Source organism: Kitasatospora sp. NPDC092039 (assembly GCF_044756065.1).
GTDB lineage: Bacteria > Actinomycetota > Actinomycetes > Streptomycetales > Streptomycetaceae > Kitasatospora.
Genome location: NZ_JBIVSD010000006.1, coordinates 1 through 115343, shown reverse-complemented (window position 1 = coordinate 115343; position 115343 = coordinate 1). Strand labels below are relative to the sequence as shown.

Genomic DNA, 115343 nt, shown 5'->3' with positions numbered 1-115343 from the left:
GTCGCCACCTGGACCGGCCCGCTCACCGCCGGCACCGGTTCGCCCACCATCGGCGGCGCCCTGCCGCACGCCCGGGCGTACGTGCTCGACGAGGCCATGCGGCCCCTGCCGCCCGGCGCCGACGGCGAGCTGTACCTCGGCGGCGAGGGCGTCGCCCGCGGCTACCTGGCCCGCCCCGGCCTGACCGCCGCCCGCTTCGTCGCCGACCCCTTCGGCCCGCCCGGCGCCCGGCTCTACCGCACCGGCGACCGGGCCCGCCGGAACGCCGACGGGGAGCTGGAGTTCCTCGGCCGGCTCGACCGGCAGGTCAAGGTCCGCGGCTTCCGGATCGAGCCCGGCGAGATCGAGGCCGCGCTGCGTGCCCACCCCGCCGTCGACCAGGCCGTCGTGGTGGTCCGCGAGGACGAACCCGGCCATCCCCGGCTGGTCGGCTACGCCACCCCCGCCGACCCGGAGCGCGCCCCCGACCCGGCCGAACTGCGCACCGCCCTGGCCGCCGCGCTGCCCGCCCACCTGGTGCCCGCCGCCGTCGTCGTGCTGGCCGCGATCCCGCTCACCCCGCAGCTCAAGATCGACCAGCGGGCGCTGCCCGCGCCCGCCCGCCGGCCCGGCACCGGACGGCTCGCCCCGCGCACCGAACGGGAACGCGCCCTGGCCGCCGTCTGGGCCGAGGTCCTCGGCCTCGACGCGGTCGGCGCCGAGGACGACTTCTTCGACCTCGGCGGCGACTCGGTCCTCGCCGCCCGCACCCTGACCCGGACCGCCGAGCGGCTGGGCGTCCGGCTCACCCTGCGGGACGTCTTCACCGCCCGCACCGTCGCCGCCCTCGCCCCGCTGCTCGACCGGCCGGCCGCCGCCGCACCGGCCGGACCGATCCCGCCCGCCCCGCCCGGCGAGCCGCTGCCGCTGTCCAGCGCCCAGCGCCGGCTCTGGTTCCTGGACGACCTCACCCCCGGCGGCACCGGGAACAACACCGGCGTCGCCCTGCGGCTGCACGGCCCCCTCGACCAGGACGCCCTCGGCCGGGCCCTGCGCCGGCTCACCGCCCGGCACGACTCGCTGCGCACCACCGTCGTCACCCTCGACGGGCAGCTGGTGCAGCGCGTCGCCGACCGGGCGGAGCTGCCGCTGCGCACCGAGGACCTCGGCGCCCGGCCCGCCGCGGAGCGCGCCGCGGCCGCCGAACGGCTGCTGGCCGAGGAACTGGAGCGGCCGTACGACCTGGCCCGGGGCCCGCTCGCCCGGGTGCTGCTGGTCCGGCTCGCCGCCGACGAGCACCTGCTGCTGCTGGCCCAGCACCACATCGTCACCGACGGCTGGTCGGTGGGCGTGCTCACCCGCGAACTGGCCGCCCTCTACCGGGCGGAGGCCACCGGCGAACCGGACGGCCTGCCCGCCCCCGCCCTCCAGTACCCCGACTTCGCGCACTGGGAGCAGCACCACCGCACCGACCACGCGGCGGACCTCGCCTACTGGAAGCGCACCCTGGCGGACCTGCCGACCCTGCGGCTGCCCACCGACCGCCCCCGGCCCGACCGGCGCACCGGCAACGGCGCGGCGCACCGCCACCACCTCCCGGCCGACCTGGTCGACCGGCTGCGCCACCTCGCCGCCGGCCGCGGCACCACCGTGTTCACCCTGTTCGCCGGGGCCTGCGCGCTGCTGCTCTCCCGCCACACCGGCCAGCGGGACGTCGCCTTCGGCACCGTCACCAACGGACGGGACCGCCGCGAACTGGAGGAGGTGACCGGCTTCTTCGTCAACACCGTGGTGCTGCGCGGCGACGTGGACGAGCGGGCCACCGTGGACAGTTTCGTGGAGGGCATGCGCACCACCCTGCTGGACGCCTTCGCCCACGCCGCGGTGCCCTTCGACCGGGTGGTCGAGGAGCTGGCACCGCCGCGCGACCCCAGCCGGACCCCGCTGGTCCAGGTCGTGGTCGTCCAGCAGACCCCCGCCGCCCCGGCGCCCACCGGCGGCCTGCGGTTCACCGACCACCCGCTGCCCCGCGCCGCCGCCCGCTTCGACCTGGTGCTGGAGTTCACCCCGGACCAGGCCGGCGGCTGGGTGCTGACGGTGGAGTACAACACCGACCTGTTCGACCGGCGGACCGCGGCCGCGTTGGCGCGCCACCTCCACCGCCTGCTGGCCGGGATGGCGGACGGGCCGCAGCGCACCCTCGCCGAACTGCCGATGATCCCGCGGGACGAGCAGCGCGCGCTGCTGGACGCCGGGCGCACGCCCGTACCGCCCGAGGGCGCCGCCCGGCCCGGGTGGACCCGCGGCTACGTCCTCGACCGCGCGCTGCGCCCCCAACCCGACGGCGTCCCCGGCGAGTTGTACCTCGCCGGCGGCCTCCCCCAGCAGCCGGGGGAGAGCGCCGAGCGGTTCGTCGCCGACCCGTACGGCGCGCCGGGGGAGCAGCTGTACCGCACCGGCGAGCTGGTCCGGTGGACCGCCGACGGCGAGCTGGAGCACCTCGGCCGGGTCGAGCAGTGGGCCAGGCCCCGCCACCAGGAGACCGACCCCGAGGAGGTCGCCGAGGCGCTGCGGCGCTGCCCGGGCGTGGCCGAGGCGGCCGCCGTCCTCACCGAGGGCACCCGGCGGCTGGTCGGCTACGCGGTGCCCGTCCCCGGCGGCCGGATCGAACCCGAGACGGTGCGCCGCACCCTCGCGCTGACCCTGCCCGACCGCCTGGTCCCCGCCGTCGTGGTGCCGCTGCCCGCCCTGCCGCTCAACCCCGACGGCACGCTCGACCGCGGCCGGCTGCCCGGCCCCGGCCCGGCCGCGCCCGCCGTCCGCCACGTCGCCCCCCGCACCCCCGCCGAACGCGTGCTGGCCGGCATCTGGGCCGAGGTGCTGCGGCTGGACCGGGTCGGCGCCGACGACAACTTCTTCGACCTCGGCGGCGACTCCATCCTCGGCATCCAGGTGGTGGCCCGCTCCCGGCAGGCCGGGCTGGCGGTCACCTCCCGCGACCTCTACCGCCACCAGTCGGTCGCCGCGCTGGCCCGCGCCGCGGAGGACGCCGAGGCCCCGGCCGCGCCCGCGCCGGTGGCCGCCACCGGGCAGGCCGTGCCGACCCCGATCCAGCGCTGGTGGCTCGGCCGGGCCGGCGACCGGGCCGGCCACTTCGGCCAGGCGCTCTCCCTGCTGCTGCCCGGCGACCTGGACCGGGCTGCCCTGGAGGAGGCCCTGAACGACGTGGTCGCCCACCACGACGCGCTGCGCTCCGCCTTCACCGCCCCGGACGGCGGCGGGGCCGTGCACTGGCAGATCCAGGAGCCGACGCGCCGGATCACCCTGGCCCGGCACACCGGCCCGGACGACGACACGCCGCACTTCGGCCCGTACGACCTGGCCGGCGGCGCGCCGCTGCTGCGCGCCGTGCTGCACGAGCGCGCCGGGGGCCGGCCGCCGGTCCTGCACCTGGCCGTGCACCACCTGGTGGTCGACGGCGTCTCCTGGCGGGTGCTGCTGGAGGACCTCGACACCGCCTACCGCGCCCGCCGTGACGGCCGGGACGGCGCGCGGGCCCTGCCGGCGAAGTCCTCGCCGCTGCGGCAGTGGGCCGAGCGGCTGAGCGAGTTCGCGGCCGAGGGCGGCTTCGAGGACGAGTGCGGATACTGGGCACGGGCGATCCCCTCGCGGAGCGCCCCCGAGGCCTTCCCCGCCGAACTCGACGGCCCCGACACCTACGCCTCCGAACGGACCGTCACCGTCCGGCTGAGCCCCACCGACACCGCCGCCCTGCTGCGCACCCTGCCCGACACCTACCGCACCCAGGCCAACGACGTGCTGCTGAGCGCGCTCGGCCGGGCGCTGTGCGGGGCGAGCGGGCTGGAGCAGGTCGTGGTGGACGTCGAGGGCCACGGGCGCGAGGAGCTGTTCGCCGAGCTGGACCTCGGCCGTACGGTCGGCTGGTTCACCACCCGCCACCCCGTCGCCCTGGCCGTCCCCGCCGGAGCCGACTGGGACACCGTCCTCAAGCAGGTCAAGGAGCGGCTGCGCGCCGTCCCCCGGCGGGGACTCGGCTTCGAGGCACTGCGCCACCTCGGGCGCCCCGGCACCGCGCCCGACGTCCCGGCCGCCCGGATCGGCTTCAACTACCTGGGCCGCATCGCCCTGCCGGACGACCCGGACGGGCTGTTCCGCGGCACCTTCCGGCCGCTGGAGCTGGACGCCGACCCGGCCGTCGAACGCCCCCACCCGCTGGAGGTGGTCGGCCGCCTCGACGGCGACGCGCTGGAGTTCACCTGGTTCCACTCCGCCGCCGTCCACCGCCGCTCGACCGTCGAGGCGCTGGCCCGGCGCTTCGCCGAGGAGCTGGCCGACCTCGCCCGCCACGCGGCCCGGCCCGGCTCGGCCGGGCGCACCCCGTCCGACTTCCCGCTGGCCCGGCTCGACCAGGCGGCGGTGGACCGGATCACCGGCGCCGACCCGGGCGCGGTCGAGGACGTCCTGCCGCTCACCCCGACCCAGTCCGGCATGCTCTTCCACGGCCTCGCCGAGGAGGACAGCGGCGCCTACTTCCAGCAGCTGGACTTCGTCCTGGACGGGGTGCCCGACCCGGCACGCCTCGCCGAGGCCTGGCAGTGGGTCACCGACCGCACCGCGGTGCTGCGCGCCCACGTCCGCTGGCAGGAGGTGCCCGAACCGCTGCTCGTGGTCCACCGCCGGGTGGCGGTGCCGGTCACCCACCTGGACTGGCGCGCGCTGCCCGAACAGGAGCGCCGGGACCGGCTGGCCGAGCTGCTGGACCGCGACCGGGCCCGCGGCCTCGACCTCGGGCGGGCCCCGCTCCAGCGGCTGCTGCTGATCCGCCTCCCGGAGGACCGGGTGCGGGTGCTCTGGTCCTTCCACCACCTGGTCCTGGACGGCTGGAGCCTGTTCCAGGTGCTCTCGGACGTCTTCGCGGCGCACGCAGCCCTGGGCCGCCCGGGAGCGGACGGCGAAGTCCCGTACGGCACCGTGCCGGAGCGCCGGCCCTACCGCGACTACCTGGCCTGGCTGGCCGGGCGCGACCACGCGGAGGCCGAACGGCACTGGCGCGACCGCCTCGCCGGGCTGGCCGAGGCGACGCCGCTGCCGTACGACCGCGAGCCGGTGCAGAGCCACCGCGCGGAGTCCACCCGGGCCGTGCCGTTCGCCCTGCCCGCCGCCGCGACCAGGGCGCTGGAGGACCTCGCACGCGGCTCCGGGCTGACCCTCAACACCCTGGTGCAGGGCGCCTGGGCTGTGCTGCTGGGCCGCCAGGCCGGGCGCGCCGACGTCGTCTTCGGCACCACCTCCTCCGGGCGGCCGCCCGAGCTGCCCGGCGTCGAGACGATGACCGGCCTGTTCATCACCACCCTGCCGACCCGCACCACGGTGCCCGCCGACGGCACCCTGCTCGACTGGCTCCGGGCCCTGCAGCGGGAGCAGAGCGAGGACCGGCGGCACGGCTTCGTCCCGCTCACCCGGCTGCGGGCCGGTACCGGACTGCCCGAGCAGACCGCCCTGTTCGACAGCCTGGTGGTCTTCGAGAACTACCCGGTCGACGAGGACGCGGCCGACGCCCACGGCCTGCGGCTGCGCGAACTGGACGGCATCGAGACCACCAACTACCCGCTCGCCCTGCTGGCCTACCCGGGCCCGGAGCTGTCCCTGCGGCTCTGCTACGACCCCCGGCTGTTCGACGAGTCCACGGTGCGGCGGCTGGCCGGGCAGCTCACCGCCGCGCTGACCGCGCTGCCCGAGGGGGCCCACCGGCCGCCCGCGCGGCTGCCGCTGCTGACCGCCGAGGAGCGCCGGCGCGTCCTGGTCGACTGGAACGCCACCGCCACCGGGGAACCCGCCGCCGACATCGCCGAACTGTTCGCCGCACAGGTGCTCCGCACCCCCGACGCGGTCGCCCTGGAAACCGCCCGGGAACGCCTGACCTACCGCGAACTCGACTCCCGTGCCGCCGAGTTGGCCGGACGGCTGGTCGCCCGCGGAGTCCGGGTGGAGCAGCCGGTCGGGGTGCTGGCGGAGCGCTCCGTCGAGCTGGTCGTCGCCCAGCTGGCGCTGGTCCGCACCGGCGGGGTCCACGTGCCGCTGGACGGCCGGGCGCCGCGCGAGCGGCTGCACCGGATGCTGGCCGAGGCCGGCGCCGAACTGCTGCTCACCGACGCCCACCGGGCCGGGCAGGCCCTCGAACTGCTCCCCGCCGAGCGGGTGCTGCGGGTAGACCGGCCCGACGGCGCCGCGCCGGCGGCGGCCCCGGCGGCCGTCCACCCCGACAACGTCCAGTACCTGATGTTCACCTCGGGCTCCACCGGCACCCCCAAGGGCGTCGCGGTGCGCCGCCGGGACGTCGCCGCGCTCGCCCTGGACCGCGCCTTCACCGGCCACGACCGGGTGCTGGTGCACTCCCCGCACGCCTTCGACGCCGCCACCTACGAGCTCTGGGTGCCGCTGCTGCGCGGCGGCACCGCCGTCCTCGCCCCGCCGCACGACCTGGACGCCGCCGCCGTCCGGCACGCCGTCACCGAGCAGGGCGTGCGCTGCCTGTGGCTGACGGCCGGCCTGTTCCGGCTGCTCGCCCAGGAGGACCCCGGCTGCCTGCGCGGCGCCCGCGAGGTGTGGACCGGCGGCGAGGCGGTGCCCGCCGCCGCCGTCCGCAAGGTCCTGGCGGCCTGCCCCGGCCTCACCGTGGTCGACGGCTACGGACCGACCGAGACCACCACCTTCGCCACCCGCCGGGCCTTCCGGGCCGGCGACGAGCTGCCCGCCGCCCTGCCGATCGGCCGCCCGCTGGACAACACCCGGGTGTACGTCCTGGACGGCGCGCTCCAACCGCAACCCCCGGGCGTCACCGGGGAGTTGTACATCGCCGGGGCCGGCCTCGCGCGCGGCTACGCGGGCCGCCCCGGCGAGACCGCCGCCCGCTACCTCGCCGACCCGTTCGGCCCGCCCGGCGAGCGGATGTACCGCACCGGCGACACCGTCCGGTGGAGCGAGGACGGCGAACTGCACTTCGTCGGCCGCGCGGACGACCAGATCAAGATCCGCGGCTTCCGGATCGAACCCGCCGAGATCGAGGCCCGGCTCACCGCCCACCCGGCCGTCGCCGAGGCGGTGGTCTCGCTGCACCAGGACGGCGGACGCAAGCGCCTCGCCGCCCACCTGGTGCCGGCCGAGGGTGCCGAACCCCCCGGAGCCGCCGGACTGCGCGCCCACCTGGCCGCCGACCTGCCCGACTACATGCTGCCCGCGGCCTTCGTCACACTGCCCGAACTCCCGCTCACCGCCAACGGCAAGGTGGACCGCCGGCGACTGCCCGCCCCCGACTGGTCGGCGGGCGGCGACCGCCCCCACCGCGCCCCCGGCACCGCCCGCGAGCGGCTGCTCGCCGGGATCTGGGCGGAGCTGCTCGGGGTCGAACGCGTCGGCCTGGACGACGACTTCTTCCTGCTCGGCGGCGACTCCATCCTGAGCATCCAGGTCGTCTCCCGGGCCCGCGCCGCCGGACTCGCGCTCTCCCCGCGCGACCTGTTCCGGCACCCCACCGTCGCCGCCCTGGCCGCGGCGGCCGGCAGCGCCGTCACCGTCGCCGGGACCGGACCGGTCAGCGGCGAGGTCGGCCTGACACCGATCCAGCACTGGTTCCTCGACCCGAACCCGCCGTCCGCCGGGCACTTCGACCAGTCCCTGGTGGTGGAGGCCCCGGGCGGGGTCGACCCGCGGGCCCTGCGCCGCGCGCTGGCCGCCCTGTGGGCCCACCACGACGCGCTGCGCTCCCGCTTCGTCCGGGCCGAGGACGGCGGCTGGCGCCAGCACTGCGCCCCCGCCGAGGAGGCGGCCCCCGAACTGCTGGAGGTCCACGACCCCGCCGACGAGGCCGCCGTGACCGGGGCCGCCCACGCCTCCTTCCGGCTGGACGGCGGCCCGCTGCTCACCGCCCGGCTGTTCACCGCCGCCGACGGCACCCGGCCCGACCGGCTGCTGCTGGCCGTCCACCACCTGGTGGTCGACGGCGTTTCCTGGCGGGTGCTGCTGGAGGACCTGGAGACCGCCTACCGGCAGGCCGTCGAGGGCCGCCCGCTGCGGCTGCCCGCCCGCACCAGCTCGGTGCGGGAGTGGACCCGCCGGCTGGCCGAGCACACCGCGGCCGGCGGCTTCGCCGGGCAGCGCGCCCACTGGGCCGCCGCCGCCCGGGCCTGCGCCCGGCCGCTGCCGGTGGACGGCGACGGCGGCAACACCGCCGCCGACCTGCGCGAGGTGACCGTCCGGCTGGACCGCGAACGCACCGACGCCCTGCTGCGCGAGGTCCCCGGGGTCTACCGCACCCGGATCGACGACGTGCTGCTCACCGCGCTCGGCCGGGTGCTCGCCGAGTGGACCGGGCACGCCACCGTCGCCGTCGGCCTGGAGGGCCACGGCCGCGAGGACCGGCTGTTCGACGGCCTCGACCTGTCCCGTACGGTCGGCTGGTTCACCTCGCTGTACCCCGTCGCCCTCGACGTCCCGGCGGGGGACTGGGGCACCGCCCTGAAGGCCGTCAAGGAGCAGCTGCGGGCGGTGCCCGACCGCGGTCTCGGGTACGGCGTGCTGCGCCACCTCGCCCGGGACGAGGCGCTCGCCGACGCGCCCGCCCCCGGCATCAGCTTCAACTACCTGGGCCGCTTCGACTGGTCCGCCGACGGCGCCGCCCTGGTCCGCGCCGTCCCCGGCGGCCTCGGCGGCGCGCAGGCCCCCGGCGCCGAGCGGCCCCACCTGCTGGACGTGGTCGCCCGGGTCGAGGACGGCCGGCTGGAGATCGGCTGGTACTACAGCGCCGGCCGGCACCGTCCGGACACCGTCGAGCGGCTGGCGCGGGCCGTGCTGCGCGCGCTGGAGGAGATCGTCGCCCACTGCGCCGAGCCCGGCGCCGGCGGCCGCACCCCCTCCGACTTCCCGCTCGCCCGCCTCGACCAGGCGGCGGTGGACCGGATCGCCGGGGACGGCCGGTCGGTCGCCGACGTCCTCCCGCTGACGCCGATGCAGGCCGGGATGCTCTTCCACAGCCTGCTCGACCCGGACGGCGACACCTACGTCAACCAGGTCCAGCTGGTGCTGACCGGCGTCACCGACCCGCACGCGCTGGCCGAGGCCTGGCAGCGGACCGTCGACGCCAACGCGATCCTGCGCACCCGGCTCAGCTGGCAGGACGGCGCCGAACCGCTCCAGGTCGTCCAGCACCGGGCCGCCGTCCCGGTGACCCACCACGACTGGACCGGCCGCCCCGCCGAGCAGGTCGAGCGGGACACCGCCCGGCTGCTCGCCGAGGACCGGGCCGCCGGGATCGACCTGGGCGCCGCGCCGCTGCTGCGGCTCACCCTGATCCGGCTGGCGCCGAGCCGGGTGCGGGTGGTGTGGACCTTCCACCACGTGCTGCTCGACGGCTGGAGCGCCGCCCAGGTCTTCGACGAGGTCTGCGAGCGCTACGCCGCGCTGACCGCCGGCCGCCCCGCCCTGGTCGAGCGGGCCCCCTACGCCGACTACCTGCGCTGGCTGGCCGGCCAGGACCGGGCGGGCGCCGAACGGTACTGGCGGGACGTCCTGGCCGGCTTCCCCGCCCCCACCGAACTGCCCCGGGACCGCCGCCCGGCCGGCGCCCACCGGGCCTCCTCCTCGGCCTCGGTACGGGTCCCCCTCGGCCCCGAGCTGTCCGAGCGGCTGCGCGGCACCGCCCGACAGGCCGGGCTGACCGTCAACACCGTGCTCCAGGGCGCCTGGGCGCTGCTGCTCTCCCGCTACGGCGGCGGGGACGACGTGGTGTTCGGCACCATCGTCTCCGGCCGGCCCGCCGAACTCCCCGGCGTCACCTCGATGGTGGGCCTGTTCATCAACGCCCTGCCGACCCGGGTGCGGATCGACGCCCGGCGCCCGCTGCTGGAGTGGCTGCGGGAGGTGCAGGACCACCAGTCCGAGGCCCGGCGGCACGACGCCGTCTCGCTGGCCCAGCTCCAGAGCTGGAGCGAACTGCCCGGCGGCACCGCCCTGTTCGACAGCATCGTGGTCTTCGAGAACTACCCCTTCGACGCCCGGTCGATGGCCCGGCACGGTCTGGGCGTGGAGACCGAGCACGTCCTGGAGCCGACCAGCTACCCGCTCAGCGTGGTGGTGGCGCCCGGCGAGTCCATCGAGGTCTCCCTGGACCACGACCCGGCCGCCTTCGACACCGCCACCGTCGAAGGGCTCGGGGCGAGCCTGCGCGCCCTGCTCGCCGGGATGGCGGCCGGCCTCGGCCGGCCGGCGGGCGAACTGCCGCTGCTGGACCCGGCCGAGGGGCGCGCACTGCTGGAGCGGCTCGGCGGGGAGGTGCGCCCGGCGCCCCGGGACACCCTGCCCGAGGCCTTCGCCCGGCAGGCCGCCCGCACCCCCGATGCCCCGGCGGTCCGCTCCGGCGGCGAACAGCTGACCTACCGGGAGCTGGACGAGCGCTCCAACCGGCTGGCCCGGCTGCTGATCGAGGCCGGGGCCGGCCCCGAGCGGTTCGTCGCCCTCGCGCTGCCCCGCACCGTCGAACTGGCCGTGGCACTGCTCGCCGTGCTCAAGAGCGGCGCCGGCTACCTGCCGGTCGACCCCGGGTACCCGGCCGAGCGGATCGCCTACCTCTTCGAGGATGTCCGGCCCGACGCCGTGGTCACCCGCGCGGCGACCGCGGAGCGGCTGCCCGACGGCCCGTCCACCCGGATCGTGCTGGACGACCCGGCCTGCCGGGAACGGCTGGCTGCCGCCCGCGCGGACGCCGTGACCGACCGGGAGCGGCACGGCGCCCTGCGGCCGGAGCACCCCGCGTACGTCATCCACACCTCCGGCTCCACCGGTCGGCCCAAGGGCGTGGTGGTCGCCCACGCCTCGGTGCTCGCCCTGACCGACTGGGCCGCCGCCGAGTTCGCCGGCCGGGGCCTGGAGCACGTGCTCGCCGCCACCTCGCTCAACTTCGACGTCTCGGTGTTCGAGATCTTCGCGCCGCTGCTGTCCGGCGGCCGCGTGGAACTCCTCCGGGACCTGCTCGCCCTGGCCGAGCACCCCGCCGGCGCCGGCCCGGAGCCGGGCCCCTGGCGGGCCGGCCTGCTCAGCGCGGTGCCCTCGGCGCTCGGCGGACTGCTCGCCGACGGCACCGTCCACCTCGGCGCCGACACCGTGGTGCTGGCCGGCGAGGGGCTGCCCGCCCGCACCGTGCGCCTGGTCCGCGAGGCCGTCCCCGGCTGCCGGGTGCTGAACGTCTACGGCCCCACCGAGGCCACCGTGTACGCCACCGCCCACCTCTGCGACCCCGCCGACCCGGACCGCGACCCGCCGATCGGCCGGCCGGTCGGCGGCGCCCGGGCCTACGTCCTGGACGAGCGGCTGCGCCCGGTGCCCGTCGGCGCGCCCGGCGAGCTGTACCTGGCCGGTACCGGCGTGGCGCGCGGCTACCTGCGCCGCCCCGGGCTGACCGCCGGGCGCTTCCTGCCCGACCCGTACGGCCCGCCCGGCAGCCGGATGTACCGCACCGGCGACCGGGTGCGCTGGAGCACCGACGGCGGGCTCGACTACCTCGGCCGCGCCGACGACCAGGTCAAGGTGCGCGGCTTCCGGATCGAACTCGGCGAGGTCGAGGCCGCGCTGGCCCGCCATCCCCGGGTGTCGGCGGCGGCCGCCCGGGTGGTCGACCAGGACGGCCACCGGCGGCTGGTGGGCTACGCGGTCCCCCGCGACGGCGCCGCCCTGCCCGACCCGGCCGAGTGGCGCGCCTTCCTCGGCCGCACCCTCCCCGACCACCTGGTGCCCGCCCTGGTGGTGCCGCTGGAGCGGCTGCCGCTCGGCGCCACCGGCAAACTGGACCGGCGCGCCCTGCCCGTCCCCGCCCCCGCCGCCGGGGGGACGGGCGGCGAGCGGCCGCCGGGCACCGACACCGAGCGGGCCCTCGCGGCGATCTGGCGCGAGGTGCTCGGCGTGCCCGACGTCCACGCGGACGACAACTACTTCGCCCTCGGCGGGGACTCGATCCTCGGCATCCAGGTCGTCTCCGCGGCCCGCCGGGCCGGCCTCGCGCTGACCCCCCGGCACCTGTTCGCCCACCAGACCCTGGCCGAACTCGCGGCCGCCGCCGAGCGCTCCCCGCTCCCGGTCACCGCCGCCGAACAGGGCGCCGTCACCGGCGAGGCCCCGCTCACCCCCGTCCAGCACTGGCTGCTGGACACCCTCGACGGCGACCCGGCCCGGCTCACCCAGTCCGTCTCCTTCACCCTCGCCCCCGGCACCGACGAGGGCACCCTGCGGGCCGCTCTGGCCGCCGTCCTGGACCACCACGACGCGCTGCGGATGCGCTACGAACCGCTCGCCGACGGCCGGTGGCGCCAGTACGGCACCGAACCCGGCCAGGCCCCCGAACTGCACGTCCACGAGGCGGCCGAGGGCGAGGCGCGGGAGACCGTCCTGCACGACCTCGCCGAGCGGCTCGCCGAGGGCTTCGACCTGGCCGCCGGACCGCTGCTGCGGGCCGCGCTCTGCCGCTTCGCCGACGATCCCCGGCCGGTGCTGCTGCTCGCCGCCCACCACCTGGTGGTGGACGCGGTGTCCTGGCGGATCCTGCTGGAGGACCTGGAGCGCGCCCACCGGGCGCTGGCCGCCGGCGAGCGGCCCGACCTGGGCGCCAAGAGCACCTCCTTCCGGGCCTGGGCCGAACGGCTCGCCGAGCACACCACGGCCGGCCGCTTCGACACCGAACTCCCCTACTGGCAAGGCCTGGTGGACGACGACCTGCCGATCGATCTGGACGGCGCCAACACCGCCGACACCGAGGAGTCGCTGACCGTCGCGCTGGGCGCCGAGGACACCCGCCGCCTGCTCCAGGACGTCCCGGACGCCTACCGCACCCGGGTCAACGACGTCCTGCTCTGCGCCCTCGGCCGGGTGCTGACCCGCTGGACCGGCCGCCGCCGGGTACTGGTCGCCCTGGAGGGCCACGGCCGCGAGGACCTCTTCGACGGCCTCGACCTGTCCCGCACCGTCGGCTGGTTCACCGCCATGTACCCCGTCGCCCTGGAGGTGCCCCGGGCGGCGGGCACCGGCACCGCCCTGAAGGCCGTCAAGGAGGCGCTGCGCGCCGTCCCGGGCGGCGGCCTCGGCCACGGCGCCCTGCGCCACCTCCGGCCGGCCCCGGGGCTGGACCTGCCGCGGATCGGCTTCAACTACCTGGGCCGGCAGGACCGCGGCACCGCCCCCGGCAGCCTGCTGCTCGCTCCGGCCGGCCCGCTCACCGGCGGGATGGACCGCACCGCCCGCCGCCCCCACCTGCTCGACGTGCTCGGGCAGGTCGCCGACGGCCGGCTCTCCTTCACCTGGTCCTACTCCCGCGCGGTGCACCACCGCCGGACGGTCGCCCGGCTCGCCGCCGAACTCCGGGACGAGCTGCGGGAGATCGTCCGCCACTGCGCCGAACCCGGCGCCGGCGGCCGCACCCCCTCCGACTTCCCGCTGGCCGGGCTCGACCAGGCCGCCGTCGACCGGCTGGCCGGCACCGGACGGGAGGTGACGGAGATCCAGCCGCTCACCCCCACCCAGACCGGCATGGTGGTGCACGGCCTGGACGAGGCCGAACACGGCCTGTACGTCGAGCAGATCACCTTCGTCCTGGACGGCGCCCGCGACCCGGGCCTGCTGGCCGCCGCCTGGCAGCACGTCGTCGACCGCACCCCGGTGCTGCGCACCTCGGTGGTGCTGCGCGACGTACCGGTGCCGCTCCAGGTGGTCCACCGGCACGCGGTGCTGCCGGTCACCGAGCACGACTGGAGCGGCCTGACCGAGGCCCGGCGCGCGGCCCGGCTGGAGGAACTGCTCGCCGACCGGCGGGCCCAGCCGCCGGCCCTGGACCGCGCCCCGCTGCTGCGGCTCGACCTGATCCGGCTCGGGCCGGACGCGGTCCGCGTCGTCTGGGCCTTCCACCACGTGCTGCTGGACGGCTGGAGCGTCTTCCACGTCCTCGGGGACGTGCTCGCCGCCCACGCCGCACTCGTCCGGGGCGAACGGCCGGCCCTGCCCGAGCGCCGGCCCTTCGCGGACTACGTCGGCTGGCTCGCCGCCCGCGACACCGGCGCCGCCGTCGAGCACTGGCGCGGCGTGCTGGCCGACCTCACCGCCCCCACCGCGCTGCCCTACGACCGCCGGCCCGCCCCGGGCGACACCGCCCGCTCCGGGCAGTGGCTCTCGCACCGGCTGGACGCGGCCGAAACCGAGCGGCTCCAGGAGTTCGCCCGCCGCCACCGTCTCACCCTCAACACCGTGGTGCAGGGCGCCTGGGCGCTGCTGCTGTCGCGCTGGAGCGGCGAGCGGCGGGTCTGCTTCGGCACCACCGTCTCCGGCCGGCCCGCCGACCTGGCCGGCTCCGACGGCATCGTCGGCCTGTTCATCACCACCCTGCCCGCCCGGGTCACCGTCGACGGCGCCCGGCCCTGCGCCGACTGGCTGCGCACCCTCCAGGAGGAGCAGGCCGAGGACCGCCGGTTCGACCACCTGCCGCTGGCGCGGATGCACGGCCTGAGCCAGGTCCCGCCGGGCACCGGGCTGTTCGACAGCCTGGTGGTCTTCGAGAACTACCCGGTCGGCGACGCCACGGCCGGCGCGCACGGCCTGCGGGTGCGCGAACTGGACGCCCGGGAGGCCACCAACTACCCGCTCACCGTCGTCGTCTCGCCCGGCGAGCGGCTCGCCGTGGAACTCGGCCACGACCCCCGGCACCTCGACCGGGAGACCGCCGGACGCCTCGCCGATCAACTGCTGCACACCCTGTCCGCGCTGGCCGCCTCGGACGGCACCACCCGGCTGGACGACCTCGACCCGCTGCCGCCCCGCGAACGGGAGCGGCTGCTGCGCGGCCCCGCCCGCCCGGCGACCGCCCCGGTGCCCCCGATGACCCTGCCCGCCCTGGTCGAGGCCGCCGCCGACCGGTGGCCGCAGGCCGTCGCGCTGAGCGCCGCCGACCGGCAGCTGACCTACGCCGAGGCCGAGGCGCACGCCAACCGGCTGGCCCACCGGCTGATCGCGCGCGGCGCCCGCCCCGGGGAGACCGTCGCCCTGCTGCTGCCCCGCTCGGCCGACACGGTGCTCGCCGAACTCGCGGTGGCCAAGACCGGCGCCGCGTTCCTGCCCGTCGACCCGCACCACCCCGAGGAGCGCGTCGAGGCGATGCTGCGCGACGCGGCGCCCGTGCTGACCCTGGACGCCAAGGAGGTCGCCGAACTCCTGGCCGCCGACCCGGCCGGCGCGCCCGGCCACCGCCCCACCGACACCGACCGCGGCCGCCCGATCGACCCGGACGACCCGGCCTACGTCATCTTCACCTCCGGTTCCACCGGCACCCCCAAGGGCGTCGTGGTCAACCACCGCGGGCTCGCGGCCTTCGCCGCCGCCGAGGCCGAGCACTACCGGCTCGCCCCCGGCGACCGGGTGCTGGCCTTCGCCACCCCCAGCTTCGACGCCTCGGTGCTGGAACTGTGCCTGGCCCTGCCGCACGGCGCCCGGCTGGTGGTGCCCGAGCCCGGCCCGCTGCTCGGCGCCCAACTGGCCGCGCTGCTCCGGGCGGAGCGGATCACCCACACCCTGCTGCCGCCCGCCGCCCTCGCCACCCTGCCCGCCGACACCCCCGGCAGCCTGCCCGCGCTGAAGACCCTGATCGTCGGCGCGGAGGCCTGCGGCCCCGACCTGGTCGCCCGCTGGGCCCCGCACCACCGCATGGTCAACTCCTACGGCCCCACCGAGGCCACCGTGGTCGCCACCTGGTCCGCGCCGCTGACCGCGGACGGCGCCGCCCCGCCGATCGGCCGCCCGCTGCCCGGCACCGGCGCGTACGTCCTGGACGCCCGGCTGCGGCCGGTGCCCGACGGCGTCCCCGGCGAGCTGTGGCTGAGCGGACCGGCCCTGGCCCGCGGCTACCTCGGCCGCCCCGGCCTGACCGCCGCCCGCTTCACCGCCGACCCGTACGGGCCGCCCGGCACCCGGATGTACCGCACCGGGGACCTGGTGCGCCGCGACCGCCACGGCGAACTGCACTACCTGGGCCGCACCGACCACCAGCTGAAGCTGCGCGGCCACCGGATCGAGGCGGGCGAGGTGGAGGCCGTCCTGACCCGCCACCCGGCCGTGCTGGACGCCGTGGTGAGCGTCCGGGAGGACGAGCCCGGGCTGCCCCGGCTGGTCGCCCACCTGCTGGCCGCCCCCGGCACCGAGCCGCCGACCGGCGCCGAACTGCGCGCCCTGGCCGCCCGCTCGCTGCCCGGCCACATGGTCCCCGCCGCCTTCGCGGTGCTGGAGCGCTTCCCGCTCACCGCGAGCGGCAAGACCGACCGGGCGGCCCTGCCCGCCCCCGGCCCCGGCGAGGCCGAACCGGCCGGACGGGTCGAACCCCGCACCCCCACCGAGGAGGCGGTGGCGGAGATCTGGGCCGCGGCCCTGCACACCGCCGTCGGCGCCACCGACGACTTCTTCCAGCTGGGCGGCGACTCCGTGCGCGCCCTGCTGATCGCCTCCCGGGCCAACGATGCCTTCGGCGTCACGCTCACCCCCCGCGACGTACTGGTCTCCCGCACCGTGGCCGCCCTGGCGGACCTGGTGGAGGACCTGGTGCTGAGCGAACTCGAAGCCGCCGCGCTGGGTGGCCCCGACGAAGCCGCCGCCTCCGGCAGCCCCGACGATGACGAACGGTGAGGAGCCGACCATGACGCCTTCGACGCCTCCGACACCCTCGACGCCCTCGAAGCGGGACCGCGCCGCCGCGCTGCCCGCCGACCTGCGCGAGGCCCTGCGGCAACGGCTGGCCGGCCGGGCCGGCGGCACCCGGGCCGCCGCCGAGCGGGCCATCCCGCGAGCCGACCGCGGCCGCCCGCTGCCGCCCTCCTTCGTCCAGCAGCGGCTCTGGTTCCTGGACCGGCTGCGCCCCGGCGACCCGCGCTACAACAGCGCCGTCGCCCTGCGGTTCACCGGACCGCTGGACCGCACGGCGCTCGCCGCGGCGCTGACCGCCGTGGTCGCCCGCCACGAGGCGCTGCGCACCGTCTTCGCGGAGCACGACGGCCGGCCGGTGCAGACCGTCGAGCCGGCCGGGCCGGTGGAGCTGCCGGTCCTGGCCCCGGCCGCGGGGGAGAGCCTGGACGACGTCCTGCTCCGGGAGTACTCCCGGCCCTTCGACCTCGCCCGGGGGCCGCTGCTGCGCGCCCTGCTGGTCGCCGAGGCGGAGCACTCCCACGTGCTCCAGCTGACCGCCCACCACATCGTCACCGACGGCTGGTCGATGGGCGTCGTCCTGGACGAACTGCGCACCGCCTACGACGCCCTGGCCTGCGGCGCCGAGCCGCGGCTGCCCGAGGTCGCCACCCAGTACCCGGACTTCGCGCTCTGGCAGCGCGAACAGCTCTCCGGCGACCGGCTGGAGCGCCAACTCGCCCACTGGCGGGAGAAGCTGGCCGGCGCGATGCCGCCCGAACTGCCGCTGGACCACCCCCGGCGCGGCGAGGAGGCCGGCCCCGGCGGCCTGCACGCCTTCACCGTCCCCGCGCCGCTCACCGCCCGGCTGCGCGAGCTCGCGGCCGAACGGCAGGGCACCCTCAACACCGCGCTGGTGGCCGGTACCCAGGCCCTGCTGGCCCGCTGGTCCGGCCGGCCGGACGTCACCGTCGGCACGCTGATGGCCGGGCGCTCCCGCACCGAGCTGGAACGGGCCGTCGGCTGCTTCGTCAACACGGTGGTGCTGCGCACCCGGGTGGAGCCCGACGGCTCCTTCCGCGACCTGCTCGCGGCCGCCACCGAGACCGGCAACGACGCCCTCGCGCACGGCGACACGCCCTTCGAACGGCTCGTCGAGGCGGTCGGCGCGCCCCGCGAGGCCGGCCGCAACCCGCTGTTCGACGTGCTGGTGCTGCTGCACCCCGCGCCGCCCGCGGCCGGCGACCCGCAGGGCCTGGCCACCGCCCCGGTCACCGTGCCCCGGCAGGCCGCCACCTTCGACCTCAGCGTGGAGTTCGTCCCCGACGGCGAGGCGCTCGCCGGCGTCCTGGAGTACCGCGCCGACCTCTTCGACGCGCCCACCGCCCGCCGGATGGCCGACCAGCTGCTGCGGCTGCTGGAGGGCGCCGCCGCCGAACCGGACCGCCCGCTCGCCACCCTGCCGCTGCTCTCCGCGAGTGGGACCGCGCAGGTCACCCGGGAGTGGAACGCCACCGAGCTGCCCGTCGAGGCCGTCAGCCTCCCCGAACTGTTCCGCCGCCGGGCCGCCCTGACCCCGCACGCCCCGGCCCTGGTCACCGAGGACGAGCGGCTCGACCACGCCACCCTCGACGCCCGCGCCGAACGGCTCGCCCGCCACCTCGCCGCCCGCGGCGCCGGCCCCGAGCGGCTGGTCGCGCTGCGGCTGCCGCGCACCGCCGACCTGGTGGTGGCCGTCCTCGCGGTCTGGAAGGCCGGCGCCGGCTACCTGCCGCTGGACCCGGCGCTGCCCGAGGAGCGCGTCCGGTTCCTGCTGGAGGACGCCCGCCCGGCCCTGCTGCTGGACGAGGAGACGCTGCGCGCCCTGCGGGACGGCGACCCGCAAGACGGCGACCCGGAGGGCACCGGCCCGCTCGCCCCGCCGGACCTGTCGAGCACCGCGTACGTGCTCTACACCTCCGGCTCCACCGGCCGCCCCAAGGGCGTCACCGTCCCCCACGGCGCCCTGACCCACCTGCTCGCCGCCCACCGGGCCGGCTTCGTCGCCGACGCCGGCGGCGGGCCGCTGAACGTCGCGCTGACCGCCTCGTTCTCCTTCGACACCTCGCTGGAGGGCGTGCTGCTGCTGGCCGACGGCCACCCGCTGCACCTGGTCGACGAGACCACCCGGATGGACCCGGCCGCCCTGGTCGAGTACGTCGTGCGCCACCGGATCGACTTCCTCGACCTCACCCCCTCCTACCTGCGCCAACTGCTGCCCGCCGGGCTGCTCGACGACCCCCGCCACCGCCCCCGGGTGCTGATGCTCGGCGGCGAGGCGGTCACGCCCCGGCTCTGGCGCGAACTCGCCGCCCGCCCCGAGGTGGCCGCCTACAACTACTACGGCCCCACCGAGTGCACCGTCGACGCGCTCGCCTGCCGGATCGACGGCGGTGACCGGCCGCTGGTGGGCCGCCCGCTGCCCAACGTCCGCGCCTACGTCCTGGACGGGCGGCTCCAGCCGGTGCCGCCGGGGGTGAGCGGCGAACTCCACCTGGCCGGCGAGCAGGTCGCCCGCGGCTACGCCGGCCGCCCCGGCCTGACCGCCGCCCGCTTCACCGCCGACCCGTACGGCCCGCCCGGCAGCCGGATGTACCGCACCGGCGACCTGGCCCGCTGGACCGCCGACGGGCGCCTGGAGTACCTCGGGCGCGCCGACGACCAGGTCAAGGTGCGCGGCCACCGGATCGAACCCGGCGAGGTCGAGGCCGCCCTGCTCGACCTGCCGGAGGTCGCCGGAGCCGCCGTCCTCGCCGTACCCGATGCCCAGGGGCACCACCGGCTGGCCGCCTACCTGGTGTTCGCCGACGGCGCCGCCCGTCCCGCCGCCGACCTGCGCGCGGCCCTGCGCCGGGTGCTGCCCGACCACCTGGTGCCGTCCTCCTTCACCGTGCTGGACACGCTGCCGCTCACCACCAGCGGCAAGCTGGACCGGCGCGCCCTGCCGGCCCCCGAAGCCGACGTTCGGGAGGGGGAGTTCATCGCTCCCCGGACCCGCGAGGAGGAGATCCTCGCCGCCGTCTGGGCCGAGGTGCTGGGTGTGCCGAGAGTGGGCGTCACCGACAACTTCTTCGAACTCGGCGGCGACTCGATCCTGAGCATCCAGGCCGTCTCCCGGGCCCGCGCCGCGGGCCTGCGGATCGCGTCCCAGGACGTCTTCCGCCACCAGACCGTCGCCGACCTCGCCGCCGCGGCCCGCACCACGGCGGCGCCCGCCACCGAACCGCGGCACCAGGCCGGGCCCGCCCCGCTCACCCCGGTCCAGGAGTGGTTCCTCGCCGCCCACGGCCCGCTGCGCCACTTCACCATGTCGATGCTGCTCGACCTGCCGTACCGGCTCGACGAGGACGACCTGGAACGGGCCCTGACCGCGGTGGTCGCCGCCCACCCGGCGCTGCGCACCCGCTTCACCCGCACCGCCGACGGGTGGTGCCAGGAACCGGTCGCGGACACCGGAGGGCTGCTCGCCGTCCTCGAACCGGGTGCGGACCGGACCGGGGCCGCCGAGGCCGCCCGCGCCGCACTGGACCCGGCCACCGGCACCCTGCTGCGCGCCGTCCTGTTCCGGCCCGCCGCCGACGACCGCCCCCAGCTCCTCCTGACCGCCCACCACCTCGCCGTGGACAGCGTCTCCTGGCGGGTACTGCTCGCCGACCTGGAGCGCGCCTACCGGCAGGCCGCCGAGGGCGCCGCCCCCGACCCGGCGCCCGAGCCCACCGCGTTCACCGACTGGGCCCACCGGCTCGCCGAACTGGTCCGGGCCGGCGGCCTGGACCAGGACCTGCCGTACTGGACCGCCGAGACCGCCACCCCCGCCGAGCCGCTGCCCGTCGACCTGCCCGGCACCCCCACCGCCGGCTCGGTGCGCACCCTGCGCACCCGCCTCGACCGGGCCACCACCGAGGCGCTGCTGCGCAAGGTCCCCGAGGTCTACCGCACCCAGGTCAACGACGTGCTGCTCAGCGCCCTGGGCCGGGCCCTCGCCGACTGGACCGGCACCGGGCGGGTCACCGTCGCCCTGGAGGGCCACGGCCGCGAGGAGCTGTTCGACGACCTCGACCTCTCCCGCACCGTCGGCTGGTTCACCACCCAGTACCCCGTCACCCTCGCCCCGGCCGGCCCGGCCGACGCCCCCGACTGGGCCGCCACCCTCAAGCAGACCAAGGAACGGCTGCGCGCGGTGCCCCGCCGCGGCCTCGGCTACGAGGCCCTCGCCCGGCTCGGCTCGCCCGCCCCCGGCGCCGCGGCCCTGCGGGACGTCCCGCTGCCGCAGGTCTGCTTCAACTACCACGGGCAGTGGACCGCCCCCGCCGGCGGCGACTTCGCCCCCGCCGGCGAGGCCCCGGGCCGGGACCTCGCCCCGGACGAACCGCTGGACCACCTGCTCGACGTCTCCGCCGTCGTCGCCGACGGCGAGCTGGAACTCACCTGGCACTACAGCGACCGGACGCACCGGGAGGACACCGTCCGGGCGCTGGCCCTGGCCACCACCACCGCGCTGGGCGCCATCGTCGAGCACTGCGCCCGCCCCGGCGCCGGCGGCCGCACCCCCTCCGACTTCCCGCTGGCCGGCCTCGACCAGGCCGCGCTGGACCGGCTCGTCGGCGACGGCCGGGACGTGACGGACCTGCTGCCGCTCACCCCGCTCCAGGAGGGCATGCTCTTCCACCGGCTGGTCGGCGGCCCCGACGACGTCTACCTGGACCAGGCCGCCCTGCTGCTGGAGGGCGTCGCCGACCCGCAGGCCCTGGCCCTGGCCTGGCAGCGGGTCGCCGACCGGACGCCCGCGCTGCGCACCTCGGTGGTCTGGGAGGGCGTCCCCGCCCCGCTCCAGATGGTCCGCCGGAGCGTCCGGCTGCCGGTGACCCACCTCGACCTGCGGGACGCCGACCCGGCCGAACGCGCCGAACGGCTGGCCCGGCTGCGCGCCGACGACCTCGCGCTCGGCCTGGACATCGCCACCGCCCCGCTCACCCGGCTCACCCTGGTCCGGCTGCCCGAGGCCCGGCTCCAGCTGCTGTGGACCTCCCACCACCTGGTCCTGGACGGCTGGAGCCTCGCCCAGGTGCTCACCGACGTGTTCGCCGAGTACGCGGCGCTCACCACCGGCGGCGCGCCCACCCCGGCGGTGCGCCGCCCCTTCGCCGACTACGTGCGCTGGCTGGCCGAGCAGGACACCGGGGCCGCCCGTGCCCACTGGCGGCAGGTCCTGGACGGCTTCGCCACCGCCACCCCGCTGCCCGCCGACCGGGTCCGCCGCGAGGCCCACCGGGCCCGGTCGGCGGGCGTCCACAGCGCCGGGCTGTCCGAGGAGGTGTCCGAGCGGCTCGCCCGTACTGCCCGGAGCTCCGGGCTGACCCTCGGCACCGTCGTGCAGGGCGCCTGGGCACTGCTGCTGTCCCGCTACAGCGGCGAGCCGGACGTGCTGTTCGGCACCACCGTCTCCGGCCGGCCCGAGGAACTGCCCGGCGTCGAGTCGATGATCGGCATGTTCATCAACACCCTGCCCACCAGGGTCCGGGTGGACGGCGACCGCACCGCCGCCGACTGGCTGCGGGAACTCCAGGAGGCGCAGGCCGAGGCCCGCCGGCACTCGGCGGTCTCGCTCGCCGAACTCACCGGCTACAGCGACGTCCCGACCGGCAGCGCGCTGTTCGACAGCATCGTCGCCTTCGAGAACTACCCCTTCGACGACGCCGGCGCCGCCGGCACCGGGGTGCGCCTGGCCGAGGTCTCCTCCCGGGACGCCACCAACTTCCCGCTGGTGCTGCGCGCCCACCAGGGCGGGCAGCTCGGCTTCGACCTCGGCTACGACCCGGAACTGTTCGACGCCGAGACCGTGCGCGCCCTCGCCGGGCGGCTCCGCCTGCTGCTCACCGAGCTGGCCGACGGGCTGGACCGCCCGCTGCGCGCGCTGGCCTGGACCACCGCCGAGGAGCGGCACCGGCTGCTGGTCGACTGGAACGGCACCGCCCAGGGCCGGCCCGGGCACACCCTGGTCGAGCTGTTCGAGGCGCAGGCCGCCCGCACCCCGCGGGCCGAGGCCGTCACCTGCGGCGAGGAGCACCTGGACTACGCCGAACTGGACGCCCGCGCCGACCGGCTCGCCCACCGGCTGGCCGAGCTCGGCGCCGCCCCCGAACGCTACGTCGCCCTCGCGCTGCCCCGCACCGCCGACCTGGTGGTGGCCGTCCTCGCCGTCCTCAAGACCGGCGCGGCCTACCTGCCGCTCGACCCGGGCCTGCCCGCCGGACGCCGGGACGAACTGCTGCGCGACGCCGCCCCGGTGGCCCTGGTGACCCCGACGGAGCCGACCGGCGTGGACGTCCCCGTCCTCGCCCTGGCCGACCCGGAGGTGCGTGCCGACCTGGCCCGCCGCCCGGCCGGCCCGCTCGGGCCCGGCCACCGGCCGCTGCCCGAGAGCCCCGCCTACGCCATCTTCACCTCCGGCTCCACCGGCCGCCCCAAGGGCGTCGTGGTGCCGCACGCCAACGTGGTGCGGCTGTTCGAGCGGACCCGGGAGCTGTTCGGCTTCGGCGCCGAGGACGTCTGGACGCTCTTCCACTCCTACACCTTCGACTTCTCGGTCTGGGAGCTCTGGGGCCCGCTGCTGCACGGCGGCCGGCTCGTGGTGGTGCCCGAGGACACCGCCCGCTCCCCGGAGGACCTCCTGCGGCTGCTCGCCGACGAGCGGGTCACCGTCCTCAACCAGACCCCGTCCGCGTTCCACCAGCTGGCCCGCGCCGACGCCCAGCACCCGGACGTCTCCGGCAGGCTGGCGCTGCGCACGGTGGTCTTCGGCGGCGAGGCGCTGGACGTCACCCGGCTCGCCGACTGGTACCGGCGCCACCCCGAGGACTCACCGCGCCTGGTGAACATGTACGGCATCACCGAGACCACCGTGCACGTCACCCACACCGCGCTGGACCGGCGCACCGCCGACGCCGGCGGCCCCGGCCCGATCGGCACCGGCATCGCCGACCTGCGGCTGTACGTGCTCGACGGCGACCTCGCCCCGGTGCCCCCCGGCGCGGTCGGCGAACTGTACGTGGCGGGCGAGGGCCTGGCCCGCGGCTACCTCAACCGGCCCGGCCTGACCGCCACCCGCTTCCTCGCCGACCCGTTCGGCGCCCCCGGCACCCGGATGTACCGCACCGGCGACAAGGCCCGCTGGCAGGCCGACGGCACCCTGCGCTACCTGGGCCGCGCCGACCAGCAGGTCAAGATCCGCGGCTACCGGATCGAACCCGGCGAGATCGAGGCCGCCCTCCAGACCCACCCGGGCGTGGCCCTGGCCACCGTCGGCGTCCACGAGGACGCCGCCGGCACCCGCCGGCTGGTGGCCCACGTGGTCGGCCGGGACCCGGCGCGGGCCCCGTCCGCCGCCGAGCTGCGCGCCCACCTGGAACGGCTGCTGCCCGCCTACCTGGTGCCCGCCGCCTACGTCCCGCTGGCCGCGCTGCCGCTCACCCCCAACGGCAAGCTCGACCGGCGCGCCCTGCCGGTGCCCGGCCCGGACGGCTACGCGGCCGGCCGCGAGCGCACCGCGCCCCGCACCCCCGCCGAGCGGCTGGTCGCCGAGGCCTGGACGGAGGTCCTGGACACCGACGGGATCGGCGCCGAGGACGACTTCTTCGCCCTCGGCGGGGACTCCATCCTCGCCGTGCGGGTCACCGCCCGGCTGCGCGCCGCCTTCGGCTCCGCGGACCTCTCGCCCCGGCTGCTGTTCACCCACCCGGTGCTCGCCGACCTCGCCGAGGCGCTCGGCGCACCGGGCCCGGACACCGTACCGGCCGTCATCCCCGCCGCCGACCCCGACACCGAGCCGCCGCTCTCCCACGCCCAGCAGCGGCTCTGGTTCCTCGACCGCTTCGAACCCGGAAGCACCGAGTACACCGCGCTGTCCGTGCTGCGGCTGCGCGGCGCCCTCGACCGGGCCGCGCTGGGCGGCGCGCTGGACGCCCTGGTCGAACGGCACGAGGCGCTGCGGACGTGCTACGCCGAGCGGGACGGCCGGGCCCGCCAGGTGGTGCGCCCGCCGCACCCCGTCGAGCTGCCCTGCGAGGATGTCCGGCCGCAGGACCTGGACGCCCTGCTGGAACGGATCGCCGCCACCCCCTTCGACCTCGCCGAAGGCCCGGTGCTGCGCGCCCACCTCGCCCGCACGGCCGCCGACGAGCACGTCCTCGCCCTGGCCGTGCACCACATCGCCACGGACGGCTGGTCGATGGGCGTCCTGGGCCGCGACCTCGGCGAGCTGTACGCGGCCGCCGTCGAGGGGCGCCGGCCGCGGCTGCCCGCGCTGCCCGTCCGGTACACCGACTACGCGGCCTGGCAGCGCTCCCGCACCGCCGCCGCCGAGGCCGACCTCGACCACTGGCGCCGGGCGCTGGATGGCCTGGCCCCGCTGGAACTGCCCACCGACCGGCCGCGCCCGGCGGTGCGCACCCGGCAGGGCGCGCTGGTCACCTTCACGCTGCCCGCCGAGCTGACCGCCCGGCTGCGCGAGCGCGGCCGGGAGGCCGACGGCACCCTCTACACCGTCCTGCTGGCCGCCTGCCAGGTGCTGCTGGCCCGCTGGTCCGGGCAGCGGGACATCACCGTCGGCACCGTCACCTCCGGCCGCGAGCAGGGCGAACTCCACGACGTGGTCGGCATGTTCGTCAACACCCTGGTGCTGCGCGGCGACATCCGCCCCGAACTGTCCTTCCACGAGCTGCTGACCGCCGCGCAGCGCACCGTGCTGGACGCCCTCGCCCACCAGGAGGTGCCCTTCGAACGGCTGGTGGACGCCCTCCAGCCGGAGCGCGACACCAGCCGCACCCCGCTGTTCCAGGTGATGGTGGCGCTGCACAACCTCGGCGCCGAGGCGCCCCGGCTGCCCGGCCTGACGGTGGAACCCGTCACCCCGCCGGTCCGCAACGCCACCTTCGACCTCTCCTTCGACTTCGCCGAGCACGACGGCGGCCTGACCGGCTACCTGGAGTACGACACCGGCCTGTTCGACGCGCGCACCGCCGAGCAGCTGGCCGACCGGCTGACCACCCTGCTGGTGGCCGCCGCCGAGGCGCCCGGAACGGCCGTCGGGACGCTGCCGCTGATGACCGGGGAGGAGCGGCGGCAGGTGCTGCGCCAGGGCCGGGGCGAGCCGCTGCCCGTACCGGACACCACCTTCACCGCCCTGTTCGAGGCCCAGGCCGCCCGCACCCCGGACGCCACCGCGGTGGTCGCCCGGGACGCCGCCCTGGACTTCGCCGCCCTCAACGCCCGGGGCAACCGGCTCGCCCGCCACCTGGCCGCCCTCGGCGCCGGCCCGGAGCAGGTGGTCGCGGTCCGGCTGCCGCGCACCTCGGAGCTGCTGGTCGCCCTGTTCGGGGTGCTCAAGGCCGGCGCCGTCCTCCAGTTCGTCGACCCGGACCTGCCCGAGGAGCGGGCCGCCCTGCTGCTCGACGACACCCGGCCGCGCACCGTGCTGACCGAGCGGGCGCTGCGCGAGGTGCCGTGGGAGGAGCTGCCCGGCCACGACCTGACCGACGCCGAGCGGACCTCGCCGCTGCTGCCGCGGCACGCCGCCTACCTGATCCACACCTCCGGCTCCACCGGCCGCCCCAAGGGCGTGGTCGTCGAACACCGCCAGCTGGTCAACCTCGCCCACGACCACCGGGAGGAGCTGCTCGCCCCGCACACCGCCGACGGCGCCCGGCTGCGGATCGCGCTCAGCGCCTCCTTCTCCTTCGACACCAGCTGGGAGGGCCCGCTGCTGCTGGCCTTCGGCCAGGAACTCCACCTGATCGACGAGGACGTCCGGCTGGACCCGCAGGCCTTCTGCGCGAAGATCGTCGACCAGCGGCTCGACCTGGTCAACGTCACCCCGTCCTACCTGCGCGAACTCACCGCCGCCGGGCTGCTCGCGCCCGCCCCGCACCACCCGCGGCTGCTGCTGGTCGGCGGCGAGGCCGTGCCCGCCGCCACCTGGCGCGAACTGGCCGCGGCCCGGGCCGGGCTCGGGATCACCGCCTACAACGTGTACGGCCCCACCGAGTGCACCGTCGACGCCGCCTACACCCGCTGCGCGGACCACCCCGAGCGCCCGGTGATCGGCCGGCCGGGCCGCAACCTCGGCGCGTACGTGCTGGACGGCGCGCTTCGTCCCGTGCCGCCCGGCATGCCGGGGGAGCTGTACCTGACCGGGGCGCAGGTCGCCCGCGGCTACCTCGACCGGCCCGGACTGACCGCCGCCCGCTTCCTCGCCGACCCGTACGGCCCGCCCGGCGCCCGGATGTACCGCACCGGCGACCTGGCCCGCTGGGACGCGGAGGGGCAGCTGGAGTTCCTCGGCCGGGCCGACGCCCAGGTCAAGATCCGCGGCTTCCGGATCGAGCCCGGCGAGGTGGAGGCCGCGCTGCTGGCCCACCCCGGCGTCGCGGACTGCGCCGTCGCCGCCCGCGAGCAGGGCGGGCGGACCCTGCTGGTCGGCTACCCCGTGCCGGCCGGCGACCGGGTGCCGCCCGCCGAGGAGCTGCGGGCCTGGCTGCGGCGCACCCTGCCCGACCACCTGGTGCCCACCGCCTTCGTCCCGCTGGCCCGCATCCCGCGCACCACCGGCGGCAAGACCGACCGCCGCGCCCTGCCCGCCCCGCCCGCCCAGCCGGACCGCACCACCCCGTACGTCGCACCGCGCCCCGGCACCGAGGAGCGGCTCGCCGCGATCTGGGCCGAGGTGCTGGGCGTGCCCCGGGTCGGCGCCCGGGACAACTTCTTCGCGCTCGGCGGCGACTCCATCCTCAGCATCCAGATCGTCTCCCGGGCCCGCGCCGCCGGACTCGCCCTCACCACCAAGGACGTCTTCCGCTACCAGAACGTCGCCGAACTCGCCCTGTGCGCGGGGGAGTCGGCGCAGTCCCCGGAGGGCCGGGAGGCCGAGCCCACCGAGGCGCCGCTCACCCCGATCCAGCACTGGTACCTCGACGGCCGCCGCCCCGGCGAGGCGCTGCGCTTCACCATGACCCAGCGGCTGGCGCTGGCCCCCGGCACCGACCCCGCCGCCCTGCACCGGGCGGTGCTCGCCCTGGTGGAGCACCACCCGGCGCTGCGCACCCGGTTCCGCCACGGCGCGACGGGCTGGCACCAGGAGGTCCTGGCCCAGGCGCCGGACGGCGCCTTCACCCACCACCGGGCCGGCTCCGAGGCCGAACTGCAGCAGGCCGTCGAGCAGGCCCAGCGCTCCCTCGACCCGGTCGAGGGCCGGATGCTGCGCGCCCTCCACTTCGACGGCGGCGAGCAGCGGCCGGCCCAACTCGTCCTGACCGTCCACCACCTGGCCGTGGACGGCGTCTCCTGGCGCATCCTGCTGGCCGACCTCGAAGCGGCCCACCGCGCCGCCCGCACCGGCGCACCCGTCCGGCTGCCGGAGCCCGGCACCTCCTACGCCCGGTGGGCCACCCGGCTGGAACGGCACACCCGCTCCGGCGCCCTGGACGGCGACACCGCCTACTGGACCCGCACCGGCCGGGCCCCGGCCGACCTGCCGGCCGGGCGGCCCGGTCCCAACACCCACGGCACCGCCGCCACCGTCACCGTGACGCTGGACGAGCCGACCACCGCGGCGCTGCTGCGCCGGGTCCCGGAGACCTACCGCACCCAGGTCAACGACGTCCTGCTCAGCGCCCTGGGCCGCACCCTGGCCCGCTGGTGCGGCCGGGACACCGTGCTGATCGGCGTGGAGGGCCACGGCCGCGAGGACCTCTTCGCCGACCAGGACCTCTCCCGGACGGTCGGCTGGTTCACCGCCGAGTTCCCGCTCGCCCTGCGCGTCGACCCGCAGGCCGGCTGGCACGACACCCTGCGCTCGGTCAAGGAGCAGCTGCGCGCTGTCCCGCTGCGCGGACTCAGCCACGGCGCCCTGCGCCACCTGCGCCCGTCCGCCCTGCCGGCCGGCGCGGCCGCTCCGCAGGTCGGCTTCAACTACCACGGCCAGTGGGACACCGGCACCGGCGCCGACGGGCTGCTGCGCGGCTCGCTGCCGCCGGCCGGTCGGGACACCGACCCCGACGAGCCCCGCCCGTACCTGCTGGACGTCGTCGGCGCGGTCCAGGACGGCCGGCTCGAACTGGGCTGGACCTACCCCGCGGCCCGCTACGAGGAGGCCACCGTCCGAGCCCTCGCCGAGCAGACGCTCCAGGCGCTGCGCGAGCTGTCCGAGCACTGCGCGGCCCCCGGCGCCGGCGGCCGCACCCCGTCCGACTTCCCGCTGGCCGGCCTCGACCAGCGGCAGCTGGACCGCCTGGTCGGCGACGGCCGCGACACCGAGGACGTGCTGCCGCTGACCCCCCTGCAGTCCGGCATGCTCTTCCACGGCCTGGTCGACGAGGACGGCGCCTACGTGGACCGGATCGCCGTACGGCTGGCCGGCGTCGCCGACCCGGCGGCCTTCGCCGAAGCCTGGCAGCTGGTCGCCGACCGCACCCCGGCGCTGCGCACCGCCGTGCACTGGCGCGGCCTGCCGCACCCCGTCCAGCTGGTCGCCCGCCGCGCCGCGCTGCCCGTCCGCCACCTGGACTGGCGCGGGCTGACGCCCGGACAGCGGGCCGCGGAGACCGAACGGCTGCTCGCCGAGGAGCGGGCCGCCGGGATGGACCTCGGCACCGCGCCGCTCACCCGGCTGGTGCTGGCCGCGCTGCCCGGCGACGAGGTGCTGCTGCTCTGGTCCACCCACCACCTGATCCTGGACGGCTGGAGCACCGGACAGCTGCTCACCGAGGTGTGCGAGGAGTACGCCGCGCTGACCGGCGGACCGCAGGCGCCCCGCCCGGTGCGGCGCCCGTTCGCGGACTTCCTGGCCTGGCTGCGCGAGCAGGACGGGCAGGCCGCGGAGGACCACTGGAGCGCCGTCCTGGCCGGGTTCACCGAACGGACCGCGCTGCCCTACGACCGCCGGCCCGCCGGAGCCCACCGGGCCCGCTCCAGCGCCACCGTCCACCGCACCCTCGACGAGGCGCTCTCCGCCCGGCTGCGGGAGAACGCCGCCGCCGCCGGACTGACCGTCAACACCCTGGTCGAGGGCGCCTGGGCAATGCTGCTGGGCCGCTACGCCGGCACCGGGGACGTGGTCTTCGGCACCACCGTCTCCGGGCGGCCGGCCGAACTGCCCGGCGTCGAGACGATGATCGGCCTGTTCATCAACACCGTGCCGGCCCGGGTCCGGGTGCCCGCCCGCGGCGCCGTGGCGCCCTGGCTGCGCGAGCTCCAGGACCGGCAGAGCGACGCCCGCCGCCACGACCACCTGGCGCTGCCCCGGATCCAGGCCCTGAGCGAACTGCCTGCCGGGGAAACGCTGTTCGACAGCATGCTGGTGTTCGAGAACTACCCCGTCGACGAGTCGGCCGCGGACCGCACCGGGGTGCGGGTGGCCGAGGTGCGCGCCGACGACGCCACCACCTACCCGTGGTGCCTGCGCGCCCACCTGGCCGGGCAGCTCGCCTTCGACCTGGCGTACGACCCCGCGCTCTTCGACCGGCGCACCGCCCAGGACGCCGCCGACCGCCTCGCCCTGCTGCTCACCGCCCTCGCCGACGGCCTGGACGGCGACCTCGCCGCGCTGGACCCCCTCACCCCGGCCGACCGCGAGCTGCTGGCCTCCTGGCAGGCCACCGCCCGCCCGCCGGCGCCGCGCAGCCCGCTGGCGGTCCTCGCCGAGCAGGTCCGCCGCACCCCCGACGCCCCCGCCGTGCGCGAGGGCGACCGCGAACTGAGCTACCGCGGCCTCGACGAGTGGTCCGACCGGCTGGCCGCCCGGCTGCTCGCCGACGGCCTCGCCCCCGAGGACCGGGTCGCCCTGGCGATGGACCGCGGCACCGAACTCGTCGTCGCCCAGCTGGCCGTCCTCAAGGCGGGCGGCGCCTACCTGCCCGTCGACCGGCGCGCCCCCGAGGAGCGCCGCCGCACCCTGCTCGACCGGGCCGGCGCGCAGGTGCTGCTCACCGCCGACCAGGTCGCCGCCGCACAGGACCACCCGGCCGGCCCCGGCCTGCCGCCCGCCGACCCCGACCGGCTGGCGTACGTGATGTACACCTCCGGCTCCACCGGCGAGCCCAAGGCCGTCGCCGTCCGGCACCGCGACGTGGCCTCGCTCGCCACCGACAGCCGCTTCACCGGCGGCCGCTGCGACCGGGTGCTGCTGCACTCGCCGGTCGCCTTCGACGCCGCCACCTTCGAGGTGTGGGCGCCGCTGCTGAACGGCGGCTGCGTCCTGGTCGCCCCCGACGGGCCGGTGGACGCCGCGCTGCTGCGCCGGCTCGCCGGACCGGACGGGCCGACGGCGCTCTGGCTCACCGCCGGGCTCTTCCGGCTGCTCGCCCAGGACGCGCCGGACTGCTTCACCGGCCTGCGCACCCTGTGGACCGGCGGGGACGTGGTGCCCGCCGCCGCCGTGCGCCGCGTCCTGGCGGCCTGCCCCGGGCTGACCGTGGTGGACGGCTACGGGCCCACCGAGACCACCACCTTCGCCACCGCCCACGCCCTCCCGGACGCCGCCGCGGTGCCCGACACCGTCCCGATCGGCCGCCCGCTGGACGACCGGCGGGTGCACGTCCTGGACCAGCGGCTGCGGCCCGTCCCGCCGGGCTGCGCCGGGGAGCTCTACCTGGCCGGCGAGGGCGTCGCCCGCGGCTACCTCGGCCGCCCCGGCGCCACCGCCGCCCGCTTCCTCGCCGACCCCTCCGGCCCGCCCGGTGCCCGGATGTACCGCACCGGGGACCTCGCCCGGCGCCGCCCCGACGGCACCGTGGAGTTCCTCGGCCGCGCCGACGACCAGGTGAAGATCCGCGGGTTCCGGGTCGAGCCCGCCGAGGTCGAGTCCGCCCTCGCCGCCCATCCCGGGGTCGCCGACGTCGCCGTGGCGGTCCGCGAGGACCGGCCCGGCGCCCGCCGGCTGGTCGCCTACCCGGTCGGCGCCGTCGATCCCGAGGAGCTGCTGGCGTTCGCCGCCCGCATCCTGCCCGACTACCTCGTCCCGGCCGCCGTCGTCCCGCTCGCCGCCCTCCCGCTGAGCCGCAACGGCAAGGTCGACCGGTCCGCCCTGCCCGCGCCGGAACAGCGGCCCGGCGGCGGGCACCGCGCCCGGACCGAACCGCGCACCGCGGCCGAGCGCCGCACCGCCGAGGTCTTCGCCGAGGTCCTCGGCATCCGCCCGCCCGGCATCGACGAGGGCTTCTTCGACCTGGGCGGCGACTCCATCCTCAGCATCCGGCTCACCGCCCGGCTGGCCGACGCCTTCGGCACCGACCTCGGCCCCCGCGCGGTCTTCGACCACCCCACCCCGGCCGGCCTGGCCCGGCTGCTCACCGAGGCGCCCGCCGCCCCGGCCCGCCCGCCGGTGGTCCCGGTGGCCCGCGACGGCGCGGCCCCGATGTCCTACGCCCAGCAACGCCTCTGGTTCCTGGAGCAGCTGGCGCCCGACAGCGCCGAACACGTCGCACTCGCGCTGCGGCTGCGCGGCACCCTCGACCGCGCCGCCCTCGGCGCCGCCCTGACCGCCCTGACGGCCCGGCACGAGGCGCTGCGCACCACCTTCGACAGCGTCGACGGCCACGGCGTCCAGTACGTCCACCCGCCGCGGGCCGTACCGCTGCCGCTGTACGACCTCTCCGCACGGCCCGCGGACGAACGGCCGCGGGCCCTGCGCGAACTGCTCGCCGCCGAACGCGCCCGCCCCTTCGACCTGCGCCGCGGACCGCTGCTGCGCGCCGCGCTGGTCCGGCTGGCCGACGGCGACCACGCGCTCGCGCTGGCCCTGCACCACATGGTCACCGACGGGTGGTCCACCGGCGTGCTGCTCGCCGACCTGGCCCACCTCTACCGCGCCGAACTCGGCACCGCGCAGGCCCCGTTGGCGCCGCTGCCGGTGCAGTACGCCGACTACGCCCACTGGCAGCGCACCGACGGGGCCACCGCCGACGGGCAACTCGACTACTGGAAGAGCCGGCTGGCCGGCCTGGCACCCCTGCGGCTGCCCACCGACCGGCCCCGGCCCGCGGTGCGCACCGGCACCGGCGCCACCGTCCGGCTGGAGCTGCCCGCCGACACCGCCCGCCGGCTGGCCGAGGTCGGCCGCGAACGCGGCGCCACCCTGTTCACCACCCTGGTCGCCGCCGCCCAGGCCTACCTGGCCCGGCTCTCCGGGGACACCGACATCGCCGTCGGCACCATCACCTCCGGCCGCCACCGGCCCGAGGTCCAGCAACTGGTCGGATTCTTCGTCAACACCCTGGTGCTGCGCTCCCGGGTCGAGCCCGGGCAGCCCTTCGACGCCCTCCTCGGCGAGGTGCGGCAGACCGTCCTGGACGCCTTCGCCCACCAGGACGTGCCCTTCGAGAAGGTGGTCGACGCGGTCCAGCCGGAGCGCGACACCAGCCGCAGCCCGCTCTTCCAGGTCCACGTGGTGCTCCAGAACGCCCCGTCCGGCGAAGTCGACCTGCCGGGCCTCGACGTGACCGGCATCGAGACCGACACCCTCCGGACGGTCTTCGACCTGGTGCTGGAGTTCGTCGAGGCCGAGGACGGCGCGCTGCACGGCCTGGTCACCTACAGCACCGACCTGTTCGACCCGGCCACCGTCGAACGGATGGCGGCCCAGCTCACCACCCTGCTGACCGCCGTCGCCCGGGACCCGGGACGCGCCGTCGGCGCGCTGCCGCTGGCCGGGGCGGAGGAGCCCGCCGCCGAACCGGCTGGCGGCTTGCGCCCGGTGCCCGAGGCGACCCTGCCCGAGCTGTTCGAGCGCCGGGCCGCCGCCACCCCCGAGGCGCCGGCGCTGCTCGACGGCGACCGGACGCTCTCCTACGCCGAACTGGACCGGGCCGCCAACCGGCTGGCCCACCACCTGATCGGGCGCGGCGTCGGACCGGAGCGGCTGGTCGCCCTCGCCCTTCCCCGCTCGGCCGCCATGACGGTCGCCCAGCTCGCCGTCACCAAGGCCGGCGGCGCCTTCCTCCCGGTCGACCCGGACTACCCGGCGCCCCGCCGGGAGTTCATGGTCCGCGACGCCGGCGCCCACCTGGTGCTCGACGACCCGGCCCGGGTCTGGGCCGCCGAAGGACCGGACACCCCGCCCACCGACGCCGACCGCCGCGCCCCGCTCACCCCCGCCCACCCCGCCTACGCGATCTACACCTCCGGCTCCACCGGCACCCCCAAGGGCGTCCTGGTCACCCACGCCGGCCTCGCCGTCTTCGCGGCGGCCGCCGCCGAGCAGTACGCCGTCGGCCCCGGCGACCGGGTCCTCCAGTTCGCCTCGCCCAGCTTCGACGCCTCCGTGCTGGAACTGTGCATCTCCCTGCTCTCCGGAGCCGCCCTGGTCACCGGCGAGCAGGGCCCGCTGGTCGGCGAACGGCTCGCCGAGGTGCTGACCGCACGCCGGATCAGCCACACCCTGATCCCCCCGGCGGCCCTCGCCACCGTGGAACCGGGGACGGCCGCCGCCCTGCCCGGGCTGCGCACCCTGGTGGTGGGCGCCGAGGCCTGCCCCGCCGACCTGGTCGACACCTGGGCCCCCGGCCGACGGATGATCAACTCCTACGGCCCCACCGAGGCCACCGTCGTCGCCACCTGGACCGGCCCGCTCGCCCCCGGCACCGGCACCCCCGCCATCGGCCGCCCCAGCGGCGCCACCCGCGCGTACGTCCTGGACACCGCCCTGCGGCCGGTTCCGCCCGGCATCACCGGCGAGCTCTACCTGGCCGGCCCCGGCCTCGCCCGCGGCTACCTCGGCCGCCCGGGCCTCACCGCCCAGCGCTTCCTGCCCGACCCGTACGGCCCGCCCGGCGAGCGGATGTACCGCACCGGCGACCTCGCCCGCCGCGAGGCCGACGGCCTGCTGCGCTTCGCCGGACGCGCCGACGAACAGGTCAAGCTGCGCGGCCACCGGATCGAACCGGGGGAGATCGAGAGCGCCCTGCGCCGCAGCCCCCTGGTGCGCGACGCCGCCGTCACCGTCCGCACCGACGGCCCCTCCGGCGGCCGGCTCGTCGGCTACGTCGTCCCCGCGGACCCCGCCGCCGGCGCCCCCGCCCTCGAACTCCGCCTCCACCTCGGCGCGTTCCTGCCGCCGCAGCTCGTCCCCTCGGCCTTCGTCGCGGTGGACCGGCTCCCGCTCACCCCCAACGGCAAGCTCGACCGGCGGGCCCTGCCCGACCCCGGCCCGACCCAGGCCCCGGCCGGCCCCGGCCGGGCCCCGGAGACCGACCTCGAACGCCGGATCGCCCGGATCTGGGCCGACGTCCTCGGCCTCGACCAGGTCGGCGCCGACGACAACTTCTTCCTGCTCGGCGGCGACTCCATCCTCAGCATGCAGGTGGTCTCCCGGCTGCGCCGGGACGGCCTCCACCTGGCCACCCGGGACCTGTTCAGCCACCAGACCGTCGCCGCACTGGCCACCGTCGTCCGCACCGCCGCCGAACCCGCGGACGACGGCCCGGTGACCGGCGACGTACCGCTCACCCCCATCCAGGAGTGGTTCCTCACCACCCCGCGCGCCGCCCACCACCACTTCAACCAGTCCACCCTGCTCGAACTCACCGCCGACCCCGACCCCCGGGCGCTGCGCGCCGCCCTCTACGCCCTGCTGGAACACCACGACGGCCTGCGGATGCGCTTCACCCGCGACGACGCCGGCTGGCACCAGTTCAACCCGCCGCCCGCCCCCGTCGAGGACCTCCTGTCCCGCTACGACCTGACCGGCCAGGACACCGGGGCCGCCGACGCGGCCATGGCCAAGGCCGCCGACGAACTGCACGCCGGCTTCGACCTCGCCCACGGCCCGCTGCTGCGCGCCGCCCTGTTCACCGGCCACCCGGACCACCCGGCCCTGCTGCTCCTGGTCGCCCACCACCTGGTCGTCGACGCCGTCTCCTGGCGGGTGCTGCGCGACGACCTGGACAGCGCCCACCGGCAGGCCGTCCGGGGCGGGGCGATCACCCTGGGGGAGCGCACCACCTCCTTCCGGGACTGGGCGCACCGGCTCGCGGCCCATGTCGCCGAGGGCGGCCTCGACCACGAAATCCCGTACTGGGAGCAGGCGGTGAGCGCCCGTGCGGCCCTGCCGGGCGGCCCGGCCGGCCCCGGCGACGGCGGGAGCGCGGCGGTCACCGTCGAACTCGACGAGGCGGACACCGAGGCGCTGCTGCGCGCCGCCCCCGCCGCCTACCGCACCCGGGTCAACGACGTGCTGCTGGCCGCGCTCGCCCTCGCCCTGGCCCGCTGGAGCGGCCGGCCGCGGGTCGCCCTCGACCTGGAGGGGCACGGCCGGGAGGACCTGCTCGACGGCGTCGACCTGTCCCGTACGGTCGGCTGGTTCACCACCGTCCACCCCGTGGCCTTCGACGTCCCCGACCCCGCGGACCTCGGCCCGGACCGCGACTGGCGCGCCCTGGTGAAGTCCGTCCGCCGGCAGCTGCGCGCGGTGCCCGGCAACGGCCTGGGCTTCGGCGCCCTGCGGACCTTCGGCAGCGCCGAGGTCCGCGAGCGCCTCGCCGCCGGCGGGCACGGTGAGGTGGTCTTCAACTACCTCGGCCAGTGGGACTCGCGGCCCGAGGACGCCGGAGACGGCCTGGTCCGCGCCGAACTCGGCTCCTTCGGCCAGGACCACGACCCCCGGGACGGCGGCTCCCACCCGCTGGAGGTGGTCGGGGCGGCCCAGCACGGACGCCTCGCCTTCACCTGGCACCACCGGCCCGCCGTCCACACCACCGAAGCCGTCCGCCGGGCCGCCGAGGACTTCGCCACCGCCCTGCGGCGGATCGCCCGGCACGCCCGGGAAGGACGGTGAGCGAACCCCCACCCGCCACGACCGACCGACCGATAAGACCCCACCGCGATGACGAAGGAGACCGACATGGACGAGAACACCCGCTACCAGGTGCTGCGCAACGACGAGGAGCAGTACTCCCTCTGGCCCGCCGACCTGGAGGTGCCGGCCGGCTGGCAGCCCGTCGGCACCGAGGGCACCGAGGCCGAGTGCACCGCCTACGTCGACGAGGTGTGGACCGACATGCGCCCGAAGAGCCTGCGCGAGCGCATGGAGAAGGCCGGGGCCTGACCGCCGCCGGGACGGGCCGCCGGTCGCACCCGCGCCGACCGGCGGCCCGTCCCGGCCGCCGCACCGCCGCACCGCCGAACCACCGCGCCGCCGCAGCACCGCACCCGCGCAGCACCGCGCCCCCGTACCACCGCAGCACCGAGCCGCCACCCCCTGAGGAGAGCACCGTGACCCCTCCGCTGCGCACCGAGCACCTGGAGTTCATCCCCTACCGGCCCGAGGACGAGGACGCCTTCGTCTCCCTGCTCCGCAACGCGGAGGTGTGCCGCTGGATGGGCCAGGACCTCGTGCCCGAGCCGGACATCCGCACCCTGTTCCGCGCGATCCTGTCCGACGTCTACCCGCAGAACCTCTTCGACGTCTGGGGCATCTGGTTGGACGGGGCGTACGCCGGCCACGCCGAGGTCAAGCGCACCGGGAACGTCGACGGCCACGAGCTGGTCACCGCGCTGGCCCCGGAGTTCTGGGGCCGGGGCCTGGGCGGCGAGGTGGTGCGCGGACTGATCCGCTACGCCCGCGACGAGCTGGGGCTCAAGGAGGTCTACGGCATGGTCGGCGCCGAGAACACCCCGAGCCTGACGATGTGCCGCCGGCTCGGCTTCCGGCACCTGCGCGACGTCCTCGGGGACGACGGCTCGGTGACCAGACTGCTGGCCGCCTCCACCGACGGGGCCTGATCCGCCCCCCGCCCCGCCTCGCCCCGCCCGCGGCACGCTTGCCCGCGTCGCCGCGGGTCCGGAACGCCGCCGTTCGTGTGACACACCGGCGGGCCGCCTTCCCGCCCCGCGGCACCGAACCCCATTAGGCTCGTCGGATGACACGACTGGGGACCTCACGACTCGACGCCATCGACCGGGCCCTGTTCGACCGCATCGCCGCCGCCCCGCTGCGCGGGACCGGTCCGTGGCTGCGGGCGCTGAGCCGGGCCGCCGACCACGGAGTGCTCTGGACGGGCGCCGCCGCCGTCCTCGGCGCGGTCGGCGGACGCCGCGGCCGGCGCGCGGCCCTGCGCGGACTCGGCTCGCTCGCGATCGCCTCGGCCACCGCCAACACCGTGGCCAAACACGCCACCCGCCGGCCCCGACCGGTGCTGGACGGCGTGCCGTCGGTGCGACGGCTGCTGCGCCAGCCGGTCACCACCTCCTTCCCGTCCGGCCACTCCGCCTCCGCGGCGGCCTTCGCCACCGGCGTGGCGATCGAGTCCCCGCTGCTGGGCGCGGCCGTCGCCCCGGTCGCGGCGGCGGTGGCGCTCTCCCGCGTCTACACCGGGGTGCACTACCCGGGCGACGTCCTCGCGGGCGCGGCCCTCGGAACGGCGGCGGCCGCCACCACCCTGCGCTGGTGGCCCCGTTCGTCCGACGCGCCGCCGCCCGCCGCCCCCGCAGCCTTCCCGGCACCGGCCCTGCCGCGCGGCCGGGGCCTGTCCGTGGTGGTCAACTCCGGCTCCGGCAACGGCTCCATGACGGCCACCGGCCCCGAGGAGACGGCCGACACCCTGCGCGGCCTGCTGCCCGAGGCGGACGTCCGGGTGTGCGGGCCCGAGGACGACCTGGCCGAACTGCTGACCGAGGCCGCCGACCGGGCGGCCCGCAACGGCGGCGCGCTCGGGGTGTGCGGCGGCGACGGCAGCGTCAACCTGGCCGCCGGCCTGGCCGTCGACCGCAAACTGCCGCTGGCGGTCTTCCCCGGCGGCACCCTCAACCACTTCGCGCTCGACCTCGGCACCACCACCCACCAGGACACCGCCACGGCCGTCGAGGCCGGCACCGCGGTCGGCGTGGACCTCGGACTGGCCGTCGACCACACCGGGTCGCGCACCTTCGTCAACACCTTCAGCCTCGGCATCTACCCCGAACTCGTCCACCAGCGGGAGAAGTTGGAGAAGCGCATCGGCAAGTGGCCGGCCCTCGCGGTGGCCGTCGCCAAGCTGCTGCCGACCGCCGAACCGGTCACCGTGCACGCCGGGGGGCGCCCGCACCGACTGTGGCTGCTGTTCGCCGGCAACGGGGCCTACGAACCGGCGGGCTTCGCGCCCACCCACCGGGCCGCCCTGGCCGACGGGAAGCTCGACGTCCGCGTCGTCGACGCCGGCAGGCCCTTCGCCCGCACCCGCCTCGCCGCCGCCTTCCTGTCCGGCACCATGCACCGCTCCCGGGTCTACCGGACCGCCCGGCTGCGCGTCCTGGACCTGGACTTCCTCGGCGACGCCGACCGGATCGCCGTCGACGGCGAGAGCGTCCCCGCCCGCGGCGCCCTGCGGCTGTCCAAGAACCCGGCGGCGCTGACCGTGTACCGCCCGCCGATCACCTCCTGACCGTCCGGTCCGGTGGGCCCGCCCGGAGCGGGCCTACCGGACCGCCACCCCGACCAGGCAGGTGTCGTCGTCGGTGTCCGCGCTGCTGTACCGCAGCAGGTGGTCCAGCTGGTCCTGGAGCCCCTCGACGCCCGCGGCCGCGCCGCGGTGCGCCTGCTCGACGAGGCCCGTCAGATTGGTCAGCGAGGCCTGGAGGGACTCGTCGCGGCGCTCGATCAGCCCGTCGGTGTACATCACCAGGGTGTCGCCCGCCTCCAGCACGAACTCCCCCTCCTCGTAGTCCGCCTGGTCCACCGCGCCGAGCAGGATGCCGCCCAGCTGCGGGAGGGCGCCCGCGCGCCCGCCGCGCAGCAGGACCGGCGGCGGGTGCCCGGCCCGGGCCCAGCGGAGCCTGCCGCTCCCGGGCTCGTACAGGCCGCAGACCGCCGTGGCGGTGACGTTGTCGGTGAGGTGGTGGGTGACGCTGTTGAGCCAGCTCAGCAGCTGGGCCGGTCCCGCGCCGGTGGCGGCCAGTCCGCGCAGCGCGTTGCGCAGGGCCACCATGCCGGTGGCGGCCTCGATGCCGTGCCCGGAGACGTCGCCCACGCACAGCATGACGTCCCCCGAGGGCAGCGTCAGCGCGTCGTACCAGTCGCCGCCCACCAGGTGGTCCTTCTCCGCCGGACGGTAGCGCACGGCCACGTGCAGGTCGTGCAGGTCCAGCGGGCCGCGGGCGGGCGGCATGATGGCGTGCTGGAGCTGGAGCGCGAGACGGCTGCGCTCCGCCGCCTGCTGCTCGCTCTGGGCCAGCTGGTCGCGGGTCGCCGCCAGGGCGACCTCCGTCCAGTGCTGGGCGGAGATGTCCTGGTAGGCGCCGCGGACGATGTGCGGGCTGCTGTCCGGGGCGGGCACCGGCTCCGCCACGACCCGGATGTGGCGGGTGACCCCGTCGGGCCGCAGGAGGCGGAAGGCGGTGGAGGCCGGCCGCCGGTGGTGCAGCAGGGTGCGCAGGAACCGGCCGATGGTGTGCCGGTCGTCCGGGTGGGCGTGCTCGGCCAGCTGGTCCAGGGGGATCGGCGACGCGCCGGGCGGCAGCCCGTGCAGCTCGAACAGGGTCTCGTTCCAGGCGATCTGACGCGTCCCCAGGTTCTCCTCGAAGCCGCCGATCCGGCCGAGCCGCTGGGCGTGCTGCAGCAGCCGCGCGACCCTCGGGGTGCCGTCGCCGAGGCGCCACACCACCGCCAGGTGGGTGCCGTGCCGGCTGATGCTCACCTGGGCCCGGGTGGTCAGCGGCACGCCGTCGACCAGGGCGGCGAGGTGCATGTCGTGGGTGCGGAAAGGCTCCCCGGTGGCGAAGACGTGCTCGACCTTCTCCGCCAGCCCGCCGGGCTCGGCGGCCAGCGGGTACGCCTCCAGCAGCCGGGTGCCCACGATGGCGCCGGTGGGCCGGCCGGCGAAGTCGACGAAGGCGGGATTGACGTGCCGGATCAGGAACCGGGGGAGGTGGTCGTCGTCGGGCGACAGCCGCAGGACCAGGCACGGATCGAGCAGGCCGTCGACCAGCTGCCGCAGTTCACCGAACTGCCGGTCGTCCGGCTCGGGGCCGGGCGGCTCCTGGCCGCCCCAGGTCTCCAGGGTCGCGGCCGCCAGCTGCGCGAGCGCCTCGAACTGCCGCTGGAGCGACTGGGACTGCTCGGGCAGGGCGTCGTGCCAGCAGACCTCCAGGACCCCGATGAGCCGGCCGCCGGTGCCCGCCGGAACGGCCAGCCGGCCGCCTCGGACCTCGTGCTGGCCGATCGACGGGAGCGAGGCGTCGGCGAGCGTCGGGTAGCCGACGGCCGAGCGCTCGTCCAGCGCCCTGCGGGCCGGGGTCGGGACGCCCGGGGGCACGTGCCGCCAGCGGCGGGCCTCCTCCGCGGGGAAGCCGGCACTGCCGGCCAGCGAGAGCGAGAGGTCGGGGTGGGCCGCCCAGATGGCGACGGCGGCCGCGCCGAGCGGCCGCAGCGCGTGCTCCAGCATGGACCGCGCGGCCGCCGCAGCGTCGCCGGCGAGCGCGTCCGCCTCGGTGCTGCGGAGGCGGACGGAGACCGGCTCCGCCGGCGGGGTGTCGGCCGACGGCTCGGCGGCACCGGCCACGAAGCCGCGGGCGAGCGCGGATATCTCGTCCGCCGCCGACTGGTTGACGAGGTCGGCGGCGAAGGCCAGGGTCGAGGTCCCGGACCGCTCGGCGAGGCTCTCCAGCTGCCGCGCCGCCTCGGTGGGGCCGCACCGCAGCCGTTCGACGAGCACGCCGACGGCCATCTCGACCACCGCGCGGCCCGCCGCGTGGGCCTCGGCGCGGTCCAGTTCCAGCCGCAGCCGCTCCACCGTGCCGGCGAGCCGGCCGACCGCCGTCGCCTCGCGCTCCGACTCCCGGGCCGGTGGCGCTCCCGGCGTGGCGGGAACGCCCGGGGGCCCGGCGCCGGCGGCGCCGGCGGTCGGTCCGGTCGACGGGTGCCGGCCGGCGGCGGACTGCTCCGGGGGCTGGTGCACGGTCAGGACTCCTGGGGTGCGGCGGCTCGTGACGGTTGGTGGGGTGACGCGGGCGGGCGCGCCGGTGCTACGCGGTGAGGTGGCGCCTGATCCGGCTGATCACCTCGTCGGCGTCGACCGGCTTGGTGATGTAGTCGCTGGCTCCCGAGGCGAGGCTCTTCTCCCGGTCACCGACCATGGCCTTGGCGGTCACCGCGATGATCGGCAGTCCCTCGTGCTCCGGCATGGCGCGGATCGCCGCGGTCGCGGAGTACCCGTCCATCTCCGGCATCATCACGTCCATCAGGATCACGTCGATCCCCGGGTGCACGGCGAGCGCCTCCAGGGCGGCCCGCCCGTTCTCGGCCTGGAGGACGTGCATGCCGTGCAGCTCCAGGATGCTGGTGATCGCGTAGAGGTTGCGGTCGTCGTCGTCGACCACCAGCGCCGTGCGGCCGGAGAGCGCCGGGTCGGCGCCGGGGTTCCAGGAGGGCTCGCGGTCCGTTCCGCGGACCAGCTGGACGACGCTCCCGGGCCGGTCGGCGCTCATGTGCAGGGCGATGCGCTCGCGCAGCTCGTCGAGGCTGGAGAGGACTTCCAGCGGCCGTTCGCCCGCGCGGCGGACGGCCTGCTCGTGCTCCGGGACGACGCCACGGTTGTCGTGGGCCAGCACCGGGACGGTGTACAGGGCCGGGTCGCCCTCCATCTCCTTCAGCAGGGTCGTGGAGGTTCCATCGGGCAGGCCCAGCTCCAGGACTACGCAGTGGCACGGCGCGGTGGCCAGGGCCGTGGCGGCCTCCTGCGCGCCGACCGCGGCGACGATCTCCACCGGCCGCTGCGCGCCGGAGTAGCGGGCGAGGTCCGCGACGGCGTTCTCCGCGACCAGGGAGAGCAGGCCGTTCGGGCGGCCCTCCACCACGAGCAGGCGACGCGGCCGGCCGGCGGCGGGGTGGTCCGGGTGGTGTCCGGCGTCCTGCGAGGGCAGCGCGGCCGGGTGCTCGGACGACGGGAGCGCGGCGCCGGGGCCGCCGGCCGGGAGACCGGCGGGCTCGGCGGGCAGGTAGAGGGTGAAGGTGCTGCCCCGGCCGAGGGTGCTCTCCACGGTGATGGCGCCGCCGAGCAGGAAGGCGATCTCACGGCTGATCGACAGCCCGAGCCCGGTCCCGCCGTACTTGCGGCTGGTGGTCCCGTCGGCCTGCTGGAACGCTCCGAAGACGGTCTCCAGGTGCTGCGGGGCGATGCCGATGCCGGTGTCGGTGACGTGGAAGGCGAGCACCGGCCCGTCGCGGCGCACCCCGTCGGGGACGGCGTCCTCGTCGGCGGGCTCGATCCGCAGCTCGACCCGGCCCTGCTCGGTGAACTTCACGGCGTTGGACAGCAGGTTGCGCAACACCTGGCGCAACCGGTAGTCGTCCGTGCGGAGTTCGGACGGCACCCGGCTGGCCGTGCGGACCGCGAAGGCGAGGTTCTTCTGCCCGGTCATCGGGCGGAAGGTGGCCTCCACGTAGTCGAGCAGCGACTGCAGCGGCACCTCCTCGACGTTGAGGTCCATCTTCCCGGCCTCGACCTTGGAGAGGTCGAGGATGTCGTTGATGAGCTGGAGCAGGTCGGAGCCGGCGGAGTGGATGATCCCGGCGTACTCGACCTGCTTGGCGGTCAGGTTGCGGGTGGGGTTCTGGGCCAGCAACTGGGCCAGGATGAGCAGGCTGTTGAGCGGGGTGCGCAGCTCGTGGCTCATGTTGGCCAGGAACTCGGACTTGTACTTGGAGGCGAGGGACAGCTGGTGGGCGCGTTCCTCCAGCTCCTGGCGGGCCTGTTCGATCTCCAGGTTCTTGGCCTCGATGTCGTGGTTCTGCGTCGCCAGGAGCTCCGCCTTCTCCTCCAGTTCGGCGTTGGAGGCCTGGAGCTCCTCCTGGCGCGCCTGCAACTCCTCGGAACGGGCCTGGAGTTCGGCGGTGAGGCGCTGCGACTCGCCGAGCAGCTCGTCGGTGCGGGCGTTGGCGATGATGGTGTTGACGTTGACGCCGATGGTCTCCAGCAGCTGCTCCAGGAAGTCCCGGTGGACCTGGGTGAACGGCCGGACGGAGGCCAGTTCGATGACGCCGAGCACCTGTTCCTCGACGACGATCGGCAGCACGATCAGCGACAGCGACTCGGTGCGTCCCAGGCCGGAGGAGGCGGCCAGGTAGTCCGGCGGCAGGGAGTCGACGGCGATGGTGCGCCGGCTGCGGGCGGCCTGGCCGACGAAGGACTCGCCGAGGCGGAAGCTGGTCGGGCGCTCGCCGTCGGGGAACGCGTAGGAACCGACGAGCCGCAGCACCGTTCCCTCGGGGCCCTCCTCGGCGAGGTAGAAGGCGCCGCACTGCCCGCCCACCAGCGGGGCGAGTTCGTCCATCACGGACTCGGCGACGACCGAGAGGTCCCGCCGGCCCTGCATCAGGGCCGAGAAGCGGGCGAGATTGGTCTTCAGCCAGTCCTGTTCCTCGTTGGCGCGGGTGGTCTGGCGCAGGGACTCCACCATGGCGTTGATGTTGTCCTTGAGGTCGGCGACCTCGCCGGAGGCGTCCACGGTGATGGAGCGGGTCAGGTCCCCGGCGGTGACGGCGCCGGTGACCTCGGCGATGGCGCGGACCTGCCGGGTGAGGTTGCCGGCCAGCTCGTTGACGTTGGCGGTGAGCCGCTTCCAGGTGCCGGAGACGCCCTCCACCCGGGCCTGGCCGCCGAGCCGGCCCTCGGTGCCGACCTCGCGGGCCACCCGGGTCACCTCGTCGGCGAACGAGGACAGCTGGTCGACCATGGTGTTGATGGTGGTCTTGAGCTCCAGGATCTCGCCGCGGGCGGTGACGGTGATCTTCTGGGTGAGGTCGCCCTCGGCGACGGCGGTGGCGACCTGGGCGATCGCGCGGACCTGCCCGGTGAGGTTGCCGGCCATGGAGTTCACCGAGTCCGTCAGGTCGCGCCACGTCCCCGAGACGCCCTCGACCTTGGCCTGGCCGCCGAGCCGGCCCTCGGTGCCGACCTCGCGGGCCACCCGGGTCACCTCTCCGGCGAACGAGGACAGCTGGTCGACCATCGTGTTGACGGTGTCCTTGAGCTCCAGGATCTCGCCCTGGGCGTCGACCTCGATCTTCTGGGTGAGGTCGCCGCGCGCCACCGCCGTGGTCACCTGGGCGATGTTGCGCACCTGCCAGGTGAGGTTCCCGGCCATCGCGTTGACCGAGTCGGTGAGGTCCGCCCAGGTGCCCGAGACGCCCGGCACCTGTGCCTGGCCGCCGAGGCGGCCCTCGGTGCCGACCTCGCGGGCCACCCGGGTCACCTCCGAGGTGAAGTGCGACAGCTGGTCGACCATCCCGTTGAACACGGTGGCTATCTCGCCCAGCAGCCCCTCCGCGTCGTCGGGCAGCTCGGTGCTGAAGTCGCCGTCCCGGACGGCCGTCAACCCGGCCAGCAGCTGCCGCAGTTCCGCCTCGTTCACCAGCGCGGTGCCCGGCCCGTTCTGCGAGCGGTGCTGCGAGTCGGGGGGCAGGGTCGGGCCAGCCATCGAAACGTCGCCTCCGTAGAACGCCGGGCCGCCGGCCCGCATCCGGTCGTGGGCACCACGGAGGGTCCGTGGTCGCAAAGGGGGTGGGATCCCCTCCGGAGGCTATCCCAGCTCCCGGCCGCGCCGAAACGACTGGTCGCCGCGTTGGACCCGGCGCTCCGGCGCGTTAGCCTGGGCCGATCCGCGGCGTACCCGAAGTGTACGAACCTCCTTTTCGGAATCTTCACGCCCGGTGGCCGCATCGATCGGCCGAACCGGGGTAGCGGGCGTTGCGACATACCGAAACGACGAAGGGACCCCGATGGCCGTGACCACTCGTGAACCGCTCGTCACCACCCCCGCGCCCCTGCCCTCCACGGCGGAGCTGCGTGAGCTGCTGCCGCCGGAGCTGGCGCAGGCGCGGGATCTGCGGGAGGTGGCGCCGGCCGATGCCCGGGAGTTGAGCCGGGTGCTGCTGCGCCGGCTCGCCGCCCTGGAGGAGGGCACCCGGGAGTACTCGTACGTGCGGTCCACCCTGGTGGAGATGAACCTGTCGCTGGTGAGGTTCGCGATCCGCCGCTTCACCGCGCACCGCGAGCCGCAGGAGGACCTGCTGCAGGTGGGGGCGGTGGGCCTGATCAAGGCGATCGACCGCTTCGACCCCGACCTCGGTGTGGAGTTCACCACGTTCGCGCTGCCGACGGTGCTGGGGGAGATCCGCCGGCACTTCCGGGACACCACCTGGGCGGTCCACGTGCCGCGCCGCCTCCAGGAGCTGCGGATCGTGCTGGCCAAGGCCCAGGAGCGGTTGGCGCAGGAGCTGGACCGGGCGCCGACGGTGGCCGAGCTGGCCGGCCACCTGCAGCTGTCCGAGGAGGAGGTGGTGGAGGGGCTGACCGCCTCGAACGGCCACACGGCGGGTTCCCTGGACCTCGGGGGTGCGGAGGACGACGAGGGGCCGGGGTCGCTGGGCAGGCGTTTCGGGGAGGAGGACCGGGACCTCTCCAAGGTCGAGGACCTGGTGGCGCTCAAGCCGCTGGTCGCCGCCCTGCCGGAGCGCGAGCGGCTGATCCTGTCGATGCGCTTCTGCGAGGACCTGACGCAGTCGCAGATCGGTGAGCGCCTGGGGGTGTCGCAGATGCACGTCTCCCGGCTGCTCTCGCGCACCCTGCGGCGCCTGCGCGAGGGGCTGGAGGACGACTGAGCGGGCGCCCGCCGGGGGAGGACCCCCGGTGCGCCGGCGCGAACCGCCCGGTCTGTTTGGCCGACCGCCCCGACCTGCATAGGCTCGGAGGGCATCCGACACGAGGGGACGACGATGACGCCTTCCGACAACGACGCCGGAGACCTGGCCTTCGCGGTCCCGCCGCCCCGTCCGGAGGCGGCGGTGGAGACCCGCACCGTGGGCGGCGGGGCGGTGGTGTGCACGCTGGCGGGCGATCTCGACATCGAGTCGCTCGCGCCGGTCGCCGCCGCGCTCACCGGTCTCCTCGCGCGACGTCCGCCGGTGATCGTCGTCGACCTGGCCGGAGTGGCGTTCTGCGACTCCTCCGGCCTCAACCTCCTGCTCCGGATCCGTGCCGAAGCGGAGCGGGAGGGCCTGCGGCTGCGGCTGGCCGCGGTGCCGCCAACCGTCATGCGCGTCCTCGAACTGACCGGCGCGCGAACGGTGTTCTCCGTCCACGGCTCCGTCGAGTCGGCGCTGGCGTCCTGACCCGGAACCCGGACGTCGTCCCTCCCGACCCGCCGGCCGTCGGCGGTGTCGGGGGAACGAGGCATAATCCGGGAGGCACGGGGAACCCGTGCAAGCGAACCGCCGTCGATCCGAAGGGGAACCCTCACATGACGATGAGTCGGGGCACCCTGGACGGCGATCCGCAGCCGGCCGGGCCGGCCCGGCCGCCCGCGGGCCAGCGCAGACGGCTGACGCTCGTCGGGATGCCGACGCCGGTCGCCCGCGCCCGGGCCTGCGCCACCGAGGCGCTCGCGGACTGGTACGCGCCCGCACCGGAGTTCGCCGCCGACGTGGTCCTGGTGGTCGCGGAGCTCGTCGCGAACGCCATGCTGCACGGGGACGGCCCGCTGGAACTGGTCCTGGACGTCACCCAGGAGCGCCTGCGGGTCGAGGTCAGCGACCGCAGCCCGACGCTGCCCGCGCTGCGGCGCCCGCACATGCCCGCGCTTCCCGGCGGCCACGGGCTGTTCATCGTGGAGCGGATCGCCGACCGCTGGGGCGCCGAACCGCACGCCCGCGGCAAGTCGATCTGGGCCGAGTTCGACGCCCCCCGGCTGACCCGCGCCTGACCGGCGGCGCCTGTTCCGCGCCGCCTGTTCCGCAGCGCCCGATAGGTCCTCACAGAAGCCTCGTGACGTGTGACTGCCCGTTGATCGGCTCGTTGGTCCATCCGCGGGAAAGAGGGAGTCTCGTCCGTGGATGGTGTCGGACGAACTGTGGGGGCCTATCGAGCCGTTGCCGCCCGAACCGGGTCCGAAGCCCGGGCGGCCGCGCGGTCGCCAGGCCAGTGGCAAGATCCGGATGGAGATTGGCGGGATCTTGCGACGAACCGGGGCGCCCTCTCCTGTCACGATATTCGCACCGGGGAACGGCGCTCGCGCAGAGGGGGTTCACTGCCCGTACCGCTTCCCGGGGCCGGGCGCCTGCCCGGCAGGTACTCGATCTCTGGGGGATTCATGAAGCTGTCCCGTGCGGCACTCGTGGTGGCCACCGGCGCGCTGGCGCCCGCCCTGCTGCTGTCCGCTCCGGCCCTCGCGGCCACCGGTACGTCCTCGTCGTCCGGCACCGCCGTGGTCGCGACCACCGATGCCGACTCGCCGTACGACACGATGTCGGAGGACGACCTGCGGGTCGCGATCCTGCGCATCATCGCCGACCCCGCCACCGGCCGGGCCGTCAACCGCGAGGCGCAGAAGGCGCTCGACGGTACCGTCGACGACCTGCGGTACTTCCTGAAGACCGGGCGTTGGATCGCGCAGGACGAGGACAACCTGGTCGCGATCGCGACGATCCTCGCCAATCCCACCTCCGGCAAGGCGGTGAAGCGCGAGGCGCAGAAGGCGCTCGACGGTACCGCCGCGGACCGCACGTACTTCCTGCAGACGGGCCTGCGGCTCGCCCAGGCCGAGGACGACCGCGTGGCGATCATGCGGATCGTCGCCGACCCGGCGAGCGGTGACGCGCTGCGCGCGGCGGCGCTGAAGGCCTTCGAGGGCACTCCGGAGGAGATGCGGTACTTCCTGGAGGTCGGCCGGTACAACGTCTGACCGGTCGGCAGCACGGGGCTGGGGCGGCCCGCACCACTCGGTGCGGGCCGCCCCAGCCATGCTGCTACGGCAGGGGCGCCTCACGCTCGCCTCCGGCACGCGTGGCCGCCCCGGCTTCAGCTTCGGACCCGGTTCGGGCAGCAGCCCCCACGGTTCGTCCGGCACGATCCACGGACGAGACTCCCTCTTTCCCGCGGATGGACCGACGAGCCGATCAATGTACAGTCACACGTCACGAGGCTTCTGTTAGGAGCCTTTGAGCCCCGCCCGCCGCCCGGCACCGCTGCGGTGGCGGGCGGCGGGCGGCTCGCCCCGCGGTCAGCCGGGCGGCGCGACGCGCACGGCGAGCAGGGCGATGTCGTCGTCGCTCTCCGCGCCGAGGGCGATGACCAGCTCGTCGCAGAACACGTGCAGCGGCGCCCGGGCTAGGGCGGCGGTGTGCCGGCGCAGCCCGTCCATGGCGTCGTCGAGGGACTGTCCGCGGCGCTCGATCAGGCCGTCGGTGTACAGCAGCAGGGTGGAACCGGGCGCCAGGGCCTCCCGGGCCGTGGGCCGGGGCGTGTCGGCGTCCATGCCGAGCAGCAGGCCCGCGGCCCCGTCCAGGTAGCGGGTCCCGCCGTCCTCGGTGGTGAGCAGCGGCGGCAGGTGGCCGGCGGAGGAGTGGTGCAGCTCCCAGGGGCCCGACTCGCCGCCCTTGACCAGCGCGTACACGCAGGTGGCGGTGGACTGCGGGGTGAGGGTGGTGCTCGCCCGGTCCAGCTGGCGCAGCACCTCGCCGGGCGGCTCCCGGCGGTCGACGGCGATCCCGCGCAGCATGTTGCGCAGGGCGCTCATGGCCACCGCGGCCCGCAGGTCGTGCCCCGCCACGTCGCCGATGACCAGGACCAGGTCGTCCGTGGGCAGGACGAAGGCGTCGTACCAGTCCCCGCCGATCTCGGCGGTGGTGCTGGACGGGACGTAGCGGGCCACCAGGTCCAGGTTGCCGACCGGGGGCACGTCCGGCAGCAGGGCCCGCTGGAGGCGCTCGGCGGTGCGCCGGGTGTGCTGGTGCAGCCGGGCGTTGTCCACCCCGAGGGCGATCCCGCGGACCAGTTCCGCCACCAGCAGCACGTCCTCGGTGGTGAACGGGTACTCGTCGCGGGTACGCACCAGCGTCAGCGCGCCGAGGACCTCCCGGCGGGCCCGCAGCGGGGCCACGATGGCGCTGCTCGCCTCCAGCCGCTCGAACATGTCCAGCTGCCGGGCCTCCAGGGCGCTCTGGGCCCGCTCCGGCGGCGGGAAGTCGGTGACCAGCAGCGGGCCGGCGCCGCGCATCACGCGCGGCAGGGAGCCCTGGGTGTCCTCGGCCAGCGGAGGGAGCCGGCCGAGCAGGTCCTCGGGCATCGGCACCCGCGGGTCGCCGGGGACCACGCAGACCCGCTCCACGCGGTCGGGCGCGTCGTCCAGGAGGTCCGCCACGCACCAGTCGGCCAGCCGCTGGGTCAGCACCTGGCAGACCCGGTGCAGCCGTTCATGCAGGTTCAGGGTGCTGCTGAGCGCCAGGCCGGTGTCGGCCAGCAGCGAGAGCCGGTCCAGGGCGGTCCGCTCGATGCTCGCCCGCCGGGACTTGCTGGTGGTCGTCGGCAGGCTCACCGGGCCGGGTTCCATCCTGGGGCCGTGCAGGTTCCGCAGCTCCTGCGGGTCCTGCGGGGCGCCGGTGGGGCCCGTCCGCGCGGTGAGCTGGGCGACGAACACCGTGCGCCCGTCGATCGCCTCCTGGGTCTGCACGCGCAGCCGCACGGGGACGAGCCGGCCGTCGCGGTGCAGCGCGGGCAGCGGGACGGAACGGCCCAGGATGCGGGGCTGGCCGGTGAGCAGCAGGGAGGTGAAGGCGGCCTCGTGCCGGCCGCGCAGGTGCTCGGGGATCATCACGGTCAGCCGCTCCCCGATCAGTTCCTGCGGGGACCAGCCGAGCAGGTTCGCCGCGGCGGCGTTCACGGCGATGATCCGGTTGAGGTCGTCGGCCGCGACCGTCGGCTCGGTGGCGGCCGCCACCTCGCTGGCGTCCCACGGGGCCAGCTCGGTCGGGGTGCCGCTCGGCGCGTCGGGGTTCAGCGTCCACGCGGTGGGGTCCGCGCCGGTCAGCTGGGAGGTGATCTGGTCGAACAGCCACTCCCGGAAGGCCCGGATCTGCGGAAGCGCCGGGAGGGTGAGCAGGGTCCCCTGCTGGGCGGCGGCCTCCGCCTGGTCGAGGACCCGGTACAGGGTGGCCACGGCCTCGGCGCCGTCCGCCGGGAAGGCGACGAGGACGGAGAGCGTCGAACTGTCCGGGGTCTCCTGCTGCACCGAGGCCGTCATGCACTCGCAGATCATGTTCCCGGCGTCCCGGGCGACCGTCAGGTCCTCCTCGGACACCCCCACGCGCTCCTCGGCGCACCCGTCCAGGTACAGCTCCCGCAGCAGGCCCTCCCACTGCTGCTGCGCCGCCCAGTACAGGGCGTACGGCACGTCGATCAGCGTCACGGTCGCGGTCGGGCCGACCGGGGCGACGGTCTCCCAGGCGGAGGCCGGGGGATCAGGCTGCCCGGGCCACAGCTCGAACCAGACCGTCTTGCGCTCGGCGTCGCTGTGGACGCCGTGGCTGGGCGCGAGGTCCTCCACCAGGCCCAGGCCGCGGCCGGTGGAGGCGTACGGGTGGCGGTCGTGGGGGACGAGGCCGACCTCCGGCCGCCCGTCGCTGACCCGCACGTTGACCCGGCCGTCCTGCGCCCACGCCTGCACCTCGAACTCGGTGCGCGCGTGCAGGACGGCGTTGGCCGCCAGTTCGCTGGTCAGGAGTTCGGCCGTGTCCACCGTCTCCGCTGGTACGCCGGCCAGCGCCGAGCGCACGAACCGCCGCGCCAGCGCGACGTTCTCGGGGGCCGGGGCGAAGCGCCGCGACGGGACCCCGGGCGGACTGAGAATGCCCATACCGGGCGTCTGCTCGGAAACACCGGCGCTAAAAGGCCGGGGCGGCGTCCCTCGCGGACGCCGCCCCGGCACACGCTTTCCGTTAGCCGGCGATGGGCGGCGGGAAGCGGTCCCAGACGCGGTGGGCGGCGAGCAGCAGGCCGAGCTGGTCCACGGCCTGGTCGGGCCGGACGCCGGTGAGGACGCCCGGGGCGTCGGCGGCGATGCCCGCGGCCTGGAGAGCGGGCTGCCCGCCCTCCAGGACGACGATCGGCTTGGCGTGGCGGTAGGCCTCGGTCAGCATCAGCACGAGCCGGGCGTCGACCGGGGAGGAGGCCGGCAGCGGGTTGGCCGCCTTGGCGTCCCGGGTCGCTTCGCCCTCGGGCGCCGGACCGGGGGCACCGGCGAGGACCAGCGCGTCGAACTCCACCGAGCGGGCGGTGACGAAGGTGCGCTGCACGGCCAGCGGCTCGTGGTCGCCCTCGGGGCGGAGGCTGCCCCCGGCGGCGGAGATCACCAGGGGGACCATGTCCGCGTCCAGCACGGCCCGGCGCACCGTGGCCAGCGCGCCGTGATCGGTGCCCGCGACGAGGCCGACGACCCGCCCGTCCACCGGCCAGGTCCGCCCGACCTGGGAGAGGGCGGGGCTGGGCCGGGCCGGGGCGAGCGGTTCGGCGGGCTCGGGCGCCGGCAGGCCGAGACCGGCGGCCACCTGCGCGCACAGGTAGCCGTCGATCCGGGCCAGTACCCGCAGGCCGCGCTCCTTGATCGCCTGTTCGTGGCACTTGCCGAGTTCGAAGGTGTAGGCGGCGATGATGTGCTCGCGCTCCACCGGGCTCATGCTCGCCCAGAACAGCCGGGGCTGGCCGAAGTGGTCCGCGAAGGACGCCGGCGCCTCGCGCACTTTGGTGGCCGGCGCCACCGGCGTCGGGTACTCGATGAAGGGACGGTCCCCGGCACCGGCGAAGAACGGGCAGCCGCCGTCGAGCGAGTTCGGCTTGTACGGCGCGACGCCGGAGTGGACGGCGTCCTGGTGGAAGCCGTCGCGCAGCATGTCGTTGACCGGGGCGTGGGTGCGGTTGATCGGGATCTGGGCGAAGTTCGGGCCGCCCAGCCGGGTGATCTGGGTGTCGAGGTACGAGAACAGGCGGCCCGACAGGAGCGGGTCGTCGGTGATGTCGATCCCCGGCACCAGGTGCCCGGGGTGGAAGGCCACCTGCTCGGTCTCGGCGAAGAAGTTGGTCGGATTGGCGTTGAGGGTGAGCAGCCCGACCGGGCGCACCGGCGCGAGCTCCTCCGGGACGATCTTGGTCGGGTCGAGCAGGTCGATGCCCTCGAAGGTCTGCTCCGGCGTGTCCGGGAAGGTCTGGATGCCGAGCTCCCACTGCGGGAACGCGCCCGCCTCGATCGCGTCGGCGAGGTCCCGGCGGTGGAAGTCCGGATCCGCCCCGGCGACCAGCTGCGCCTCCTCCCAGACCATGGAGTGGACGCCGAGCCTGGGCTTCCAGTGCCATTTGACGAGCGTGCTCGCGCCCTCGGCGTTGACCAGGCGGAAGGTGTGGATGCCGAACCCCTCCATGGTGCGGAAGGAGCGCGGGATGCCCCGGTCCGACATGTTCCACAGGGTGTGGTGGGTGGCCTCGGTGTGCAGGGTGACGAAGTCCCAGAAGGTGTCGTGCGCGGACTGGGCCTGCGGGATCTCCCGGTCGGGGTGGGGCTTCGCCGCGTGGACGACGTCGGGGAACTTGATCGCGTCCTGGATGAAGAACACCGGGATGTTGTTGCCGACGAGGTCGAAGACCCCCTCGGAGGTGTAGAACTTCGTCGCGAAGCCGCGGGTGTCACGGACGGTGTCCGCCGAGCCCCGGGAGCCGAGCACGGTGGAGAACCGGACGAACACCGGCGTCTCGACGTCCTCGCCGAGGAACGCCGCCTTGCAGACGGCGCCGGCGCTCCCGTACCCGCGGAACACGCCGTGCGCGGCCGCCCCGCGGGCGTGCACCACCCGCTCGGGGATGCGCTCGTGGTCGAAGTGGGTGATCTTCTCCCGCAGGTGGTGGTCCTGCAGCAGCACCGGACCGCGGGGCCCGGCCTTGAGGGAGTGGTCGCTGTCGGGCAGGCGCACGCCCTGCGCGGTGGTCAGGAAGGCGCCGCTCTGCGACCGCACCCGCGCGTCGGCACCCGTGTCGCGCCCGGTCGCGGTCACCGGCCGCGGAGCCGCCTGGTCGGGTTTGGGGAGAAGCGGGTCGTGCACCTCGGTCGGCTCCTCGACGCCCGGCGAGGCGGCGCCGGGCGCACCGGGGACCTCGGGGCGGTCGGTCGGGGTGGCCCGCTCGACCACGTCGGCGACGGCGTCGACGATCTTCTTCACAGGTCCGGACTCTTTCATGGATGCTCCTCGTACTCGGGGGACTCTGCGCAGGTAACCCCGCGGCCGCCTCCGGAAACGGATCCGCGCGTCCGCAACCCGAGCGCGCGGTGCTGTCCCGCGACCGGGGGCTCCCGGCGTGCCGACGGCGAAGGCGCCCCGTAGGCCGCGGCGTCGCGGCCCACGGGGCGCCGGGCTCCGTCACCAGCGGTGCCGAGGGCCCACGGGACGCCGGGCGGTTACCAGCGGTACCAGCGGCCCCGCCCGCCGGCCGCGGTCGTGCCCCGGGCCACGAAACCGATCAACCACAGGACGAACACGACGACCGCCGCCCACCAGAGCACCTTCAGGGCGAATCCGGCACCGAACAGGATGAGCGCGAGCAGAAGGACCAGAAGGACCGGAACCATGGTTTAGACCTCCTCGGTTGGTGGTGACCGCCCTTCTGCCCCCGGACCGCCGATGCATGCCCCCCTTGCCCGCTGTGCCGTCAGAACGCCGCGCGCAGGGCCGGCAGCAGTGTCTCCTCCGCCCAGCGCAGGAAGGCGGGCTGGGAGTCCCCGCCGACCTGGACGAGGGCGACCTCGTCGAATCCGGCGTCCGCGAACGGACGGACGGCCTCGACGAAGTCCTCGACCTTGTCGCCGCACGGGACGGCCTCGGCGACGTCCTCGGGCCGGACGAACCGGCTCGCCGCGGCGAAACCGGCCGTCCCCGGCAGGTCGGCGTTGACCTTCCAGCCGCCGCCGAACCAGCGGAACTGTTCGTGGGCCCGGCGCACGGCCTCATCGCGGTCGCGGTCCCAGCACACCGGCAGCTGGCCCACCGCGGGCTTCCCGGCGCCGCCGTGCTCGGCGAAACCCGAGATCAGCCCGGCGTCCGGCTCGACGGCGATCACCAGGTCGGCGAGCCGCCCCGCCAGGGCGCAGGACGCGGGCCCGGACACCGCCATGCCGATCGGCGGCGGCTGCTCCGGAAGGTCCCACAGCCGTGCGCCGACCACGTCGAAGTGCTTCCCGTGCCGGGTCACGTACCCGCCCTCGAACAGCGCCCGGATGATCTCCACCGCCTCCCCGAACATCTCCTGGCGCACCTGGGCGGCCGGCCAGCCCCGGCCGACGACGTGCTCGTTGAGGTTCTCCCCGCTGCCCAGCCCCAGCCGGAACCGGCCCTCGGAGAGCAGCTGGAGCGTCGCCGCCTTCTGCGCCACCACCACCGGGTGGTAGCGGAAGGTCGGGCAGGTCACGTAGGTCATCAGCGGTATCCGCGAGGTGGCCTGCGCCGCCGCGCCCAGGACCGCCCACGCGTACGGGGCGTGGCCCTGCTCGTCCAGCCACGGGAAGTAGTGGTCCGAGACCACCGAGAAGTCGAAGCCCGCGCGTTCGGCGAGCACCAGGTCGGCGACGAGGCCGCGCGGGCCCCGCTGCTCCGTCATCATCGTGTATCCGATCTGCACCATGCCCCCGCGCCTGCCCGGTCCGGCCCGTTCTCCACACGCGCGGGCCGGACTTCATCCGGTCGGCCGGACGAGTCGGCCGGGAGTGGCCGTGAGCGGGCCGTGAGCGGGCCGTGAGCGGGCCGTTGAGCCGTCGGAGGCATGAACCGGCGGGACGGGGTTAGACGAACGGGGCCAGCGCGAACCCGATCGGAAGGAACCGCCGTGGCCGACCTCTCGCACGTGTCAGAAGCCCCGCAGCCCCGGTGGAGCCGTGAGCCCGACGGGGCCTGCCACACCGCGGACGGCGGCGTCTTCGGCCGGTCCGCCGACGAACCCGTGGCCGCCGCCCGGGCACGGGAGGAGGCGGCGAAGGCCGTCTGCGCCGGCTGCGACGTCCGGGTGGAGTGCCGGCGCCACGCCCTCGCGGCCCGCGAGCCGTACGGCGTCTGGGGCGGCCTGACCGCGGACGAGCGCCGCGCCCTGTTCACCGGTGACCCGGTCGCCTCCGCGGCCTGACCGGTCACCGGGCGGCCCCGGCCGGGAGGTGGGCTCCCGACCGGGGCATCCGCTGCCCCGGCCGCCGACCTCGGCGGCCGGGGCAGCGGGCTACGGCGCCCGCGGGGCCGGTTCCAGCTCGTAGAGCGCGAACGCCCGTCCGATGACCGGCTGCGCCACGTTGCGCACCCGCACGCCGCAGGCGGTGAGGCCGTGCTCGGTGCCGAGGTGGGCGTGGCCGTGGACGGCGAGGTCGGCCCCGGCGGCGTCGATCGCCTCGGCGAGGAGGTAGCTGCCCAGGAACGGGAAGATCTCCGGCTGCTCCCCGGCGAGGGTGTCCGCGACCGGCGCAAAGTGGGTCAGCGCGATGCGCAGGTCGCAGCGCTCGGCCGCCAGCCGGTCCAGCGAGGCCCGCAGTCCCTCCGCGCAGTGCCGGGTGTGCCGGATGAAGGCCTTCATCTCCGGCTCGCCGAACTCGCTGCCACTGCGGCCGGCGAACCCGCCGCCGAAGCCCTTCGTCCCGGCCACGCCGACCAGCCGGCCTCCCACCCGGACGGTCGTCGAGGTGCGCTCCAGCACGTGGACGCCGCGCCCGGAGAGGATCGCCGCGACCTCCTCCGGGCAGCCGGCGTCGTAGTCGTGGTTGCCCAGCACGGCGATCACCGGCACCGGCAGACCGGCGACCTCCTGCGCGACCACCGCGGCCTCCTCCGGGACGCCGTGCCGGGTGAGGTCGCCGGCCAGCAGCAGCAGGTCCGCCCGCTCCCGCAGCGCCTCGAAGGCGGGCCGCAGCACGCCGTGGCTGTCGCGGCCCAGGTGGATGTCCCCGACGGCGGCCAGCCGGATCACCGGAGCACCTCCGATCCGGCCGGCGGCCGGTCGTCGGCCAGCACGATGTCGGTGTGGACCACCAGCCCGGCCAGGGTCTCGGCGACGATGCGTTCGACGGCTGCCCGGTGCTGCTCGGTGGGGACCGTGCCGTACACCGTGACGTGTCCGCCGCGGCTCTCGATCCGCAGGCCGAGCTCGCCGATCTCGGCCTCGGCGAGACGGTCGCGCAGGTGCGCCACCCGGTACTCGGTGTCGTCGGTGCCGGTCATGCCTGGACTCCTTCGGGTTCGATCACCTGGAGCCGTTCCAGGAGGTAGAGGAAGGCGGCGGCCATCGGCGCGTCGCCGTGTTCGGCGCGGATCCTCGGCCAGTCGACCTTCTCGCGCAGCGGCCGGACCACGGCCAGGACGGCTCCGAAGTCGCAGTGGTGCTCGGAGAACGCGGCGAGGAGGCTGCCGACCAGGTCGGTGGCGGAGAGCACCGGCATGCGCACAGAGTCCACCGGCAGCACCTCGGCGCGGTCCAGCAGCTCCGAGGTGACGGGCCGTTTGGCGAGTTCGAGGATCAGGTCGACGTCCTGGCCCAGGCAGCGGGCCTTGAGCAGCCAGTCCTCGGGCGGCAGGAACACCTCCAGCCCGGCCTGGCGCAGGGTCCGGGTGACGGCCTCCGCGTCCTCCCGGCGGATGCAGAAGTCGGCGTCGTGCTGGAGCCGTACGGTCGCGCCGTGCGCGTACGCGGCCACGCCGCCCGCCACCGCGAAGGGGTGGTCCTCGGCCTTCAGCAGGGAGCCGATCCGCTTCGCCGCCTCCAGGATCGCCTGGGCCCGGTCCGGCGGGAGGGACTCGTCGGAGCGTTCGGAGTGTTCGGAGAGGTGGTCCATCGCGGCCTCCTCGGCGTCCGTTCCGGTTCGGAAGGGTCCAGTGCGTTCGGGAGCGGTTCTGTAGGCCCGGTTGCCGGTTGCCCGTTGCGGTTATGGTCGCCGCTGCGGTTGGGGGACGGTTCGGGCTCGATCCGGGACGCCTCCGGCGGGTACCCGGCGAGCGGGACTTCACGCCGCGGGCCGGCGCGGCCCGCGGCGTTTCCACCTCACCGTTTCCACCCGACGGCCGTGGGCACGCGCCCACCCATGGAACCTTCCCCCGTGCGCACCGCGCGCCGGCGCCACTACCTGCTGTGCCCGCCGACCCACTTCGCGGTGGACTACGCCATCAATCCGTGGATGGACCCCACGCGCCCCGTCGACCGCGCGGCCGCGGAGGCCCAGTGGGGCCGACTGCGCGACGCGCTGCGGGCCCTCGGCCACCGGGTCGATCTCCTCGACCCGGTGCCGGGACTACCCGACATGGTGTTCACCGCCAACGGCGCCACGGCGATCGACGGCCGGGTGCTGGTCGCCAGGTTCCGGCACGAGCAGCGCGCCCCCGAAGCAGAGGCGCACCGCCGCTGGTTCGCCGCGGCCGGGTACCGGCCCGTACGGGTCGCGGGACCGGTCAACGAGGGCGAGGGCGACTTCCTCCTGACCGGCCGGCACCTGCTGGCCGCCACCGGCTTCCGGACCAGCCGCGCCGCCCACCACGAGGCCCGCCGGGTCCTCGGCCGCCCGGTGGTCAGCCTGGTCCTGGTGGACCCGCGCTTCTACCACCTCGACACGGCGCTGGCGGTGCTCGACGAGGAGCAGATCATGTACCACCCGCCGGCCTTCGCCCCGGAGAGCCGGCGGGTGCTGCGCGCGCTCTACCCCCGGGCCATCCTCGTCGCCGAGCCGGACGCGGCCGTCTTCGGCCTCAACGCCGTGAGCGACGGACGGCACGTGGTGCTCCCCGCCGCCGCGCACGGCCTGGCCGGGCGGCTGCACCGTGCCGGATACGTACCCGTACCCGTGGACATGCCGGAACTGCTCAAGGGCGGCGGCGGGCCGAAGTGCTGCGTGCTCGAACTGCGGCCGGGGTGACGGGCGGGCGGTCGACGGGCGCGGCGCCCCGTGCTGCGTCGGACCGGGTCGCGCCGGATCGGATCCGGTCGGGTCGGATCGGGTCGGACGGCGTCGGATCGATCCGCCGGGCCGCCGGGAGGCATGCGTCGGCGCGCGGCGGGCAGACGCGCGGATGACCGGGGAGAGTCCCGGTCACGCCGAACGAGGAGAGCACAGATGAGCATGGTGAAGGAATCGGTCGACGTCGACGTGCCCCTGGGCGCCGTCTACAACCAGTGGACGCTGTTCGAGGAGTTCCCGCGCTTCATGGAGGGCGTCGACTCGGTGACCCAGGTGGACGACCGCCACAACCACTGGCGGACGAGCATCGGCGGGGTCACGCGCGAGTTCGACACCGAGATCGTCGACCAGCTGCCCGACGAGCGGATCGCCTGGCGGACGGTGGGCGGAGACGTGCAGCAGCAGGGCGTGGTGACCTTCCAGCGGCTCGACGACCAGCACACCCGGGTCAACATGGCCATCGACTTCCGCCCGGAGGGCATGGTCGAGAAGGCCGGAGACGCGCTGGGCGTCGTGGACCGCAGGGTCAAGGGGGACCTGCGGCGCTTCAAGGACTTCATCGAGGGCCACGGCCACGAGCAGGGCGGCTGGCGGGGGCGGATCAGCCCCGGCTGAGCGCGGTCCGGCCACCGCGGCGCTCGGCCCCGGTCCCCGCGAGGGACCGGGGCCGAGCCGGGTCCGGGAGGGCGGGACCCTTGCACGCCGAACACACCGTCTTCCCACCGAAGTTCGTCCCGGAGTTCGCCCCGGAGTTCGCCGTGCGGCGGTGGGTCACCCGGCAGCGCCGGTGACGACGTGATCCCCGGTGCCCGCGATGTGGCCGCAGGCACCGGGGATCACAGGGACGACCCCGGCCCTCACGAGGAGCGCCGGGGCGGCTCCGCGCGTTGTGACGCCCGGTGCGCCGGGCGGTCGTCGGTCCCGTGGCCGTCGTGACCGTCGTGCCCGGGAGGGGAGGGCTGCGGAGCGTCCCCGTCGGGAGTGCTCCAGGAATCGGCGCGCGCGGCGGGGGCGCCCCTGGGCGGCTTCGGCCGCCGCCGGTTCAGGTGGCGGCTGCCCCAGGCGAACGCGCCGATCAGCAGCAGGGCGATGGCCACGGCGGGTACGGCGACGGCGAGCAGGGAGGGGCCGTCGGGTGAGGCCAGGAGCGATTGGGTGGCCATGGGTCTTCTCCTTTCCCGGATCCGGCGGCGGGCCGTTCCGTGAGGGGAGGGGTCGGGCCCGCCGGTGTCGCCCGCCTACCCCGCCCGCCGGGAGGCATGCCTGCCCCGGTGCGGAGCGGATCAGGACAGCAGCTGGGCTAGGGCGGCGTCGACGTCCAGGTGCTCGGTCTCGGTGCCGGCCGGTACCAGGCGGAAGGAGTCGAGGAGGAACGCCGACACGACGGCCGCCGGAACGCTGATGACGGCGCGCGCGGACGGGGAGCGCAGGGTGATCAGCACCTGGCCCTCCGGCCCGGGCGCGACGGTCACGTCCCCGCAGCCGACCGGGCCGTGCCGGCCCTGGTCGAGCAGGTCGCGCGCGAAGGTCCACTGCGTCGCTTCGTCGTCGCCGAGCGGGGGGAAGGCCAGGCACACCGCGTACGGCGAGGCGGTGTCGAAGCGCAGCTCCGCGTCCACGGCGACGTCCGGGAACGGCCCTTCGGGCAGGGTGACGGCGGTGGACCAGGAGGTGGCGACGGTCATGCGGCGGACTCCCATTCTGGCGGTGGCACCGGGCTCTCCTCCGGCCTCGGTGGCCGGGGTTGCAGCGCTCGGTTACCCGCGCGCCCGGGGTGCATTCCTCGTTTCTCAACGCGGCCGGGTCGCTCGGCGTGATCCCCCGCCCGGGTGGTTTCCCCGACGCGGGTCCGGGCAGGCGCCGGACGATCCCGCCGCCGGGCGGTCGTCCGCCCGTGCCCCCGGAGGGCCGGGCCCCGCGCTCATTCCGCTGGAGGGCGCGCACGGCCGGCCACCGGGCGGCGGGGCGCCCATACGGACGGGGGTCGGCCGACGGCTCCCCGATCAGGAAGGATGTCAACGATGGGTGTCGTCATCAGCAGCCCGCTGCCGGAAGGCGAACGCAAGACGGTCGGGAACGCCCTGCAGGGCACCCTGGTCGACCTGCTGGACCTCTCCCTGGTGGCCAAGCAGGCGCACTGGAACCTCTACGGGCCCCGGTTCCGCTCCGTCCACCTCCACCTCGACGAAGTGGTCACCACCGCGCGTGACTTCGCCGACCAGGTGGCCGAGCGCGCCGCCGCGATCGGCTTCAGCCCGGACGGCCGCGCCGCCACGGTGGCCGCCACCAGTAGCCTGCCCGGCTTCCCCGAGGGCTGGACGGCGGACGTGACGGTCGTCGAGCACCTGGTGAAGGCGTTCGCCACCGTGATCGAGCGGCTGCGGGTGCGCATCGACGAGACCGGCGAGGCGGATCCCGTCAGCCAGGACCTGCTGATCGGCCTCACGGCCGAACTGGAGAAGCACAGCTGGATGTTCCAGGCCGAGAACCGCACCTGAGGCCGCCGCCCGCCCCCGGCCCCGCCCCGGCGCCCGACCGCCGGCGCGGGGCCCGACCGCCGGCGCGGGGCCCGCCGGCGCGCCACGGTGATCGGGCTGTTCCGGCAGACTCGGCCGTATGTCCGAGCAGCCTCCGGGTGTGTCACCGGCCGGAGTCGCCGATCCCTTTCACGAGCCCGGGGCGTCTCCGGATGCGGCACCGACCGACGCCGCCCATCCGCTGCACCCGTACGCGACCCTCCACCCCGAGGTGGTGAGGGCGGGCTCGCTGCAGAACGCTCTCCAGGCGGAGTTCGATCGTGCGGGCCGTGGTCTCCCGGTCGAGCTGACGTCCTCACCGGGGCGGCGCACGTGGCCGCGAAGGTCGAAGCGGACGGCCGCTCGGCGACTTTCCCGGATGGCCACCAGCGAGCGCAGCAACGGCGCGGACGGGGGCGGACAGCGAGACGCGGGAGGTGGGGATCGCACAAATGGCCTTCGTCCTGGCGCCGTCGTTCGACGGCAGCCGCGCTCGACGTCCGGCTGGCAGACCTCAACAGCAGGGCGAGGCGGCCGAATCGCCCTGCCGCCAGGCCTGACGCCATCGCTCTACCGACCGCACGGTGACCCGAAGGTCAGCCGCGATCACCCTGCTGCCGTCACCCCGTTCGAACCGCTCGGCGGCCTCCAGCCGCACCCGCTCCCGACGCTGGCGCTTCTGGGCAGTGAACCCGCCCCCTGCGCGTATCGCACCCCGATGTCATACCGCGGGGATCAAGGTCCGTCAGTACCTACGACAAGGCGAGTTCAGCCTGAGTAACCGGCTCAGCGGGGTGTACCGCCTTCTGCCACGTCACGCGGCAGAAGGCGGTGGACTGCGCGCTGATCTCAGATGATGATGGTGTTGTGGTCGCACTTGTCTCGGTTACCGGCGTCGGTGCCGTTCTGCCGGCAGACGTAGAGAGTCACTGCCTCGCCGACGGAGCCGAAGTAGTAGTCGGTGGTGCCCGGCGTGCTGTTGGTGCCGTTGGCGTCCTCGGAGAACGCAAGCTGGTCTCCGGCGTCGTTCCGCAGGATCGCGACGATCCTGCGGCTGTCGGCCAGGTCGTCGTACGCGACGAGCTTGCCTGACGTCGTGTTGTAGGTCGCGTGGCCGTACTGGGTCGGGTAGGTGTAGACGGTCAGGCTCGCGGCCGAGGCGGTCTGAGACATGCCTCCGACCAGGAGAACGGCCGTCCCCACCAGGACACCCGCAGATTTCGCCATGCCGAACCTCATGCGTGCTCCTCCCTATGCACTCCCTGTTTCCAGGACAGCGGTGCCACCAGTGTCCGGCCCAGTCGTACGGCGTGCCTAGACCAATTCGAGCATGATGGGCCCGGCCGAAATCCGGGCGTAGCCGGGAAGGGAACGAGGTGCGGCGGCGATCCGCGACTACCGAGTTCAGGCCGACGGCTTAGCCCTCGTTCTGATGTTCCTCGACTCCCGTGAGCCCCGTGGGTTCACGAAAGCTGAAGGCTCTTCAGCGGGAACCCGCGGGTCGGGTGCTGTGCTCTGCGGGGGTCGACCCGAGTTCCATGCCAACTCAGGGCGGTGCGTCCTCGCTCGTGGGCTCTTGCCGTCTCGTGAAGGTGCTCCTCACCGAGAGCAGGATCGTCCCGTTGTGGGTGACCGACACCGACAGCTCCGCCGTGGTCGAGCGGGTGCCATGGGCGCGCGTCGACGCCCGCCGGCGAAGGCGCCCACCGAGGTCGACCAACTCGTTGTCGCCAGCGCCGGCGGCGAGTTCGTGCCGATGCGCATCCCCAGCCAGCGCGACCCGCGCTCCGTCTCCGGGACGTGGGTGCCCGCCGCCGACCGGGACCGCAGACGCCGCCGGTGTCAGCGAACGTCGGGCTGCGGGACGACGGTCCAGGAGGGGTGGTCGTTGACGTCGGCGACGGTGGCCAGGGACAGCTCCTTGTAGCGTCCGGAGACGGCGGCGGCGTGGTCGGCGGGCAGCGGGCCGCCGTGCTCGGCAGTGCGGGCGATGATCTCCTCCGGCCCGAGGGCGCGGTTGGCCAGGACCAGCGCGTTCAGGGCCGGGCGGCGCAGGTCGTCGTACTGCCGCAGGGCGGCCACCGGGTCGCTCTCCCTGGCCAGTCACCAGGCCAGGACCCGGGCGTCGACCACGGACTGCGAGCCGCCGTTCATGCCCATCGGGAGCATCGGGTGGGCGGCGTCCCCGAGCAGGGTGACGCGCCCCGCGCTCCAGGACGGCAGCGGGTCGCGGTCGACCATCGCGTACGCGAGGACGGTGGAGGTGTGCCCGACCAGGGCCGGCAGGTCGATCCACGGAAGCTGCCACTCACGCAGGCGGTCCCGGGCCTCGGCCGCCGTGACCGGGCGGACGTCGGTGGGGGTGACGGGGCGGTCGGAGCGCCCCGGCGTCTCTACGGGCGGCTCGTCGGGCACTTCCAGTACCCAGTTCAGCAGGTCCTCGCCGGGCTCGGCGGCCGGAGCGATCGGGTAGGCGACGAACTTCGCACCGGGCGTGCCGCCCGCCACCACCAGCGAGCGGCCGTCGAGCAGTCGCGGGTGGGGCGCGACGCCGCGCCACATCCAGACGCCGTGCCGGCGGGCGGCGCCCTCGTGCGGGTGGAGCCGGGCCCGGACCGCGGAGTTGATGCCGTCGGCGCCGATCAGCACGTCGGCCTCCTCCACCACCGTCGCCCCGTTCGGCCGGTCCAGGAAGTGGGCCCGTACGCCGCCGGGCACCGTCTCGAAGTGCCGCAGCCGCCGCCCGGTGGACACCGCGTCCGGGCCCAGTCGCTCCCGCACCGCCGCCAGCAGCAGGGTGTGCAGGCGGCCGCGGTGCACGGAGTACTGCGGCCACCGGTAGCCGGCCGCCGTGCCCGGCGGCTCGTCCCACACGGGTGCGCCGGCCCGGTCGTAGTAGCGCAGCCGCTGCGGCGCGAGGCCGATCGCGGCCAGTTCGCCGGCCAGGCCGAGCTCGGCGAGCTCCCGGACGGCGTGCGGCAGCAGGTTGATCCCCACGCCCACCGCCTCGATCTCCCGCGCAGCCTCGCTCACCCACGGGCGGAACCCGGCCGCGTGCAGGCTCAGCGCGCAGCTCAGCCCCGCAATCCCGCCCCCGACGACCCCGACCCGCATCAACCCCTCCTCCTCACACCGCTCCGGTCGGCACCGGTGCAGGACACCCGCCCGGAGTGGCGGAAAAACGTGTCTGCGCCGATGCGGCCTGCGGAATCAGCCTCGATGTCCTTCCTCCGCATACCAGTGACACACTGCCAGGTGTCGGTCCGTCGACGGGCCGCCTTTGGGTGCATCAGGCGGAGGCGAAACAGGACTTCCTTGGCCGCGTCGCGGTCGGCGCCGCCGCCGACGAGGAGTAGGCGCCGGCGCGCTGCCGACGGGCGGCGTGGTGCGTTCTCAGTCAGTGCCGTAGCGCTTCTCAAGGCGGAGGCGGTGCAGCACGCAGGCGACGAACCAGCGGTGGGCGTCGGCGAAGGCCAGACCGTCGTTGAGCCGGGGGAACGCGATGCGGCGCATCATGTGAGGGGTGAAGAGGAACTGCAGAGGGTTGGGCGGGGCGTGAGCAGCTCTTGGGCTGCGTCGTGCGCCGTGCAGGGTCAGATCTGATAGTCCTCAGCGCAGAAGGTCGGTTCGCTCACCGAGCCGTCCTCCGCCCTGGCCGTGTCCAGGTAGAGGTTGGGCCCGTCGGGCACCGCCGCTCCGTTCGGGCTGAACCGCAGGCCCAGGCCATGGTCTTCGACGTGCTGGATGACGGCCGCGTCAAGGACGGAGGGGGTGATGCCGACCAGCGGAATGCCTTCGTAGTGGAGCTGGGGTCCGGTACGGCCGTGCACGGTCACGGCGCCCAGCTCCGGAACGCCTTCCGGATACCAGTACCGGGCGGTGACACCGGCGCGCTCGAAGTGGTCGGTGTGGAGGGACCACTGCCCGGACTCCTTCCAGAACCAGAACGGGAAAGCGCCCGTCCGTCCGGCCGGGGTCTCGCCGCCGAGGGCGGCGGCCACCTGGTGCGGGCTCATGCCGAACCGGAGCGGCCCCACGTGCTCCAGCGGGTTCCACTTCCAGCGGGGGCGTTCGTGGTCGGGCGTCACGGGCCAGGCTCCCGGGTTCACGACCAGGTCACGGACATCGTGCCCCATGATGACGGAGGCGGCCCTGTCGTCGGCGACTCCGGGGGCGGTGAACAGGGCAGTGGTGACCACGGCGTCCTTCCGCCCGACGTGTCCATCGGGTAGCCGCCCCCACTCCTGTTCGGTGGACATGGAGACGCCCCACGCCGCGATCTGCGGATCCCCGCTGCGGTTCGTCCCCACTGCGGCCCCCCGCCGGGCCGCGAGGCCCAAGATCCCGGCGCGGGCCTCGGAGGGGACCTGCCCGATCAGTTCGACGTCGTCGAGCCGGACGAACGGGCCTCCCCTGGCATCGATCCCGACCGCGGCCAAGCAGCCGTCCTGGTCGTAGACGGCAGTCACGCAACCGCCGTCGTACGGAGTCCAGCGCCATCCGTCGGCCGTGCGCTGTCCGCCGCCGTTCCATTCGCCGTCCAGGGCCGCCTTCACCTCGTCGTGGTCCATCCCGAACCGCAGCGGCCCCACCGCCACCAGAGGATCGAGCACCCAACGTGCGCGCTCTTCCGGCTTCCTGTCCCACCAGCCCATCCCAGTCCCCTTCCCTCACCGCCTCAGACGTCGCCCGAAGGTCCTCCGGAGCATACGCACCTCTTCTGACAACGCCGCTGGTCAGCAAGCCGCCGCCCGGCAGGATCACAGGGCCTGCACCGGTGCGTCGCCTGGGGCGGGGAGGCTGGTGACCTCGGCGATCGCTTCGGGGGACGGCTTGAAGAAGCGGCGGACGTTGTCCGGCTTCTTGTGCCGGGACTTCGCCATCAGCATCAGCAGGGAGGCGCCCTGCTCACCGAGGTGGGTCAGGGAGGAGCTGCGGTACTCGTGTAGATCCCAGGCGGTCCCCGGCCCGTGCACGGCGGTGTGCTCGTCGAGCAGCCTGCGGGCCTGCCCGTACGAGAGCCGCGTGAGCCCGGTGTCCGGGCAGACGTCGCGCGCGCTGACGATCTTCCCCGGGCCGGGCTTGCGGTGGGTGACGAACACCGGCCCGCGGGTACGGCCGCGCAGGAGCCGGGCGGTGCCGGCGTCCCAGTACACCGTCTCCAGCACGTAGTCCTCGCGGGTTTGGCCCCGGCGGCGGGCCTTGGTCCGGGCGCCCTTCGCCCAGAGCGGGACCGTCGGGCTCTCGTACCCGTGCTCGGAGCACCAGCCCGTCCCAGGACAGCACGGCGCCGCGACGGGCGTTCCAGGTGTTCACCGTCGAGCGGCCCCACAGAAGCTCCAGCGCCTCGCCGATCTCGGCGTCCTCGACCGAGGCGAACGGCCGATCCCCGCCGAGACGCTCGGCGGTCCAGCTGTTGCGGGGCATGAGGTCGTTGACGCCTGAGCAGGTCTTCGACTCGTCGCAGCGAATGCCGGAAGTCTGCTGTGCCCTTGGACGTTGGCTGCATGTATGAAGATCAGCGATGCTTCCAGAGTCAGCGGCGTGAGTGCGCGATCGTTGCGGCACTACGAGGACGAGGGTTTGATCGTCCCTGGCCGTTTCAGCAACGGGTTCCGTGACTACTGCCAGTCCACCATCGACCGGGTGCTCGTCATCCGCTCGCTGCTGGAGTCCGGGCTGCCCGTGCGGCTGATCAGGGAAGTCCTGCCCGGCCTCACCGACGGGCCCGATGCCGGCACCGATGTGGTGTGCGCGGAGTTCCTCCGCGAGGTGCAGAGCCATCGCGATCGGCTCGCGGCCCGCATCGCCGTGCTCAGCGATCAGCAGGCGGCACTCGACGCCTACCTGCGAGAGGCCCGCCGTACTGATCTCTGACAGCCGCTTGACCTTGACGTAAGTGTCAGGTTCCTACCTTCGGCGCATGGAGATCAACAAGCAGCAGACCGTACGAGCACTGGTCCAGCACTCACACCGGGGACCGAAGGACCTGGCTCTCACGACCGATCACCGCCGCCCCGCCCCGGGGCCCGGCGAGTACCTGATCCGCGTCGGCGCCGCCGGGGTCAACTTCGCCGATGTCATGCAGACCCACGGCACCTACGGAGGAGGCCCACAGGCACCCTACGTGGCGGGCTTCGAGGCCGCCGGCGAGATCGCGGGGGCCGGCCCGGGCGTCGAGACTCCGCTGCCGCTCGGCACCCACGTCGTCGGAGCCGGACCGGGCGCCTTCGCGCAGTACATGACGATGCCGGCCGCGGGTGTGCTTCCCGTGCCGTCCGGCTGGAGCGACGCCGAAGCCCTCGGCCTGGTGCTGAACTGGGCCACCGCCCTGGCCGCGCTGAAGCCACTGGGTGAGGTCAAGGCGGGTGAGGCAGTCCTCATACACGCCGCGGCCGGAGGCGTCGGGCAGGCCGCCGTCCGCCTCGCCCGCCACTACGGCGCACGCGTGATCGCCACGGCCTCACCCGAGAAGCATCACTCCGTCAAAGCGCTCGGCGCCGACGAGGTCCTGGACAGCCGACGCCCCGACCTGGCCGAGGAGATCACCCGCCTGACCGGCGGTGTCGACCTGGTCCTGGAATCAGTGGGACAGGCCACGTTCAAGACCAGCCTCTCCGTCGCCAAGCCCTTCACCGGACGCATCGTCGTGTTCGGCGCCGCCTCCGGCGACGCCACCCTCACCACCCACGACCTGGTCTTCACCCACCAGGTCCAAGTCAAGGGTCTGCACATCGGTGCACTGGCGGTCGCGGCCCCGTCCCTCTACCAGTCGCTGCTCGTCGAGATCGAGGCCCTCATCGCCCACGGCGTGTACCCACCCGGTACCCCCCACGTGCATCCCCTGGCCGAGGGACCTGCGGTGCTGCGGCACCTCGAAGCGGGCCAGACCCTGGGCAAGCTTGCCCTCGATCCCTGGCGCTAGGAACACCTGTGTTTCAAAGGCAGCCGAGGACGAATCCGACGGCCAGAACGTCGCGGTCGTCTCGTGGCTGGGCTACGAGACGCCGAACTGGCCGGACGGCTCCGTAGCCGGAACCGAACGCGGGGACGCCGGGGCACCGCTCTTGCGCAACTTCACCAAGGGTCTGCGGGTGGCTGATGGCGACAACGGTCTCTGTTCGCACCTGACCTTGATGGGGCACAGCTACGGCAGCTACGTCGTCGGGGCGGCCGCGCGGGACGGCGGGGCGAACCAGCCAGACCAACCGCCGACCGCCGAACCAGGACCACCATGACTACCAGCGCGTCCCGCACCACCAGGCGAATCATGGCTACCGCGCTCCTGCTAGCGGCGCTCGGTGGACGTTCATCCGTCCACCCCGCCGACACAAGCGATACACCATCCGTGCAATCCAAGAACGACGCTCAAGTCTGGGCGCAACAGATCACCGAGCACATGGCCCAGACCGCCGGGATCAAGATCGACGTGTCGACCGTCGACGCGCTCTTCACCCCGTGTACCGGCAAGAACGGCGAAACCGCCTCTGACGACCGGTACATCCTGATGTACAGCGTCGCGACGGCCTGCACCACGCGATGCAGGCCGTCGCCCACATGCACAACCTCGCCCGAACCCGGTGAACCAGCAGGTCAGAGCGCATACCGACCTGCCCACACGCGGACTTCTGCAACAAGCTCTAGCCGGTCCGCGGGACGCGGATCTTCCCCAACACGGGGGCTCGAACTGCGTACAATCCGCCCGCTGCCCCGGCGTGACGACCAGGGACAGCGGGCGACACCGGCCGTCCGCGCTCAGGTGGACATCCCAGACCTCCGCCCACTCACACCCCAGGTGTGCCGGGCGGCGCCCTGTTCTTCCTTCCGGGGATGACGGACCGCCCGCTCGAAGCGCAGTACACGTACCAGCTGAACAGCCCAGCGATGGCGACGACCCCCAAGACCGCCAGCTCCGCCCACGTGAGCCAGTGTTGCCCCAGCCCGGCCTCCACGACCTGGACGAGCCCTGCGACGCTCATCGCGGCGATGAACATCAGCAAGGTGTCCACCTTCGCCCGCTGATGACGCTCCGCGTCCTCGCGGTCGTTCTTCTCCTTCTCCGTCCGTTCCCTGGCCAGCTTCTCGATCGCACCCGTCAGCTGCTCCTGGGTGACCTCGCTGATCGAACGCGACAACTCGTCGGCCTTGTGCTGGTACCCGGACGCCTCCAGCAGCACTCCCAGACGCTGCGCCGCCAAGGGCGAGGCGAGCAAGGACGGCGACCGGAGCAGCAAACTCTTCTCATGGACGTCGACGGCCAGCCGGTCCAATTTCAGCTTCTCCTCGTTCAGCTGGTCGGAGAGCTTCTTGAGCGCGTCGCTGCTGGGATCCGCACCCAGCGCGTCAGCCTCGGCCTCACTGGCCTTCGCGTGCCGGTGGTGCTCGGCCAGGTCGGTGGACCATCCCTCGAGCAAACCGTCCAGGGAGGAGGCGAATTCCAGCATCGACCCCCAGAAGTCCCGGACGAAGGTCGGCAGCCCGAGGGACACCAGAAGCGTGGTGTTGCAGGTCCGCAGGATCCACTCCCCGGTGGTGCCCGTGATCTCCGGCGTCACCGGGGGTGCGGTCGCGAACCGCCCCCACTCCGCCAACGATCCCATCAGGCTCGGCGCCGGACTCGTGAGAATCCGCGCGCCCACAGCCGAGACGAACTGATCGCTCGTCCGAATCTCCGAGCGGTCCCGGCCGGCCGGGCCGACGACTGTGTAGGCGGCGGTCACCTCCATGACCAGCTGGTACAGGCCCGGCCGGCGCACGACCGCCCGCGTCGCCCCCAGTCGCGCGGGCACCGAGTCCTGCGCCAGGTCCATCGCCAGGGCCGACAAGCGGGGCCACCGCGGTCGGTCACGGTCCGCCCGGACGCCGCCGGCGCTGCCGCCGCCCGTGCCGTCGAATCCGATGTCCAGCTCCCCGACCTCCGGTCCGGCCCAGAACAGCATGGCGAACAACTCGACCGCCGACATGTCGGCCAGATCCGTTTCGAACCGCACGTAGTGGTTTCCCAGCAGTGATAGGCGCACCTGGACACCGAGTCTGGCCAGCGCCCGTCCATCCGGCGCACGGACGATGGCGTCCGGCATGACCACCAGCGCACCGTCGTAGCGGCGGCCCAGGCCGTCATGGCTCTTCCACACATCGTCGAGATCGAGCGAGCCCTGCCTCCTGACCGGGCCGGTACCGACCCGTTTCCCACGCGACGCCTCGTCCCGTCCGACCGCCTCGACCACTTCCGAGGGCTCCACACCTCGTACGGCGAACGGGTAGAGGTAGACCAGCTTTCCCCGCCCCACCCGCAGCCACCGGTCCCCTGCCCGCTCCTGCAGTGCGAGCAGGCCGTACCGGAGCGCCCGCAGCTCGCTCAGGCTGTCCTCGTCGGCTGCGATGACCTTGTCCGTCTCGGCCCGGTACAACGCCTTGATCGCGGGGTTCAGCGAGGCTCCCGAGGCGTAGAAGGCGGCAAGCGCCCGGGTGGCCACGGCCGTCGTGCGCTGCCAGCCGTCGTACAGCCGCCCCAGCTGCATGACCTGGCCCATGACGTCACCGTGGGTCCGGCGGAACCGCTGCGAAGTACCTCGCATCGACCGGACGGCCCGCCGAGCCCAGAGGGCCGCCTCGTCCGCCGTCTCTGCCCGGACGTCCAGCAGGCCGCTGGTCATGGCCCCCTCCGAGCGGATCTGCGCGTCCAGGCTCCGCATCAGCGCTCGGACGGCCTGCTCCGCCGCGTGGTCGTCCCGGGAACCGGGGATGTGAGCAGTAGCCGCCAGGCACCTCTCGGTGCCGTGCAAGGTGCCCAGCAGCCGGTCGAAGGTGTACGAGGTCTGCCAGGCTTGCGTTACCTCGTTCAGCACCACCAGCAACAGCCGCGCCACGCCGCCCGGGACCCCGGACACCTGCCGAACGCACGGCCCCATCATGCGCACCACCAGCCGCTCGTGCGCTGCCGCCGATTCGGCATCGCCCGCCTCCGGACGCCCGGTACTCGAGTCCGGCCGGCCGTCCCCGTCCGGCGGCCCGCCCACGTTCCAGCGGGGGAGTCCCCGGATCATGCCGGTGTCCACACCCCGCTGGGACAACCAGTCGTACAGCGGCTCCACACTGCCATCGTCCCACCGCGCCATGCGGTGGACAGGACTAAGGGGCGGGCCGCCCTCGACGAAGCAACCGCCGACCGGGAGGCGATCCTGCGCTGGCACGACAACCGGCTGCGCGAACCCGAGAACAAATGGCTCACGAGCCACGGTGCGGTGTTCGCCCCGATCACTGCCGACCCGGCCCCGCGACATCGTGGGGCCGGTCCGATGCCACCAGATTCCCGCTGCGGCCGTGGGCGGGGATCTGATGGCGGTGCCGAGGGCAGCGGGCTGTCGTGTCAGCCTGACCGATTGGGGCACCGTCCTCGTTACTCAGGTCAGCTGGTCGTCGTGTCCCGAGTGCGTCGCCGGTGGGTTTTCTGGCGGCAGGCGTTCGAGCAGAAGCGCTGAGGACGTCTACCTGGCCGGCCTGGTGGAGGGACCTTCGGTTCCTCGCACTGCTCGCAGATCCTGTACAGCTTCTTCTCCCGATCTCGTACGGCGGCCTTCAGGTCGGGCGGTAGGCCCTCGGCCAGGTCGATGAGTTCCTGGCGCAGAGGCTGGCGCGAGCCGTACACGTCGGACACTCTGAACCAGGCGTGCGGAGCGGCTCGCGTCCTGCCGGTTTGCCTGCGGGCCTCCGCCTCCGAGACGTCCAGGGTGGCGACCAGGAGGATGAGGGCCTCGATGCGGGTCAACGCCGCCGGGTTGAACCTCGGAGCGTTGGTGGTCGCCATTCGGGCGGTGGGGTCGCTGATGACCGGGCGGCGCTTCACTGGGCACCGCTGGCGGGGGCTGCGGGGGTCCTGGGGCGACAGCCTGTTCGGACGTGACCGCGGGCTGGGGTGCAGGCGCCTCGACCTGGCTGGGGATGACTGGGGACTGGGCGGGTGAGGAAGCGATGCTCCCGGCCTCCTGGCTGAGCGGCAGGGAGCGGAGCGGGGCCGCGAGGCCCCGCACCCCCTGTTAGCGGGGGGTGTACCGCTCCAGCGCGCCGATCAGGCCGGTGAATCCGTGGACGATGGTGGGCATGTCCTGGGAGCGCGACTTGGCGACGCACACCCGCACGATGTAGGCGATGAGCAGTGCGAGCACGATGATGGACCCCACTGGCGCCGCCCCTTCGACGGCGCGGCCAACTGCTTCATGTTCCTTGGTGGCCCCCAGGCTGAAGCGGTCCCCGAATCGCACACTGTTCGCGTCAGCCGGACTGCTTGCTGGCGCCGTTCTCCTCTTCCAGGCGGTGCAGTCGTTCAGCCGCCTCCCGCACGGCCGCGCTCGCTGCCGCGGCGTCGCGACGGGCCGCGCCGGCGGCGGCCCCGGCCGGGCGCACGCGATCGCCGGCCCGTACGAGCGCGGTCTGTGCGCTTTCGTCGCGTTCTCGCGCTCGGGCGAGTGCGGCGCCAGCCTGATGGGACTACGGCCCACGCCGGTGACCGACTCGGCACCATGGGGTATCGGTGCCGCTCGTCGGTCGGCTCGCTGCGGGCGTACAGGTCGAGGACCGCGCAGTGGATCAGCTCGTGTGCGGGCCGGTGATGGTCGACGGGGCGGCCTGCCGAACTGAGCGTTCGACGGGGCGGCCTTGCGCGAGTCCGACGCCCACGGGTGGATGCTCCGACTTCTGGACGGTCTCGGCCGTGAGGGTGATCAGTTGCCGGTCCGTGAGTTCCGCTACCGGGTGTTCACCCTGTCCAAGGAGGCACCTGAGCGAACAGGCCGTGCGTCACCACGTACGTGCTCTGCACACCGCGTTCACGGAGGAGCGACTCGCCGCCGAGCAGGCGATCCACGATACGCTCGTGTGGCTGTGGAACACCGTCGTGGAGCCCGTGCTCGGCGAACCGGGGCTGACGGCCGAACCGGCAGCGGACGGTCCGTGGCCAAGGATCTGGTGGGCCCCGGTCGGTCCGCTCAGCCTGTTCCCCTGCTCCCCCTGCACGCGGCAGGCCACCACCGTGGCGGCGGACTTGCCTGGCGCGCCCTGGGCGCGGGCTGGCGCATCGACTACCGCGCCGACATGGTGCTCCAGCACCCCCGCACCGACCCGGCCCGACACACCACCTACTACCGGCTCACGGCCCGCAACCGGGTCTGGCCGGCCAAGCGCCACCTGCCCGCGGCCATCGTGCCGGTCCACCTCACCTCCTGGACGCTGTACACGCTGCTCCGCCGACCGCCGCTGTCCGGTCTCGAAGCGTGGTGGTCCGGCTTCTTCGAGGGCGTACGCACGCCGTACCCGCCGCGTCGGCCGATGCGGTGGAGCACGGTGTGGCGGATGGCGAAACTGGGCCGACCGCCGGTGTTCTGACAGGCGGCCCAGCACGGTCACGTCCAGATGGCGTGCAGGGCGTCGATGACACGCTGTACGTCCGTGCTGGTCATGGCCGGGTAGCACGGCAGGGACGGTTGCCGGGTGGTGGTGTGCTCGGTGACGGGCAGGTGGCAGTCCAGGTCGCGGTACGCGGCGAGCCTGTGGACCGGCTTGAAGTGCACGCTGGTGCCGATCCCGTGCTCGTTCAGGAGGGCGGCGGCCGCCGACCGGGTCGATCAGGACGGGGTAGAGGAACCAGCCGTGCCGGGCCCCGTCCAGAACGGTCGGCAGCCGCAGGCCGGGACGGCCGGCCAGGGACCGGTCGTAGGCGGCCCGGCGATCCGGGCCCGGTGCGCGGTGAACCCGGAGAGCTTCCGGAACTGTTGGAGGCCGACCGCTGCCGTGACGTCCGGCATCGTGTACTTCAGGCCCGGCACGGTGACCTCGTAGTCGGCGGTGTGGCGCCTGCCGTGCCGCTGCCACACGGAGGAGCCGATGCCGTGTCGGCCGAGCAGGCACGCGGCCTGGACGAGGTCTCCGGAGCCGACGATCATCCCGCCCTCGCCGCAGTGATGACCTTGTTGGCGTAGAAGGAGAACACGGCGAGGTCGCTGACGCTGCCTGCCCGCAGGCCGTCGCGCCAGGCCAGCGTTCCACCGACCGCTCACTGACCCGCAGATCACGGGCGATTACCGCCGTCTTGTCACCGGCCTCGAACCGGCCGACGGCCTCCAGTCGCACCTGTTCACGAAACGCCCGCCGCTCAGCGGTCAGGCCCCCACCCTGCGCATACCGCATTTCAACGGCATACCGCAGGGATCACTACCTGTCACTACCCGACAACCACACGAAAACCTCAGCAGGTCGGCGTCAACGGCTCGGTGGGGGAGGGCGGCGAGCCCGAAGGGTCCGGGGCCCGCTTTCCGTCCACAGCACCGGCGCCGGACGGTGCCCGTCCGGTCAGCCCAGTGATGCGCTCGCCGCACGCAGTTCGTCCAGGGCCGCCAGGGCGCACCCGGCGAGCCCGTTCTCGGTGCCACGGTCGTCCTCGGCCCACTCGGCGTACCCCCGTTTGAAAGCGAGGACGCCCAGCTCGCCCGCGAGAGCCGCGGTCGGACCGGGCACGCCGCGGGCGAGTAGCGCGGTCGTCATCGCGGCCGCGAGACCGACGGTCTTGAGGGCGTCGCGCTCCTGGAGCTCGGTGCTGGCGGCGACGGCCGCCTTCAGACGGGGGGCGAGCTCGCGACTCCCGGGGCCCATGGCGGTCGAGGCGCGCTCGAGGCCGAGGGCGACCGCCTCGAGCGGGCTGGCGGTGCAGGGCGCGTCGGCGATCCCCTCGGCCAGCAGCCGGCACAGCGTCTCCTGCCCGGCGACCAGCAGCTCGCGCTTGTCCGGGAAGTGCCGGAAGAAGGTGCTCTTGGTGACTCCGGCGCGCTCGGCGATCTGCGCGACCGTCGTGGCGTCGTACCCCTGCTCCGTGAACAGGTCGACCGCCGCTACGACGAGGCGTTCACGCGCACCTGGTTCCCATCGACCCATGGGTTCAGCATAAGCGACGGGACCCTTGTCCCGTGGTGATGGGACTCTTGTCCCGTCGCGCTGTATGGTGATGGGACAAGAGTCCCATCACTTGCGGAGGGTTTTCCATGCGCGTCTTCGTCACCGGCGGTACCGGTCTGATCGGTTCCGCCGTCGTCGCCGAACTCCTCGGCCACGGCCACACCGTCCTCGCGCTCGCCCGCTCCGAGGCCTCCGCACGGGCCGCCGAGGCGGCCGGCGCCGAACCGCTGCGGGGAGGCCTCGCCGACCTGGACGTCCTGCGCTCCGGCGCCGCCCGCGCCGACGGGGTGGTCCACCTGGCCTTCGGCAACGACTTCAGCAGCCCCGAGGCCCTCGCGCGCAACGTCGCCGAGGAGACCGCCGCCCTCACCACCCTCGGCGAGGAACTCGTCGGCAGCGACCGTCCCCTGGTCACCGCCTCGGGCACGCCCTGCGTGCCGGGCCGTGCCTCGACCGAGGCCGACCCGGTGCCGACCGACGGGCCGGTCGGCGGCCGCGGACGCACGGTCACGGCGATCCTGGGCCTGGCCTCCCGCGGGGTCCGGAGCACGTCCGTACGCCTGCCGCGCACGGTCCACCGCGAGGGCGCGGGCGGGTTCGCCGGCCTGCTGACCGACATCGCACGCCGGAGCGGGATCTCCGGCTACCCCGGCGACGGCACCCAGCGCTGGCCCGCCGTCCACGCGCTCGACGCGGCCGTCCTCTTCCGGCTCGCCCTGGAGCGGGCGCAGGCCGGTACCGCCTGGCACGCCGTGGCCGACGAGGGGGATGCGGTGCGGGACATAGCGGCCGTCATCGGCCGACGGCTGGGTGTTTCGGTCGAGTCGGTGCCGGAGGAGACCTACGGCCCGCTCGGCCCGATCTTCAAGGCCGACCAGCCTGCGCTCAGCACTCGTACCCGGCAGGCGCTCGGCTGGGAGCCGAGGCACCCCGGCCTCCTGGCGGACCTGGAGAACATCCGGCCCTGACCGGTGATCGACAACCATTCGTACCCATACGGCACTTCACGTCCACGACAAGCAGGAGGTCCCATCATGCCGACGGTGGTCTTCGGCGCCCGAGGCAACGTCGGTCGTCACGTGGCCGGCGGCCTGCTGGCCGCCGGTGAGCAGGTCAGAGCGGTCAGCAGGGTCCCGGTCGCGGGCCCGACGCCCGGGTACGACGCAGTCGTCGCCGACCTGGGGCGTCCCGAGACGCTGCCCGCGGTGTTCGACGGCGCCGACAGCGTGTTCCTGTACGGAATGCTCGACCCCAGGCAGCCCTACGACATCGACGAGGTCGCCGCGGCGGCCGCAGCCGCGGGGATCCGGCAGGTGGTCCTGCTCTCGTCGGTGGCGGTCATCCTGGACCCCGATGCCGACCACCCGGTCGCCCGGCTGAACCGCACGATCGAGCAGTCCGTCCAACGCTCCGGCCTGAACTGGACGTTCCTCAGGCCGGGGACGTTCGCGACCAACACCCGCACCTGGTGGGCCGAATCGATCCGCACTGACAACGTCGTCCGCCTTCCCCGTCCGTTCGCCCAGTCGGCACCGGTGCACGAGAAGGACATCGCGGCGCTGGCGGTGACCGCCCTGACCGAACCGGGCCACTCGCACCAGGCGTACACCGTCCACGGGGTTGAGTCCCTGACCCTGCAACGCCAGGTCGAGCACATCGGCGAGGCGATCGGCCGTCACATCCGGGTCGAGCACATCTCCGACGAGCAGGCCCGCGCGGACGTCGCCAGAACGATGCACCCGGTCGTGGCCGACGCGATCGTGAGCCAGTGGGCCGCCGCCGACGGCGTCGCGGCGGTGACCTCCGCCATCGCCGAAAAGATCACCGGTGCCCCGGCCCACACCTACGCCCAGTGGGCCGCCGACCACGCCGACGACTTCCGCTGAGCCCGCCGGGCCGGCCGGCGCGGCGGCGCTGCCTGGTCCCTCGACCTCCTGAAACAGGCTTCAGCCTGGCGGTGGAACGCGCAGTAGTGCACCCACCGACCATCCTCGCGTGCGCGAGTCTTGTCCGTCCGGCCGGGCGTGCGGCACACGCTCGTGCCGATACCGAGCTCTGGGGGAGTCGTGGTCCGTGTGGCGGGCGTGTACGAGGCGCCGTTGTTCTCGGCGGGGCGGCCGCAGTCGCAGCGCGGTTTCCTGGTCTACCCCACATACCGGCCGCACGCCGAGCCGACCTTCCCGGGAGTCCTGGACACCCTGACCAGGCACGGGGTCACCTCCACCGCCGCCCGGACGCGCCACGGCATCATCGTGGGGGCGGACCTGAACGCGGATCAGCTCGCCCCACTGCGTGGCGACCGCCAGGTCGAGGACGTCGAGCACGACTGCGTCGGCGGCGTCGCCCGCTACCACCGCGTCCTCGGCCCGCACCGCATCGTGGGCCAGTACTCCGCCGCCGTGGCCGACGACGGCGATCTGCGCGCACTGCTCGCCGGACCGGACGGCACCCTGCTGCAGGCGTGCGATGAGGTCCGCTGGTTCGCCGCCCGGCTGACCGATCGGCAGCGCGACCGGCTCCGACGCAACCCCGAGGTCTTCTCCGTCGACGACGACCAGTGGGAATCCGTCGACTGAGCCCGACACCCCGACCGGGCACTCCGCCGCTGCAGGGCCTCCACCCCCGTCCCGCACGCCGTCGAACCGTCCGGTCACCGCTCGGGAGTCGCAGGAACGAGGAATCGCGCCGGAGCGCCGGCACCGCAACGGCGTCGTCGGGCAGGCCGGTTGCGTCACGAGTCCTCTGCTGGTGTGACACGGTTCGATCACATGCCCTCGCCGCCGCCCCGGGATGCGCAAGGGTGGCGCCGCTGTCCGAGCACCGCCCTCAGAGGAAGAACGTCCTTCATGAGCCACCCTGTTCAGAACGCCCCCGAGCGCCCCGTCTACCGAAAGGTCCGCGTAGTCGCCCCCGTCGCCCTGATCGTCGGCATCGCCGTCGGCGCGGCGGGAGGAGGGGACAAGAAGAGCGGCACCCCGGCCGCCGCACCCACCGTCACTGCCTTGGCCACCGTTCCCGCTGCGGCGGCCAAGGTTCCCGCTCCGCTTCCCGCCGCCACCGTCACCGCCACCGTCACCATGACAGCCGAGGCCCCTGCGGCCCCCGTGGCGCCGAGCACGCCGGACAAGCCCAAGGGCGAGACGATCGGTGGCGACGGCAGCTACGAGGTCGGCGTCGACGTCCAGCCCGGCACCTACAAGAGCAAGGGCCCCAAGGCCGGTGGCATCGGGATGTGCTACTGGGAACGCAACAACGGCGGCGACGGAATCGGTTCCATCATCGCCAACGACACCGTGCAGGGCCCCGCCACCATCACCATCAAGGCGGGGGACAAACTCTTCAAGACGACCGCCTGCCAGGACTGGGTCAAGACCGGCTGATCCGAGGAGAGTCCGACGAGGGTCTGTAGAAAGAACGGCTCTGTCCCGTAATCGGTGGTAACCGTCTGTGATTCAGGCGAGGAGGCTGCGGCGCCGGAGCAGGGAGAACCCGGCTCGGCCGTGCATCTGGCGCATGATCCTCTTGGTGCGGGTGTTCACGCCTTCGGCGCGGCCGTTGTGGTGAGGCCGCATCGACTGCGGCGCGGTCGAGTTCGAGGCCGTTGCTGAAGGAGTGCAGGTGGGGCAGGCCGGCAGCGCGGGCTGAGGCGATCCACTCGGCGAGTAGGGCGTCGTTGCCGGGAGCTGGGGTGAGAAGTTCGGCGAACGAGCGGACGAGCCCTGCAAGCTCGGTCATCTCCGGGCAGGCGTCAGTGCGGATCGTGAGCAGGTCGGTGTCCTTGTCCCGTAGTCGGGAAGGGCCACGAAACCGTCCCGCCCGGGGCCGTCCCCGTCTGCGACGATCCGTGAACGGGGACGGACACCGCATTCGGGGAATGATGCTTTCAGCCAGTCGGCGCCGACCGGCACCGCCGCCCACAAGCCCGGGCAGGTCAGGCGTAGCGGTCGAAGAGGGCCTGCAGGTAGTCCTCGAGGCGTTGGGACAGGACGGAAGGTGTCAGGTCGGTGCGGCCGAGTTCGCGCCAGGGTACGGCGACCTTCTCGGCGTCGGGGGCGAAGGCGAGGGTGTCCAGGAGTCGCCAGTACAGGTGGTCGCGGCCCTCGGAGAGGGTGCGGCCGCCGGCGGCGGTGTAGCGGTCGGTGAATGCGAGGCCGGCCTGGGGGCCGTGGAGCAGGGCGAGGGTGGTGGCGCAGTGGGCGACGTCGAGGTCGGCCGGGCCCCAGGAGGTCTCCACCCAGTCGACCACGCCGGTGAGGGCGAGGGTGGGGCCGGTGCCGGTGAACAGGACGTTGCCGGGGTGGAAGTCGCGGTGCAGGAAGCATCCCCGGTACGCGGGCGGGGGCGTGTCGATCGCCTTCACCGCCCGTGCCCACAGCGCGGGGCGGGTGGTGTCCTGGGGTACGGTGACGCGTTCGGGGGCCGTCCACGCCTGCCAGGTGCGCGGCCGGTGGCTGTCGTCGACGTGCAGGGCGTGCACGGCGGCTAGTTGTGCGGCGAGCAGGTCGGCACGGGCGGCGGTGTCGTCGTCCTGGTCCAGGCGCACGCTGCCGGGAAGGTGGGTCATCAGCAGAGACGGGTGCTCGCACACCGCCCCTGGGGCGTCCACGGCGACGAGCCGCGCGGCCGGGACGGCGCTGTCCTCCAGCAGGCGCAGCACGGTGGCCTCGCGGGCCAGGAGTTGGGGGGCGTGGCGGCGGTAGAAGGGTTTGACGAAGGAACGCAGCACCAGCGTGTAGGGGGCCTCCGCGCCGCCGGGGCGGGCCACCTCCAGGCGGCGCATCCGTGAGGTCCACCCGCCCTTGAGCGCGCTGACCTCGCCGATCCGCTCGCCGGGCGCGAGGTGTCCCTCGACCCACCGGCGCGTGTTGTCCCACTCCTGGTCCTGGCCCCCACTGTTGATCACGGGCGGCAAGCTTACGCCTCGGCCCCTGCGGGACTCGGGTCAGGTCTTGGAGGCGGTGCGTGCGGCTTCTGCGTCTGCGGCGGCGACCACCGCTGCGAGGAGGCCGGGGAACCGTCGTTCCAGTTCTTCGCTGCGTAGGGCGTTCATCTTGGTGGTGCCCACGTAGTACTGGCGTAGTAGGCCTGCCTGGCGAAGGACGGTGAAGTGGTGGCTGGAGGTCGAGCGCCCGACGGGAAGGTCGAAGGAGCCGCAGCTGAGGTCGGTTCCCGAGTGGGCGAGTGTGCGTACCACCGTTCTGCGGGCCGGGTCAGCGAGTGCCTCCAGCACCTGCTGGACGCTGACGTCCTCCACACCGGGGTGCACGATCATCCGCGCTGCCACGCGTGCCCGTCCCACACCCACCACCCCTTCCCAACACTTGCCCCCGTTCGTTCGATGGCCAAAGTCCGCGCGGTGCACGTGACTTCACGCGCACGACGCTACTATGCCCCATCCGGGCGACCCGCTCACCGCGACACCCGCACAACACGCTTCCGACGGAACACGGCGCCGGGGGCGGAGGGGGTTCCCCCATGGAGGCGGTGGCAGGGCAGAGCAATACCGTGGTCAATCACGATCCGAGACGGCGCACCTCATCGTCGGCCGACGGCTCCTCTCTGGGAGCGGGACGGGACCGGGAGCGGTTTCAGGACTGTTGCCACTGGACGCGGCGTAGTCCGAGGTCGTTGAGGAGGTAGGTGGCGTCGTTCTGGCGTGGCGTGGGGGTTGTGGTGAGGGTTTCCAGGTCGTTCAGGACGCGGTAGCGGTCGGTGGCGGGTAGTTGTCGGAGCCAGTGGACGATGCGGGGGAAGTCCATGTCGAGGTTGGCGTAGTCGAGTGAGACCAGGATGGCGGCCCGTACGGTCTCGTAGGTCGCGGGTTGCGCGTTGTCGGGGGGTCGGGGTTCTTTCCGCTGTCCGGGCACGGGAGGCACTGTACGCGCCGGGTGGGGCGGGTCTTCCGGGGGCGCCCGCGGGCGGGCGGGTGGGTGCGGATGCCGGTGGCCCGTCGTCGGGTTGTTTGTGGCGGTGTCCGGGTCAGGGGTGGGTCCAGCGCAGGGGGTGGCCGGTGGGGCCGGCGGTGAGCCAGGAGCCGTCGCCGAGGGGGCGGACGTCGTACGGGTGGGCGGCGTGGGTGTCGACGGGGCCGTGGATGTGGCCGGTGCGGGCGTGGACGCGGTAGTGGCGGAACCAGTCCTCTTCGTTCTCGTCTTCGCCGGCGAGGGTGGCGAGGATGGTGTCGGTGTCGAGGTAGCCGCCGCTCCATTCCAGGCAGGTGGTGTCGGGGTCGTGGCCGAAGTCGGCGGCGGACAGGGTGAATCGGGCTTCGCCGTCGGGGAAGGTGTGGACGGTGAGGTCGTGCTGGGCGTGGTCGACGGTCAGGAAGTGGTGTCCGTCGGGTGACACGTCGATGAGGCAGCGGTCGTCCCAGGGGTAGCGGACGAGGTCGATGCGGCCGTCGGTGAGCGAGCCGTGGTAGACGGTGGTGGCGTCCTGTCCCTCGCCGACGTTCAGGAGGATCCGGCCGCTCGCCGGGTGCGCGAGGTGCACGCCGCCGTGTCCGGCGGTGTCCAGGTCGGCGTGGGCGAGGGTGGTGCCGTCGGTGGCGTCCACGGCGATCCACTGGTCCGGCCGGCCGCGGCCGGCCATGTCGTCGGGCCGGTAGATCCACAGCACCTGCCCGTCCGGGGAGAGTTGGCAGTCGGGCCGGTGGCCGTGGGCGTGGGAGGCGGCGGGTTCGAAGCGTGAGCGCCACAGTTGTGTGCCGTCGGGTGTCACGCAGACGGCCGCGTCGAGGGTGGTGTAGTAGGCGCGGGTGAGGTCGGGGGCGACGGTGTGGGCGAGGGCTTCGTCTGCGGGGACGGGGTGGAAGGCCGTGGCGGGCGTCAGCACGCCCAGGGCGTCGGCGGTGGGGGCGTAGGCGCAGACGAGTCCGTCGACGAGCCGTGTGGTGAGCCGGGTGGGGCGGGGGGAGGGGGCCATCGGGGCAGGGTAGCGAACCCGTGCCCGGGTTCGGAGGGCCCGGAGGCCGGAGGGAGTGTCCGCGCGGGCAGTCCGAAAGGGCAGCGTGAGGGGGCGGTGCGGAGGGAGTGGTGCGAGGGCCGCCCGCGCGGGTGTGTCGCGCGGGCGGCCGGGACGGTGGTCGACCCCGTTCGGCGGGTGGGCGGTGGGGTGGGTGGTGCTCAGGAGGTGTGGATGCCTTGGCCGGGGGTCAGGATCCCTGCGGGGTCCCAGCGCTGCTTGGCGTGGGTGACGTCTTGCCACAGGTCTCCGTAGTGGTGCTGCCAGTCGGAGTGGGTCATGGCGGGTATCGCGCCGATCAGGTAGCGCTTGCCGCCCAGTTCGACGGCGAGGTCGTACAGCCGTCGGTTGCGTCGCAGCATGGCGGTGGTGTCCGAGCCGGGTGGGGGGAAGGCCAGCAGGTCGAAGTGCCAGCCGACTTCCTGTTCGGGCAGGACTGCCAGGGGTGCTGTGATCTTCGAGCGCTGGTAGGGGTAGAACAGCAGCAGGCCTGCTCCGAGGTCCGCCGGTGTCAGGATGTCGGCGGCGCGGGCCATGAAGGTGCGTGCGGTGGTGGCGGGCAGGAAGACGCTCAGCCAGGGTTTGGGCAGTGACCACAGGCCGGCCTCGCGCAGGTACTGGGCGAAGGCGTCGACCCGGAAGGCGTGGTCGCGCCAGCTCTGTTCCACCACTTCCGTGTGTGCCGGGCGGAGTCCGGCCAGCAGTGCGGCCTGGTCCACCGTCTGCCCGGTGTCGGTGAACGCGACGAGTTCCGCCTTGTAGCGCCAGCGGGTGCCGTCCTCGCTGCGGACGACGTCGCCGACCTGGAGGTCGAAGCGGCGTTGGGCCATGACGGTGTGCTGGTCGGCGAGGTAGGTGTCGAGGTCGTCGTAGTACAGGGAGAAGACGTGGGCGCGTTCGGGCGCGGGGACCAGGGCGAGGGTGGCCCGCACGATGACGGCGGCCTGGCCGCCGCCGGCGAGCACCGCGTGGAACAGGTCGCGGTTGCGGGTGGGGGAGACGGTCACCAGTTCGCCGGTGCCGGTCACGACGTCGAGTTCGAGGACGTTGTCGACCTGCATGCCGTGGCGCTGCACGGCGCCGCCGATGCCGCCGACGCTGAGCGTGCCGCCGACCGTCAGGTGCAGGTAGTCGGTGAGCACCGGGGGGACCCAGCCCGTGGCCAGGCCCGCTTCGGTGACCTGTGCCCAGGTGGCACCGGCCTCGACGACGGCGCGTCCGGGCTGCACGGAGAGGATCCGGGACAGGCTGCGGGCGTCGATGGCGATGCCGCCACGGGGATTGGCCTGGCCGTAGCTGGAGTGGGATTCGAGGCCGGCCTCGCCGTGCTGGGCGAGGTCGCCGCTCTGGCCGTTGACGGCCACCGGGATGCGGTGGCGGCGGGCGAAGGCGAGCAGTTGCTGCACGTCGCGTACGGAGGCGGGGCGCAGGACGGCGCGCGGGCGGGCGGTGACGAGGTGGCCGAAGTCGCCGGTGAAGCGTTCCAGGCCCGGTCCCTGGAGGGTCATCGTGCCGTCCAGGGCGGGCAGTTCGGCGACGTCGGCGCCGGCCTCGGTGGCCCAGGCGGCGGTGGCGGTGTTCCAGCCGGCGACGGCGGTGGCGGTGCCGGCCGCGGCGGCGGTGAGGAGGGCGCGGCGTGACAGTCCTGGCCTGCTCATATGAGAATCTCTCCGATCGGTCGTCACATCGGGGTTGTTGTACCGCAACCATCGGGTGATCACCTACTGCCGTGGAACCGGCGCCCCGTTCGTCGGCGCGGAGCAGTTCGGCGACCGGGTGCTCCCACATCCGCCGCTGGCGGGCGGGGGTGTTCGGGGGTGGGTGGGGGCCGAGGTCTAGCCTGGATGCCATGTTCGTACTGGAGCTCACGTACACCGCCGACCTGGAGTCGGTCGAGGCCGTGCTGGCGCAGCACATCGAGTGGCTGGAGGAGCACTACGCGGCGGGTACCTTCCTGGCCTCGGGGCGCAAGGTGCCGCGTGACGGCGGGGTGATCCTCGCGGTGGGCGGGGACCGGGCCGCGATGGAGGCGCTGGTGGCCACCGACCCGTTCGTGCGAGCCGGGTTGACCGAGTACCGGGTGACGGAGTTCCTCGCCACCACCACCGCCCCCGCGCTGGCGGCCCACCGCCAGCGGCTGCCCGGCTGAGGCCCCGCGCCCGCCGTCGTCCGCGGTGTTCGTGCGGGCCTCGTGTCCGTCGCCCTCGGTGCCGGGCAGGGGCTCGGTGTCGGTCGTGGTCTGTGTTGCTCGGTTCGGTGTGGGGTGGTGTGTGGTTACGATCGGTGAGTGTGGGGTGGTGGTGTGTGGTGGGTTGTGATCTTGGGTTGGGAGTTGGCTGATGGCGGACGTGCGGGCTGGGCAGTTGGCGGAGTCCGGTGATCTGGTCGATGTGGCGCGGTTGGTGACGGCGTATTTCGCGTTGGCGCCGGATCCGCAGGAGCCGGGGCAGCGGGTGGTGTTCGGGACGTCCGGGCATCGGGGTTCGTCGTTGGACGGGGCGTTCAACGAGGACCACATCGCTGCGACGACACAGGCGATCTGTGAGTTCCGGGCGGGGCAGGGGGTCGCGGGTCCGGTGTTCCTGGGGGCGGACACCCACGCGCTGTCGGAGCCGGCGAAGGTGACGGCGTTGGAGGTGTTGGCGGCCAACGGGGTGGAGGTGTTGGTCGACGCGGGGGACGGGTACACGCCGACGCCGGCGGTGTCGCACGCGATCCTGGCGCACAATCGGCGTAGTCCGCGCGCGTTGGCGGACGGGATCGTGGTGACGCCGTCGCACAATCCGCCGCGGGACGGGGGTTTCAAGTACAACCCGCCCAGTGGTGGGCCGGCGGGTTCGCAGGCGACGGGGTGGATCCAGGACCGGGCGAACGAGTTGATCCGCGAGGGCATGCGGGGGGTGAGGAGGGTTCCGTACGCCCGGGCGCTGGCCGCGGCCACGACGGGGCGTTACGACTTCCTGGGTGCCTATGTCGAGGACCTGCCCTCGGTGCTGGACCTGGACGCGGTGCGGGCGGCGGGTCTGCGGATCGGTGCCGACCCTCTGGGCGGCGCGTCGGTGGCCTATTGGGCGCGGATCGCGGAGGTGCACCGTCTGGACCTGACCGTCGTCAACCCGGTGACGGACCCGACGTGGCGGTTCATGACGCTGGACTGGGACGGGAAGATCCGGATGGACTGTTCCTCTCCGGCGGCGATGGCGTCCCTCATCGGGCGTAAGGACGAGTACGCGATCGCGACCGGCAACGACGCGGATGCGGACCGGCACGGCATCGTCACTCCGGACGGGGGTCTGATGAACCCCAACCACTACCTGGCGGTGGCGGTGGACTACCTGTACCGCCACCGCGTCGACTGGCCCGGGGACGCGGGGGTGGGCAAGACGCTGGTGTCCTCCTCGATGCTGGACCGGGTGGCCGCGGACCTGGGCCGTGCGCTGGTGGAGGTGCCGGTCGGCTTCAAGTGGTTCGTCGACGGCCTGTTGGAGGGTTCGATCGGTTTCGGTGGTGAGGAGAGCGCGGGTGCGTCGTTCCTGCGCCGTGACGGCGGGGTGTGGACGACGGACAAGGACGGCATCCTGCTGGCGTTGCTGGCCGCGGAGATCACCGCGGTCACCGGCGCTTCTCCCAGCGCCTACTACGGCGAGTTGACGAAGCGTCACGGCGCGCCGTCGTACGCCCGGGTGGACGCCCCGGCCGACCGTGAGCAGAAGGCCCGTCTGGCGCGGTTGTCGCCGGAGCGGGTCGGGGCGGGGGAGATCGCGGGGGAGGAGATCACCGCGGTCCTGGCGGAGGCTCCCGGCAACGGTGCCCGGATCGGCGGTATCAAGGTCTGTACGGCCAACGCCTGGTTCGCCGCCCGGCCCTCGGGTACGGAGGACGTGTACAAGATCTACGCCGAGTCCTTCCACGGCGACGAGCACCTCGCCCGGGTGCAGGAGGAGGCCCGTGCGCTGGTCGGCGAGGTCCTGCGGGGCTGAACCTCCTGCTCGTGGCGCCCCGTGCCCCGGTCCGGCAGACTGCCGGACCGGGGCACGGGCGTCGGTGCGGGTGCGGGTGTGGGTGGCGGTTCAGGCGTGGGTGGGCTGGGTGGGTCGTGGCGTCGGGGTTCGTCGGGGGTGTTCGTCGCGGGTGGTGGTGGCTGCGACGGCGTATGCGGTCAGGGCGAGGGCGGCTGCGGCGAGGGGGAACCAGCGTTCGCCCAGGACGGTGATGGCGGTGGATCCGGCCAGGCCTGCGGCCGCGGTGCCGAGGTAGAGGGCGCTGCTGTTGAGGGAGATCAGCAGGGGCGCGTTGTGGGGGTCGATGGTCGCGAGCTTGTGCGGCAGTGCCACTGACACGGCCCAGCCTGCCAGGGGCACCACGGTCGCGTAGACCAGTGCGCCCGGCATGGTGAGGGCGAGCCAGGGCAGTGCGGTGAAGGCCCCGGCGGCCAGCGCGGAGCCGGTCAGCAGGACGCGGCGCACGCCGATCCGGTCCACCAGGCGTCCGCCGAGCCAGCTGCCGGCCACCGACATCACGCCGCAGGTCGCCAGGATGATGCTGAGCCGGCCGGAGTCGCCGCCGGTGGCGCTCTTCACGGCGGTGGCCAGGTAGATGTAGACGCTCTGGAAGGCGAGGAAGAACACCAGGGTGGTGGCCGCGGCGCCCAGGACGCGGGGCCGGCGCAGTGGGGCCAGGCGGGCTTTCAGGGTGGGGGCGGCGGTGGGGGCGGGCAGGTCGCGCAGCAGGAGGGCCAGGCCGGTCAGTGCGGCCAGGCCCAGTGCGGTGACCAGCCACATCGTCAGCCGCCAGTCGGTGCGTCCCACCCAGGTGCCCAGCGGTACGCCGAGTGCGGTGGCCACCGTCATCCCGCCGAGGACGGTGGCCAGTGCCCGTCCGCGCCGTTCGGGGGCGACCAGGGTGGTGGCCACGGCGTTGGCGGTGGGGGTGTAGAGGGCGGCGCCGGCGGCGGCCAGCACGCGGGTGGCCAGCAGCAGTCCGAAGGTGGGGGCGAGCGCGCTGAGCGCGTTGGCGGCGCTGAACAGCGCCAGCGCGGTCAGCAGCAGACGCCGGCGCGGCCAGCGGGCGGTGAGCGTGGCCAGCACCGGGGCCAGCAGCGCGTAGGCGAGGGCGAAGACGGTGACGAGCTGGCCGGCGGCGGGCACCGACACGCCCAGGTCGGCGCAGACGGGGCCGAGGATGCCGGCGACGACCATGGAGTCGGTGCCGACGGCGAAGGTGCCGAGGGCGAGCAGGAGTAGACGTACGGGCACGGCGGGACCCCCCGGGGTGCAGGAACGGATCGTGGGACGGAACGGGATGGGACGGGGCGGCACTGGACTGGGCCGGACTGGACTGGGCGTGGCGTCGTCGAACGGACGAAACTGTTGGACAAGCATGCAACAGTTGGACACTCGCCAAACAATCGGGGATGGGTGGATGATTGTCAAACCATTCACTGTCCCCGCCCCCGGCCCCCAGGAGCGCGCGCCATGCACGACGACGAACGGCTTCCCCAGCCCGCCACCGCCGACATCGACCTCGTCACCGTCCTGCACGCCCTCGGCGACCCCGTGCGCATGACCCTGCTGCTCAGCTACGCCGACGGCGGCGAACACTCCTGCGACCCACGCGGCCTGGGCCTGGAACACCTCCACAAGTCGACCGTCTCCCACCACATGCGGGTCCTGCGCGAGGCCGGCGTCACCACCACCCGCGTCGCCGGCCGCAACCGCCTCGTCAGCCTGCGCCGCACCGACCTCGACACCCGCTTCCCCGGACTGCTCGACGCACTCCTCACCGCGGCCGCGACCCCCGCACCGTAGGCAGCGCCCGCCCCGGGCGGGACGGCTGCGGCCGCCCGACGCGCCTGCCGCACAGTCCGTCTCGGCCTCCAGCGGATCCGCCGTCGCGCCCGGCCCTGCGGGCCGCTCGCCTCCCGCCCCAGCGGGCCGCGCTGCGCCCGGCCCGCTGCTGGTGCGTTCGCCGGAGCGGCCGCTGCCGGGCCGTGGGGGAGTGGGAAGTCGGCGGGTCCGACTTCCTGTGCGGAGGAAGCAAGTTCCCTTCGCTGTCGTGGCGTTGGTGCTCCAGTGCGACTTCGTGACCTGTCCGGTTGAGAGGCTGGCGAGTCGTCGCGGGCTGAACGCCCTGCTTCCACTGGCCCGGGACGCCGACTCCTCCGTTCGCCAAGCCGCCGGCCACCGGCTCGCGTACAGCCTGAATCCGGAACCCGCCCTCGGGGACACCCTGGCCGATCTGCTCGATGACGAGGACCAGCAGACCCGGATCTGGGCCGTCCACGGACTGGCCGAGCGGAACGATCCGCGCTGCATCGACGGCGCCGACCGGGTGGGACCCGTCGACGAGTACGAGTCGTGGTGCTGGTTACTCGGCGCGCCTCAGGGTACGAGTGGCGCCGGAGGGAGCGGGAAGCATCGGCCACGACCGAGTAGCGAATCCTCGTCTCTGAAATCCCCTCGTGTGCCGGCTGTGGTCATCAGGGCCGTGGGGAGCGGGAAGTCGGCGGCACCGGCGTGGCGCGGGTCGGCCGCTGCACTTGGCCCTGGCCGCACGGCGCCGCCGCACAGGAAGTCGGCGGGTCCGACTTCCTGTGCGGCGGGGGCGGGCGTCAATGTCGGGGCTGTGGGGTGGGGGTTCGGTCTGTGGTGGGTTCGGCGTTGTGTCCTGGCCCTGCGGGTCGGCTTGGCTTCTGCCCGCCGGGGGCTGTGCTGCGTACGGTCCGCTGTGGTCGCGGGTCGCTGTGTGTGGGGTGTGTTGGCCGTAAGCCGGGTCGCCGGGCGGAGGTGCTGTGGCGTGGGCGGCTGCGGGCCGTGGGCCGTGGGCCGTTGGTGGGTGACGGTCAGTGGGGGAGGCCGAAGAGGGTGCGGCAGGCGGTGGTCAGGCCGGTGACGGTGACCGGGGTACGGGCGTGTTCGGCCCAGGCTTCGGGGGTCAGGCGCAGTCGTTGGGAGACGACTACCCGTCCGTCCAGGACGTCGCGGTCGATGCCGTCGTCGTGGTAGCCGAGCCGGCGGGAGACGGCCAGCGAGGAGTGGTTGTCGGTGAAGGACAGGGAGGTCGCCGACTGCGCGCCGAGCTCGGCGAAGGCCAGGTGGAGCATCGCCGCGCGCATCTCGGTGCCCAGGCCCTTGCCCTGGTGCTCCAGGCCGAGCCAGGATCCGGAGACGATCTCGCGTCGCACGCCGAACTCCTTGGCGCGCATGTCCTGGATGCCCACGGGGCACCCTTCGTGGAAGGCGACCAGGTTCAGCGCCCAGTCCTGCTCGCTCCAGCGGCCCAGTCGCCGCCAGTGCAGCTGCATCACGTGCCGGGCCCGTTCGGCCGGCGCCAGCTCGCCCCACGGCGTCAGGAACGGGCGGTCCTCGGGCGGGTGGACGCCGCGCGCGGCGACGTCGGCGACCTCGGCGAGTTCGTCCTCGGTGGGCAGGCGCAGCTCCAGGCGGGGCGAGGCCACCCGCAGGCCCCGCAGGGGTCAGTGGTCGGTGATCATCGAACCAGTGTGCCCAGCGAGGCCCCACTGCGCACCGCGTTTTCACCACCGCGCACCGCGGTCCGCTGTACCGCGGTCTCCGCGGGTCCTGTGGCAGGTTATGCGGCGCCCGGTGCGTCGGTGCCGGCGTGCTGGACCTCCATCAGGTGGCGTCGGACGGCACTTGGTCGTACTGGAGCCGGCTCGGTCGTGCGCTGGTGACGGACCCGGTGGTGGGCGCCGACCAGGACGGCCGGTTGGAGGTGTTCGGCAAGACGGCATCCGGAGCCGTCAGCCACGTCTTCTTCCAGAGCAGCGTGGTCGGTCGGTCGGTCGCCCGGGTCGTCGGGTGCCGCGTGCGCGGCGGGGTGGGTGCCGGGTTGCCTGGTGGGGTTCCGGTCCGTCGTCGCCGGTCAGGGCCCCGGTCGCCGGCCAGCGTCCCCGGATGCGGGTGGTGATCTTCTCGGAGAAGTTCTTGTCGCGGGGGGCCGTGAGAGCGGGCGGCCGGGAGGCCCTCAGGGGACCGTTTGGTCGTCCTCCCGGAGAGGACCGTTCATGAGAGGAGTTGGGGCGGTCGGATGCGTAGGCTCAGGGCCGTGGCTGATCAGATACAGAAGATCGTGACGGGGCTGCCGGACCTGAAGGATGTCACCGGCGTGTGTACGGTGGCCGAGGGCCGGGCCGCGCAGGGGGATGCCGCCTTCGTTGCGGACCTTGGCATCGCTCTCGCCAGGGCGCACGGCGCCGGGGGGCAGATGTGGCAGTACAGGAGCGTCTTCGACCATCTGCTTCGGCTGTTGGCCACCACCACAGGTCCCGAGAATGTCGCCCAAGCGCTGCGGCTGGTCTCCTCGGCTGAGGTCGCCAGCACGAAACTGGATCGCTACACCGCCTCGTTGCTGGCCTCCAGCCACGAGGCGACGGACCTGGCCGCGGCGTTCACCGGCCGTGCTTCGGAGGAGCTCCGGGCCTGCCTGGTCCACGAGCTGGTCCTCAGGGGTGTGGTCGTCGAGGAGACGCCGGGGATCGCGGGTTGGGCGACATCACCGCATTGGAGTCACCACCCGCTGGGCTGGCTTCCCTTGACCCTGTCCGACATGGAACGAACCGCGGACCTGCCGAGCTACAGCATCCGGGGCAGTGGCCACTCGATGCCGTACGGGCCGTCGGAGGGCCGCGAACCGGCGGTGATCAGCAGCGCGCGTGTGCCGTCGGCGGAGGAGACGACGACACAAGCCTCTGCCACGGCGATGGCCAAGGCCGTGGCGAACTGGGCTGAAGAGTCCAACGGACGCATCGAGGCACGGGTGTTCGACTTCGCCGAGCCCTTGGACGCCCGGCTGGTCCCGGGTGCGCTGCTGACCCTGGGACTGGAGTGTCTGGGCGGGGTGGGGAGGAAGACGGCTCCGTCGGTCGCTGTCCGCCCGCCGGCCCAGGCATGGCGAGTGCTCTTCGCGGCGGCGTCGACGGGAGGGGCGTACAACTCCGGTTCCTATGGCGCCTACGGCCGACTGGCGGCCTGGCAGTCCCTGGCCGCGCTGGCCGGAAGCCCTGAAGGCGCCACCGCGGGCGAGGCCGAAGCCCGTGTGCGGGACTGCGTCTGGCACGGCTTCGGCGCCGACACGAAGTGGTTCGAACAAGTGGCCTGGGACATCGGTCTGGCCGCCCTGGCACCGGACCGTCGGCGCCTGGCCGTACTGGCCGCGACGGACACCGACTGACCTCCCGCGGACTGCGGTTGAGCCGGTAGCCGACGTCATCCGGCGGCTACCGGCTGAGGTTCACCCGTTCAATGGGACGGGGATGGGCCGTGGCGGGACCGGGATCGAGACGGCTGTTCATGTCGGGTTCGAACCGGCCGTACGGGTTCACGTGCGTCCAGAACAGCGGCGACAAGCCCGGCGGTCGGCGGCGGTGAGCTGGTCGGCCCACTTCGGGTCGGCCAGGACCTGCTGCATCAGCAGGTGTTGACGTGGACCAGGGTGGACTGGAACAGGTGCAGTGCGAGCGTGCCGGCCTTCTGGCTCTCCTGGTCCGAGCCAGCCGGGTCGCCGTCGTTGCCGTAGAAGCGGCCCTGGTTGGCGGAGTTCTGGTTCTCTACCACCTGCAGGCCCTCGTGGATCCCCAGTCGCAGCTCGACGCCGGTGAGGTAGTCGCAGGTGCACGCCGTGCGGACAGCCCGGCCAACCCGCCGCCACCACCACGGCGGTTGCGGATGACGGCCCGCGGTAGGAGGGCGGACCGGGCCCGGCCTCCCCTCGCCGGGCCCGGGGGCGGGGCCGCCCGGCGCGGCGCGCGCTTCGCGGCCGGCCTGCCCGCCGCCACAGGGCACCGGCACGCTGGCCGCCCGAGGCCGCCCGAACCATCTGAGTTGTCCGGCTGTCCGGGCTGTTCGGGGGCCCGGCGGTGCGCGGCGTACGGTGCGCTGCGCACCGCGCGTAGCGCTGCGGCTTGGAGGCGGGGGTGGGGCCGTGCCTGGTCCAGGGGGCGGGCTTGTTCTCGTCCTGCGGGGCCGGTCAGGGTGTGAGGACGAGGCGGCCGCGCAGGCGGTCGGTTTCGAGGCGGTGGTGGGCATGGGCGGCGTGGTGGAGGGTGAGGGTGTCGGCGACGCGGAGGGTGAGGTGGCCGTCGCCGGCGAGGGCGGACAGGCGGGCGAGGGCCTCGCCGTCGGCGGTGATCCACACGTTGGCGACCCGGATGCCGCGTAGGGGGGTGGGTGCGGCGTCGGCCGCGACGGCGACGAAGGCGCCGCGTCGGCGTACCGCGGCCAGGGCGCGGACGCCGAGCAGGGCGGTGTCGATCGCGCCGTCGACTCCGCCGGGTACCGATTCCCGTACGGCGCGGGCGATGTCGGGGTGAGTGCGTGGTACGAACCATTCGGCGCCCAGTCGCCGTACCAGGTGTTCGTCGTCCTGTCCGGCGAGGGCGACCACCCGCAGGCCGCGCAGGGCGGCCAGTTCGACGGCGAAGCCGCCGACGTGGCCGGCCGCGCCGGTGACCAGGACGGTGGCGCCGGCCGGCAGGTCGAGCAGGTCCAGGGCCTGCAGTGCGGTGAGGCCGCCCAGCGGGAGGGTCGCGGCCTGTTCCAGGCTTGCTCCGGCGGGGGCGGGGGCCATGGCGTCGGCGTCCAGTACGACGTGTTCGGCGTAGGTGCCGAGGTCGGTGTCCAGGAGGTCGCGCAGGCCCACCACCCGTTGGCCGGGCGTGAAGCGCGTCACGCCGGCGCCGAGGGCGTCGACGACCCCGGCCACGTCCCAGCCGATGCCGGTCACGGCCCGGGGCGCCATCAGCCCGGCCCGGGCGAGCGCCCCCGAGCGGGTGACCGCGTCCACCGGGTTGACGCCGGCCGCCGCCACCCGCACCCGTACCTGCCCGTGCCCGGGCTGTGGCAGTGCCACCTCCACCAGATCCAGTACCTCGGGACCGCCGAACTCCCGCACCACCACGGCACGCATACCGCCCACACCCCTTTCACAACCCGGCAACTGCGCCCAACCTAAGGAGAGTTACTCTCCTCTGGGAAGGACGCACCCGAAGGTGCGTACCGTACGGAAAGGAGAGCGCTCCGGTGCCCACCACCACCGCCGCCCAGCGCCGCGCCGCCGAGGCGGCCCACTACGACGCCTACCTCGCCCACTGCCCCGCCCGCCAGCTCCTGGACCGGATCGGCGACAAGTGGGTCAGCCTGGTCGTCAACGCCCTCGCCGACGGGCCGCTGCGCTACAGCGACCTGCGCCGGCGCCTGGCCGGGGTCAGCGAGAAGATGCTCACCCAGACCCTGCGCGCCCTGGAACGCGACGGCCTGCTCGAACGCACCGTCACCGCCGGGGTGCCGGCTCGCGTCGACTACGCGCTCACCGGCCTCGGGCGCGACCTGCTGCCGCTCATGCGGCAGATCAAGGACTGGGCCGAGCGCCACATGCCCCAGGTGCTCGCGGCCCGCACCGCCTACGACGACGGACGGCAGGCACCGGACTGACACCGGACGGCCCGGTGCCGGGCGCGGACACCGGTCGGCGGGGGAGGACGGTTCGGGCCGCAACCTTCGTCGGGGCGGCTCGTTGGTCCGGTCAGGTCGACCGACCGGCCGGGGGCGGGAGCGCGCCCCCGGCCCCGACGAGGGGGAAGGTGCCGTGCCCCACGGCACGGGCGAGGCCGTACGCGGCAACGGCCCCGGCTCCGCAGCGGACCGGGTGGCCGACTTCGACGGCGCCTGAATCGACGCCGTCGACGCCGCCGCCGACCTCGGCGACCAGTTGCGCGTCCGCTGCCTCCCCGAGGACCTGCGCCGGCGGCCGGCCGCCTGGGGGAGGCCGACCATGCCGACGGTGTGCTGCGCGCCCAGGACGTGCCCACCCGCTGGGAGGTGCGCTACCACGACTGCGGCGCCGGTCAGTTGTTCACCGCGCTCGCCCTGACCTGGGGCACCGGCCCCCGACACCGGGCACACCCGGCCGGCGGTGCGGAGCGACCCGGGTACCGGGCTGGTCTCGAACCGCGAGGACGCACTGGCGGCATGACACCGGCCGGACCCGCGGGCCCGTAGACCCGCGGGCCCGTCCAGACCGCCCGCCCCCGTCCCGCCCGCCTTGGGGTCAGGCCAGGGGTCGGGTCAGGGCGGCGGTCAGGCGTTCGGGCAGGGTGGCGTAGGGGCGGCAGTCGACCACGGGCAGTGCGTGGGCGCGGGCCTGGTCGGCGAGCCAGGTGCTGTAGCGGGCGCTGACGGCGGCGCGTTCGGGCTGCGGGCCGGTCTGCGGTTCCCGGTCGGCGTAGTTGGCGCCGATGCGCAGCGGGTCGTGTTCGTGGAGGAAGACCGCGCGCACGCAGCGGCCCTGTGCGGCGGCTTCGGCGGCGGCGCGAGTGGCGGCGGTGGGGGTGAAGTAGTCGCCTTCCACGATGGCGGGTACGTCCACGGTGAGGCGGTTGCGTACGACGCCGAGCAGTGCGTCGTCCAGGGCGTGGGCGGTGGCGATCTGGAGTTCCAGGACGCGGTCGGCGCCGAGTGCGTCGGGGTCGGGCACGGTGGTGAAATGGTGCAGGCCGGGGTGGCCGGCGGGGGTGGTGGCGGCCTGCAGGGCGGCCACGACGTCGTCGAACTCGACCACGAACGCGCCGTGTTCGGCGCGCAGGCGGGCGGCGGCGCGGCTCTTGCCGAGGCCGGAGGCGCCGCCGATCAGCAGGACGTCCCACGGGCGTTGGTCGGTGTGCATACCGGAACGGTAGACCGTTCGGGTACGGGCGGGCACGGCGGGGTGGGGCATCCGGCCCGGCCGCGGGCCCTCGCGGCGGCCCGCCCCCCGGGTGTCCGGCCCGCCGTGCGGGCTCCCTCGAACCTCACCCCGCGCCGCCTCCGGCGTTCCCGGCGGCACTGCCCTCGCCGCCGCCCTCGCCGCCGCCTTCGGCGCCGTCGAGGCGGTGTTGCCAGGCGGTGAGCAGGTCCTGCAGGGTGCGGGCCTCCTTGGTGCTCAGGTGGGCCAGCAGGCGGTGCTCGTTGCGCATGTGGGCGGTGAACGCCTCGTCGATCAGGCGCAGCCCGGCGTCGGTGAGGGCGACCACGCGCCCGCGCCGGTCGTCGGCGGCCGGGCGGCGGGTCACCAGTGCGGCGCGTTCCAGGCGGTCGATGCGTTTGGTCATCGCCCCGGTGGTGACCATGGTGTGCGCGGCGAGCTCGCCGGGGGCCCGCTCGTAGGGGGCGCCGGCGCGGCGCAGTGCGGCGAGTACGTCGAACTCGCCCTCGCCCAGGCCGTATTGCCGGTAGACCAGGGCCAGCTCGGCGCTCAGGCGCGCGGCCAGGCGGTGCAGGCGCCCGATGACGGCCTGCGGGGCGACGTCGAGGTCGGGGCGTTCGCGCCGCCACTGGGCCTGGATCCGGGCGACGCGGTCCGCGGGCTGGTCGGGCTGACTGGGCTGGTCGGGCTGGATGGACTGGTTGGGCATGCGCCCACCCTATCCCGGTAGCTTCCCTGGAAGCTATATTGTCTTCCATGGAAGCCACTACGCGGTGGGTCGTGCTCACCGCTCTCGCGCCCATCGCCTGGGGCGCCAACTACTGGGTCACCCACGCCCACCTGCCCGCCGACCGCCCCCTGTGGGGCGCCGCCCTGCGCGCCCTGCCCGCCGGCCTACTGCTGCTCGCCGTCGCCCGCCGCCGCCCGCGCGGCCCCTGGTGGTGGCGCAGCGCACTGCTCGGACTGCTCAACACCGCCGCCTTCTTCGTCCTGCTCTACCTCGCCTCCCAACTGCTGCCCACCAGCGCCGCCGCCACCGTCATGGCCGCCTCCCCGCTGGCGATGCTGCTCACCGCCTGGGCGCTGGCCGGTCAGCGCCCGCGCCGTGCCCACCTGGCGGGCGCGGTGGTGGGGCTGGCCGGGGTGGCGCTGGCGCTGGCCGCGCCGGGCCGGGGGATCGGCTGGGCCGGGCTGGCCGCCTCGGCGGCGGCGATGGGGGTCTCCTGCGTCGGCTACGTGCTGGCCGCCCGCTGGCGCGAGGGCGCCGACCCGCTCACCGCCACGGCCTGGCAGCTGACCGCGGGCGCCCTGCTGCTGGTGGTGCCGGCCGCCGCCGTCGAGGGCGCGCCCCCGCCCATGGACGCCGCCACCCTGCTCGCCTTCGGCTACACCACCGTGGTCGCCACCGCGCTCGCCTTCACCTGCTGGTTCGCCGGACTGCGTCACCTGCCCGCCGGCACGGTCGGCCTGCTGGGACTGCTCAACCCGCTCACCGGCGTGCTGCTGGGCACCGCACTGGACGGCGACCCCTTCGGCACACGCCAGGCGATCGGCCTGGCCCTGGTGGCCGCCGGGATCCTGCTCGCACGCCCGCGCCCCCGCTCACGGCGCCCCGCAGACGACCCCCGCACCGAAACCCCCCGCACCGAAACCTCCTTGCCCGTCGGCCGCCGCACATGATCGAATGTCACCGGCATCGCGTGCCGGTGACGGACTGCGTCAGGCATGGAGGTGCACGACCGAAGGGACCACCCCCGTGGCCTCCCCCTCCCACGGCCGTACGGCCGCTCTCAGCCGGCAACTGTCCGACGCGCACCAGGACCTGCGCCGCCGCCTCGCCGACCTGCGCGCCGGCCTCGGCCGCCCCCAGCCGGACGGCGACGACCGCCTCCTCACCCACTGCCTGGCCTTCTGCACCGCCCTGACCAACCACCACGAGGGCGAGGACGGCGGACTTTTCGCCCAACTCCTGCGCGAACGCCCCGACCTGGCCCCCACCATCGACAAACTCGTCGAGGACCACGGCCTCATCACCCACATCCTCGCCCGGGTGCGCCACCTCGCCGACCAGGCCGCCACCACCCCCGGCGCCGACCTGCAGGCGATCGGCGGCGAACTCGACGGCCTCGCCGCCATCATGGACTCGCACTTCGGCTACGAGGAACGGGCCATCGGCGCCGCCCTGGACGCCGGGGTGGACGACGACGGCTGGTCCGAACCCGTACTGCGCTTCACGGCGCCGGGCACCGCGGCCCCGTAACACCCGCCGCAGCCGCTGGAGCCGTCCGCTGGGACCCGGTCGAAGCCGTCCGGTAAAACCCGTCGCCCCGCTCGGCCCGGCTTCCCTACACTCGCCACGCGGCCGCGCCCCGACGCGCGGTCCACCGCGCCGGACGCGACGGACACATCCAACGCGCCGGACGCGACGACCGGGACGACCGTGACGGACGAACGAGGGAAGGGGGCGGGCGGCCATGGCGAAGCGGAGCGCCGCCGCCCTGTGACCCCGTTGCACCGGGCCCCCGGCGCAACCCGGTCCGACCGGCCGTCGGCCCCGCCCGATCGCGCGCCCACCCGAACGTGACCGCCCCGAAAGGCACCCGGGCCATGCGCACCCGCACCCCCAGCAGCAGCAGCACCGACACCGCCGGCACCGCCGCCGCTGCGGTGACCGCGGGCATCGCCGCCGTCCGCAACCTCGGCATCCTCGCCCACGTTGACGCCGGCCAGACCACCGTCACCGAGCGGATCCTCCACCTCACCGACATCGGCCGCGCCCGCGAACGCGGCGAGGCCGGTGAGGGCACCACCGTCACCGACTGCCGCCCCCGGGAACGCGAACCCGGCATCGCCGCCTTCGCCGCCGCCGTCGGCTGCCACTGGGCCGGACACCGCATCACCCTCATCGACACCCCCGGCCACATCGACTTCGCCGGCGAGGTCGAACGCTGCCTGCGCGTCCTGGACGGCGCCATCGCGGTGTTCGACGCGGTCGCCGGCGTCGAGCCGCAGAGCGAGTCGGTGTGGCGCCAGGCCGAACGCCACGGCGTGCCGCGCATCGCCTTCGTCAACAAACTCGACCGCGCCGGCGCCGACCTGGACACCGCCGTCGCCGACATCCGCCGGCGCCTGCACCCGCACCCGCTCCCCGTCCAACTGCCCATCGGCACCGAGGACTCGTTCACCGGCGTCGTCGACCTCGTCCACCTGCGCGCCCTCACCTGGCACGACGACGGCACCCCGGCCCGGGGACCGGTCCCCGCCCACCTGCACACCGCCACGGCCCGGCGCCGGCGCGCCCTGGAGGAGGCGGTGGCCGAACTGCACCCCCGCGCCCTGGAGGAGTACTGCGCCACCGGTGCCCTCACCACCGACACCCTCACCACCGCCCTGCGCGACCTCACCCGCACCGGCGAGGCCGTCGTGGTGCTGTGCGGCTCCGCCTACCGCAACCGCGGCATCGAACCGCTCCTGGACGCCGCCGTCGCCTACCTGCCCTCCCCCCTCGACGTCCCGCCCACCTACAGCGCCGACCGCACCCAGCACCGCCGCGCCGACCCCCGCCAGCCCCTGACCGCCCTGGTGTTCAGGGTCACCGCCGCCCCCACCGCACGCCTGACCCACCTGCGCCTGTACGCCGGCACCCTGCGTACGGGCGACACCGTGCTCGACACCACCACCAGCCGCCGCGAACGCGTCGCCCGCATCCTGACCGTCCACCACGCCGAGACCGACCACGCCCTGCCCGGCGACATCGTCGCCGTCGCCGGCCCCCGCCACACCCGCGCCGGCGCCACCCTGTGCGACCCCGAGCACCCCATCGCCCTGGAAGCACCCGCGCACGCCGAACCCGTCGTCACCGTCGCCGTCGAGGCCCGCACCGCCGCCGACACCGACAGGCTCGCCGCCGCCCTCGCCCGCCTCGCCGAGGAGGACCCCTCGCTGCGCGTGGCCACCGACCCCGACACCGGCCGGCGCACCCTGTCCGGCCTGGGCGAACTGCACCTGGCCGCCGCGGTGGAGAAGACCCGGCGCGACAGCGGCGTCGAGGTGGTGACCGGCCGCCCGCACGTCGCCCTGCGCGAGGCCCTGACCGAGGGCGTCACCGGCTTCGTCCACCGCCACACCGAACAGGACGGCGCCACCGCCCGGTTCACCCGCCTCGTCCTCGACGTCCACCCCCTGGCGCCCGGCACCGAGGAGGACTTCACCTTCACCTCCACCGTCGCCGGCGCCCGCCTGCCGCACGAGTACGTCCAGGCCGTCGAGGCCGGCTGCCGCGACGCCCTCACCCACGGCCCGCTCGCCGGACACCCCGTCACCGGCGTCGCCGTCACCCTCACCGACGGCGCCACCCACCCCCAGGAGTCCTCCGGACCCGCCCTGCGCACCGCCGCCCGCCTCGGCCTGGGCGAAGCCCTGCGCGCCTCACGCACGCACGTGCTGGAACCGCTCGCCGAAGTCGACGTCACCGTGCCCCAGGACGCGCTGGGCGCCGTCCTGGGCGACCTCGCCGCCCGCCGCGGCCACATCCGCTCCACCCACCCCGGCCCCGGCCCCGGCCCCGGAGCCACCGCCAAGGCCACCGCCCTGGTGCCGCTCGCCGAACTCTTCGGCTACGCCACCCGCCTGCGCAGCCGCACCCAGGGCCGCGGCACCTTCACCACCCGCCCCGCCGGCTACGCCCCCGCCCCCACCCCGACCGGTTGAACCCGCCACCCGGCCCCCGCCCCCCGGCGGGAGGAGGGCCGGGCGGAACCGCCCGCCGTGACCTGCCGGCGCCCCGGCAACCGGGCCGCCGGCCTGCCCGTGACTGGCCGAGACGGTCGTCGCTCGGTCGCGGTGGTCGTCACTGGCCGCGCCGGTTCGCCGGCCGCGAACCATGCCGGGATTGTCCTGTCGCACTGCAGTTGGCGGGTTCTCACTCGGCCTCAACCGTGTTGTCGGGTTCTCACCGCCTCACTCGCCGCGCTGGTGTTCGTATCCCGTCTCAGCGCAGTCTCATCAGTCTCACCAGTGCGTGAGTGGCACGTCCTCTACTGTGGCGCACCATGACCATCCTGATCATCGGCGGCAGTGGATTCCTGGGCACCGAGCTGGTCCGTCAGGCGGCAGCGGCGGGCCATACGACGGCTGCGACGTTCACCACCCGGCCCGGCGGCACTCCGGAGGTCTCGTGGCACGCCCTCGACCTGCGCGACTTCGCCCGCATCGAGGCGATCATGGCGAAGGTGGACCCTCGCGTGGTCGTCAACGCGACGAGCGGGGGGCCCGATTGGACGGTCACGGCCGAGGGTCCGATCCGCCTGGCGATGACCGCGGCGAAACACGGCAGCCGCCTGGTCCATGTGTCCAGCGACGCCGTCTTCTCCGGCCTCCGCGTCCACTACGACGAATCCTGCCTCCCCGACCCGCTCACCCCCTACGGTGCCGCGAAGGCCGCGGCGGAGACCGGTGTCCGCCTCGTACACCCGGGCGCCGTCGTCGCCCGCACCTCCCTGATCATCGGCGACCGGGGTTCGGAACACGTACGCGCGGTGCACGACCTCGCGGCCGGCACCCGTACCGGCGTCCTGTTCACCGACGACATCCGCTGCCCTGTACATGTCACCGACCTGGCCGCCGCCCTACTGGAACTCGCGTTCAGCGACCGGTGCGGCGTCCACCACCTGGCAGGAACCGATGCCGTGAGCCGCCACGAACTCGGCACCCTCATCGCCCGACGCGACGGGCTCGACGCCTCCCGGCTTCCCACCGGCCTGCGGGCCGACAGTGCACTTCACGGAGCACTCGACGTCCGCCTGGACGGCCGTGCCACTCAGGACCGGCTCCGGACAAAGCTCCGCGGTGCCCGCCAGTTCCTCGCCTCGGGGACGTGAGCTCCTCTCGCCAGCGATGCGACCGCCCACGTTCAGACCGCCGGTGAGACCGCGCAGCCCTCGATGAGACGGGACGGTTCCGCAGCCCTGGGCCCGCCCGGCCCCCACCCCCGGGCCCTGCCGTGCCGCGGTGCGGGGCGGGGGGTCGTAGGCTGGGGCATCGGCGGTACAGACCGTCACCAGTAGGGCTGAACACGACGGAAACGGGCAGGCAGCGGCACATGCAGTTCGACGATCAGGGCGACCTCGACACCTCGCAGGTGGAGGACCGGCGCGGCATCCCGGGCGGGAAGGTCGCCATCGGGGGCGGGGCCGTGGGCCTGCTCGCCGTGCTGTTCGCGGTCATCCTCGGGGTCGACCCGCAACTGCTCGGCCTGTCCTCCGACACGGGCTCCTCCTCGGGCCCGGCCACGGCGCGCACCGCCGGCGAGGTGCAGCAGGCCTGCAGGACGGGCGCCGATGCCAACAAGCGCCAGGACTGCAGGATCGTCGCCGTCACCAACAGCCTCCAGGAATTCTGGCGCACCGAACTGCCGCGCCGCACCGGCCTGCCCTACAAGGGCGCCGAGACGGTGCTGTTCACCCGTCAGGTCTCCACCGCCTGCGGGGCCGCGACCTCGGCGGTGGGCCCCTTCTACTGCCCTGGCGACCAGAAGGCCTACGTCGACCTCGGCTTCTTCGACGAGCTGTCCGCCCGCTTCGGTGCCAAGGGCGGCCCGTTCGCCGAGTCCTACGTCGTCGCCCACGAGTACGGCCACCACATCCAGACCCTCACCGGCGCCATGCAGAAGGTCGGCGGCGACCGCCAGGGCGCCACCAGCGGCGCGGTGCGCCTGGAACTGCAGGCCGACTGCTACGCCGGGGTGTGGGCACACCACGCGACCACCACCCCGCAGGCCTCCACCGGCCGCCCGCTGATCGCCTCGCTCACCGACCAGGACATCGCCCAGGGCCTGGACGCGGCCGCCGCCGTCGGCGACGACCGCATCCAGCAGCAGGCCACCGGCCGGATCAACCCCGAGGCCTGGACCCACGGCTCCGCCGAGCAGCGCAAGGCCTGGTTCACCACCGGCTACCGCACCGGCGACCTTGCCCGCTGCGACACCTTCTCCGCCGCGAAACTCTAGAGACCCGGCCCCCGGGCCCGGGTCAGGACCGGTGGCGGAAACGGGCGATGGCCGGCTCTACACTCAGGCCCTTGCGGGTGCGCTGGAGCAGTTGGACCAGCAGCCCCTCTGCCGGGCGCCGCTCGGCCAGCAGCCGGTTGCAGTGCAGGTGCACGTAGCTGCCCAGCAGCCGCTCACGCCCGGTGGGCAGGCGCCCCGCGTCCTCCAGCGCGCACAGCCGCTCCACGGCCCCGGCGAGCGCGGCGCGCCGCTGCGCGAGGATCTGGCCGACCGCGCTGCCCAGTACGTCCGGCCCCTGCGGGGTGCCGAGCAGGTCGCGCAGCCGCCGTTGGCGCACCCGGTAGTCGTCGCCGGCCTGGCGGCGGGCGACGTCGGGGGAGTGCCGGGCCTGCTCGGTGTACCAGCGCAGGCGCTGGGCGGTGTCCAGGCCGAGCCCGGCCAGCAGGTCGTCGGTGCTCACGGCGGCCAGCTCGGTCAGGTCACCGTCCACCGGGAAGTCCGGAGAGCCGGGGGAGCCGGGGGAGGCGGGGCTGTGCGCTGCGGCTTCGGCGAGCAGCCGCATCACGGCCCGGCTGTCGGCGCAGAAGACCTCCTCGCTGACGTCGGTCCCCTCCGGGCCGCCGTAGCGCTCGACTTCGCGCTCGTAGGTGTCGAGGACCAGCCGGGAGACCAGGCCCTGGTCGGTGAGTTCGGCGGCCAGGCGGGCGACCTCCGGCAGCAGGTACCGGGTCAGGGCCTCCGGCTCGCCCTGGAAGCGCAGGCGCAGGTGCGGGTCGGGGTCCGCGTAGCGGATGAAGAACCACTGCCGGGCCAGCCCGGAGACCTCCGCCATCTCGCACAGCCGCCTCAACGGCCCGGCCAGCAGCGCGTCCTCCTGGTCGCGTTCGCCGTAGAACTTGGCGAACAGCCAGTCGCTGCCCGGCAGGCGCACCCGCTCGCGGACCGGCAGGCGCACCTGCTCGCGGACCGGCACCGGAGGGCCGTCACCGCCCACCGCCACCGGTACGGGCGCGGGCGCCGGTGCGGGCGCCACCGGTACGGGTATGGGTACGGCTGTCTGCGCGGGTTGCGGGCGTAGGACGAGTGGGACGACGAGTTCGCTCATGAACACGCCGTCGGTGCCGGGCACCCAGGCGTGGGCGGTGTCGGGCAGTGCCTCTTGGAGCAGGAGTACGGCGCCGCGGTTGCCGCGGGCCTCGGCACGCAGCTGTTCGACGTGGTCGGGGTTGTCGAGGTCGAGCAGTAGCCGGTTGTCGGCCATGGTCAGGTACAGGCGTGCCGGGACGTGCCAGGCGGCGCGCCAGGCGGCCACCCGGGCGGCGAACGCCCCGCCCCCGCCCCCGTCCCCGTTGCTGTTGCCGTGGGCGCCGCCGTCGGGGGTGGGGCGCAGCAGCCACCGTGCGGGGGCGAGGACGATGCGGCCGTACTGCACGCGGGGCAGGAACGGGAAGCCGGCTGCCGGGCCCCAGTCGAAGGGCGCGAACTCGGGGGAGCCGTCGCGGGCCACCTCGTCCAGGAACCGGCACACCGCGGGTGCCTGGTGGGGGTTGAGCATGTGGCGTGTGGTGGGGCGCAGTTCGGTGCCCAAGCGCCGGGACCGTAGCCGGTAGCGGTCGCCGTGGACGCTCACCAGGATGTCGTCCGGCGTCACGGTGTGTTCGGCGTTCACTCCGGCGGGTACGTCGAGGACGATCTCGTGGCCGGTCACGGCCGGGCGCACGACCACGTTCGCCATCCGGTGGCTCGCGGGTAGGTAGACGACCTCGGCGGCCGGCGCGGTCCCGGGGCGTGCCCGGCCCTCGGCCTCGGTCAGGGCGCGCAGTGCTGCGGGGCCCTGGGGCGCGAGGAGGTCGGCGAAGCGGCCCAGCGAGCGGCCGGCGGTGCCGGCACCCAGGTTGGGGCCGACGACGAGCAGGAAGTCCCCGCGGTCCACGGCCCGGCGGGAGGCGGCGGCGACGAAGGCGGACAGTTCCAGCGACAGCGGCGCGCATCCCGGCGCTGCCGCGGCGTCGAGGCTCTGGAGGTCGGTGAGCAGGGCGTCGGTCAGTTCGACCACCCGCCGCCCGTCCCGCAGGGCGCCCAGGGCCAGGTCGGTGAGCGTGTCCGCGCGCCGGGCGGCCGCCTCGGGCGTCGGCGCGGAGCGGGCGCCGTGCGCGTGGGCCGGCGGGCCGATCCCGGTGCGCTCGTCCAGCAGCTCCAGCAGTGGTACCTGCCGGTCGTCGCCGTAGCGTTGGACGAACGCGGCGCGGTGGGCCGCCAGTTCGGGGCTGCCCAGCGGCTGCGGTGACAGGCGCAGCAGCAGTTCCACCGCCCGGGCGCACTCCTCGCCGACGCCGGCGGCCAGCCGCTCGCCGCCCACCGGCCGCGCCAGGTCGCTCTGCAGGGCCGGCCCCCGCGCCGGGTGCACGGTCTCGGCGCGCCTGGCCAGGGCCCGTACCCGCTTGGGCGCCTCCTGCGCCGGGGCGCTGTCGAGGTCGGCCATCTCGGCGAGCAGCCCGCCGAGCGCGGCGGCGCTCGCGGCGCAGGCCGGGCGTCCGGCGAGCCGGCCGCGCAGTTCCTGGGCCGGGTCGGCGCAGGTGAGCGCGGCCCGCAGGTCGGTGACCAGCAGCCGCTGGCGCCACAGCTCCTCCAGTAGCCGCTCCACCTGCTCGGCGCTGCCGCCGGTGTGCTCCAGCAGGTGCCGGCGCAGCACCTCGTACGGGACGGGCCGGCGGGCGGCGTGCAGCGCCTCGCGCACGGCGGTGGTCAGCCGCACCGAACCGGTGCCGGCGCCGGGGCCGTCGGCCAGGGTGAGCCGTCCGTGGCGCTCGACGGCGAGGGCGGCGGCCGTCCACAGGCTGTCGGCGCGTGCGGCGCGGTCCTCGTCCAGGGCCAGGCAAAGCTCGGTCAGCCAGCCCATGTCGGGGCGGGTGCGCAGGCGGTCGGCGTCGTTGCGCACCGACAGCGTGGTGCGTTCGCCCCAGCCTGCCAGGGACACCGCGGCGAACGCCCCGTACGGGGTGGGGCGGGTGCTCATCCGGATCAGGTAGCGGGCCAGTTTCAGTTCGGCCCGCGCGGCGTCGCGCGCGCTCGCCCCGGGCCGCTGCAGGGCGTCGAGCAGGTCGGGGCTGCCCACGGCCAGGGCCCGGCTCACGCGCGGGTCGGCGAGGGCGGCGCGCGGCTCGCCCGTCGCGGCGCCCGGCCCGCGGACCGGCAGCAGGGGGGTGCGCACGATCAGCCAGGGCGCCGGCTCGTACAACGGGCCACGGCCACGGCTGCGCCCGCGGTGTCGCGGCGCCGCCGCACCCGGAAGGGGGCCGGGGCCCGGGGCGGCCGGGTTCGGGTGCGTCATGACAGCGCCACCGCGCGGTCCCACACCGGCTCCCGGTCGGTGGCGGCCGCCAGCAGGACGAGGGCCACCCCGCCCGCCCCGTCGAGGAAGCCGGGCTGGTCGACCAGGTTGCCCGCCGGCTCCACCGCCGCGATCCCCATCGGCCGCGCCGGATCGACGTGCGTCAGGATCTGCTCGGTGAGGTCGGCGGCGGCCCGGGTGAACACGGGCAGCCCGGTGTCGTGGGCGAAGCGCAGCGTCACCTGCAGCAGACCCGCGACGCCGTGGCAGAACGTCGGGGAGTCGATGCGGCGCTCGGCGACGGGCCGGCGGTAGACCGCCTCCATCGCCCGTACCGCCAGGTGGCACAGCTCCTCGTCGCCCAGCGCGCTGCCCGCCAGCCACAGCGCCCTGGCCACCCCCGGGCTGCCGTAGCACCACGCACTGCGGGTGGCGAAGCCCGCCCGGCCCTCGCGCAGGTGCGGCCCGCCGTCCACCAGCGGTACGGCGGCCGGCCAGTTCGGCCCGGCCGCGTCGTCCGCCCGGTGCGCCAGCAGCCACCGGGCCAGCTCCCGCACGGCCGCCTCCAGGCCCTCCACCCCGTCCCCGACGCCGCCGTTCCCGCCGCCCCTACCGTCCTCGCCTGCGGCGTCCCCGCCGCCCCTACCGTCCTCGCCCGCGGCGTCCCCGGCGCCCCGGGCGCGGGCGGCCAGCGCCAGCAGCGCCAGCGGACCGGGGATGCCGTGTGCCAGACCGCAGTTGAGGTTGCCGAACGGATACGCGCGGGCCTGCTCCTCGTCGTGCAGCAGCGCCACCGGGGTGTGCCAGGGCGGCGCGCTCCCGTCGGGGCCGCCGGGGCGGGCCAGGGCGACGAGCGCGCGCAGCACCGGCGCCAGTGCCGGGTGCGCGGGGCGGTGCGGCCCGGCCGCCAGCAGAGGGGCGGCGATGCCGCTGAGGCCCGAGATCAGGTCGAACGCCGACACCGGCACGCCGCCTGGCCGGCGCAGTGCCGCGGCCCCGGACAGGCACGCCGCCGCGATCGGGGCGTCGAGCACCTGGCGCAGGCGCCGGTAGCCGCGCCCCTCGCCCAGGACGGTGGCGCAGAACGAGACCCCGCTCAGCCCGCCGAACAGGCTCGGCCCGGCGCCGCCGCGCCGCTCCAGCGCGGCCACCGCGCTCGCCAGGTGCGCGTGCCCGGTGCGCTCCCAGCCCTCGTCGGGAAAGCAGCGGTGCAGCTGGGCGCAGAGCAGCGCCTGGCCGGTGTCGCCCTGGGCCAGCGACACCGGGTCCCAGTGCACCGAGCCGGGGAACGCGCTCTGCCGGGCGGCGAGTTCGACCGCCGCCCGCACCCGCGGGGGGCTGGTGGCCCGCTCGGCGATCAGACGGGCGGCTTCGAGGGCGCGCGCCGCGCCCGCAGGTCCCAGCCGGGGCGTCCAGCCGCCGCCCGCTGCCGTCGCTGCCGCTGTCGTCGTGGCCGTCGTGGGCGGCGGCGTCGTGCCCGGTGCCGTCATGCCGGGCATCCGGGAGTCAGGCACACGCGGGTGGGGAACTCGCCGGTGTCGGGTTGACACACGGGGCTCGCGGTCGCGTTGCAGGTCGCGCAGGTGAAGCAGGTGTCACAGGTCACGCAGGTCAGGCAGGTCTGACCGCCGTGGGTGAAGCAGCCGTGGCGGGTCTCGAACGGTCCGGCGCAGCGGACGAGGGGCACCGTGTCCTCCAGGCAGGTGCGCGGCCTGCACAGGGTGTCGAGCTGCGTCGGACAGTCGAAGTCGGTGACGCAGGCGATGCGGGTGCGGAAGTCGGTGGCGCAGCCGCCGAAGGTCCTCGGCAGGGTGCCCCGGGTCTCCAGGGTGTCCGGCCCGACGGGCAGCGCCTCCTGCGGGCGGCCCTGCCCCAACCGCAGGTCGAGGTCGAACTCGTCCACGGGAGTGGCCGTCTGCACCCGGGTGAAGTGGATGGTGGCGTCGCGACGCAGGGTGACGGTGGTGGCGTCGTGTCCGACGAACGGCGGCCGCTCGCCCGGGACGGTGTCCGCCGACAGGACGTCGGCGGAGGCGAACTCGGCGTAGTAGTCGAGCTGTGTGTTGAAGTACAGGCGCCGGAATCCGGCGCGGTCGCTGTCGCCGAGCAGGCCGCTGAGCGTCAGCGTCCTGGCCGGCCGTTCGGAGGGATCGGACAGGTTCCTCGCGACGAAGTCGTCCTGGGGGCGGTCGCCGATGCCGCCGGTCCCATCGGGTTCGGAGTCCTTGCCGGCCATGTCAACCTCGGGTGCTACTGGTGGGGTCCCGCTCTGCTACGGCGTCCTGGAACCACGTCCCGCTATCGTGACTGTGCGTCACTCCCGGTCCTGTGTCTCCTCCCATTGTCGGTCGGCCCGCCCGCCCCCGCACGGCCCGGTCGGCGGCCTCGTGCCGGGTGCCGTCAAGGCCCGCACCGCGGGTTGGGCCCGCAGGTGAACACGTGCGGGTTGCACGTGTCGCACGTGCGGCAGGTGGCCCCGTGGCAGGTGTCGCAGGTGGCGTCGCCGCAGGTGCGGCAGGTGTCACCGGGGCAGGTCTGGCACGTGGCGGCGAACTCGGTGCGGCAGGCATCGCCCGTGGCGAACCTGCGCGGGCCGCCGGGGCCGCCGGGGACACCGGGGTCGGTGGGGAAGGTGCCGCACACCGGCCCCGCCGTGCAGCGGAACGTCTCGACGGTGCCGCACACCGGCCCCGCCGTGCAGCGGAACGTGTCCACGGTGCCGCACACCGGTCCCGCGGTGCACTGGCACGTGCCGACGAAGGTCGCGCACGCCGGGCCGACGGTGCAGCGGAAGGTGTCGACGGTGCCGCACACCACGTCGGCCGTGCACCGGCAGGTGGCGTCGAAGGTCGCGCATCCCGGCCCCGCGGTGCACCGGAAGGTGTCCGCCGTGCAGCCGGCGCCGAAGTCCGTCGGGCAGTCGACGTCGGTGACGCACAGCCGCCGGGTGTGGCAGCCGTCGAAGGTCGGCCCCGGCAGGGTGACCGGCCCGGGGGCCGCCGCGGCCCGGCGCGGCTGAGCCAGGCGTAGGTCGAGGTCGAACTCGTCCACGGGAGTGGCCGTCTGCACCCGGGTGAAGTGGACGGTGGCGTCGCGACGCAGGGTGACGGTGGTGGCGTCGTGTCCGACGAACGGCGGCCGGTCGCCGGGGACGGTGTCCACGGACAGGACGTCCGCGGAGGCGAACTCGGCGTAGTAGTCGAGCTGTTTGTTGAAGTACAGGCGCCGGAATCCGGCGCGGTCGCTGTCGCCGAGCAGGCCGCTGAGCGTCAGCGTCCTGGCCGGCCGTTCGGAGGGGTCGGCGAGGTTCCTCGTGACGAAGTCGTCCTGGGGGCGGTCGCCGATGCCGCCGGGCCCACCGGGTCCGGAGTCCTTGTCGGCCATGTCAACCTCGGGTGCTACTGGAGCGGTCGCCGACCCGCGCCGACGACGGTTGCGCAGGGTAGGCGCCCCGCGCGGGCGCGTGTGCCGGGTGCGCGCCTGCCGGGGTGGGTGTGCGCGGGGCGGGCGCGCGCCGCACCGTCGGCCTGTCACTGCTCCCGCGGCATGCCGCGACTCACGAGGACCCAGGCCGCGGGACGGGGGAACCGCGTGCCGGTCGTGTCAACTCTCCGTCACTGTCGTCCTGTTCTCTCCTCCCATTGTGGGCCCGGGCGCCCGGGTCCGCACGGCCCCGGGGCTGCCGCCCGGCCCGCCGCCCGGCCCGCCGCCCGGCCCGCCGCCCTCCCAGTCCCAGGCGGCGATCGCCTCGCGCAGCCGGCGGGCGGGGTCGGGCAGGCGCGCCCGCCCGTCCCAGAGCAGGGTCAGGCAGCGCCGGCACTCGGGGCTGTCGACGTCGACCCACACCAGCGGCACCCGGGTGGACGTGCGCCGGGCGAGGCCGGGCACCAGGCCGATGCCCAGGCCCGCGCTGATCAGTTCGGCGATGGCGCCGGCCTCGTCGCTCTCGCAGACGATCCGCGGCACCAGGCCGCGGGCGGCGAACAGCCGGTCCAGCAGACGCCGTTGCCAGTGCCCGGGCGGCGCGGCGATGAACGGCCGCCCGGCGATCTCCTCGACGCCCACCGGCACGCCCGCCGCGGCGCGGTGGGCCAGCGGGTCGTCCACCGGCACGGCCAGCCCCACCTCCTCGTCCAGCAGCAGCAGCGACTCCAGGCCCTCGGCGGCCACGGGCTGGGAGGCCACGGCGAGGTCGATGTCCTGGGCCCGCAGCCGCCGGGCCATCTCCTGCGCGGACAGCTGGTGCAGCTCGACCTCCACCCCCGGGTGGCCGCGCTTGAACGCCGCCAGCGGCCCGCTGAAGGCCAGGAAGGTCTCCGAGGCCAGCCTCACCGTGCCCAGCCCCTGCCCGGCCGCCTGCGCCACCGCCCGCCGGCCCGCCTCCAGTTCGCCCAGCGAGCGCTCCACGTAGCCGCGGAACAGCCGCCCGGCCGCGTTCAGCCGCAGCCGCCCGCCCCGCTCGAACAGCGGCGTGCCCAGCTCGGCCTCCAGTCGGGCGACGGAGCGGCTCAACGACGGCTGGGCGACGCGCAGTTCCTCGGCCGCCCGGCTCAGGTGCTCCAGCCGTGCCACCGCCAGGAACTGCGTGAGCGTGTTCAGGTCCAACCCGGGCCCCCATGCCTTCACGGTCATAACGCCATAGCAATACCGATCTTAGACACGATAGCCGTGCCGTCATAACGTCAGGAGCGGCGCCGCGCACCGCCCCGACCGCGGCCCGACGTCAGCGTGAGGAAGGACGCCCATGGCCATCGCCGCCCACAGGACCCCACCCGAGAGCGCGGCCCGGTCCGCCGCAGGGGAGCGGACCGGGCCCGCCGGACGGACCCTGCGCGCCCTGGCCGCCGCGCACACCGTCGCCCTCTTCGGTCAGCCCGTCTTCGCCGGCGTCTACCTCAGCGGCGACTACGACGCCCTGGGCTGGCACGCCGTCGGGGCCGACACCGTCACCTCCCTCGGCTACCTCCAGCTGGTCGCCGCCCTCGTCTGCCGCGTCCGGCTGCGCCGCTCCTGGCCGCTGGTCGGCGCCCTCGCCGTGGCCGTGGCCGAGACCGTCCAGTACTTCGCCGGCCTGGGCGGCGCCCTGTGGCTGCACCTGCCGCTGGGCGTGGCGACCATCGCGGCCACCGTCGTGCTCACCATCGCCCTGTGGCGCACCCCGCTGTCCCCGCGCCGGGGCGCCCGCCGGGAGGACGACCGTGCCTGAGCCCCGCGACTACCCCGGGCCCGGCGACCGCCCCGAGCCTTCCGGCCGCCCTGAGCCCGGCAACCGTCTCCGCCCGCTAGGTCTGACGCGTCGTCAGATCCTGGGTATCGGCGGTGCGTTCGGTCTGCTCACCACTGCCTCGCTCGCCACCGCCGCCGCTCTGGCCCGCCGCCCCGCGACCACCGGCGCCCAACTGCGTAGCACCGCCGCGCTGCCGCCTCCCTACCTGGTGGCGCTGCCGCTGCCCGCGGTCGCCAGGCCCGTGTCCACCGACGGTGGTGCCGACCGCTACGAGATCGTCCAGCGCGAGAGCGCCGCCGAGATCCTGCCCGGCCTCACCACCCGGTTGTGGACCTACGACGGCACCTTCCCCGGCCCCACCGTCGAGGCCCGCCGCGGACGGCCCGTCACCGTCACCCACCGCAACGAACTGCCGGTGCCCACCGTCGTCCACCTCCACGGCGGCCGCACGCCCGCCCATCATGACGGCTATCCCACGGATCTCGTCCTGCCTGCCGCGTGGCCTCAGGCGCCCCACACCATGCCCGGCACGGGCCACGCGGGTGGCGGGGGCGGTCACGGGGGCGGTCACGCGATGACCGATCCGCGTGCGGTCACCAGCCGCCTGCGGCGCGACTACACCTTCCCCAACGACCAGCGTCCGACCATGCTCTGGTACCACGACCACCGCATGGACTTCACCGCCCCCGCCATCTGGCGCGGCCTGGCGGGCCTGCACATCGTGCGCGACGACGCCGAGGACGCCCTCGGCCTGCCCGCCGGCCCCCGCGAGGTCCCCCTCGTGATCACGGACCGCGCCTTCGCCGCCGACGGTTCCCTCGTCTATCCGGCCCTCGACCCCGGCCTGCGCGACCGCCCCGGCGTCACCGAACCCCACCTCGCCGGCGTGCTGGGCGACGTGATCCTCGTCAACGGCGCCCCCTGGCCCGTCCACGAGACCGACGCCGCCCGTCACCGCCTGCGCCTGCTCAACGCCTCCAACGCCCGCCACTACGAGATCGAGGCCCGCACCGAGGACGGCCGGCGCCTGGACCTCGTCCAGATCGGCGCAGACCAGGGCCTGCTCGCCGCCCCGGTCACCCACCGGAGCCTGCCGATCGCGCCGGCCGAGCGCTACGACGTCGTCGTGGACTTCGCCGCCGCTCCCGTCGGCTCCCTGGTCCGCCTCGTCAACCGCCTCGGCACCGGCCGCACCCGCGACGTCATGGCCTTCCGCATCGCCCGCCGCACCGCCACCGACGACGGCCGCATCCCGCCGGTGCTGTCCACCGACCTGCCCCACTGGCGTCGCGAGGACGCCGTACGCACCCGCGACTTCGCCTTCCGCGCCGGCCGCACGGACGGCGGCCACGGCTGGCTCATCGGCGGCCGGCCCTTCGACCCGGCCCGCACCGACGTCACCGTCCCCCTCGGCGACACCGAGATCTGGCGCCTGGTCGCCGACGTCCACCACCCCGTCCACCTCCACCTGGTGGGCTTTCGCGTCCTCACCCGCGGCGGCAGGCCCCCGCTGCCCCACGACGCCGGCCTCAAGGACACCGTCTCCCTGCGCCCGGGGGAGTCCGCGGAGATCATCACCCGCTTCGACGGCTACCGCGGCCGCTACCTCTTCCACTGCCACAACGCCGAACACGAGGACATGGGCATGATGGCCAACCTGGAAGTCGTCTGAGACCGATCCGTCCCCATCCGGGCGCACGTGCCGGACCTTCACGGGTCCCCCACCAGATGATCACCGCGCCGCCGTGGTCCCGACCCCCGCCGTACGAGGTGGTCCACTCCAATTCCCTTCGCACACCCCCGAGCTGCGAAAGGCCACCACCCCATGACCCGCCCCACCGCCGACCGGATGCTGCGCGAGGCCGCCGCCCGCCTGGACCGCCGCCGCTTCCTCACCGTCACCTCGGCCGCCGCCGCGCTCGCCTTCAGCGTCGACCTGCCCACCGCCCACGCCGCCGGCACCGACATCGCCCCGCGTGCCGTCGGCGCCGACCCGTTCACCCTCGGTGTGGCCTCCGGCGACGCCACCAGTGAGGCCGTCGTCCTGTGGACGCGCCTGGCCCCGCGCCCGCTGGAACCCGGCGCAGGCCTGCCGCCCACCGGCTTTGTCACGGTCGGCTGGGAGATCGCCCGCGACGAGAGGTTCCGCCGCGTCGAACGCCGTGGCACCGCCCGCGCCCACGCCGAGTTCGCCTATGCCGTCCACGTGGACGCCGACGGCCTCGACGCCGGCCGCGAGTACTGGTACCGCTTCACCCTCGGCCCCTGGACCAGCCCCACCGGCCGCACCCGCACGCTGCCGCCACGCGGCCGCAAGACCGACAGCACCCGCATCGCCCTCGTCTCCTGCCAGGCCTACGAGGACGGCTACTTCACCGCCTACCGCCACCTCGCCGGCGAGGACGTCGACGCCGTCTTCCACGTCGGCGACTACATCTACGAGTACGCCGTCGACGCCGCCGGCGGCGACCGCAAGTACACCGACCGCACCCTGGCCCCCCACTTCAACCACGAGACCACCACCCTGGAGGACTACCGGCTGCGCTACGGCCTCTACAAGAACGACCCCGACCTCCAGGCCGCCCACGCCGCCCACCCCTGGTACGTCACCTGGGACGACCACGAGGTCGAGAACAACTACGCCGCCGCCGTCCCGGAGAAGAACCAGGACCCCGCCCCCTTCGTCGCCCGCCGCGCCGCCGCCTACCGCGCCTACTGGGAGAACCAGCCGCTGCGCATGCCCCAGCCGCGCGGCACCGACCTCACCCTCTACCGGCGCGTCCACTTCGGGCGCCTCGCCCAGTTCGACATCCTCGACACCCGCCAGTACCGCGACGACCAGGCCAACGGCGACGGCTGGCAGTACCCCACCCCCGACTCCCAGGCCACCGGGCGCACCCTGATGGGCGCCACCCAGGAACGCTGGTTCGCCGACGGCCTGCGCCACTCCAAGGCCACCTGGAACGTCGTGCCCCAGCAGGTCGTCTTCTCGCGCCGCAAGAACACCACCGCCGAGCGCTCCAAGCTCTCCATGGACGCCTGGGACGGCTACCCGGCCGCCCGCGAGCGCTTCCTGACGGCCGTGGACCAGGCCGGCGTCGAGAACCTCGTCCTGCTCACCGGGGACGTGCACGTGGCCTACGCCCTGGACGTCAAGCGCGACTTCGACGACCCGAACTCCCGCACGGTGGGCGTGGAGTTCGTGGGCACCTCGATCAGCAGCGACGGCGACGGCGAGCAGAGGCCGTCCAACTGGGCCACCCTCATGGCCGCCAACCCGCACCTGAAGTTCTACGACGGGCGCCGCGGCTACACCGTCCTCACCCTGGACCGCCACCGCGCCCGCGCCGACTACCGGGTGGTCTCCCACATCACCCGTCCCGGCGGCACCCTGTCCACCGCCGCCTCCTTCGTCACCGAGGCCGGCAACCCGGGCATCCGCCCCGTCTGACCCCCGCTCCGCGACCCACGCGGGCCGGTCTCGCCGAACGGGGCCCGGTACCGCCGGGGCAGGTGCCGTTGGACGGGCCGGTGCCCGCTGGAGGGCCCGGTCCCGCCGCCACGAGGGAGGCGGCGGGACCGGGCGCTCAGGTGCTCAGAGGTCCCCGAGGATCTGGCCGACGACGGCCGCAGCCTGCCGCGGGTGCGCCTCCAGCCACGCGCCCACGTGCTCCCGCACCGCCTCGGCGACGCAGTCACGCACCGCGGCGTTGCCGAGCACGTCGCGGGTGGCGCCGAGGAACTCGGGCTCGTCGAGCTTCACCGACACCACCGCCGTCAGGCCCGCCCCGACCAGCCCGGCGCCCGGGTCGCCGCCCGGGCCGGTGTCCGGGTCGGTGGCGGGCAGGGGGCGGCGGCGTGCGTAGGCGTCGATGGCGGCCGCCAGCCCGTCGCGCAGCCCGAGTTCGTGGCTGCCGCCGCGGGGGGTGGGCCGGCTATTGGCGTAGCCGCGCACCCGTTCCTCGCCGCTGCCGCGCCATCGCAGGGCCACCTCCACCGTCCCCGCCATCCGCGGGTCCTCGCCCTCGAAGCCGATGACGTCCGTGACGGCGGGAGCCTCGTGCGGGGCGTCGAGGAGGTCGAGGAGGTCCCGCACCCCGCCGGGGAAGCGGAACCGGGCCGCGCGCCCGCCGCCCGGGTGGCGTTCGTCGGTCAGTGAGACGTCCAAGTCCCGGTTCAACAGAGCCAGTACCCGAAAGCGGTCGGCCAGCTCGTCGAACGGCAGCCGCGCGCCGGCGAAGATGTCGGGGTCCGGCCAGAAGGCGATGACGGTCCCGCTGCCGGCCGCTGGCCCGGTGGCGGTGAGCGGGCCCAGCGCGGCGCCGCTCGCGTACTCCTGCACCCGGCACACCCCTGCGCGCCGCACCTCGGCCGTCATCCGGCTCGACAGGGCGTTGACGACGAAGGGCCCCACGCCCACGTAGCCGGTCGTCACGTGGTGGCGGCCGCGGGGCCCCGGCCCGGAGCGCATCCGGGTCAGCAGGGCTTCCACGTCCTGCTCGCCCGGGCCGTCGTCGGCGACGCGTACCGCGCCGTCGGCCGTCAGGGTGATCTCGACGCGTCCGGCCCGGCCAGCCAGGACCTCGTTCACCGCCCGCTCGGCGACCTCGAACACCATCTGTGCCAGGCCGCGTTCACCGGTCGATCCGATGTACATCCCGGGCCGCTTGCGTACGGCCTCCCCGCCTTCCAGTACCTGGATGTGGGCAGCGGTGTACGGGGTGGTGTCCTGGCTCACGGGCTTCCCTCCGAAGGCGGCCGGGCAGAGGTCCACAGCCTAGGCGAATTTCCGCATCACGCCAGGTCAAGCCCTGTTCGCCGACGGCGTGGACGGCCGCGTGGGCTGCCGGTCCGAGGCACCCGCGCCCGGCACTGCGGGGCCGGTACCGGCGCGCGGCCGGGCCGCCGTCCAGGCCCCGCACGGGGCCGTTTCACCCGCCCCCGACGGTGGCCGGTTCCACTTTTCCACCCTCGGCCCGCGTGCCGTCGCCCGCACACCCGCAGACCCGGTGGCCGGGGTGCGACTGTCACAGATCGGGCCGCTGTCCGGTCCACAGATGTGACAGGACGGCGCGCCCCGCGGCGCGTCGTCGACGCCTGCGGTTGACGCCCGTCATCCCGTCAAGAGGAGAACACCATGAGCCGGCACCACGCCGCCCACCCCGAGGCGCCCGG

Annotated in this window: 74 protein-coding genes and 4 pseudogenes (1 of these 78 running past the window's edge); 35 read left to right on the top strand and 43 right to left on the bottom strand. The window is 74.8% G+C overall.

Translation table 11 applies throughout. The annotated features are described in order from the left end of the window. The 5 genes from ACIQI7_RS14405 to ACIQI7_RS14385 form a co-directional block, all read left to right on the top strand. A protein-coding gene (locus ACIQI7_RS14405; RefSeq protein WP_401109058.1) for a non-ribosomal peptide synthase/polyketide synthase crosses the window boundary here: on the top strand, nt 1-16698 show its 3' portion. 918 nt of this gene lie to the left of the window's left edge; only the last 16698 of its 17616 coding nucleotides appear in the window; its start codon lies off the left edge, out of view; its stop codon occupies nt 16696-16698. Between the two features lie 10 nt (nt 16699-16708). Further along, on the top strand, nt 16709-36553 hold the full coding sequence (locus ACIQI7_RS14400; RefSeq protein WP_401109055.1) for a non-ribosomal peptide synthase/polyketide synthase: 19845 nt from the start codon (nt 16709-16711) through the stop codon (nt 36551-36553). A 66-nt stretch (nt 36554-36619) separates the two neighbouring features. Continuing rightward, entirely contained in the window at nt 36620-36823 is a 204-nt protein-coding gene (locus tag ACIQI7_RS14395) for an MbtH family protein (protein WP_387758795.1), read from the top strand. A gap of 167 nt (nt 36824-36990) precedes the next feature. Further along, nucleotides 36991-37500 carry a GNAT family N-acetyltransferase gene (locus tag ACIQI7_RS14390; RefSeq protein ID WP_401109052.1) on the top strand — a complete coding sequence of 170 codons (510 nt, stop codon included), beginning with the start codon at nt 36991-36993 and terminating at the stop codon, nt 37498-37500. A 137-nt stretch (nt 37501-37637) separates the two neighbouring features. Next, a complete protein-coding gene (locus tag ACIQI7_RS14385) occupies nt 37638-39137 on the top strand; it encodes a bifunctional phosphatase PAP2/diacylglycerol kinase family protein (RefSeq protein WP_401109045.1) in 1500 nt (499 codons plus the stop codon). A 33-nt stretch (nt 39138-39170) separates the two neighbouring features. Here ACIQI7_RS14385 and ACIQI7_RS14380 read toward each other — a convergent pair whose 3' ends face one another. Next, entirely contained in the window at nt 39171-41654 is a 2484-nt protein-coding gene (locus tag ACIQI7_RS14380; protein WP_401109728.1) for a SpoIIE family protein phosphatase, read from the bottom strand. Between the two features lie 61 nt (nt 41655-41715). Then, nucleotides 41716-45168 (bottom strand): HAMP domain-containing protein, encoded by a 3453-nt coding sequence (locus ACIQI7_RS14375; protein WP_401109042.1) that lies wholly within the window; start codon nt 45166-45168, stop codon nt 41716-41718. Between the two features lie 301 nt (nt 45169-45469). Between ACIQI7_RS14375 and ACIQI7_RS14370 the strand changes: the two genes are divergently transcribed. The 4 genes from ACIQI7_RS14370 (at nt 45470) to ACIQI7_RS14355 (ending at nt 48429) form a co-directional block, all read left to right on the top strand. Next, nucleotides 45470-46351 carry a SigB/SigF/SigG family RNA polymerase sigma factor gene (locus ACIQI7_RS14370; RefSeq protein WP_401109039.1) on the top strand — a complete coding sequence of 294 codons (882 nt, stop codon included), beginning with the start codon at nt 45470-45472 and terminating at the stop codon, nt 46349-46351. A 114-nt stretch (nt 46352-46465) separates the two neighbouring features. Continuing rightward, entirely contained in the window at nt 46466-46861 is a 396-nt protein-coding gene (locus tag ACIQI7_RS14365) for an STAS domain-containing protein (protein ID WP_401109037.1), read from the top strand. A 128-nt stretch (nt 46862-46989) separates the two neighbouring features. Beyond that, nucleotides 46990-47451, top strand: coding sequence for an ATP-binding protein (locus ACIQI7_RS14360; RefSeq protein WP_401109035.1), 462 nt, complete (start codon nt 46990-46992; stop codon nt 47449-47451). Nucleotides 47452-47838: 387 nt separating this feature from the next. Further along, a complete protein-coding gene (locus ACIQI7_RS14355; protein WP_401109032.1) occupies nt 47839-48429 on the top strand; it encodes an ALF repeat-containing protein in 591 nt (196 codons plus the stop codon). 318 nt (nt 48430-48747) lie between these two features. Here ACIQI7_RS14355 and ACIQI7_RS14350 read toward each other — a convergent pair whose 3' ends face one another. The 4 genes from ACIQI7_RS14350 to ACIQI7_RS14335 form a co-directional block, all read right to left on the bottom strand. Beyond that, nucleotides 48748-51378 carry a SpoIIE family protein phosphatase gene (locus tag ACIQI7_RS14350; protein WP_401109029.1) on the bottom strand — a complete coding sequence of 877 codons (2631 nt, stop codon included), beginning with the start codon at nt 51376-51378 and terminating at the stop codon, nt 48748-48750. Nucleotides 51379-51460: 82 nt separating this feature from the next. Beyond that, nucleotides 51461-53746 carry a catalase gene (locus ACIQI7_RS14345; protein WP_401109027.1) on the bottom strand — a complete coding sequence of 762 codons (2286 nt, stop codon included), beginning with the start codon at nt 53744-53746 and terminating at the stop codon, nt 51461-51463. Nucleotides 53747-53964: 218 nt separating this feature from the next. Next, nucleotides 53965-54135, bottom strand: a complete 171-nt coding sequence (locus ACIQI7_RS14340) for a hydrophobic protein (protein ID WP_387758806.1) — start codon at nt 54133-54135, stop codon at nt 53965-53967. 80 nt (nt 54136-54215) lie between these two features. After that, nucleotides 54216-55184: an LLM class F420-dependent oxidoreductase gene (locus tag ACIQI7_RS14335; RefSeq protein ID WP_401109023.1), complete on the bottom strand. Its 969-nt coding sequence runs from the start codon at nt 55182-55184 to the stop codon at nt 54216-54218. Between the two features lie 201 nt (nt 55185-55385). On the opposite strand from ACIQI7_RS14335, the gene ACIQI7_RS14330 reads away from it, so the two are divergent. After that, nucleotides 55386-55679: a WhiB family transcriptional regulator gene (locus tag ACIQI7_RS14330; protein WP_401109020.1), complete on the top strand. Its 294-nt coding sequence runs from the start codon at nt 55386-55388 to the stop codon at nt 55677-55679. A gap of 90 nt (nt 55680-55769) precedes the next feature. Here the strand turns inward: ACIQI7_RS14330 and ACIQI7_RS14325 are convergent, their stop codons facing one another. Genes ACIQI7_RS14325 through ACIQI7_RS14315 form a run of 3 tightly spaced genes read right to left on the bottom strand, consistent with a single transcriptional unit; the run spans nt 55770 to nt 57369 of the window. Beyond that, the gene (locus ACIQI7_RS14325; protein ID WP_401109018.1) at nt 55770-56507 is read right to left on the bottom strand and encodes a metallophosphoesterase; all 738 of its coding nucleotides are present in this window, start codon (nt 56505-56507) and stop codon (nt 55770-55772) included. After that, nucleotides 56504-56758 (bottom strand): BON domain-containing protein, encoded by a 255-nt coding sequence (locus ACIQI7_RS14320; protein ID WP_401109015.1) that lies wholly within the window; start codon nt 56756-56758, stop codon nt 56504-56506. The genes ACIQI7_RS14325 and ACIQI7_RS14320 overlap by 4 nt, the downstream gene beginning before the upstream one ends. Further along, nucleotides 56755-57369, bottom strand: a complete 615-nt coding sequence (locus tag ACIQI7_RS14315) for a nucleotidyltransferase family protein (protein WP_401109013.1) — start codon at nt 57367-57369, stop codon at nt 56755-56757. Before ACIQI7_RS14315 ends, ACIQI7_RS14320 begins: the two co-directional genes overlap by 4 nt. A gap of 246 nt (nt 57370-57615) precedes the next feature. Here ACIQI7_RS14315 and ddaH point away from each other — a divergent pair, with 246 nt between their 5' ends. Both ddaH and ACIQI7_RS14305 read left to right on the top strand, forming a co-directional pair. Continuing rightward, nucleotides 57616-58440 carry a dimethylargininase gene (ddaH, locus tag ACIQI7_RS14310; protein WP_401109010.1) on the top strand — a complete coding sequence of 275 codons (825 nt, stop codon included), beginning with the start codon at nt 57616-57618 and terminating at the stop codon, nt 58438-58440. Nucleotides 58441-58638: 198 nt separating this feature from the next. Beyond that, complete coding sequence (locus ACIQI7_RS14305; RefSeq protein ID WP_401109008.1) at nt 58639-59097, top strand: SRPBCC family protein; 459 nt, start codon at nt 58639-58641, stop codon at nt 59095-59097. A 242-nt stretch (nt 59098-59339) separates the two neighbouring features. Here the strand turns inward: ACIQI7_RS14305 and ACIQI7_RS14300 are convergent, their stop codons facing one another. Continuing rightward, a complete protein-coding gene (locus ACIQI7_RS14300) occupies nt 59340-59645 on the bottom strand; it encodes a DUF6479 family protein (RefSeq protein WP_401109005.1) in 306 nt (101 codons plus the stop codon). Nucleotides 59646-59765: 120 nt separating this feature from the next. Continuing rightward, nucleotides 59766-60167, bottom strand: a complete 402-nt coding sequence (locus ACIQI7_RS14295; RefSeq protein WP_387758819.1) for an SsgA family sporulation/cell division regulator — start codon at nt 60165-60167, stop codon at nt 59766-59768. Between the two features lie 336 nt (nt 60168-60503). On the opposite strand from ACIQI7_RS14295, the gene ACIQI7_RS14290 reads away from it, so the two are divergent. Next, nucleotides 60504-60980 carry a DNA starvation/stationary phase protection protein gene (locus ACIQI7_RS14290; protein WP_401109002.1) on the top strand — a complete coding sequence of 159 codons (477 nt, stop codon included), beginning with the start codon at nt 60504-60506 and terminating at the stop codon, nt 60978-60980. Nucleotides 60981-61512: 532 nt separating this feature from the next. Here the strand turns inward: ACIQI7_RS14290 and ACIQI7_RS14285 are convergent. The 7 genes and pseudogenes from ACIQI7_RS14285 to ACIQI7_RS14255 form a co-directional block, all read right to left on the bottom strand. Beyond that, nucleotides 61513-61656: a helix-turn-helix domain-containing protein gene (locus ACIQI7_RS14285; RefSeq protein ID WP_401108999.1), complete on the bottom strand. Its 144-nt coding sequence runs from the start codon at nt 61654-61656 to the stop codon at nt 61513-61515. A 191-nt stretch (nt 61657-61847) separates the two neighbouring features. Further along, nucleotides 61848-62171: a hypothetical protein gene (locus ACIQI7_RS14280; RefSeq protein WP_401108997.1), complete on the bottom strand. Its 324-nt coding sequence runs from the start codon at nt 62169-62171 to the stop codon at nt 61848-61850. 669 nt (nt 62172-62840) lie between these two features. Next, nucleotides 62841-63080 (bottom strand): hypothetical protein, encoded by a 240-nt coding sequence (locus ACIQI7_RS14275; RefSeq protein ID WP_401108995.1) that lies wholly within the window; start codon nt 63078-63080, stop codon nt 62841-62843. A gap of 21 nt (nt 63081-63101) precedes the next feature. Further along, the gene (locus tag ACIQI7_RS14270) at nt 63102-64112 is read right to left on the bottom strand and encodes an FAD-dependent monooxygenase (RefSeq protein WP_401108993.1); all 1011 of its coding nucleotides are present in this window, start codon (nt 64110-64112) and stop codon (nt 63102-63104) included. 279 nt (nt 64113-64391) lie between these two features. Then, complete coding sequence (locus tag ACIQI7_RS14265) at nt 64392-64514, bottom strand: hypothetical protein (RefSeq protein WP_401108991.1); 123 nt, start codon at nt 64512-64514, stop codon at nt 64392-64394. A 77-nt stretch (nt 64515-64591) separates the two neighbouring features. Beyond that, a complete protein-coding gene (locus tag ACIQI7_RS14260) occupies nt 64592-65611 on the bottom strand; it encodes a hypothetical protein (protein WP_401108989.1) in 1020 nt (339 codons plus the stop codon). A 147-nt stretch (nt 65612-65758) separates the two neighbouring features. Continuing rightward, nucleotides 65759-66407, bottom strand: a pseudogene (locus ACIQI7_RS14255) (site-specific integrase); the annotation flags it as partial. Nucleotides 66408-66509: 102 nt separating this feature from the next. Here ACIQI7_RS14255 and ACIQI7_RS14250 point away from each other — a divergent pair. From ACIQI7_RS14250 to ACIQI7_RS14240, 3 genes are read left to right on the top strand one after another with little or no spacing between them, the layout of a single operon-like run. Beyond that, the gene (locus tag ACIQI7_RS14250) at nt 66510-66875 is read left to right on the top strand and encodes a MerR family transcriptional regulator (protein ID WP_401108987.1); all 366 of its coding nucleotides are present in this window, start codon (nt 66510-66512) and stop codon (nt 66873-66875) included. Between the two features lie 46 nt (nt 66876-66921). Beyond that, on the top strand, nt 66922-67923 hold the full coding sequence (locus ACIQI7_RS14245) for an NADPH:quinone oxidoreductase family protein (RefSeq protein WP_401108985.1): 1002 nt from the start codon (nt 66922-66924) through the stop codon (nt 67921-67923). Continuing rightward, the gene (locus ACIQI7_RS14240) at nt 67901-68236 is read left to right on the top strand and encodes an alpha/beta hydrolase (RefSeq protein WP_401108982.1); all 336 of its coding nucleotides are present in this window, start codon (nt 67901-67903) and stop codon (nt 68234-68236) included. The genes ACIQI7_RS14245 and ACIQI7_RS14240 overlap by 23 nt, the downstream gene beginning before the upstream one ends. A gap of 130 nt (nt 68237-68366) precedes the next feature. On the opposite strand, the gene ACIQI7_RS14235 is transcribed toward ACIQI7_RS14240, so the two are convergent. The 4 genes from ACIQI7_RS14235 to ACIQI7_RS14220 form a co-directional block, all read right to left on the bottom strand. Next, the gene (locus tag ACIQI7_RS14235) at nt 68367-68555 is read right to left on the bottom strand and encodes a hypothetical protein (RefSeq protein ID WP_401108979.1); all 189 of its coding nucleotides are present in this window, start codon (nt 68553-68555) and stop codon (nt 68367-68369) included. A 227-nt stretch (nt 68556-68782) separates the two neighbouring features. Continuing rightward, nucleotides 68783-71092 carry a hypothetical protein gene (locus ACIQI7_RS14230; protein ID WP_401108977.1) on the bottom strand — a complete coding sequence of 770 codons (2310 nt, stop codon included), beginning with the start codon at nt 71090-71092 and terminating at the stop codon, nt 68783-68785. Between the two features lie 314 nt (nt 71093-71406). Then, nucleotides 71407-71805 (bottom strand): hypothetical protein, encoded by a 399-nt coding sequence (locus ACIQI7_RS14225; RefSeq protein ID WP_401108974.1) that lies wholly within the window; start codon nt 71803-71805, stop codon nt 71407-71409. A 229-nt stretch (nt 71806-72034) separates the two neighbouring features. Then, the gene (locus tag ACIQI7_RS14220) at nt 72035-72178 is read right to left on the bottom strand and encodes a hypothetical protein (protein ID WP_401108971.1); all 144 of its coding nucleotides are present in this window, start codon (nt 72176-72178) and stop codon (nt 72035-72037) included. Nucleotides 72179-72947: 769 nt separating this feature from the next. Between ACIQI7_RS14220 and ACIQI7_RS14215 the strand changes: the two genes are divergently transcribed. Next, a complete protein-coding gene (locus ACIQI7_RS14215) occupies nt 72948-73379 on the top strand; it encodes a glycosyltransferase family 2 protein (RefSeq protein ID WP_401108969.1) in 432 nt (143 codons plus the stop codon). Between the two features lie 17 nt (nt 73380-73396). On the opposite strand, the pseudogene ACIQI7_RS14210 reads toward ACIQI7_RS14215, so the two are convergent. From ACIQI7_RS14210 to ACIQI7_RS14200, 3 genes and pseudogenes are all read right to left on the bottom strand, one after another. Continuing rightward, nucleotides 73397-73936: pseudogene (locus ACIQI7_RS14210) on the bottom strand (DegT/DnrJ/EryC1/StrS family aminotransferase). Between the two features lie 139 nt (nt 73937-74075). After that, nucleotides 74076-74180, bottom strand: a pseudogene (locus ACIQI7_RS14205) (transposase); the annotation flags it as partial. A gap of 162 nt (nt 74181-74342) precedes the next feature. Next, nucleotides 74343-74921 (bottom strand): TetR/AcrR family transcriptional regulator, encoded by a 579-nt coding sequence (locus ACIQI7_RS14200; protein ID WP_401108967.1) that lies wholly within the window; start codon nt 74919-74921, stop codon nt 74343-74345. A gap of 107 nt (nt 74922-75028) precedes the next feature. Between ACIQI7_RS14200 and ACIQI7_RS14195 the strand changes: the two genes are divergently transcribed. The 4 genes from ACIQI7_RS14195 (at nt 75029) to ACIQI7_RS14180 (ending at nt 78322) form a co-directional block, all read left to right on the top strand. Next, nucleotides 75029-75910, top strand: a complete 882-nt coding sequence (locus ACIQI7_RS14195; protein WP_401108964.1) for an SDR family oxidoreductase — start codon at nt 75029-75031, stop codon at nt 75908-75910. A 66-nt stretch (nt 75911-75976) separates the two neighbouring features. After that, a complete protein-coding gene (locus ACIQI7_RS14190; protein WP_401108962.1) occupies nt 75977-76828 on the top strand; it encodes an NAD(P)H-binding protein in 852 nt (283 codons plus the stop codon). A 180-nt stretch (nt 76829-77008) separates the two neighbouring features. Further along, nucleotides 77009-77518 (top strand): hypothetical protein, encoded by a 510-nt coding sequence (locus tag ACIQI7_RS14185; protein ID WP_401108960.1) that lies wholly within the window; start codon nt 77009-77011, stop codon nt 77516-77518. A 270-nt stretch (nt 77519-77788) separates the two neighbouring features. After that, nucleotides 77789-78322, top strand: a complete 534-nt coding sequence (locus ACIQI7_RS14180) for a hypothetical protein (protein ID WP_401108958.1) — start codon at nt 77789-77791, stop codon at nt 78320-78322. A gap of 72 nt (nt 78323-78394) precedes the next feature. Here the strand turns inward: ACIQI7_RS14180 and ACIQI7_RS14175 are convergent. The 6 genes and pseudogenes from ACIQI7_RS14175 to ACIQI7_RS14150 form a co-directional block, all read right to left on the bottom strand. Further along, nucleotides 78395-78740, bottom strand: a pseudogene (locus ACIQI7_RS14175) (ISL3 family transposase); the annotation flags it as partial. A gap of 133 nt (nt 78741-78873) precedes the next feature. After that, the gene (locus ACIQI7_RS14170; protein WP_401109726.1) at nt 78874-79842 is read right to left on the bottom strand and encodes a phosphotransferase family protein; all 969 of its coding nucleotides are present in this window, start codon (nt 79840-79842) and stop codon (nt 78874-78876) included. A gap of 42 nt (nt 79843-79884) precedes the next feature. Further along, entirely contained in the window at nt 79885-80226 is a 342-nt protein-coding gene (locus ACIQI7_RS14165) for an ArsR/SmtB family transcription factor (RefSeq protein ID WP_387760542.1), read from the bottom strand. Between the two features lie 304 nt (nt 80227-80530). Then, on the bottom strand, nt 80531-80809 hold the full coding sequence (locus ACIQI7_RS14160; RefSeq protein WP_401108955.1) for a hypothetical protein: 279 nt from the start codon (nt 80807-80809) through the stop codon (nt 80531-80533). 112 nt (nt 80810-80921) lie between these two features. After that, nucleotides 80922-81866 (bottom strand): hypothetical protein, encoded by a 945-nt coding sequence (locus ACIQI7_RS14155; protein WP_401108953.1) that lies wholly within the window; start codon nt 81864-81866, stop codon nt 80922-80924. Between the two features lie 200 nt (nt 81867-82066). After that, complete coding sequence (locus ACIQI7_RS14150) at nt 82067-83563, bottom strand: FAD-binding protein (protein ID WP_401108950.1); 1497 nt, start codon at nt 83561-83563, stop codon at nt 82067-82069. Between the two features lie 191 nt (nt 83564-83754). Here ACIQI7_RS14150 and ACIQI7_RS14145 point away from each other — a divergent pair, with 191 nt between their 5' ends. Continuing rightward, the gene (locus ACIQI7_RS14145) at nt 83755-84054 is read left to right on the top strand and encodes a YciI family protein (protein WP_401108947.1); all 300 of its coding nucleotides are present in this window, start codon (nt 83755-83757) and stop codon (nt 84052-84054) included. 190 nt (nt 84055-84244) lie between these two features. Further along, on the top strand, nt 84245-85885 hold the full coding sequence (pgm, locus tag ACIQI7_RS14140; protein WP_401108945.1) for a phosphoglucomutase (alpha-D-glucose-1,6-bisphosphate-dependent): 1641 nt from the start codon (nt 84245-84247) through the stop codon (nt 85883-85885). Between the two features lie 90 nt (nt 85886-85975). Here the strand turns inward: pgm and ACIQI7_RS14135 are convergent, their stop codons facing one another. Beyond that, the gene (locus ACIQI7_RS14135; protein ID WP_401108942.1) at nt 85976-87160 is read right to left on the bottom strand and encodes an MFS transporter; all 1185 of its coding nucleotides are present in this window, start codon (nt 87158-87160) and stop codon (nt 85976-85978) included. A gap of 219 nt (nt 87161-87379) precedes the next feature. Here ACIQI7_RS14135 and ACIQI7_RS14130 point away from each other — a divergent pair, with 219 nt between their 5' ends. Together ACIQI7_RS14130 and ACIQI7_RS14125 are read left to right on the top strand one after the other, a co-directional pair. Continuing rightward, the gene (locus tag ACIQI7_RS14130) at nt 87380-87712 is read left to right on the top strand and encodes an ArsR/SmtB family transcription factor (RefSeq protein WP_401108939.1); all 333 of its coding nucleotides are present in this window, start codon (nt 87380-87382) and stop codon (nt 87710-87712) included. 151 nt (nt 87713-87863) lie between these two features. Then, complete coding sequence (locus ACIQI7_RS14125; RefSeq protein ID WP_401108936.1) at nt 87864-88796, top strand: HEAT repeat domain-containing protein; 933 nt, start codon at nt 87864-87866, stop codon at nt 88794-88796. On the opposite strand, the gene ACIQI7_RS14120 is transcribed toward ACIQI7_RS14125, so the two are convergent. After that, nucleotides 88747-89361 carry a GNAT family N-acetyltransferase gene (locus tag ACIQI7_RS14120; protein ID WP_401108934.1) on the bottom strand — a complete coding sequence of 205 codons (615 nt, stop codon included), beginning with the start codon at nt 89359-89361 and terminating at the stop codon, nt 88747-88749. The genes ACIQI7_RS14125 and ACIQI7_RS14120 overlap by 50 nt on opposite strands. Nucleotides 89362-89972: 611 nt before the next feature. Here ACIQI7_RS14120 and ACIQI7_RS14115 point away from each other — a divergent pair. Further along, nucleotides 89973-91097 (top strand): DUF6183 family protein, encoded by a 1125-nt coding sequence (locus tag ACIQI7_RS14115; protein WP_401108931.1) that lies wholly within the window; start codon nt 89973-89975, stop codon nt 91095-91097. Nucleotides 91098-91333: 236 nt separating this feature from the next. Here ACIQI7_RS14115 and ACIQI7_RS14110 read toward each other — a convergent pair whose 3' ends face one another. Together ACIQI7_RS14110 and ACIQI7_RS14105 are read right to left on the bottom strand one after the other, a co-directional pair. Next, nucleotides 91334-91951, bottom strand: a complete 618-nt coding sequence (locus tag ACIQI7_RS14110; RefSeq protein WP_401108929.1) for a Tn3 family transposase — start codon at nt 91949-91951, stop codon at nt 91334-91336. After that, nucleotides 91893-92831: an NADP-dependent oxidoreductase gene (locus ACIQI7_RS14105; RefSeq protein WP_401108927.1), complete on the bottom strand. Its 939-nt coding sequence runs from the start codon at nt 92829-92831 to the stop codon at nt 91893-91895. Before ACIQI7_RS14105 ends, ACIQI7_RS14110 begins: the two co-directional genes overlap by 59 nt. Before the next feature lie 113 nt (nt 92832-92944). Here ACIQI7_RS14105 and ACIQI7_RS14100 point away from each other — a divergent pair, with 113 nt between their 5' ends. Next, nucleotides 92945-93355 carry a winged helix-turn-helix transcriptional regulator gene (locus ACIQI7_RS14100; RefSeq protein WP_387760558.1) on the top strand — a complete coding sequence of 137 codons (411 nt, stop codon included), beginning with the start codon at nt 92945-92947 and terminating at the stop codon, nt 93353-93355. A gap of 616 nt (nt 93356-93971) precedes the next feature. On the opposite strand, the gene ACIQI7_RS14095 is transcribed toward ACIQI7_RS14100, so the two are convergent. Beyond that, complete coding sequence (locus ACIQI7_RS14095; protein WP_401108924.1) at nt 93972-94586, bottom strand: AAA family ATPase; 615 nt, start codon at nt 94584-94586, stop codon at nt 93972-93974. Between the two features lie 124 nt (nt 94587-94710). Then, nucleotides 94711-95313: a MarR family winged helix-turn-helix transcriptional regulator gene (locus ACIQI7_RS14090; RefSeq protein ID WP_401108921.1), complete on the bottom strand. Its 603-nt coding sequence runs from the start codon at nt 95311-95313 to the stop codon at nt 94711-94713. A gap of 47 nt (nt 95314-95360) precedes the next feature. Here ACIQI7_RS14090 and ACIQI7_RS14085 point away from each other — a divergent pair, with 47 nt between their 5' ends. The 5 genes from ACIQI7_RS14085 (at nt 95361) to ACIQI7_RS14065 (ending at nt 101610) form a co-directional block, all read left to right on the top strand. After that, nucleotides 95361-96284: a DMT family transporter gene (locus ACIQI7_RS14085; protein WP_401108918.1), complete on the top strand. Its 924-nt coding sequence runs from the start codon at nt 95361-95363 to the stop codon at nt 96282-96284. Nucleotides 96285-96360: 76 nt separating this feature from the next. Further along, a complete protein-coding gene (locus tag ACIQI7_RS14080) occupies nt 96361-96864 on the top strand; it encodes a hemerythrin domain-containing protein (protein ID WP_401108915.1) in 504 nt (167 codons plus the stop codon). A 347-nt stretch (nt 96865-97211) separates the two neighbouring features. Further along, nucleotides 97212-99314, top strand: coding sequence for an elongation factor G (locus ACIQI7_RS14075; protein WP_401108914.1), 2103 nt, complete (start codon nt 97212-97214; stop codon nt 99312-99314). Between the two features lie 341 nt (nt 99315-99655). After that, nucleotides 99656-100483 (top strand): SDR family oxidoreductase, encoded by an 828-nt coding sequence (locus ACIQI7_RS14070; protein WP_401108912.1) that lies wholly within the window; start codon nt 99656-99658, stop codon nt 100481-100483. 221 nt (nt 100484-100704) lie between these two features. After that, nucleotides 100705-101610, top strand: coding sequence for a neutral zinc metallopeptidase (locus ACIQI7_RS14065; protein WP_401108910.1), 906 nt, complete (start codon nt 100705-100707; stop codon nt 101608-101610). Between the two features lie 22 nt (nt 101611-101632). Here the strand turns inward: ACIQI7_RS14065 and ACIQI7_RS14060 are convergent, their stop codons facing one another. From ACIQI7_RS14060 to ACIQI7_RS14040, 5 genes are all read right to left on the bottom strand, one after another. Then, entirely contained in the window at nt 101633-104821 is a 3189-nt protein-coding gene (locus ACIQI7_RS14060; RefSeq protein WP_401108907.1) for a lantibiotic dehydratase, read from the bottom strand. A gap of 116 nt (nt 104822-104937) precedes the next feature. Further along, nucleotides 104938-106431 carry a lanthionine synthetase C family protein gene (locus tag ACIQI7_RS14055; RefSeq protein ID WP_401108905.1) on the bottom strand — a complete coding sequence of 498 codons (1494 nt, stop codon included), beginning with the start codon at nt 106429-106431 and terminating at the stop codon, nt 104938-104940. Next, nucleotides 106428-107177 carry a hypothetical protein gene (locus ACIQI7_RS14050; RefSeq protein ID WP_401108902.1) on the bottom strand — a complete coding sequence of 250 codons (750 nt, stop codon included), beginning with the start codon at nt 107175-107177 and terminating at the stop codon, nt 106428-106430. Before ACIQI7_RS14050 ends, ACIQI7_RS14055 begins: the two co-directional genes overlap by 4 nt. Before the next feature lie 164 nt (nt 107178-107341). Beyond that, on the bottom strand, nt 107342-108325 hold the full coding sequence (locus ACIQI7_RS14045) for a hypothetical protein (protein ID WP_401108900.1): 984 nt from the start codon (nt 108323-108325) through the stop codon (nt 107342-107344). A 219-nt stretch (nt 108326-108544) separates the two neighbouring features. After that, nucleotides 108545-109573, bottom strand: a complete 1029-nt coding sequence (locus tag ACIQI7_RS14040) for a LysR family transcriptional regulator (RefSeq protein ID WP_401108897.1) — start codon at nt 109571-109573, stop codon at nt 108545-108547. Between the two features lie 112 nt (nt 109574-109685). Here ACIQI7_RS14040 and ACIQI7_RS14035 point away from each other — a divergent pair, with 112 nt between their 5' ends. From ACIQI7_RS14035 to ACIQI7_RS14025, 3 genes are all read left to right on the top strand, one after another. Continuing rightward, complete coding sequence (locus ACIQI7_RS14035) at nt 109686-110147, top strand: hypothetical protein (protein WP_401108895.1); 462 nt, start codon at nt 109686-109688, stop codon at nt 110145-110147. Continuing rightward, nucleotides 110140-111840 (top strand): multicopper oxidase family protein, encoded by a 1701-nt coding sequence (locus ACIQI7_RS14030; protein WP_401108894.1) that lies wholly within the window; start codon nt 110140-110142, stop codon nt 111838-111840. Before ACIQI7_RS14035 ends, ACIQI7_RS14030 begins: the two co-directional genes overlap by 8 nt. Nucleotides 111841-111993: 153 nt before the next feature. Next, nucleotides 111994-113619 (top strand): alkaline phosphatase D family protein, encoded by a 1626-nt coding sequence (locus ACIQI7_RS14025; RefSeq protein WP_401108892.1) that lies wholly within the window; start codon nt 111994-111996, stop codon nt 113617-113619. 144 nt (nt 113620-113763) lie between these two features. On the opposite strand, the gene ACIQI7_RS14020 is transcribed toward ACIQI7_RS14025, so the two are convergent. Further along, nucleotides 113764-114906 (bottom strand): ATP-binding protein, encoded by a 1143-nt coding sequence (locus ACIQI7_RS14020; protein ID WP_401108890.1) that lies wholly within the window; start codon nt 114904-114906, stop codon nt 113764-113766. Nucleotides 114907-115343: the final 437 nt, after the last annotated feature.

Coding starts and splice junctions, on each gene's coding strand:
- ACIQI7_RS14395 (WP_387758795.1), top strand. CDS start 36,620: ATGGACGAGAACACCCGCTACCAGGTGCTGCGCAACGACGAGGAGCAG.
- ACIQI7_RS14225 (WP_401108974.1), bottom strand. CDS start 71,805: ATGGCGACCACCAACGCTCCGAGGTTCAACCCGGCGGCGTTGACCCGC.
- ACIQI7_RS14085 (WP_401108918.1), top strand. CDS start 95,361: ATGGAAGCCACTACGCGGTGGGTCGTGCTCACCGCTCTCGCGCCCATC.
- ACIQI7_RS14110 (WP_401108929.1), bottom strand. CDS start 91,951: ATGCCCACCACCGCCTCGAAACCGACCGCCTGCGCGGCCGCCTCGTCC.
- ddaH (WP_401109010.1), top strand. CDS start 57,616: ATGGAACCTTCCCCCGTGCGCACCGCGCGCCGGCGCCACTACCTGCTG.
- ACIQI7_RS14180 (WP_401108958.1), top strand. CDS start 77,789: ATGAGCCACCCTGTTCAGAACGCCCCCGAGCGCCCCGTCTACCGAAAG.
- ACIQI7_RS14145 (WP_401108947.1), top strand. CDS start 83,755: ATGTTCGTACTGGAGCTCACGTACACCGCCGACCTGGAGTCGGTCGAG.
- ACIQI7_RS14350 (WP_401109029.1), bottom strand. CDS start 51,378: ATGGGCATTCTCAGTCCGCCCGGGGTCCCGTCGCGGCGCTTCGCCCCG.
- ACIQI7_RS14150 (WP_401108950.1), bottom strand. CDS start 83,563: ATGAGCAGGCCAGGACTGTCACGCCGCGCCCTCCTCACCGCCGCCGCG.
- ACIQI7_RS14250 (WP_401108987.1), top strand. CDS start 66,510: ATGAAGATCAGCGATGCTTCCAGAGTCAGCGGCGTGAGTGCGCGATCG.
- ACIQI7_RS14345 (WP_401109027.1), bottom strand. CDS start 53,746: ATGAAAGAGTCCGGACCTGTGAAGAAGATCGTCGACGCCGTCGCCGAC.
- ACIQI7_RS14305 (WP_401109008.1), top strand. CDS start 58,639: ATGAGCATGGTGAAGGAATCGGTCGACGTCGACGTGCCCCTGGGCGCC.
- ACIQI7_RS14365 (WP_401109037.1), top strand. CDS start 46,466: ATGACGCCTTCCGACAACGACGCCGGAGACCTGGCCTTCGCGGTCCCG.
- ACIQI7_RS14195 (WP_401108964.1), top strand. CDS start 75,029: ATGCGCGTCTTCGTCACCGGCGGTACCGGTCTGATCGGTTCCGCCGTC.
- ACIQI7_RS14385 (WP_401109045.1), top strand. CDS start 37,638: ATGACACGACTGGGGACCTCACGACTCGACGCCATCGACCGGGCCCTG.
- ACIQI7_RS14075 (WP_401108914.1), top strand. CDS start 97,212: ATGCGCACCCGCACCCCCAGCAGCAGCAGCACCGACACCGCCGGCACC.
- ACIQI7_RS14055 (WP_401108905.1), bottom strand. CDS start 106,431: ATGACGGCACCGGGCACGACGCCGCCGCCCACGACGGCCACGACGACA.
- ACIQI7_RS14355 (WP_401109032.1), top strand. CDS start 47,839: ATGAAGCTGTCCCGTGCGGCACTCGTGGTGGCCACCGGCGCGCTGGCG.
- ACIQI7_RS14300 (WP_401109005.1), bottom strand. CDS start 59,645: ATGGCCACCCAATCGCTCCTGGCCTCACCCGACGGCCCCTCCCTGCTC.
- ACIQI7_RS14035 (WP_401108895.1), top strand. CDS start 109,686: ATGGCCATCGCCGCCCACAGGACCCCACCCGAGAGCGCGGCCCGGTCC.
- ACIQI7_RS14290 (WP_401109002.1), top strand. CDS start 60,504: ATGGGTGTCGTCATCAGCAGCCCGCTGCCGGAAGGCGAACGCAAGACG.
- ACIQI7_RS14025 (WP_401108892.1), top strand. CDS start 111,994: ATGACCCGCCCCACCGCCGACCGGATGCTGCGCGAGGCCGCCGCCCGC.
- ACIQI7_RS14105 (WP_401108927.1), bottom strand. CDS start 92,831: ATGCGTGCCGTGGTGGTGCGGGAGTTCGGCGGTCCCGAGGTACTGGAT.
- ACIQI7_RS14360 (WP_401109035.1), top strand. CDS start 46,990: ATGACGATGAGTCGGGGCACCCTGGACGGCGATCCGCAGCCGGCCGGG.
- ACIQI7_RS14265 (WP_401108991.1), bottom strand. CDS start 64,514: ATGATGCGCCGCATCGCGTTCCCCCGGCTCAACGACGGTCTGGCCTTC.
- ACIQI7_RS14400 (WP_401109055.1), top strand. CDS start 16,709: ATGACGCCTTCGACGCCTCCGACACCCTCGACGCCCTCGAAGCGGGAC.
- ACIQI7_RS14045 (WP_401108900.1), bottom strand. CDS start 108,325: ATGGCCGACAAGGACTCCGGACCCGGTGGGCCCGGCGGCATCGGCGAC.
- ACIQI7_RS14370 (WP_401109039.1), top strand. CDS start 45,470: ATGGCCGTGACCACTCGTGAACCGCTCGTCACCACCCCCGCGCCCCTG.
- ACIQI7_RS14040 (WP_401108897.1), bottom strand. CDS start 109,573: ATGACCGTGAAGGCATGGGGGCCCGGGTTGGACCTGAACACGCTCACG.
- ACIQI7_RS14070 (WP_401108912.1), top strand. CDS start 99,656: ATGACCATCCTGATCATCGGCGGCAGTGGATTCCTGGGCACCGAGCTG.
- ACIQI7_RS14340 (WP_387758806.1), bottom strand. CDS start 54,135: ATGGTTCCGGTCCTTCTGGTCCTTCTGCTCGCGCTCATCCTGTTCGGT.
- ACIQI7_RS14245 (WP_401108985.1), top strand. CDS start 66,922: ATGGAGATCAACAAGCAGCAGACCGTACGAGCACTGGTCCAGCACTCA.
- ACIQI7_RS14270 (WP_401108993.1), bottom strand. CDS start 64,112: ATGCGGGTCGGGGTCGTCGGGGGCGGGATTGCGGGGCTGAGCTGCGCG.
- ACIQI7_RS14095 (WP_401108924.1), bottom strand. CDS start 94,586: ATGCACACCGACCAACGCCCGTGGGACGTCCTGCTGATCGGCGGCGCC.
- ACIQI7_RS14280 (WP_401108997.1), bottom strand. CDS start 62,171: ATGTCTCAGACCGCCTCGGCCGCGAGCCTGACCGTCTACACCTACCCG.
- ACIQI7_RS14315 (WP_401109013.1), bottom strand. CDS start 57,369: ATGGACCACCTCTCCGAACACTCCGAACGCTCCGACGAGTCCCTCCCG.
- ACIQI7_RS14065 (WP_401108910.1), top strand. CDS start 100,705: ATGCAGTTCGACGATCAGGGCGACCTCGACACCTCGCAGGTGGAGGAC.
- ACIQI7_RS14295 (WP_387758819.1), bottom strand. CDS start 60,167: ATGACCGTCGCCACCTCCTGGTCCACCGCCGTCACCCTGCCCGAAGGG.
- ACIQI7_RS14200 (WP_401108967.1), bottom strand. CDS start 74,921: ATGGGTCGATGGGAACCAGGTGCGCGTGAACGCCTCGTCGTAGCGGCG.
- ACIQI7_RS14335 (WP_401109023.1), bottom strand. CDS start 55,184: ATGGTGCAGATCGGATACACGATGATGACGGAGCAGCGGGGCCCGCGC.
- ACIQI7_RS14320 (WP_401109015.1), bottom strand. CDS start 56,758: ATGACCGGCACCGACGACACCGAGTACCGGGTGGCGCACCTGCGCGAC.
- ACIQI7_RS14155 (WP_401108953.1), bottom strand. CDS start 81,866: ATGGCCCCCTCCCCCCGCCCCACCCGGCTCACCACACGGCTCGTCGAC.
- ACIQI7_RS14130 (WP_401108939.1), top strand. CDS start 87,380: ATGCACGACGACGAACGGCTTCCCCAGCCCGCCACCGCCGACATCGAC.
- ACIQI7_RS14190 (WP_401108962.1), top strand. CDS start 75,977: ATGCCGACGGTGGTCTTCGGCGCCCGAGGCAACGTCGGTCGTCACGTG.
- pgm (WP_401108945.1), top strand. CDS start 84,245: ATGGCGGACGTGCGGGCTGGGCAGTTGGCGGAGTCCGGTGATCTGGTC.
- ACIQI7_RS14050 (WP_401108902.1), bottom strand. CDS start 107,177: ATGGCCGGCAAGGACTCCGAACCCGATGGGACCGGCGGCATCGGCGAC.
- ACIQI7_RS14375 (WP_401109042.1), bottom strand. CDS start 45,168: ATGGCTGGCCCGACCCTGCCCCCCGACTCGCAGCACCGCTCGCAGAAC.
- ACIQI7_RS14090 (WP_401108921.1), bottom strand. CDS start 95,313: ATGCCCAACCAGTCCATCCAGCCCGACCAGCCCAGTCAGCCCGACCAG.